Genomic DNA, 115,343 nt, shown 5'->3' with positions numbered 1-115,343 from the left:
CATGCTTCCCTTCTGGACGAGATTACTGGCTGTTGCCTTATTGTTGGCTCAACTGAGCGCCTGTGGTCTCAAAGGGGATTTGTATATTCCTGAACGCCAATATCCTCAAACCCCTCAACAAGATAAGTCTTCATCGTGACCGCGCTTTCAACCCAACCTTTTTCTACTCAACAGGGCTTGCTACATGCTGAACATGTGGCCCTGCGTGAGATCGCTCTGGCACATCAAACGCCTACTTACGTCTATTCGCGTGCAGCATTAACGCAAGCCTTTGAACGCTTTCAGGCTGGCCTGGTTGGCCATGACCATTTGATTTGCTTCGCAGTGAAAGCCAATCCCAGCCTGGCCATTCTGAATCTGTTCGCCAGATTAGGCGCCGGGTTTGATATTGTGTCTGGCGGCGAATTGGCGCGCGTACTTGCTGCAGGTGGCGACCCGAAAAAAGTCGTGTTCTCAGGGGTGGGGAAATCACATGCTGAAATTAAAGCCGCGCTCGAAGCGGGCATACTGTGCTTTAACGTAGAGTCAGTCAATGAACTGGACCGCATCCAGCAAGTAGCTGCCAGCCTGGGTAAACAAGCCCCGGTTTCTCTACGTGTGAATCCCAACGTGGATGCCAAAACGCACCCCTATATTTCTACCGGTCTCAAAAACAACAAGTTTGGCGTGGCGTTTGAAGATGCACTGAACCTGTATGAAAAAGCGGCGCAACTGCCTAACATCGAAGTGCACGGCGTGGATTGCCATATTGGTTCGCAAATTACCGAGCTGTCGCCTTTCCTCGATGCATTGGATAAAGTACTTGGCCTGGTAGACGCATTGGCTGCCAAAGGCATTCATATCCAGCATATAGACGTCGGCGGCGGCGTAGGCATTACCTACAGTGATGAAACCCCACCAGACTTTGCTGCTTACACGGCTGCAATCCTGCAAAAACTGGCTGGCAGAAACGTAAAAGTATTGTTTGAACCAGGCCGCGCACTGGTCGGTAATGCAGGCGTCTTGCTGACCAAGGTGGAATACCTGAAACCGGGCGAATCCAAAAACTTCGCCATCGTTGATGCCGCCATGAACGACCTGATGCGCCCAGCGCTGTATGACGCATTCCACAATATCACCACCATTGCGCCATCGGCTGCTGAAGCGCAGGTGTATGAAATCGTCGGCCCGGTTTGCGAGAGTGGCGACTTTCTAGGTCATGACCGTAACCTGGCCATTGCCGAAGGCGATTATCTGGCGATTCATTCTGCAGGTGCTTATGGCATGAGCATGTCCAGCAACTACAACACACGTGCGCGTGCCGCCGAAGTGCTGGTAGATGGCGACCAGGTGCATGTGATCCGTGAGCGCGAACAGATTGCCGACCTGTTTAAACTGGAACGTACCCTGCCATAAGACGCACGGCACCCAATAAAAAACCGAAGCCTGAAGCTTCGGTTTTTTATTTGCAGTACATCCGTTTTAATCAAAAATCACGGTCTTGTTCGCATAGAGCAAAATACGATGCTCAATATGCCAGCGCACGGCTTTGGAGAGCACCACCCGTTCCAGGTCACGGCCTTTCTGGATTAAATCTTCAACCTGGTCACGGTGAGAAATCCGCGCCAGATCCTGCTCGATAATCGGCCCTTCATCCAGCACTTCCGTCACATAGTGGCTGGTAGCCCCAATCAACTTCACCCCACGTTCAAATGCACGGTGGTATGGGCGCGCGCCGATAAAAGCTGGCAGGAATGAATGATGAATATTGATGATTTTTTGCGGATAACGCGCGACAAAATCCGGTGACAAAATCTGCATATAGCGTGCCAGCACGATCAAATCGATGCCATATTGATCAAACAGCGCAAATTGCTGAGCCTCAACCTCGGCTTTGGTTTCCTTACTCATCGGCAGATAGTGGAAATCAATGCCGTAAAACTGTGCCAGCTTCTCGGTGTCTCTATGGTTGCTGATAATCAAGGGAATATCGCAAGCCAGCTCGCCACTATGGTGGCGGTGCAGCAAATCAACCAGGCAGTGGTCATATTGCGACACCATGATCGCCGTACGTGTTTTTTGCTCGGACAGTTTGAGCTGCCAGGTCATGTCAAAACGCAGGGCAATCGGGCCAAACGCCTGCTCAAAGTCAGCCACGGCGACATTGAAATTGGTCAGGTCCCACTCCACGCGCATCAAAAACAGATTATTTTCCGCATCCTGATGCTGGTCTGCGTGTAAAATATTGGCATTGTGCTCATACAAAAATTGCGCAATCGCCGCCACAATCCCTTTGGTATCCGGGCAGGTAATCAGCAAGGTAGCAGTGTTTTTCATAACATGGGCTTCAACGAGCAACAAAAATGCAGATTATACCTGATGCCTGCCAGACCTTGTGGTTGACCTTGGTATTGGCAGGCGCAGAATGCAGCATCCTATGACGGAATTCATTATGCAAACAGAAGTGACACCCAATATTGTACTGGCTAACCCGCGCGGCTTTTGCGCCGGGGTAGACCGCGCCATCATCATTGTCGAGCAGGCGCTGGAAAAGTTCGGCGCACCGATCTATGTACGCAATGAAGTGGTGCACAACAAATTTGTCGTTGGCCAATTGCGTGACAAAGGCGCAATTTTTGTCGATGAATTGGAAAAAATTCCGGCAGGCAGCATCGTCATTTTCAGCGCCCATGGCGTGTCTAAGGCCGTGCGCGCAGAGGCAGAGTCACGCGGCCTGACGGCATTTGACGCCACCTGTCCGCTGGTGACCAAGGTGCATATTGAGGTGGCCAAGATGCGCAAAGATGGCATGGAAATCATCATGATCGGCCACAAGGGCCATCCAGAAGTAGAAGGCACCATGGGTCAGTCTGAAGCAGGCATGCACCTGGTGGAAACACCTGAGGATGTGGCCGCACTGCAAGTGACAGACCCGGACAAACTGGCCTATGTGACGCAAACCACATTGTCCGTCGATGATGCTACGCAGGTGATCAATGCCTTGAAAGTGCGCTTCCCAACGATTAAAGCACCCAAGAGCGATGACATTTGCTATGCCACGCAAAACCGGCAAGACGCAGTCAAAGTCATGGCCAAAGACTGTGACCTGGTGATTATTGTCGGTTCACCCAATAGCTCAAATTCCAATCGTTTACGCGAAGTCGCGAAAAACCAGGGCGTAGAAGCCTATATGGTCGACAACGCCAGCCATTTGCAAGCCGCGTGGTTACAAGGCAAACGTAAGATCGGTATCTCGGCGGGCGCCTCTGCGCCAGAAGTGCTGGTGAAGGAAGTCATTGCTGCGTTGCAAAACATGGGCGCAGCCCACGTTGAAGAACTACAAGGCGTGGTCGAAAACGTCGTTTTCCAGTTGCCAAAAAACCTGGTCAACGCCGAAAAGCGCAATCAGGCTTAATCAAGCGGATTTCATCAAACACCATTCTGGGCAAAAAAAACCCAAGCTCGAAAGCTTGGGGCAAGCAATATCCTCGGGAAAGGATAATCGGGGAACGATTGCTCATTGTTGTGGTTATATGCAGTTTGCTTCAATACTTACATTTTGGAGATTGCAAGGTCGCCCAACCTGCAAGCTGAGTGACTATCTCTCTAACTGCATATAACGTGCCAACTCCCCGAAAACCACAAGCCATTGATTATTAATCAATTAATTTTTTCATAGATTGAACTGCAATCGCAGTCGGCTGAAATAAACCACCATATTGGTTTTCTAAAACCAGATCATCCATTACGATTTACGACGGCGTACATCTGAGAACAACGGGAACAACAAGGGCAGCAATAACAAGGTGAACAAAGTGGCGGTAATCAACCCACCCACAATCACCACCGCAAAAGGCCGCTGCGTTTCTGAACCAATGCCATGCGAAAGTGCCGCAGGCATCAGGCCCAGCCCGGCCATCAGCGCCGTCATTAAAATGGGGCGTAATCTTGCCACCGCACCGTCGATCACAGACTCAGTCACGCTGCGTCCTTCACGCATCAGGTTTTTGATCTGCTCGACCATAATCACACCGTTTTGCACCGAGATGCCTGCCAGTGCAATAAAACCAACCGCCGCAGACACAGACAGGTGCAAACCTGAAATGGCCAACCCGGCCAGACCACCTACCAGCGTAAACGGAATCATCAGCAATACCAGCAAGGCATTTTTCACCGACTTAAACGCCCAGAACAGCAATACAAAAATCAGCAATACCGACAACGGCACAATGACCATCAGCCGCTTCATCGCGCGCTGCTGGTTCTCAAACTGGCCGCCCCAGGTCATGGTGTAACCCGGCGGCAACTTTACTTGCGCCTTAACTGTCTGCATCGCCTCTTTCACGAAGCTGCCCTGGTCCCTATCTGTAATATTGGCCTTGATCGACACAATGCGCGCACCCGCTTCACGACTCACCCGCGACGCCCCTTGCTTGATCGTCACCTCGGCCACCTCGCTCAATGGAATACTGCCGCCGCCATTAGGCAAGGCAATCGGCAATTCATCAATATCATCGACAGAATCCCGGAATGGCCGGTCTAAGCGCAATGTGACGTCAAAATGGCGGTCACCGTCATAAAAAGTATTGGCCGGATTGCCTGCCAATGCCGTTTGCACCGTATTGTTCACATCGCCAACCATCAAGCCATAGCGCGACAACTGATTGCGATTCAGGGTAATGTCGAGCTCAGAGTTGCCGGAAATACGCACCGCTGCGACATCGGTTGCGCCGCGTACCGTATTCATGGCATCAACCACTTCTCCGGCCTTTTGTTCAAGAATCGCCAAATCCGGCCCAAAAATCTTCACGGCGATCTCACCTTTTACCCCGGACAATGCTTCTTCCACACTGTCCTGAATCACTTGGGAAAAGTTGGTAGGCACGCCAGGAATCTCGTGAATGCGGCGCGACATGTCTTTAATCAGCGCTTCTTTATCGGCAAACTTCCATTCGCTATGTGGTTTAAGATCGGCGAGAATTTCCATGTGGTATGGCCCCTTAGGGTCTGTGCCATCATCCGGGCGACCGACATGCGCAACCACTAACCGCACTTCCTGGTAACTATTGAGAATGCGCCTGATTTCGCGCTCGACGTCCTTGGTTTTTTCCAGGCTGGCCGAAGGGGGCAGGTCAACCGTGAGCCAGATATTGCCTTCATCCAGCTTGGGTAAGAACTCCGAACCCAGCATAGGCGCAGATACCACAGATACCACCAATATCGCGACTGAAGCAATCACGACCAGCGCCCGGGATTGGCTGCTTTTGAGCAGGATATTGCGATAAGTCTCCTGCAATCTGTGCATCCAGCCACTGTGCTTTTCCGCCATGTCTTCGCGACTCATGGTGTATGACAGTAAGGCTGGCACCAGGGTTAAGGTCAGGATAATGGCGCCCAGCAAGGCAAAGCTGAGCGTAAACGCCATGGGCGAGAAGATTTTGCCCTCTACCCGCTGGAAAGTAAAAATAGGCAGAAACGCGGTAATGATGATGGCCTTGGAGAACAGGATAGGATGCCCCATATCAATGGCCGTACTTTTCAAGGTTTGCATGCGCCAGGCCAGGCCGGTATGCGTCGGATTTTTATCAACCTCGGCCACTGCCAAACGCACCATCAATGCTTCGACCAGCACGACCGCGCTGTCAATGATAATACCGAAATCCACCGCCCCCAGTGAAATCAGGTTAGCAGACACACCACGCAAATCCATCACAATAAAGGCAAACAGCAATGACAACGGAATCACCGAGGCCACAATCAGTGCCGCACGCCAGTTACGCAGAAACACCACCAGAATCGTCACCACCAGCAAGGCGCCGACAATCAGGTTTTCTGACACCGTATGTACCGTATGTTGTACCAGGCCAGTGCGGTCATAGAATGGCACCACTTTCACCCCGGCAGGCAATGACTCATTGACCACCTCCACCTTGGCACGCAAAGCCTCAATCACTTTGGCCGCATTTTGGCCCTTGGTCATCAGCACGATGCCTTCAATGATGTCATCCTGCTGGTTAAACGACACAATGCCAGAACGCGGCCGGTCACCAATCACCACCTGGCCGAGATCACTCACCAGAATGGGTTTACCGTCACGTGTGTCTACCACCGATTGCGCAATATCATCCAGGCTGTGAAACAGGCCGATGCCACGCACCACCAGCGATTCATCACCACGATGCATCAAGCCACCACCAACGTTGCTGCTGTTGTTGCCTACGGCCTGATTGACCTGGTCAATGCTGACGGCAAACTTTTTCAGACGATAAGGGTCCAGCTTGATTTGATACTCTTTGACCGTACCGCCAAAGCTGGTGATATCTGCCACACCAGGCACCATGCGCAGTTGCGGAATAATTTTCCAGTCCTGGATCGCGCGCACTTCACGTTGCGGCATGTCTTTGGGGGCTTCCACCAGGTAGCGGTAGACTTCACCCACCGCCGTCGTCAACGGCGCCAGGGTTGGCTGCAAGCCTGTCGGCAGACTCACGCCCTGCAAACGCTCCAGCACTTGTTGCCGGGCAAAATAATCTTCGGTGCGTTCGGCAAACGTCAAGGTGACAACCGACAGACCCGTGATAGACACCGAGCGGATTTGTGCCAGGCCAGGCACCCCGCTCATACCATGCTCTATGGGTAAGGAAACCACCCGCTCCACCTCTTCGGGCGCCATGCCGGGCGATTGCGTGACAATGATGACATGCACATCCTCCACATCCGGGAACGCTTCAATCGGTAGATTCTGGACGGCAACCCAGCCAAAAATAGTCAGCACCACCGCGCCGATCAGCAGGAAGACGCGTTGTTGCAGCGAGAAAGTGATCAAGCCTTTTAACATGCTTTATTTACTCACTGATAAATCAGAATTCAATAAAATCGCACCACCGACCACCACGCGTTCACCCGGCTTCAAACCGTCTTTTACCGTGGCATATTCCCGACGTTGCAGGTCGAGTGTGACTTTGCGCTTTTTAAAATGCAAAGGGCGTTCTTCAACAAACACATAGCTATACAGGCCTTCTGTAATCAGCGCGCTATTGGGCAAGCGAATCACCCGGTGCTGACTGTTGTCCAATGGCGTGATGCGCGCATACATTTCCGGCTTCAGTTTGCCATTGCTCTCCACCACACAACGCACGGGGATACGGCGCGTGGTCGGGTCGACCATGACGCCTATGGTTTTGACCTCGCCACTAAACACTTCATCAGGATAGGCATCGACTTCTACGCTCAGTTTCTGCCCTTGCGAGATTCTGCTTAAGTCGCGCTCTGGCAAATCAATGCTGGCCCATAAATGACCAGGGTCGGTGACAATAAACAAAGGCTCTGCAGCATCTGGCCGCACTTCACTGCCAGGATTGATTTTGCGATCAACCACCACGCCTGCAATCGGTGAACGTAATGCGTAATTATCATTGGCAGCAGTTGAAACCCCGAGATTTTTCAGTCGGGCCGTCGCGCGCGCCGATTCTGCGCGAGAAGTCGCCCAATCGGCTTGCGCCACTTCCACCTCTTTCTTCGCCAACACGCCACCTTCAACCAGCATACGGCTACGCTCCAATGCCTGCTGCTTCAGCTGCATGTCTGCCTGCGCTTTGCGCACATCGGCCACGGCACCACCCACATCCGGTGAATCCATCACCAGCAAGGTCTGCCCGGCTTTCACGCTGTCGCCCACCTGCGCCTTGATGGTCAGCGCCCGCCCGGCCACTGGCGAAAAGATACGCGCCGTCCTGTTCTCATCCAATACAATCTTGCCATTCAAAGGCTCGGTGACTGGCACCGGAATTTCTGTCACTGGCTCGACCTTTAAGCTGGTCAGTTGTGGCGATCCTGCAGTCAGTACGATTTCATTGGCATCGCGTGTGTTGCCAGTACTTTTGTCTGCCGCACTGGCCTGGCTGGAAAACATTACTCCAGCAAGTATTACAATTAAAAAATAGCCGCTGCTTGGCATGGCCCGCATGAATATTTGCTTAGAGTTAGGCGTGGTCATAGTGTGTTAGTCTTGATAAGTAAAAGCCTGGCGGGTGGCGGCCAGCCAGGCAGACAGTGATTTGGCATAATCCGCTTTTACACTGGCGGCTTCCAGTTGCAGGGCACGTAAAATACGTCTGGCATCCAGCAGGTCCATCACACTCATGGCACCATGCTGGTAAGCAAACTCGGCAGCATCAGCCGCTTTTTGCGCTTCTCTCAGAATACTCTGGTCAAAACGACGGTTTTTATCCACCGCTGCCTGCAAATCTGCTTTGGCACGACGCATTTCAGCCACGGCTGCTGCCCTGACCTGCTCTTTGGCTTCCATGGCAGTGGTGTAATCCACTTCGGCCCGCGCCGCTTCGCCTTCATATTGATAATTGGTAAATAGCGGAATACTGACAGAGGCGCCCACTGTATCCGGCGCAGAGCCAGGCTCCTGGCCCGGGAAGTGTTGATAAGCCAGCGACCAGGTCAGGTCCCTGGTTTTGAGGGATTCGGCCAGTTTTCTGGCCTGCTGCGCCTGCTCCATGCGCGCCTCAGCGGCTTGTACATCTGAACGTTGCGGTAGCCAGTTGCTTTCCGTTCCTGCCAGCTGGTCTGAAACCAAGCTGGGCCAAGGGTCAGATACATAGAGTCTGGCAGCATCCTGATCTTTACCCAGCAAATAGGCTAACAAGGCCTGCGCTTTCTGCAAGGTGGCCTCTGCCTGCCGTAAATCATTGCTGGCGCGCAGGGCATCCACCCGAATGCGCGCGACATCAGCCGAAGCCACATCACCCGCTTTTAGCCGCAGTTGCGCCGCCTGCAAGGTTTTGTCATAAGAGCTGACATTCGCCTGCTGTATCAGCAACGTGTCTTGCGCCAGTTTGAGATCAAAATAAGCAGTGGCCATCGCCAAGGCTTGCTGGCGATAAGTTTCTTTGAAATCGAAGCCGGAAGCCTTCACCGCACTTTCGGCCACGGCAGTACGTAGCTCGCGCTTGTTTCCACGCTCGTACAACTGACTGACTTGCAACGCGGAGTTATAGGTTTTGTCCCACAGGCCGTTGGAACCGTTCTGGTTCATATTACCCTGGCCACGATTGACGTTAACACTGGAGAGTCCTAGCGACAGGACCGGGTTAGGCCGTTGTCCTGCGATCAGGGTATCCGCCTCGGCGCCCTCAACTGCGCGCTTGGCTGCCAGCAACTCGCGGTTTCCGCCTGCAAACAGCTGCTCCGCCTGCCGCAAAGACAATTGATTTAGTACGATAGGATCTGCAATACCAGTAGATGCGGCATCAGCAGCCAGTAAACACCGCGCACTCACTATCAGCATGATACATGCCCAGCCTAGCTGACGCCTCAACATTGATCATTCCCTATTTTTAGATACTTTATTTTTTGATCATAATACTCAGAACGGCTTACGACAATCTTTCACTACACGAAATAAGCACTTTCAGTATTAGATGCCATCATGGACAATATAACGGCGTTTATAGACAATACTTGCATGACACAACATTACAAGACCCCGGTTTCTGCCCTGATTCTGATCCATACGCCCGATTTGCAGGTGTTATTGCTGGAGCGCGCTGACAAAGCAGGCTTCTGGCAGTCGGTCACTGGCAGTATAGAAACTGGCGAAACACCCTACCAGGCGGCCATCCGCGAAGTGAAAGAAGAAACCGGGCTGGATGCTCTGGCTTATGATTTTCAAGATTGGCAGGCTAGCAATAGCTATGAAATCTATCCGCACTGGCGCCACCGCTACGCGCCTGGCGTCACCGAAAACACCGAACACCTGTTTGGATTATGCCTGCCATCCGCCATGGCAGTCACACTGGCGCCAGACGAGCATACACGCTATGAATGGCTGGATTGGCGCGAAGCAGCAAAGAAAGTATTCAGCTGGACCAATGTCGATGCCTTGCGGCGCCTGGGCGAGAAACATAATCTGGTTTTATCAGGCACTAATATGATTGGGATTCAGTCTAATCAGCTGTAAAATAACGTTTTTCGTACCGGGCCTGGCCCATACACTTAAAGCATGCAAACAGCCACCATCCAATTTGATAAATTCCAAGCGGCCAAAGACGATGATTGTCAGGCGCGTATCCTTGCAGCCCGCGAAAAGCTAGGCAAACGCCTGGTAATTCTGGGCCACCACTACCAGCATGAAAGCGTCTATCGACATGCCGATTACTCTGGTGACTCCTTAAAACTGTCCAAATATTGCGACAGCCTGGATGCAGAGTTCATCGTCTTCCTTGGCGTGCATTTTATGGCTGAGGTCGCTGATATTCTGAGCCGCCCCGAGCAGATTGTCGTACTACCCGACCTCGCTGCTGGTTGTTCCATGGCAGACATGGCCAACCTGGCCAAGGTCGAGCGCAGCTACCGCGAGCTGAGTAAAGTGCTCAACTTTGATGAAACCATCACGCCGGTCACCTATATCAACTCCGCCGCGGACTTAAAAGCATTTTGTGGTGAGCACGGTGGCATCGTCTGCACCAGCACCAACGCGCCGAAAATCCTCGAATGGGGCTTTAGCCAACGCGAAAAAATCCTGTTTTTCCCCGACCAGCACCTGGGTCGCTGGAGCGGCTACAAAATGGGCATTCCACTGGAGCAAATGCCGGTGTGGGATCCAGACCTGCCCATGGGTGGCCTGACCGAGCAACAAATCAAAGATGCCAAAATCCTGTTATGGAAAGGTCATTGCTCGGTACACCAGATGTTCCGCAAACAGAATATCGACCAGTTCCGCGCCCAGCACCCGGATGGCAAAGTGATTTCGCACCCGGAAACCGCGTTTGAAGTCTGCATCAACTCAGACTATGTCGGTTCTACCGAATATATCCTGCGCACCGTGAGTGAAGCTGAGCCCGGCACCAAATGGCTGGTCGGCACTGAGCTCAACCTGGTCACCCGCCTGGCTGAAGAAATGAAACCGCAAAACAAACTGGTGCAGTTTATGAGCCACGTCGTCTGCGAATGCTCGACCATGGCGCGTATCGACCCGCAACACCTGGCCTGGTGCCTGGAAAATCTGGCTGAAGGCAATGTGGTTAACCAGATCAAAGTGCCAGAACACGAAGCCAAACTGGCCAAGTTGACGCTAGACAGAATGCTGGCAGTTTCCTGATGAGTCAGTGCCCACTCTGCCTGCCGACATCGCAGGACTTACTGTGGCAAGATGATTTCTGCCGCGTGGTGTTACTGCATGACGCAGACTATCCTGCCTATTGCCGCGTCGAGTTACTTGCACACCTCAAAGAAATGACTGATCTGCCGCCAGCCGACCGCGCCCGCACCATGAAAGTGGTGTTTGCGGTGGAAACTGCCGTGCGTGAAGTGATACAGCCGGACAAAATCAACCTGGCCAGTTTGGGCAACAAAACGCCGCATATGCATTGGCATGTATTGCCTAGATTCGAGAGTGACAGGCATTTTCCGAATAGCCACTGGGGAGAATTTATGCGGGATTCCGAGGTGCAGCCACTTAGTACTGAGATTAGAGATCAGTTACAAAAAATAGTGGTTGAGCGTGTGGAATGTGCGCTTAAAAGCTAATTATTTGTAACACGCCTCTCTTCGTAAGAAGCGTCCCTTTTCGCCTTTCGGCGAGTCACTTTCTGATGCTTGCCCCTCAGAAAGTAACCAAAGAGGAGGGCACCCAGCCATCACGGCCTGACGGCTCCCTTGCGTTGCTCAACAAAATAAGCCGGTCACGAAACTCAACCTGGCAGCTCACACAAAACGTGAGCCGCTGCGGGATTCGGACAGTCGCTCCCTCTACTCTTATTTTGTCTCCGCTACTCAGCGTGATGGAATGGGATTTATCTCGCCAAACTCACAGCGTAACAATTTGAACGATTCAAAAAACAGATTGGTTTGTTAAAAGCACTAATGGTGGCGTTCCTTAGGTGTTCGGGGTCCCCATCTGCCGCGCCGAGCAACGCAGGGTTGGCGGGAGTTTTCGGCCATCGGCTGTCCGAGTTCCGCAACAAGCCACATCCTGTGTGGCTTGTCAGGGCGAGTTTCGATGGACGCCCGGCAAGCCGAGTAGCGCAAGGAAGAAGCGGAAGTTGGGGTGCACTTTCTTTTGGTTACTTGTTCTTTGTGCAAGCAAAGAAAAGTAACTCGCCGAAAAGGCGAAAAGCTATCTCCCAATCAACCAGCCAACCCCACATCTAAAGAATTACCTTCCCTCCGATTTCCATCCATAAATAAAAAACCAGGCACACCTCTCAGCACGCCTGGTTTTAAGCTAACTTGCAAGTGAATAGGGATTAAACGTGCTTCCGCGCCAATCTCCCCAAACCCCGTAACCACCCCAACAAATCATCCACATAGGTATACAACACCGGAATCACCACCAGACTGAGCAAGGTTGAAGTAATTAACCCACCAATCACCGTAATCGCCATAGGCGAGCGGAAACTCGGGTCTGCACTCCAGCCTAGCGCAATCGGCATCATACCGGCCGCCATGGCAATCGTCGTCATGATAATCGGCCGTGCACGTTTATGGCAGCCGTCGATAATGGCGTCAAATCGACTCAATTTGCGCTCTTTTCGCGCCATAATGGTGTATTCCACCAGCAAGATAGAGTTTTTGGTGACGACGCCCATCAGCATCAACAAGCCAATCACGCTCGGCATAGAGAAGCTGTTATGTGTCACCAGCAGGGCAAAAAAGGCGCCCCCCAATGACAACGGCAACGCGCCCAGAATGGTCACTGGCTGCAAGAAATCGCCAAACAACAGCACCAGCACCACATAGATGCACATCACACCGATAATCATAGCGCCGCCAAAACTGCTGAACAGTTCATTCATGCGCTTGGCATCGCCCGCTTCGAGTTGTTTCACACTCGGCGGCAGGTTCTGCATGGCAGGCAGTTGCTGCACTTCGCGCAACACTTCACCAATCTGGCGTTTATTCAGCTCAATATCAAAGGTGACATTGCGCATGCGGTCCATACGGTCAATTTGCTGTGGGCCGCTGCCCATGCGCACAGTCGCCACGGTTTCCAGACTGACGCTGCCATTACGCGACGGCACGCGTAGCTGCGCGATTTCTTGCAGACTGCTACGCACGCTAGGGCCCAAGCGCACCCGGATTGGCACCTGGCGCTGCGGTAAATTCAACTTGGGCATGGTATTGGTGAAGTCGCCCGATGTTGCCACGCGTATCACTTGCGCAATCGACTCCACAGTGACGCCTAACTCAGCTGCTTTGTCGACATCGGGAATAATCTGCACCTCTGGCCGCTGCAAACTGGCACTGGACGTAATATTGCCGACGCCACTCAAGGTGCGCAATTGCTGCTGCAACTGCTGGCTGGCACTGGTCAGGGCATTGGCATCGTCACTAGCCAGCGTAATTTGCAGCTTCTCACCGGACTCGCCGATACCGACGGTCACGCGCGCGCCTGGCAGGTTTTTCAGCCGCTCACGCAAGTCCGCTTCAATTTCAGATTGCTTTTGCTTGCGCTCGCTACGGTCCGTCAGGCTGATCACCAGGCTGCCTTTACGCACATCAGTCGTATTTTGCGCAGCATTCGGCCCGCCGCCGCCGGTGCTGGCAGAACCTGCCGCACTAAACACGGCCTTCACTTCTGGATGCTGCTTGACGATGTGTTCGGCCATCTGCACCACCTGCCGGGTTTGCGCCAGAGGCGTGCCCGGTTGCAACTCAATATTGACCTTGGTCTGGCTGCTGTCAGAAGAAGGCACGAAGCCTTTAGGCAGCAAAGGCATCAGGCTCAGTGAGCCGACAATAAACAGCACAAAGCCTGTCACGACGGTTTTGCGGTGCTGCAAACACCAGCCCACCCAACGCAAATACACGCGCATGGACGAAGAGTCTTCTTCCTCTTTAGCTGCATGCGGCTTGAGCAGATAAGCAGACATCATGGGCGTTAACAACCGCGCCACCACCAATGAGCCAAGAATGGCGATGGCCGCCGTGATACCAAACTGCTTGAAAAACTTGCCAGGAATACCGCCCATAAACGCCGTTGGCAGGAAAATCGCCACCAGCGTAAATGTGGTTGCAATCACGGCAAAGCCAATTTCATCAGCGGCTTCCATCGCGGCCTGATACGGCGTTTTACCCATGCGCAAGTGGCGCACAATATTTTCAATCTCCACAATGGCGTCATCGACCAAAATCCCGACCACCAGGGCCATCGCCAGCAAGGTCAACACATTGAGCGAAAAGCCCAAATATTGCATAAACGCAAACGTAGGAATCATAGACAGCGGCAAGGCCACGGCGGCAATAATCGTGGCGCGCCAATCGCGCAAGAACCACCAGACCACCAGGATGGCCAGCAGCGCACCTTCATACAGCAGGTGCATGGAGCCTTCGTAGTTGTCTTCTACCGGCTTCACCATGTTAAACGCTTCGATAATCTTCACCTGCGGATGCAGTTGCTCAAATTTCTCCAGCGCCGCGCGTACATCTTTGGCCACCGTGACTTCACTGGTGCCTTTGCTGCGCGTAATTTCAAAGCGAATGACCGGTTTGCCATCATAACTGGCATAGGTGGTGCGCTCGGCATAGGTATCAAGCACCTCGGCCACTTGCGACAACTTGATATGGCGGCCATCACCGAGCGGAATATCCAGATGGCGCACCTCGTCTGCACTGTGGAGCGCACCCAGTGTGCGCACCGACTGGATATTGTCACCGATATCACCACGCCCGCCCGAAGCGTCTTGCTGCACGCGCTTGAGCTGCGCCGACACATCGCTGACATCCACATCCAAACCGGCCATCAAGGTAGGGTCCAGATTCACCTGTACCTCGCGGTCTACGCCACCGGTACGCGTAATCTTGCCCACACCGTTCACCGCCAGCATGGCTTTGCTGACTTCATTGTCAACAAACCACGACAGCTCGCCTTCGTCCATATTCTCGGCTGAAGCGACAAAGGTCAAAATAGCACTACCTGAGGTGGTGAGCTTGGAAACCGTAGGCGTGGTCACAGCGGCAGGCAGTTCAGAACGGGCACTATCGACCGCATTGCGCACCAGGTTCAATGCTTCTTCACTGTTGGTATCAATCGTGAATTGCACCGCGATGCTGACACTACCATCGGTGATGGTGGTGGTCATGTGCTCAATACCACCGATGGTCGCAATCTTGTCTTCGATCTTGCGTGCCACTTCAGTCTCAAGTTGCGGTGGCGCAGCGCCCTCCAGCGTCGCGCCCACGGTGATCACGGGCAACTCAATATCAGGAAAGTTTTGTTTGCCTAACTGGTTAAGTGATTTGAGACCAAGAAAGCTCAGTACCACAAATAGCAAAATGGCCGGTACCGGGTTACGGATAGACCAGGCAGAAAAATTCATACTTCAGCCCCGCGCTTGGTCATGGTGATGACTTTGACCGTATCACCATCATTTAAAAAGGCACCGCCACTCAATACCAAGGACGCCTCGGCAGTCACGCCACTCAGCAACTCAATCTGCTCGCCACGAGTGCGGCCGGTTTGCACCTTGCGCTGAATCACTTTGCGCAAACCCTGCGCATCGGCAGCCGTCAATTCAAATACATAGGCAAACCCATCGCGGTAAGTCACCGCCCCCAATGGCACAGCCATGCCTTGCTGCTGGCCAATATCGACCTGGCCTTGCACATACATGCCAGGTTTGGCACTGTCTTTAGGAATGTCCACATACACCAGCGCATTACGCGTATTGCTATCGACCGTGGGCGAAATCAGGCGCACCTTGCCCGTCACCGCTTTACCGCCAGACAAATTCAGACGCACCGCCTGGCCCGCACGCAAGGCCATTTGCTGATCGGCATTCACCTCGCCCCGCCACTCAATACGCCCCTGGCGCACCAGCCGGAACAACTCGGTGCCCGCAGACACCACATTGCCCAGATTGGCAGAACGGGACGAAATCACACCATCATCCGGCGCCACCACTTTGGTTTGCCGCAGGCGGATCTTCTGGTTTTCCAGCTCAGCCTCGGACAAGGCCAGATTGGCCCTGGCAGTTTGTTCAGCAATCATATATTCATTAATTTTTTGTGCCGACAATGCTCCGCTGTCTTTGATTTCACGCGCACGATCCGCATTGCTTTTAGCCTCGGCCAGCGCGGCTTTATCTTTTTCAACCGTGGCTAATTGCTTTTGCATATCGGCTTTCACCGTTTCATCGGCCAATAAGACCAGCGATTGCCCCTTGCTGACCTGCGCACCCACGTCAGACAACACCTGCTGAATACGCAAACCCGCGATCTCTGCACTAACGAGCGCCTCCTGCCATGGATAAATACTGCCATTGAGCACCAATGTCATCGGCCATTGCACAATCGCTGGACGCGTCAGCTCCACACTCAGTGCAGCTTTGGTGGCCTGGCCATGCTCAGCCGGTTGATTGGCAGCCGTGCTGCCTACCGGCTGCCGGTTACCGCGTTTTTCGGCCAGCTCCGCCTGATGTAAGGGATGTTGCCAAAACCACACACTAACGCCAACCAGCAACGCTGAAATGATTAGAAACTTGGTTTTTTTTGTCAGTTTATTTGCCATGATGCTTACCTTTTCTCCATGGGTTTCAGTGGAGGTTTAACTGTTTTTTGTGTTTCCAGCCAATCGCCGCCAAAGGCTTTATACAAGGCGATCCACTGTAATACCCGATTCTTTTGCTGCGTAATCACATTGAGTTCAGCGTTGATTTTTTGGCGCCGCGCATCTTCCAGCGACAGCAAATCCAGGCCGCCAGACCTCCAGTTGATTTCAGCCGCTTTAAAATATTGCTGATATTGCTGCGCACTGGCTTGTTCAGACAGTGCGCGCCGCGTCGCACTATCCAGGTTAACGAGCGCCTGCTCAACCTCTTTCACAGCTTTGCGCACGTCCTGTTGATAGGTGGCAAGCAGGCTATCGTAATTCGCACGGGCCTCGGCCAGGTCTGCGCGTAAGGTGCCGCCATCAAAAATAGGCAACTTGAGTGAAGGGCCATAAGACCAGGAATCAGTGCGGGTAACCATGCCGTTAAAATTCGTCCGGCGGTAACCAATAGAGCCTGTCAGGCTGAGACTCGGATACATTTGTGCTTTAGAGACGCCAATATTGGCGCTAGCTTCAGCCAAGTTGCGCTCGTCAATCGCCAGGTCTGGACGACGGGTCAGCAGATTTGCCGGGAGCGCACTGACATCAAACATCACAGGCTCCGGCATGCCCTTGCCTGTAGCTAGTAAATTACGCAATGCAGGCTCTGGCAAATTGGTGAGTTCAACCAATGCCTTGATGAGCCCCTCACATTCCGCTTGCTGACCATCCAGCGTCGACTCGCTGGCCCGCGTGGCTGCCTCTGCCAGTGCCAGATCAGACGGGGCGGAAAAGCCGGCCTTGGCTGAAATGCCTGTCAAACGCGCGGTCTCATAACGTGAATCGTAAGCCTGCTGTAACGCCTGCGCTGAGGCCTGGCAAGCACGATAATTGACATAGTTATTAGCGACTTCCGCCGCCAAAGTCTGGCGTGCATCATGCCAGGCAATCTTTTTCGACTCGAGTTGCGCTTTGGCCGCCTGTTTTGCCGCTTTCACTTTACCAAACAGGTCGATCTCCCAACTGGCATCCAGCGACACGGAATCGATTTCTATGGTGCTGGAGGGAAAAGCGGCGTTACCGCCACCGCCTTTGCTCTTGGTGACGCTGCCAGTGCTGGTTAAATCCGGAATACCTTGCGCACGTGCGGATAGTACGTTGGCGCGCGCCACACGGATATTGGCCAGCGCGATCTCCAGCGAAGGACTTTCTTTTTGCGCCTCACCTAGTAGTTGGTTGAGCACCGGGTCGTTAAATTGTGCCCACCAGTCTGTTAATGCAGCCACGCTGCCACTGTGCGGCAAAGGGGCTTGCCACTGCTCGGCAGTCACTGGTTTTGGGCGAATATATTCGTCAATCACCGAGCAACTCGCCAGCGGCAAACACAGCAACAGCCAATACCAGTGTTTATGACGCTGCATGACCCGGCTCCATTCCTTCTAATCCACGTAAAAACAAATTCACCACAAATGCCAGATGCGCTTCTGCATCCCAGCCTGGTTCCAGCACACCAAACAGTGCCTTGGTCCGCGGCGCGGCAATGAGCAATTCACAATATGACTCCGCCGCCCGCATAAAATCCTGAGCGGGTAACTCGCCGCGCGCTGCGTAAAAACGGAACACATCCGCCAGCATCTGATGGATGCGCTGCGGCCCAACTGTTTTCATCGCACGTGATAACTCAGGAATATGCGCCGCCTCGGCAATCCCGATACGGAAAAATGACAGCATGCGCGGCTCCATCACGCGGTTGAGCGCAAAGCGGCCAATATCGGTCAGTACCTGCTGCAATGACTGGTTAGGCAGATCCTCTACCTTCACCATGGCAGACACATCCTGCTCCACCATATGCCGCATGGCCGCAATCAGTAATTCATATTTATTGCTGAAGCGCTCATAGATGGTCCGCGTCGAGACCCCACACACAGAGGCAATATGCGCCACACTGGTTTGCGTCACGCCCTCTGTCATGAACAGTGCTAACGCCTGCTCCAGCAGCAAGATATGACGCTCCTGCTCGGTGCCTGATTTTGGACGGCCGACTTTGGTTTTCATTGGTGACGCATCCGGGAGATTAGGGGATGAAAGTGCTTGCATAAAATAAAAATAAAACGTTTCATTTTCATTTTACATGGGCAGCTTAAAGAAGCAAGCAATTTGTTGTACCCTGGCAGATACATACGTCACCAGCCCCATGTGCACGCGCATGTTTGCTATACTCGCAGCACTTTTACTTTTATCGCTCAAGCCCACTGACGCATGGCCCTGAAATCCACCATTTATAAAATCGATGTCAATATTGCTGACATGGATCGGCACTATTACCAGCAACATCATCTCACGCTTGCCAAACACCCGTCCGAGACCGATGAACGCTTGATGGTGCGCCTGCTCGCCTTTGCACTATACGCAGAGGAAACATTGCTGTTTGGCAAAGGCCTGAGCGAAGACGATGAACCCGACCTCTGGCAAAAAGACCTGACGGGAGCGATTGAACGCTGGATTTGCGTGGGCTTGCCTGATGAGCGCGACATCCGCAAAGCCTGCGGTCGGTCAGCGCAGGTAGTGCAAGTGCTCTATGGCGGCAGAACGGCAGACATGTGGTGGGATCAGAACCATAAAGCGGTACTCAAACACGACAATGTGACCGTGATTAACCTGCCCGAAACTGAGCAATTGGCGGCCGCTGCTGCGCGCGGACTGACGATCAGCTTTACCATCCAGGACCGGCAAATCCTGGTCAGTCATGAGGGCGGTAGTTTTGAGCTTAGCCCGATCTGGTTAAAAGAAGCCCGTTAAATACAAAAGCCAGCAATGCTGGCTTTTGTATTTCATCAGTCGATATTTACGGAAAGAGCCGATGCTCTGCTGGCCAGACGCCGCTATACATAGCCTCCGGGTGATGTCGCATCAGCCGCTGACGCACCTCACTCAACCGGCGCAAGGGCACAGACACGATCATCAAGATATTACCCTGCTCAATTTGGGCAGAATATGCCTTTATCCGGTAACTGGGCGCGGCTGTCGCCACCGTCGCTGCCCAGGCAGCACATGACAAGGCACCCAACACCATGCAATACGGGATCACCATCAACGTGACCTCACCAAACCACCAGGGCACCAAATAAGCCAGCATGCCGCCAAACAGCCCGAACACGGCACCAAACACAAACCCCGCCAGCGCACTGTAAACCACATCAGATTTTTCCACAGCGTTGGCTTTAGGCAAGTTACCCAGGGTCTGCTCATTTTTTGCATGAAAGTGAATATGATCTTCATCAATTCGTTCCAGCAGCAACTCATTCATCATGGCTTGCGCACTTCTAATATTGGGTAAAACAAAATAGAGCCTGCGTCTCATGTCGTTCTCCTATCAATATTGCCAGTATTTCGCTGGTTTTGGTTTGATAGTGTTTAAGCGCAAAGATTCACTTTTTAACAACTGTTGGGTTAGCCGGCGCGGCCATCCAGGTAAGGCATATTTTACCTGTCATCCAGCTTACCGACCCAGACACTGCGCAGCTTGGCCAATTTATAGCGCAAGCCTGCGCCCTCGTTGGAAAGCGCATCCAGAAACAATGACAACCGCCGAGATTTAATCACCGTGTAGAAAGTGAGCAAGCTGACCGGAATAAACACAACCGAGAAATAAGCCAACTTCTCCAGCGTGCTGGCTTGCGTAAGGTCAATCAGGTTCATACCCAGCAAACCTGTGGTCATGGTGCCAATCAGGCCCAGAATCGTCACGACGGTCAGGCGGACGACAGTATCGGCCTGGCGCTTGATTTCCTCACCTTCCAGATACTCGGCCATGTCCATAATGCGGCGGCGGGTTTTTTCAAACAGGCTCACCGAATCAAGTTGTTTCAGCATCAGTGAAAACAGGTCTTTAGCCACAGCCTGGTCTGAGACGTTTTCAAACCAATAGCGATGCGTAAAACGTAAAAATACCGCAGTAGCATTACGGATACGGTTGCGGAAGTTTTTCACCGAATCTTCGCTCTGGATATCCAGGCGGCTAATAGCTTGCACCATGCGGTCTGACAACATCAGCAAAGCGGCTTTTTGAAAATGTGCGATTAAAAACAGCAGGAAATACTGGTTCTGGTAATGGCGCTTGATGCCTGTCCGCTCATTGGTAAATACGCGGTGCTGATGACTGCCGACGACGACAAAGTTTTGCCCGGTACACATGATGCGGGTAGTACTCCACGGGTCTTGCCGGGCTTCGTCCCAATAGCGGTCATAGCAATTATGCTTTTCGAATTCCTGCAAAAAGTGTTCGGTAAATGGCAGGGTTTCTGAATGCCAGGGTTGGCACACCAGTCCAAGGCGAATCAGGTCGCCCCGACTCAGCTGGCTGACATCGTCAAACGACAGGTAGGCCATCAAGGGCATGCGCTGGTACTCAATTTCACGGTAGCGTAAGGCTCCGGCCTGGTCGGAATAATGGGGCACCAAAGGATGCAGCAACGCTAGCCAGTGCAACGACACGCAAGGCACATGGTTTTCTTTCACATAAGAGAGATAACGCGCTTTGTCTTCATAATCAGAGCGCGCAAGCACCTGACCCTGCTGATCCAGCCACTCAATCAACTGGGCACAGTGACCGCCTTCGCCCGTATCATCCCAATAGTTAGGGTAAGTCCGGCCCAGGCGGTACATCACCTCCATGGCAGATTTCAATGGCAGGTCTTTACCTGTCACCTCAAATGCCAGCATGGCGACATCAATATCAAAAAAGAAATACAACTCGACGTGAGACACCCGCAGGACGATGGGCTCAGGTTCGCCATGCAGGGTAATACGCACCTGGTGAATATCACTACGCGTGAAAATATGGATGGGCGACTCACCATAGCCGCCAGACTCACGTCCATGTTTGCCTTCACCATACAAAAAGCGCTGTGCAAACGGTAAAAACGTCACAAACTCCTGGTAGCGTGCTTCGCTCAAATACGGAGAAGCCTGCAGAAACTCGTCTTGTATCTCAACCCAGGGTGAGTCAGGCGCGGCTTTTAGCAGTTGCCAAGGACAATGCACCTCGCCAGCACTGTGCTGGTCGGTCATCAACTGTATCGGCCACAACAATGTCTGCCGGAAGTCTCGTACGATACTGCTTTGCAGGTTGTCCGCCATGATGGATGCCCTTTAGCCGCTTGAGTAGATGGTGGACTATAACGCGGGTTGCTATGACAGAATCAGGGAATAAACGCCGCAAATACCTGCCAAATAATTCATCCGCAATGCCGGTATAAGTCCATCATGGTGCGCCCGGCATTCACCAGCTCATACACCAGCGTGCCTGCACCAGTAAATACAACGAGCAATACCGTCGCCAATACCACCTTACCGGTACTGAGTGCATGGCCTTGCAGATACAGCGCCCATAGCCGACCTGACCAGATCAGCAGAATAAGCAATGCCAGCAATTGCAGTCCGGCCGCCAGCTTAAACAAGGGCCGGTCGGTTGCCTGCAGATAAATGGCCTGCAACGCCGCTAGCTGAGATTGTAGTTGTGTGCCCAGCTGCGCATTGGGACTCACGTCACCCGTCTGGGCATTGGTCGCGCAAAGCACGCCCTGCTCCAGCAAGGGCTTGAGCTCTGCCATACCTTTTTCCAGCGCGATCCACGATTTTGCCGTGACCGGGTCAGCCAGGCTGATATTGGTGAGCGAGGCGGCCAATACCTGTATCACCAGCATGACGCCACAAGCCGCACACATCACCCCGAAAAAGCGCTGAAAACCACTTTGTACCCCCGCGACTTTAGCCGCCAGATAAGCCAGCGCCGACAAACCCAATAATTCGAACAATAACCGTACCGCCGCCAGCGCATGTGCGGCCATGCCTGCTTCATCACTGGCCAATTGCACAGGATTGGTCATTTCGGGAAACACCACCGCCAGCACAACCGCAATAGTGAATGAGAGTAACAAGAATGCAATCGACTGCTCCAGCCTGGTTTTGGCATCGTCAGTCTGCAAATGGTCACGCACCAGTTGCTTTGGCTGCGTCAGCAGCTGGGTAAAACTACCCAAATAAGCAGGTAATTCTTTCAGCACATTATCCAGAATAGACGACATGGCACACCCCTTTGGCATAGATAGACAAACCTTAACACCGTTACCGTGACTGATGTTGTGCCCGAGGCACTTTGCAGAAAACAGGCCGCATATTGTCTGGCACGTGTCGCAAATAGCCATAAAAAAAGCCAGCATCGCTGCTGGCTTTTAAGCGTTAATCAGACAGGTTACACCTTCTGATAAACCTCGCTCCCTTTTTTCACGAATTCAATCGCTTTTTCCTGCATACCTTTTTGCAGGGCGGCTTGTTCATCAACCCCCAGCTTATCCGCATAATCACGGACGTCTTGTGTGATCTTCATCGAGCAGAAATGTGGGCCGCACATGGAGCAGAAGTGGGCTTGCTTTGCGCCCTCTTGTGGCAAGGTTTCGTCGTGGAATTCCTTGGCTTTTTCCGGATCTAGGCCGAGGTTAAACTGGTCTTCCCAGCGGAATTCGAAACGTGCTTTTGATAAAGCGTTGTCACGAATTTGTGCGCCTGGGTGACCTTTTGCCAGGTCTGCAGCGTGCGCAGCAATTTTGTAGGTAATGATACCCACGCGTACGTCTTCTTTGTCCGGCAAGCCCAAGTGCTCTTTTGGTGTGACGTAGCACAGCATGGCACAGCCGTACCAGCCAATCATGGCAGCGCCGATACCGGAAGTAATGTGGTCATAACCTGGTGCAATGTCGGTAGTTAAAGGCCCCAATGTGTAGAACGGAGCTTCACCACAGTGTTCCAGTTGCAGGTCCATGTTTTCTTTAATCAGGTGCATAGGCACGTGGCCTGGACCTTCGATCATACATTGCACATCGTGCTTCCAGGCGATTTGCGTCAGTTCGCCCAAGGTTTTGAGTTCTGCAAATTGCGCTTCATCGTTAGCATCGTAGATAGAGCCAGGACGTAAGCCATCACCCAGTGAGAAAGACACATCGTACTGCTTCATGATTTCGCAGATATCTTCGAAGTGCGTATACAGGAAGGATTCTTGGTGATGCGCCAGACACCATTTCGCCATGATGGAGCCACCGCGTGACACGATACCGGTCATACGTTTTGCGGTCATCGGGATGTACGCTAAACGCACACCTGCATGAATGGTGAAGTAGTCCACACCTTGCTCTGCCTGCTCGATCAGCGTATCGCGGAAGATTTCCCAAGTTAAATCCTCTGCCTTGCCGTTTACTTTTTCCAGCGCCTGGTAGATAGGCACGGTACCAATCGGCACAGGTGAGTTACGGATAATCCACTCACGGGTTTCGTGGATGTTTTTACCGGTAGACAGATCCATTACGGTATCGCCGCCCCAACGCGTGCCCCATACCATTTTCTCTACTTCTTCAGAGATCGAAGAACCAAGGGCTGAGTTACCGATGTTGGCGTTGATTTTGACCAGGAAGTTACGGCCAATAATCATCGGCTCGATTTCCGGGTGGTTGATGTTAGCTGGGATAATGGCGCGGCCACGGGCCACTTCGTCACGCACAAACTCTGGCGTGATCACTGATGGAATGCTGGCGCCATAATTCTGGCCGGGATGCTGTGTTTGCAGCAATTCGCTCATGTTTTCACGGCGCTGGTTTTCGCGGATAGCGATAAACTCCATCTCAGGCGTAATGATGCCTTTACGCGCATAGTGCATCTGGCTCACGTTCTGGCCAGCCTTTGCCCGCAATGGTTTGCGGTGCAGGTTAAAACGCATTTCTGCCAACTGTGGATCGACCAGGCGCTGATGACCAAACTCTGAGGTCGGGCCATCCAGCTGCTCCACATCGCCACGCTCCATAATCCATGACGCACGCAGTGCTGGCAAACCATTACGGATATCAATCTCGACCGTCGTGTCAGTGTAAGGGCCTGAAGTGTCGTAGACCACGACAGGTGGATTCGTGTCACCGCCAAAACTGGACGGTGTATCACTCAATGAAATTTCACGGAATGGCACCTGGATATCAGGGCGGGAACCTTCAACGTAGATTTTGCGCGATTTGGCAAACGGTTTGGTAGCAGCTTCGTCAACTTTGGCATCAGCGTTGACGAACTTGATATTTTTATCAATAGCGTTCATTGGCATCCTTAAAAGAAAAAGACGTAAGGATGCATGTGAAGGTTTGCATTCCCTACGGTGGTATTAACCACATCAGGTTCGAAGGGTAACTCTCACTGCAAAACTTTCAATAAATGAAGGATTTACAGACCCCTAGCAACGGACGAATTGTGCGCGAAAACACCTGATAACGCAAGCAAAACAAAGTTTTGCAACTGCCTGCCATTGACAAATAGACAGACCTGTCTACAATCATGTCACCCGACTATAAAAACATACGGGATTTATTTCAATCAGGAACTCAGGAGAGATCATAATGGAAGCTTTACTCATAGGGGCCGTGGCCTGTACTACCGCTTTAATTCTGTCAGCATGGTTAATGACATTCGCGCGCTGGTTTCCCATCAAAGGCATAGATGGTGACTTTCTGGTCGATTACAAAACCATGATACGCGCCCACGTTGACTATGCCTTGATGGCACTGTTTAACCTGGGATTTTTTGGGGCGGCCAAAGCGGCAGGTATTGAGTTGCACTATTTTGCCTGTGTCTGCGTGGCGATTGGTGGCTTTACCAACCCGACCGTGTTTGTGATTGCGGCGTTTGACCCGGACTTCTGGAGCAAAACCAAGTGGAAAGTATTTTCCGCCATCAGCTTCGTCATCACCACCGTCGGTTTTATGACCATTTGCTACCAGTTGATTTGCCACGCGCTTTGCACGCACTAGCATGGATTGCTTTGCGCCAAAAAACCCTGCTTCGGCAGGGTTTTTTAATCAGGCTGATCGCAATATCAATCAAAACGAGCAGTAATTTAAAAAACTAAGCACCGAACCTGCAATTATTCCGCTATTTACTGCAGACCTGTACCCGCTAGACTATACGTGGGAAGTAGTCAAACAGGGACTCACAAGGCAAATCAAGCATGGATTGGTACGGTATTTTCTTTTTCAGAGCAGGCTCTCCAACCGCCCTGCTCTATGGCAGCTATGATGATTGGCTGGTGGTGTTATCGGCCGTGGTTGCCATTGGCTCCTCTATTCTGGCCCTGCAATTAACGCGCCTGTCACAAAAACAGACGTCTGTGGTTTCACGTCGGTTTTCGATTATCGCCAGCTCAGTATCATTAGGTGCCGGCATCTGGGCCATGCATTTTATTGGCATGCTGGCCTATCAAATCTGCACGCCGGTTTCTTACTATCCGGATGCCACCCTGGTCTCCATGATGCCAGGCATCCTGGCATCACACTATGCCCTGAGCCTGATGTCTGAAAACCAGATCGATTACCGCAAATTGATTAAAGGCGGATTTGCCGTCGGTGCAGGCATTGGTGCCATGCATTACATCGGCATGCTCGCCATGCGCATGGAGCCTGTGCTCAAGTTTGATCTGGTATGGGTGCTGGTGTCTGTCGTGGTAGCGGTTGCTTTATCCACGCTGTCCCTGTGGACAGGCATCTTTTTAAACCAGAAAGGCAAAATCCCGCCCAAAGTCAGCATCATCCTGGGCGGTGTGCTCATGGGCAGCGCCATCACCGCCATGCACTATACCGGCATGGCGTCTGCGCGCTTTCTGGGCGAAGCGAAACCCGGCTTTAACCCGGATGACAACCAATCCATCACCATGGCACTAGGCATTACGCTGGTCACTATCCTCATCGGCATCATCGCCACGGCGATTAACGCCCTGATACGCTACCGGCAAATGCTGGCGACCATCCAGGCCAGTGAAACACGCTTGTCGACCATTCTGGATACAGCCGTAGACGGTATCGTCACCATCAATACCACTGGCGAAATGATCGCCTGCAATGACGCCGTCGAAAAACTGTTCGGCTGGACCAAAGCAGAAATGAAAGGCAAAAATATTTCCCTGCTGATGCCAGAACCGGACAGCTCCAATCACCTTTATTACCTGAAAAATTACCAGGCAACGGGCCAGGCAAAAATCATGGGCGAAGGCCGCGATCTGGATGCCATGCGCAAAGATGGCTCAACCTTTCCGATTCGACTGGCGATTGGTGAAGTCAAGCTTGCCAATGAAACGCTATATGTGGGTTTTATCACTGACCTCAGCCACCGCAAAGCCATTGAAGAGGCTGTGCGGGAAAAAGATCAGCAGATTCAATCCATGATGAACAATATCCCAGGTGTGACTTTTCGCGTCAGCCTGGCGGGCGACTGGAGCATACAACTGATCAGCGACGCCGTGCTACAGATGACAGGCTGGCCCGCGCAGGACTTTCTCAGCGGACAATTACGCTTTTCGCCCTTGATGCATCCTGACGATATTGCACGTGTGCGCCCGATTGCGGCAAAAGCCATTGCCAAGCTTGAAAGCTTTGAAGTGGAGTTCAGGATCACGGATCGCAACGGTAATGAAAAATGGGTATCCGCATTCGCCTCTCCGCTGCTGAATAAAGACGGCATGCCGTATGCCATGGATGGCGTATTGCTGGACATCACCGAGTCCAAACAGAAAAATGCCGAATTCGAAGGCATCGTCAACGCGATCAATTACTCCACCAGCGTGGCCGAATTTACTATCGATGGCTTTGTGATTTCGGCCAACCAGAACTTCCTTGACCTGCTGGGCTACCAGGCCGACGACATCGAAGGCCGTCATCACTCCATTTTTTGCCCGCCTGATTTTGCCCTGACCGACACCTACAAGAAAAAATGGTCATCCTTGCGCCGGGGTGAGTTCGTGCATGGCGAGTTTTTGCGTTACGGCAAAGCAGGCAAGCAAATCTGGATCAATGCCTCTTACAGCCCGGTACGTGATGTAGACGGCAAGGTCGTTAAGGTGTTGATGTTTATGATGGACATCAGCGAGCGCAAGCAAATGGAACAAGAAATGCGGCAGGCAAAAGAAACCGCCGAGCAAGCAGCCAACGCCAAAAGTACATTTCTTGCCAATATGAGCCATGAGATTCGCACACCGATGAACTCTATTATCGGCTTTAGCGAATTGCTGCTGGATACCTCCATGCAACCGGAACAGCGCAATTATTTATCCACCATCAGCCAGTCAGCCAAGTCTTTACTACATTTGCTCAACGACATTTTAGACAGTGCCAAACTGGAAAAAGGCATGCTGGAGCTGGAGATGCTGGATTTCTCCATGCGCGAAATGGTAGATAGCCTGATCTCATCCCTTTGGTTACAGGCGCGCAAAAAACAGCTGGACTTGCGGCTGAATTTAGCCCCGGAAACCGCTGGTTACTATATCGGCGCCGAGCATCGCATTCGCCAGGTACTGACCAACCTGCTGGGCAATGCGATTAAATTTACCGAAAAAGGTCATGTTGAACTCAACGTGCACCTGACACCGCAAGACGAAGTGCAATTTGACATCATTGATACCGGCATCGGCATTGATGAAGACCGGCTGGATGTGATTTTTGAGCCATTTACCCAGGCCGATGCTTCAATGAGCCGCCGCTTCGGTGGCACCGGACTGGGCACCACCATTAGCAAACAATTGGTAGAGTTAATGGGCGGCCGCATTACTGCCAGCAGCAAAATTGGCAACGGCAGCTGTTTTTCAGTGATTTTGCCGCTCACAGAAGGCAGTGCGCCAGAAAACTCAGCACAAAATAATGCGTTAGCATTGACCTTGCCCGCACTGAAAATTCTGGCTGCAGATGATATTGAGCAAAACCGCAGGCTATTAAACATTGTGCTGGAAAAACAAGGCCATCAGCTCACATTGGCCAGCAATGGCCAGGAAGTTGTCGACGCCTGGCAAAGCCAGCCGTACGACGTGATTTTGATGGATGTTCAAATGCCTGTCATGGATGGCCTCAGCGCCAGCATGCATATACGCGCATTAGAGCAACAATCCGGCAGGGCCAGAACGCCGATTATTGCGCTGACAGCCAGCGTGCTTGATCAGGACCGGGTAGCCGCAGCTGAAGCAGGCATGGATGGCTTTGCGTCCAAACCGATTGAACTGCCATTATTACTGGCAGAAATTCAGCGCGTATTACAACTGGAACCTGTGGCAATGGCTACCGACACCACCCCATCGCCGCCTGTAACAGCGCATTTCGACCTGAAAAAAGGCATCCAGTTGTGGGGTGACCAGCAAACCTACCTGCATGAAATCAATGTTTATGTGCAAGAGTCACGCAAGCACATCACTACCCTTAAGCAAGCAATCGCAACGCAGGATTACGCCACGGTGAAGCAACTCGCGCATGCCAACAAAGGTGTCAGCGCCAATCTCACCCTAAGCAATATTCAGGACAGCTATCACGCACTAGAACAAGTGAACGAGGATCAGTGGCACACCTGCACTGCACTGGTGACTCAGTTGCAAACACACGTACAGTCACTGCATGCGTCCATCACACCCTTGCTATTACAACAGGCAGTGACCGCCTCTACGCATGAAGCTCAACTGCCAGCCGCGCAACTATTAGGCTGGCTGCAAGAACTACGTACACTGATCGTCATGAATGAGCTGGATGATGCGCTCGTCAGCAAACTCGTTCAGCATGCCCCTGCGGCGTGGCGCCAGGCCTTGAATACCATTGCGCAGTTATTGAATGACTTTGACTTTGAGCAAGCGACCGTGCATATTGACCAGCTACTGGCAATCCAGACCCAGGAGACTTCCTCATGATGGACAACACCGCGCAACAAGCAAAAATTCTGATTGTTGACGATGAACCACTTAACCTTAAAGTGTTGAAGCAGGTGCTACAGGACAATTACCGTTTGAGTTTTGCCAAAAACGGTATGGACGCATTGGAGTTGGTCAAAAAAGAAAGACCCGGCCTGATTTTGCTGGATGTGATGATGCCAGGCATGACTGGCTTCGAAGTCTGTAGACAGCTCAAAAGCGACCCGGAAACCAACACCATCCCGGTCATTTTTGTCACCGCATTGGCGGAAGAGGCGGACGAATCTGAAGGCTTTGCTGCTGGCGGTGTGGATTACATCAATAAACCGATTTCACCTGCCCTGGTGCGAGCGCGCGTCAAAACGCACTTATCACTAGTGCATATCGATGAACTGAAACGCACCCACTTGGAGCTGATCCAGCGTTTAGGCCGCGCTGCCGAGTTCAAGGATAATGAAACCGGCATGCATGTCATGCGCATGAGTCATGTGTCTGGCAGGCTGGCCTTGCAAATGGGTATGGATCCGCACTTTTCAGAACAATTGATCCATGCCGCGCCCATGCATGACATCGGCAAAATTGGCATTCCTGACCATGTATTGCTCAAACCAGGAAAATTGAACAATGAAGAGCTGGAGTTAATGCGGAAGCACCCGGAAATGGGTGCAAAAATCCTCGATAACTCCACATCACCCCTGATCAAGCTGGCACACTCCGTCGCCCTTTACCACCATGAAAAATGGGATGGCAGCGGTTATCCGTTCGGCTTAAAAGGGGAAGCGATTCCGGTGGAGGCTCGCATTGTGGCTGTGGCTGATGTATTTGATGCCTTACTCAACAAGCGCCCGTACAAAGAGGCCTGGCCTGTGGAAGATGCCATTGCAGAAATTGAGGCCAATCGTGGCAAGCACTTTGACCCGGCTGTCGTCGACGCCATGTTGCAGTGCCTGCCAGATTTGATTGCCATTAATAACAACTGGCTTGAAGAAGAATAAGGTCCGTCAATATTATCCTGCCATACCACAGCAGGATAATCCGTTTTAACCCAATTTAGCCTTAAGCAGTTCGTTGACCTGGGCCGGATTGGCCTTGCCTTTGGAGGCCTTCATACACTGGCCAACCAGCGCATTAAAAGCTTTTTCTTTACCGGCTTTGTATTCATCCACCATGGCCTGGTTAGCAGCCAGCACTTCATTGATAATCGCTTCAATGGCGCCAGTATCAGAGACCTGCTTTAAATCATCTTTTAGAATAATTTCATCAATTATTCTAAGTTCTTTATCCAAACCGCCAAATTCATTCACTGAAATAATTTGAGCAGACTCGCTCGATTCATTCCAAATTCTTTCAAATACATGTTTTGCACCTGATGATGATAATACACCTTCAGAGAGCCTTTTAAGCAATGATGCCAGAAGCTTAGGACTTATTGGTGCCTCTAGGATATTTTTTTCTTCTGCATTCAGCTTGGCTGACAAAGTACCCATCACCCAGTTCGCTGCCTGCTTGGGCTCTGCGCCCGCATTGACCACGGCGACGAAATAGTCCGCCAGGCTGCGTGAAGCAGTCAAGGTACTGGCGTCATACGCTGAGAGCTGGTACTCACTAATCAATCGTGCCTGCAAAGCTTGTGGCAGTTCTGGCATCTCGGCCTTTACACGCGTCTTATCGGCTTCGGTGACTTCCAGCGGCAATAAGTCAGGGTCTGGGAAGTAACGGTAATCGTTGGCTTCTTCCTTGCTACGCATGGCACGCGTTTCACCCGTATCCGGGTTAAACAGCACGGTTGCCTGCTGAATGGTGCCGCCATCTTCCAGCGTCTCAATTTGCCATTGTGTCTCGTACTCGATTGCCTGCTGCATAAACTTGAACGAGTTGAGGTTCTTGATTTCGCGACGGGTACCTAATTTCTCAGAGCCTTTTGGACGCACCGAGACGTTGACATCACAACGGAAACTACCTTCTTGCATGTTGCCATCACAGATACCTATCCATTGCACCAGTTCATGCAATTTCTTGGCATAAGCCACCGCTTCGGCTGCGCTGCGCATATCTGGCTCAGTCACAATTTCCAGCAACGGCGTCCCTGCACGGTTGAGGTCTATGCCGGACATGCCTTCAACCGCATCATGCACCGATTTACCGGCATCTTCTTCCAGATGTGCACGCGTGATATTGATGACTTTTTCGTAGGCTTCGGCATTTTTAGTCGCAGGCACCTGGATGGTGATTTTGCCTTTACCGACCACCGGCAACTCAAACTGGCTGATCTGGTAGCCTTTTGGCAAATCCGGATAAAAGTAATTCTTGCGGGAAAACACACTGCGTGGTGCCATCTCGGCATCAATCGCCAGGCCAAACTTAATGGCACATTCGACGGCTTCTTTATTCAGTACCGGCAATACACCGGGTAAAGCAATGCTCACTTCGCAAGCCTGCGTATTTGGCGCAGCACCATAGGTGGTCGAAGCGCCGCTAAACTGTTTAGATTTAGTTTGTAACTGAGTATGAGTTTCCAACCCGATGACGACTTCCCACTGCATTTAGATTCCCTCCGGCATACGTGTGTGCCAGTCTGTCACTTGTTGATAAGCGTGGCCGATCTCCAGCATGCGCGCCTCATCAAAATAATTACCGATAATCTGCAAACCTACCGGCAAGGACTTACCTTCTGAGTTAGCCGCAAAACCGGCTGGAATACTCATGCCTGGCAAACCGGCCAGGTTAACAGCGATGGTATACAGATCTTCGAGGTACATGGCGACCGGGTCACTGGTCTTCTCTCCGGCCTTAAAGGCTGTCGAAGGGGCAGCTGGCCCCATGATCACATCACAGTGCTTAAATGCTTCTACAAAATCCTGTGCAATCAGGCGGCGGATTTGCTGTGCCTTGAGGTAATAAGCATCGTAGTAGCCAGCGCTCAATACATAAGTACCAATCAGGATACGGCGTTTGACCTCGGCACCAAAGCCTTCGGCGCGCGACTTCATGTACATGTCCATCAGGTCGTTGTATTCGGCAGCACGGTGGCCATAACGTACACCGTCAAAGCGTGACAGGTTGCTGGAGGCTTCTGCCGGAGCTAGCACGTAATAGACCGGAATCGACAGATTGTTATTAGGCAAACTGATTTCTACGATTTCGGCGCCCAGCTTTTTGTATTCGGCAATAGCGGTTTCGATGACCTTGGCCACATCGGCACTCAGGCCTTCGGCAAAGTATTCTTTAGGCAGGCCTATGCGCAAGCCTTTGAGTGGCTGCTCGCCGGTCAGGGCAGCCAGGCCGCGGGTGTAGTCTTCTTTTTCACGGTTGACGCTGGTGGAGTCACGCTCATCAAACCCCGCCATGACATTCAGCATGAGTGCACAGTCTTCGGCAGATTTGGCCATCGGGCCCGCTTGGTCGAGTGAAGACGCAAACGCGATCATGCCGTAACGCGACACCAATCCATAGGTGGGCTTGAGGCCGGTAAAACCGCACAAAGAGGCCGGCTGGCGGATGGAGCCGCCGGTATCGGTGCCAGTCGCAGCGGCACACAAACGTGCGGCCACCGCGGCGGCGGAACCGCCTGAGCTACCACCCGGTACACGGTCAAAATCCCACGGGTTTTTCACGCCACCAAAATAGCTGGTTTCGTTAGAGGAGCCCATGGCGAACTCGTCCATATTGGTTTTACCCAGGTTCACAGCGCCTGCAGCATCAAACTGGCTGATGACATGTGCGTCATACGGAGAGATAAAGGTCTCCAGCATTTTTGAGCTACAGGTGGTGCGCCAGCCTTTGGCACAGAAAATGTCTTTTTGCGCCAGCGGGATTCCGGTCAGCGGGCCGAAATCACCAGTGGCAATGCGGGCATCAGCTGCTTTGGCCTGCGCCAGCGTTTTATCCTCGTCTATGGTGACGTAGGCATTAATGGTCGGATTGAGCTGCGTCATGCGCTGCAAATAGGCTTGCGTCAGCTCGACACTGGATACTTGTTTGCTGGCCAACTGCTGGCCCAGCTGCTTGAGACTGCTGTTAATCATAATAAGAACCGTAAAATCGCGTAGAAAACCGCTGTTATTCGATGACTCTTGGCACCAGGTACAGACCATCCTGTGTTGCCGGGGCAATAGACTGGAACAGCTCGCGCTGGTTGGTTTTGGTGACCACGTCTTCACGCAGGCGCTGCGTCACGTCCTGCGAGTGCGACATAGGGACAATGCCTGTGGTGTCGACCGCCTGCATTTGCTCGATCAAACCGAGGATGCCGGATAGTTTGTTCAGGGTTTCCTGCGCTTCACTCTCGCTGACCTCAATACGGGCCAGATGAGCGATACGCTTGATATCATCTAGATTCAGTGCCATGTTCTGGTTAATTGTCTGTAAGATTTTGAAAGCACATCTTAATTTCATGTGCGTTTTGCGCTATTATACCTTGATTTTATGCCGCACTTAGCGAGCAGTTCTAAAGTCGGAAACTTCACAGGATAAAACATGTTCGGTTCACTCAACAGCTACTTCTCCAATGACCTTGCCATTGACCTTGGCACCGCCAACACCTTGATCTACGTGCGTGGTAAAGGCGTCGTTCTGGATGAACCGTCGGTGGTGGCGATTCGTACCGAAGGCGGCCCCAACGGCAAAAAGGTGTTACTGGCCGTCGGTTCAGATGCGAAAAGCATGCTGGGCCGCGCACCAGCCAACATCCAGGCCATCCGCCCGATGAAGGATGGTGTGATTGCCGATTTCACCATCACCGAGCAAATGCTCAAGTTTTTTATCCGTAAAGTACACGAATCCCGCTGGTTCTCCCCTAGCCCACGCATTATTATCTGTGTACCGGTAGGCTCCACCCAGGTTGAGCGTCGCGCGATTAAAGAATCCGCCGAGCGCGCCGGTGCCAAACAAGTGTTTTTGATTGAAGAACCCATGGCTGCCGCGATTGGTGCAGATATGCCAGTGGCTGAAGCGACAGGCTCCATGGTGGTGGATATCGGTGGCGGCACGACCGAAGTGGGCGTAATCTCACTGGGCGGCATTGTGTACGCCAAGTCTGAGCGTGTCGGTGGTGACAAGTTTGACCAGGCAATTATCGACTACATCCGCCGCAACTACGGCATGCAAATTTCCGAACCAACCGCTGAAGCGATCAAGAAAAGAATCGGCTCCGCCTTCCCGGGTTCTGAAGTGTTGGAAATGGAAGTCACTGGCCGCAACCTGGCAGAAGGCTTGCCACGTAAATTCACCATCTCCAGCAACGAAATCCTGGAAGCCCTGACCGAACCATTAAACTCTATCGTTGGTGCGGTAAAATCCGCCCTGGAACAAACCCCACCAGAACTGGGTGCCGACATTGCCGAAAAAGGCATGGTATTGACTGGCGGTGGCGCCCTGCTGCGCGACCTGGATCGCCTGTTGGTGGAAGAAACCGGTTTGCCAGTGATCGTGGCAGAAGACCCACTGACTTGCGTCGCACGTGGCTGTGGTCGCGCACTGGAAGAAATGGACAAGCTGGGCAACGTTTTTGCTAGCGAATAATTCGGGGCAACGATGGCGCGCACCCGATTATGCTAAAAGGCATACACCAACAGCTTGATCCGCAGGAGTCCCCGGCTTTTTTTATCCAGGGGCCCAAGCCTTTCTCACGCCTGATGTTTTTTTGCACGCTGTCACTGGTCATGATGGCGGTGGACGCGCGCTTTGACTACCTGAGCCAGGTCAGACAATGGTTCAGCACCGCCTTGCACCCCCTGGAAGTGCTGGCCAGCGCACCTAATGAGTGGGGCCGCAACATCAACACCTACTTCACCTCACACAACCAGCTGATTCAAGACAATTTCAAACTCAAGCAGCAGTCACTGATAGACAATGCCGCCTTGCAGCGCCTGGCGACCGTGGATGCTGAAAATGCACATTTACGCACGCTGCTGGCGGGCGATGCACCGATTATTCCGCAGGCTACCCTGGGCGAAGTATTGCACATGGGTCGCGACCCGTTCAGCAACATCATCACGCTCAACCGTGGCAGCCGCCATCACATCACGCCTGGCCAGGCCGTGGTCGATGAACAAGGCGTAGTCGGGCAAATTACACGCGTATACACCTTTACCAGCGAAGTGACGCTGATTACCGACAAGAAACTGTCGATTCCCATTCAAATTGAGCGCAATCAGTTGCGTGCGATTGCCTTTGGTGAAGGCAAGCGCAACACGCTGGACATTCCCTACCTGCCGACCAGCGTGGACATTAAAGTGGGCGACAAGCTGGTCACATCCGGCATTGATGGCGTCTACCCGGCGGGTTTAGCCGTCGCCGTGGTCACCCAGATCAAGCAAAGCCAGGATTCGCCTTTTGCCAAAATCATTAGCCGCCCGATTGCTGGCGTGAATAACCACAAGCATGTGCTGATCCTCAAAGTACCTGAGTCACCCGCCATTAACCCATCCAGCGAAAACAAACCGGTGTTGCCGCGCAACAACGCACAGCATCTGGATCAATCGGTAGTTGAAGTACTGCAAAAAAATAATGCCGCGGTTGACCCGCACCCAGCGACTGAAACGCCTGTGCTGGACTCCCCCAGCACCGAGCCTGGCGCCGCTGCAGCCACCCCGGGTGCAGCCCCTGCCCCTGAAAACACCACGGCCCCTGCCACGCCGGAGCACCCATGAAACCGGTAAAATTCAGCACTTTCCTGTTCACCATGTTGGTCGGGCTGATATTCCAGCTCTACCCCTGGTCTAACACCGGTGTCATTATCCGCCCTGACTTTTTGCTGGTGATCATGATTTACTGGGTGCTACAAGCCCCGTATCACTGCAATATCGGCTGGGTCTGGTTTGCCGGGTTACTGGTCGACTTATCCACTGGCAGCCTGCTAGGCCAACACGCACTGACATTTGCCATCACCGCTTTTCTGGGCCTGATTTACCAACGGCGCCTAGTGCTGTTTAACCGCTGGCAACTGTATTTGTACGTGATATTCCTGTTTGGTGTACAACGCGGGCTGATTTTACTGCTCAAACTGTTTGCTGGCGGCGAACTGCCGGATTGGACCTACAGCCTGCCCGTGGTTTCCGACCTGATATTGTGGCAATTCATGATTATCTGGTTTGGCGAGCTGACCCGCCCGAAGAAGTTATAAGCACATGGGGTATAGCACTGAACTCAAAAACCATCAAAACGAACAGCACAAGTTCCGGGTTCGTCTGGTTTTTCTGATCTTAATGGTCCTCAGCGCGTTCTCCGCGCTGCTTGGCCGTTTCTATTTCCTGCAAGTCTACCGCTATGATTACTACCAGACGCTGGCAGAAAATAACCGTATTTCGATTGTCCCGATCACACCCAACCGCGGCCTGATCTCGGATCGCAATGGCATTATCCTAGCACATAACTTTTTTGTGTATACGCTGGAGATCACGCCGTCTAAAACCGATGGTTTGCAGGACACAATTGCCGAATTAGGTGCACTGGTTGAAATCTCGGCCTCCGATTTAAAACGCTTTAAGAAGTTGCGCGCGCAGAGTCACACCTTTGAAAGCATCCCGATCCGCACCCACCTCAACGAATATGAAGCGGCCAAGTTTGCCGTCAATCGCTTCCGTTTCCCTGGCGTTGAGCTCAAATCACGCCTGTTCCGCCATTATCCATATGGCACCTTGGGCACGCATGGCATCGGCTATATCAGCCGCATCAATGAAAACGACCTCAAACAGCTCAAAGAAAGCAACCAGCTGTCGAATTACAAAGGCACTGAGCACATCGGCAAAGCCGGGGTCGAGCAGGCTTATGAAGAAGACTTACATGGCATCACCGGTTTCCAGCAGGTAGAAATTGACGCCGATGGCCGCGCGGTGCGTGTGCTATCCAGCGCATCGCCCACCTCAGGCAACAATATTGTGCTGTCTATGGATGCCAAAATGCAGGAGATCGCCGAGCATGAGTTTGCTGGCAGACGTGGTGCATTAGTGGCTATCCAGCCAAAAACGGGCGAAGTGCTATCTATGGTGAGCATGCCGTCGTTTGATGCCAACCTGTTTGTCGATGGCATTGATTTTGACAACTGGAATAACCTCAACAACTCACCAGACAAGCCACTGATTAACCGCAGCCTCAAGGGCATCTACCCACCTGGGTCGACATTTAAACCATTCGTTGCACTGGCAGGCCTGGAATCCGGCAAACGCCAGCCACCCTTTACCATTAGCGACCCCGGCTATTTCACCTTACCCAATAGCCGCCATCGCTACCGTGACTGGAAACCGTCCGGCCATGGCGCAGTGGATATGCGCAGGGCGATTACCGTCTCTTGTGACACTTTTTTCTACGGCCTGGCAGTTGAGCTCGGCATTGAGCGCCTGACAGATTTTGTGCGCCATTTTGGCTTTGGTGAAAAAACCAATATTGATATCCAGGGTGAGTTGTCCGGCCTGTTGCCAACCCCTGCCTGGAAGCAAAGGCGCTATAAACAACCCTGGTACATGGGCGAAACCGTGATTGTCGGTATCGGCCAGGGCTACACGCTGGTGACGCCCATGCAGCTAGCCTATGCCACGGCCACGCTGGCCAACAACGGCAAGGCGATTCGTCCGCACCTGGTCAATGCCATCGTTAACGCCAAAACCAACCAGGTGAAAATGTTGCCGCACATCATTGCCGACCAGCTCAACTTGAGCGCGCAGAATTTGGATATTGTGAAACTGGGCATGATGGATGTGACCCGCCCAGGCGGTACCGCTGCGGCAATCGGTGCCAATGCCGGCTATGACATCGCGGCCAAGACTGGTACTGCACAAGTGGTCGGCATCAAGCAAAATGAGAAATACAACGAAAAACTGATTAATGAACGCCACCGCGACCATGCCTGGTTTATTGCCTATGCGCCAGCCGAAGACCCCAAAATTGCCGTGGCGGTGATTGTTGAAAACGGCAGCCACGGTGGCTCTACCGCGGGCCCCATTGCCCGCAAGGTGATGGATTATTACTTGCTGGGTAAAGTCCCGGTGGACCCGGCAGCGGCACAAGCTGCAGCGGCGGCAGAAGCAGCTGTCGTGAACGCGCCAGAAGTCGAGGAGGAGCCTCATGATTAGACAATGGATAGGCCATTTTATCCGGCATATCGACTCGATTTTGCTGGCCACGGTGCTCATGGTGCTGGTGGTGGCACTCATGGTACTTTACAGCGCCTCGGGCCAGTCACTGCTTAAGGTGAATGCGCAGTTAATCAACATTGTGGTGATGCTGGGGGTGATGTTCCTGGTCGCCAACACCCAGCCACAACATATAGAACGCATTGCGCTACCAGCCTACCTGCTCGGGCTGGCCTTGCTGATTGCGGTAGCACTGGTCGGTGATATCAGCCACGGCGCACGACGCTGGCTCAACCTCGGTGTGACCAAAATCCAGCCGTCAGAACTGATGAAACTGGCGGTACCCATCATGTTGTCATGGTACTTTTCCAAACGTGAAAGTATGCTGCGTACCGCAGACTACATCGTCGCTGGCGTCATTTTGCTCACGCCCGTGTTGCTGATTGCCAAGCAACCCGACCTCGGCACAGCCACGCTGGTCTTTGCGTCAGGCTTTTATGTCATTTTTCTGGCCGGGCTGAGTTGGAAATTTATTTTGGGCAGCGCTGTTGCCTTCGGTGCCGCATTGCCAATTCTGTGGTCCATGCTGCATGATTATCAGCGTCGTCGGGTGGAGATCCTGATTGATCCCAGCCAGGATCCACTAGGCGCGGGTTACCATATTATCCAGGCCACCATCGCCATTGGCTCTGGCGGCACCACCGGCAAAGGCTGGCTCAATGGCACACAGTCGCAACTCGACTTTGTGCCAGAAAGAACGACCGACTTTATTTTTGCGGTGTTTGCTGAAGAGTTTGGCCTGGTTGGCTGCAGCCTGTTATTGCTGTTGTTCACCATTATTATCGGTCGCGCCTTCATTATCGCGTCACAAGCCAAGAGTACCTTTTCGCGTTTGCTGGCGGGTAGCATCGCCGCCACTTTCTTTACTTATTGCTTCGTGAATATGGGCATGGTGAGCGGTATCCTGCCTGTGGTCGGCATTCCATTACCACTGGTCAGCTACGGCGGCACCTCACTGTTAACCCTCGGCCTTAGCCTGGGCTTGCTGATGAGCGTTCAATCGCACAAACGCCTGGTGGCGACGGATTAAGCGCGTAAACACCGATTAAGGAACAGGATGTTTTTTTACTTGCAACGGTTATGCATCGTCACGCTAGCCATCTGGCTGGCAGCTTGTAGCAGCAGCATGCCTCCCCGGCAAACGGCACCGGCGGCACCACCGACCAGGCCTGCCACCAGCGGCCCTGCCAGCTCGACACCTACCCCCACTACCAACAACCCCGCAACGAATGGCTCAGTCATTGGTGGCCCCAAAGTTATTAACATCGACCCCAAACCAGAGACTAGCGGCAATCCGACTGACGGCATAGACCCGAACATCCCGCTCGAAACCACAGTCACGCCCAAGCTGGAACCGATTGTCAAAGGCACCACCAAACCCTATATCGTCAATGGTGAAACCATGACGCCGATGTCTGAAATCAATACACCGTTCACACAAACCGGACATGCTTCGTGGTATGGCAAAAAATTCCATGGCCGCCGCACTGCCAGTGGTGAACTCTATGACATGTTCAAATTAACCGCTGCGCATAGAACGTTGCCTATCCCAAGCTATGTACGCATCACCAACCTCAGCAATGGCAAAACCATCATGGCGCGCGTCAATGACCGCGGCCCGTTTGGCCGCGACCGCATCATAGACCTCTCTTACGCCGCGGCCAAACAACTGGATATTATTCGCCACGGCTCGGCACAAGTTGAGGTGTCACTGATAGACCCAACCCAGCAAACGCCGACCCAGACAATCACCACACCAGCCGTAGTATCCGCCAACCCACTGACGACACTGGAAGCCGGTGGCATTTATGTACAAGTGGGCGCATTTGGCCAGGAAGAAAATGCGGACCGCCTGCACCAGCGCATTTTCACCACCCTGCCAGAAACACAATCCCTACTCAACAAAGTGTATAATGGAAAAACGTTCCAGATTGTGCTGGGGCCTTATCCGGATCACGCATTAGCAGCGCAGGCCGCCAGTCAGATGCGTGACAAATTGCAGTTACCTGCACTGATATTTTCGCGGTAGTCTTTTTCCGTTAGCAGTTTTCTTCTCATTAATTTTTATTCTCGTATAAATGATGACCATGTGGCGTTCCTGTATTGCTTTTCTACTTTCCATTCCTTTAATGACCGTGGCGGCCGAAGCCATCACTGGCAATGTACCGACACCGACATTGGCGGCCAAAGCCTTTGTGCTGCGCGATGCCAATACCGGCAGTCTGCTGGCAGCGAGCAATCCGGATATGCCGGTTGAGCCTGCGTCACTGACCAAAGTGATGACGGCTTACCTGACGTTTGAAGCGGTGAAGCAAAAACGCCTGGCACTGACACAAACCTTGCCGGTCAGCCAAAAAGCCTGGAAAGTCGAAGGCTCTAAAATGTTTATCGACACCACCATGACGGTCACGGTGGATGAGCTGTTACATGGCCTGATTATCCAGTCTGGCAATGATGCTGCCATCACCCTGGCAGAAGGCATTGCGGGTAGTGAAGAGTTATTTGCATCATTAATGAACAAAAAAGCGGCGGCCCTGGGCATGAAAAACAGCCACTTTGTGAATGCCACAGGCTTGCCAGACCCTACGCACACCACCACTGCGCGTGACTTGTCGATCTTGGCCAATGCCCTGATTCGTGACTACCCACAAGACTATGCACGCCTGTATTCACAAAAGTCTTATACCTATAACAACATCACGCAGCCTAACCGCAACCGCTTGCTGTTTCTCGACCCAAGCGTGGATGGCATGAAGACCGGCCACACGGAATCTGCAGGTTATTGCCTGATTTCTTCAGCCAAACGTAGTGACTTCCGCTTGATTTCTGTGGTCCTCGGCACCACTTCAGATAATGTACGCGCGGCCGAAAGCCAGAAACTGCTGAACTTTGGTTTCCAGTTTTATGAGTCCAAGCTGATTTACGCAGCAGACAAAGCCATTACGCGTCAAAAAGTATGGAAAGGCACCGAAAGCGAAGTCGACTTAACGGTCGCCAAACCAGTCTATTTAACATTACCGCAAGGTGAGTATGCCAATATGAAGGCGAATCTGCGCATTGCAAAACCACTGGAAGCACCATTAAAAGCGCATCAAACCGTGGGTGCAGTAGATTTTAGCCTAGGCGGCAAAGTGGTACACAGTGTGCCGCTGGTGACCGTGCATGCCGTTGAGGCCAGCAATATCTTCTCACGCATGATCGACCAGGTCCGCCTGTATTTGCAGTAAACCCTTGTCGTCATAAAGCGGAACAAGCACAAAGGTAGGTGAACACCATGACCCAGCAAGAACAAACGCCTGCGGCGGAAGAAACCCTGATTGAGTTTCCCACCAACTTCCCGATCAAGGTCATGGGCGAAACACATGACGACTTCACACTCGAAGTCACGCGCGTGATTCAAGGCCATTGGCCAGAATTCGACACGCACCTGATAGAGATGCGCGGCAGCAGCAACGGCAAATACCTGAGCCTGACCTGCCTGGTGTATGTCACCTCCAAACCGCAACTGGACGATATCTACCGCAGCCTGACCTCGCACCCGATGGTCAAGGTCGTGCTGTAACCTGCTTTGCCTCCATGCCTGCTCTGCAAATCCGCCAGCTGGGCTTGACTGATTATGCAGCCACGCTGGCTGACATGCAGGCATTTACCGCCGGGCGCAACCAAGACACGCCAGACCAGCTGTGGGTCACCGAACATCCGCCGGTCTATACGCTGGGCCTTAACCGCCGTGGCGTGCGCCTGCCGCAAAACGACATCCCGGTGGTTAATGTAGACCGCGGCGGCAAAATCACTTATCACGGCCCCGGGCAATTAATCATTTACTGCCTGGTTGATCTGGCGCGCAGCCACTTGAATGTGCGGCAACTCGTCTCCATCTTGGAAAACAGCCTGATAGAATTTCTGGCCGCACACAGCATTGCCGCCGAAGCGCGTGCCGATGCACCCGGCGTCTATGTGGATGGCAAAAAAATTGCCTCTCTCGGATTACGGCTGAAAAACCAGTGCTGCTATCATGGCCTGAGTTTGAATATTGAGATGGATCTACAACCGTTTGCCGACATTGACCCTTGCGGTTATGCTGGCATGCAGATGACGCAAACCCGGGATTTAAATATCGCGCTGACGATGACTGACATTGCAGCGGATTTAACCCAACGATTGAAAGAGAAACTGACGCATGTCAGATAATTCCACCCAAGAACATCCAATCGACGCGCGCCCGGCCAAAAAAGTGGCAGGTGTCAAAGAAATCGACGCAGCCAAGACTTCGCGTATTCCGATTAAAATCGTGCCGCAACCCATGCTGCGCAAACCGGAATGGATACGCATGAAGGTGCCGGATTCGGCCCGTTTCCAGGAAATCAAGCAGGTATTGCGCGACAACAACCTGCATACGGTGTGCGAAGAAGCCAGTTGCCCCAATATTGGTGAATGTTTTAGCGGCGGCACCGCCACCTTTATGATTCTGGGCGATATTTGTACCCGCCGCTGCCCGTTCTGCGACGTCGCCCACGGCAAACCGTTGCCACCAGATGCCAATGAACCGGAAAACCTGGCGCGTACCATCGCGCAAATGAAGCTGCGTTACGTCGTGGTCACCTCGGTCGACCGTGATGACTTGCCTGATGGCGGCGCGCAACATTTTGTCGATTGCATCCGCGCCATTCGCGCCCAATCGCCGCAGATTAAAATAGAAATCCTGGTACCGGATTTTCGTGGCCGCCTGGATGTTTCACTCAAAATCCTGCGCGAGGCGCCGCCGGACGTCATGAACCATAACCTGGAAACCGTGCCACGCCTCTACAAGCAGGCACGCCCGGGCTCTGATTACCAGCACTCCCTCGATTTGCTCAAACAATTTAGCCAGATGTATCCGCATGTGCCGACCAAATCCGGCCTGATGCTGGGCCTGGGTGAAACTGATGAAGAAATTCTGGAGGTGATGCGAGACTTGCGCGCGCACGGTGTCAGCATGCTGACATTAGGTCAATATTTACAGCCCAGCGTGCACCATTTGCCGGTATTGCGCTATGTCACACCACAAACCTTTGACTGGTTTAAGCAACATGCAGACGCCATGGGCTTTGATAATGCCGCCAGCGGCCCTATGGTACGCAGCAGTTACCATGCAGACCAGCAAGCGCATGCCGTGATCGAACAACCCTCATCATAAGCAGTGCCGGTATCCCCGGCCAACAATAACAAGCACAGGAGCAACCATGGTTCCACACTTAACAACGGCTTTGAGCGGACCACTGTACACGCTGGAAAAACGCGTGTTACAGGCGATGCCGGATATCGAGCACTGGTTTCGCACTAAATGGCAGGAAATCCCCGCGCCGTTTTATGCCAGTGTGGACCTGCGTAATGCCGGTTTTAAAATCGCGCCGGTAGATACCAATTTGTTCCCAGGCGGTTTCAACAACCTTAATCCTGAATTCTTGAGCCTGTCTGTGCAAGCGGCACAAGTCGCCGTCGAGAAAATCTGTCCTGACGCGCGCCGTTTATTGCTGATTCCGGAAAACCACACCCGCAACACTTACTACCTGCGCAATGTGGTGGAATTATGCAATATCCTCAAAGCCGCAGGCATGGAAGTGCGCGTTGGTAGCCTGTCACCAGACATCACTGAAATCACCCGACTGGAAACCCATGACGGCCTGCCCTTGATGCTGGAGCCGCTGGTGCGCGTGAAAAACCGCCTGCAATTAAAAGCGGCTTCGTTTGAGGGTGTTGATTATCCAGCCTTTGATAGCTGCGCCATCCTGCTCAATAATGATTTATCCGGCGGTGTGCCTGACATGTTACAAGGCCTGGAGCAAAACCTGATTCCACCTTTGCATGCTGGCTGGTTTATCCGCCGCAAATCACAGCACTTCGCCGCCTATGACAAAGTGGTCGAGGAGTTCTCGCAATTACTGCAAATCGACCCATGGTTGCTGAACCCCTATTTTGACACCGCCAGCGGTATTGATTTTCATGCCCGCGTCGGTGAAGACTTGCTGGCAGACAAAGTCGATGCCATCTTGAAAAAGATTCAAACCAAGTACGATGAATACGGTATTACGCAACAACCGTTTGCCATCGTCAAAGCCGATGCCGGCACTTATGGCATGGGCATCATGAGTGTGAAGTCAGCGGATGAAGTACGCGACCTTAACCGCAAGGCACGCAACAAAATGTCGGTGATCAAAGAAGGCATGGAAGTGTCTGAAGTCATGATCCAGGAAGGTGTGTATACCTTTGAGAATATCAACGATGCAGTGGCTGAACCAGTCGTGTACATGATGGATCACTTCGTGGTTGGTGGTTTTTACCGCGTGCATACCGGTCGTGGCATTGATGAAAACCTCAATGCTCCTGGCATGCATTTTGTGCCACTGGCGTTTGAAAAGCCCTGTACCCTGCCTGACTGTGCGGGCGCGCCTGATGCGCCGCCCAACCGCTTCTACGCTTATGGCGTGGTTGCGCGCCTGGCCTTGCTGGCAGCCGGCATGGAGTTACAGGACAATGACCCACTGAATGCATAATTGAGCCAGAGGCGCATGATGAAATTGCTGTTTATTCTCGACCCGCTGCATACCCTTAAAGCGTATAAAGACACCAGCCTCGCCATCATGCGTGCTGCGCAAGCGCGCGGACACCAGTTATGGGTCTGCGAGCAGCACGACTGGCACTTGCAGCGCGAAGTGGCGCTGGTCGATGCCCAGCCCTTTGCATTTAATGACAGCAGCTGGGCCGTGGGCGAGAAAACCACACAGACGCCAGGCAGTTTTGATGCTGTGCTGATGCGCAAAGACCCGCCGTTTGATAACGAATACCTCTACAGCACCTATTTGCTGGAGCTAGCGCAACAACAGGGTGCGCGCATCATTAACGACCCGGCATCTATCCGTGGCTGGAATGAGAAATTGTCCGTCGCGCGCCTTCCGCAATTTGCGCCACCGTTTATCGTCACCAGCAAACAAGAGAAAATACTGGCGTTTTTGGCCGAACATGAGGACATCATCGTCAAACCTCTTGATGGCATGGGCGGCAGTGGCATTTTCCGTTTACGTAAAGATGACCCGAATATCTACGCCATCCTCGAAACGCTGACCCAATTTGAAACGCAAACCATCATGGTACAGCGTTATATTCCAGAAATTGTCAAAGGTGACAAACGCATCCTGATCATCAATGGCGAACCGTTACCGTATGCCTTGGCCCGTATCCCCAAAACCGGCGAAACACGCGGCAACCTGGCCGCGGGTGGCAAAGGCGTCGCGCAACCATTAAGTGGCCGTGACCGTGAAATCGCCGTGACAGTTGGTCAAACACTCAAACAACATGGCCTGTTTCTGGTCGGCCTCGATGTGATAGGCGATTATTTAACCGAGGTGAATGTCACCAGCCCGACCGGCATGGTTGAAATTGCCGCACAATCAGCAACATGGGCGCTGCCATGCGACCCGGCAATGGTGATGATACAGGCGCTGGAAAAGCTCACGCCCTAGCACGCTCAAAAAACTCAAACTATCTACATACTCAATTATCAAGTTTGCTAATATGACTCATGTGATTTGAAGTCATTAGTGATATCGTCGTTGCAGTCGTAGGAGTGTCATCATGCGTGTGTTGGTGCTGGGTTCTGGTGTTATTGGCGTCACAAGTGCTTATTACCTGGCATTAAAAGGCTTTGAAGTAACAGTCATCGATCGCCAGCCAGCGGTCGGCCTGGAAACCAGTTTTGCCAACGCAGGCCAGATTTCACCCGGCTACGCAGCACCCTGGGCCGGGCCGGATGTGCCGCTCAAAGCGCTCAAATGGTTGCTGCAGCGCCATGCGCCGCTTTCCATCAGGCCAGACTTCAGTGTATGGCAATTGCAATGGATCTCGCAGTTCTTACGCAACTGCTCAAGTGATCGCTACGATATCAACAAATCCCGCATGGTGCGTCTGGCCGAATATAGCCGCGATTGCCTGCGCGCATTACGTGCCAACACCGGCATCCACTACGAAGAACGCAGCCGCGGTACGCTGCAAGTCTTCCGCACACCCAAACAACTCGCTGCCGAAACCAAGGATATTGCCATCCTTAGCCGCATGGGCGTGCCCTTTCAGCATGTGGACCCGGAGGGTTGCGTACGCATTGAACCAGCACTGGTGCATGTGCAAGACCAGCTGTTGGGTGGCTTGTACTTGCCCGGCGATGAAACTGGCGATTGCCAGCTATTTACCTCCCGGCTGGCACTAGCAGCACAAACACTGGGCGTGCAATTCAGGCAAGACATCGCTATCGAGCGCCTGATCACACAACAAGGCAAGTTACTTGGTGTAGAAGTGAAAAATGCGCATGGTACCGACACTTTGATGGCAGATCATTATGTGGTCGCCCTGGGCAGTTACTCACGTCAGCTGATGCAAGGATTGGGCTTGAATTTGCCCGTGTATCCGGTCAAAGGCTACTCCCTGACCGTACCGATTATGCGTGCTGACGCTGCCCCGGTCTCGACAGTGATGGATGAAACCTACAAAGTAGCCATTACCCGCTTTGATCAGCGTATCCGCATAGGGGGCATGGCGGAGCTGGCTGGCTTTGATCTCACCCTCAACCCACGTCGACGCCAAACACTGGAGATGGTCTTAAATGGATTATTTCCACATGCAGGCGATATATCACAAGCGTTGTTCTGGACTGGATTGCGCCCGATGACACCGGATGGCACCCCTATTATTGGCCAGGCAGATTCCCGCTATCCTAATGTATGGCTGAATACCGGCCATGGTACTTTGGGCTGGACCATGGCTTGTGGCTCAGGGCAGGTGCTTGCCGACCTGATAAGCCATGACAACCCCGCCATTGGCGCTCAAGAATTCAGTCTCAAACGCTATTCTGCTTAACGCCTTCCTTGTATTTGCCCTGTGCCAAAATGTAGCTTTGAACTGCAATTTTTAAAATTGATGCCATGGCTGATCAATTAAAAAACCTGCAAGCCGCGTGAGGTCAATCTAACGCTCAACCCGTCGATGCCAACTTTACCGATTTCCAGGAACGCGGCTCTACCGATTATTTGTAGGAAAATCGATGGGTATTTCTTATAAAAACAATACGGATAAAGAGAGGACAATCATCGTGGCAACTCCACAACAAAAAAATAGCAGGCATGATTGCATGCCTGCTGTGAAGCAACGTCGACCCCGGGCGCGCGATGTCCCATAGCGAATCGTGTAATCCGCACCTACAAAACTAATACAGGTGCGGAAAATTAAGTCAGACTCTACGGCGACGAACTGTTGCGCCGATGACACCTAGGCCTGCCAAGAGCATGGTTATGTTCTCTGGTTCTGGCACTGGAATCACCGAAACAACGTCAAAACTTAAGGTTGGTAATGCTTGCCCTTGTCCACCAGTGAAAATAATCATCCCCAAAGTGTCGGCGGTACTCATCAGATAAAATGAAGTCTCTTTGTTGGTGCCGCTGGCTGATGCAGAGAGGATGTCCGAGAAGAACGACGCGTCTGATGCAAGGTTATAGCTCAGGCTGACGTATCCGGTGCCACCGGCAGGCACGGTAAAGGTTTCCGACCCCAGCAGTGAAGTGCTACCTGCCCAGCTTTGTAGCGCTGCAGCGTTGCTGGCGTAGACTGGGTTGAGTTGGCGATCTGTCGGCGTGCCTTTGGACTGTGCCCAGTCGTCATTGCCCACCCAGTAAATATCGAAAGTTCCAGAGCCAATGCCAAAGCGCGAGTTGTTCTGAACAGAGTATGAGGATGTAAAGGAGAGACTGGCGTTGGCGACATTCCAGTTGCCAGCCCCATAGGTGGTGTTTAGAGAGTCGACAATCGAGCCGATATTAAAGCTGAAGGCTTCGTTGGCTGCCAATGCATTGCCCCCGGTATTGGTCTTAGAGAGGCTGCCCTGGACGCCACCCGCACCACCGGCCCATCCCCAGCCATCGACGGCACTGTAACTTGAAAATATCATGTCGCTGGCCGTTGAGCCCGTGCCGCCAGCCCCCCCGCTACCCACAATCGAAATGCTTTCATGTGTCAGCGTAGCTGCACTGACATTCCCGATAAAGGTTGCGCCAAGTAACCCTAGAAGGATGGTTGGTAGATGTTTGTTCACCTTAAGACTCCTACGCGTTGTTGAGTAAATAAATGGGCACTTGTAGTGTTCCCCTAGATGCATTATACATATCGCTATATCCAAGTGTATATAGCGATGTCGCCAGCATTATTTGCTGGGATTGGTTAGTTCCCTAGGATTGTGGCAATGTAACGAAGCGGATATTGATCTTCAATGAATAGAGGCTCATCTAAAATTTGAACGTGACGCCAACCTCCGCATACCGACCCGGTGCAACAAGGAATGCCGCTGTGTAATATTCTTTATTGAACAGGTTTAGAACCTTGACGTAGTAGTCGTTATTTCCCACGGTCTTATTCACCTTCAAATCAACCACATGGTAGTCCGGTAAATTCTGGGTTCCGAAATAAGTAGCGACACCATTCACCACGTTAGTGTAATTCCCATCACTACTGGCGTTACCGCTACCCTGGCTATACATGCTTCTCACCGGCCCAACATAGTTTACGTTCACATGTGCGGTGAAGCTGCTCCCGGTGTAATTGACGCCATACGAGTATTTACGCAATGGAATATCGGCCACTTGCAATTTCATCGCCGTGTCATAAGCATTCGTATAAGAGTAATTTGCAAATGCCCTAATGCTTTCACCAATCATTTGGCTAAATTCCGCCTCGTAGCCCACCATTTCAACTTCGGGTATGTTGAAGTACTGGGTGTGTCCGCCACCGCCACCGGCACCTTTGATCATGTTCGTAATGCGTCGGTTGAACCCCGTCAGGCCGAACCTGAGTCCAAAGTCTGTTAAAGTCTCTATCCCCACTTCACGATTGAGACCTACTTCTGGCAAAACAGTCACACCAAAGTAAGGAATAATCGTCCCTCCACTATTCAGCGGAGCCAGTGCGGGTGCAGATCTTTCCATCGCGGTGGGGGCTCTGAAACTCTTCCCGATGGAAGCACGTAATGCAATACTTTCGATTGGCCTGAAATTCAAAGCCAACACTGGATCGTCGGATGAATAAACACCTTTCTGCTCTTTATTGGCTGGTCTCGTCCATGTGACATTCTTGACGGCGACATGATCTTCGACTTCATTGTGCCGAAAGCCTAAGCTCATACTGAGTTGGCGGGTGACATTCCACACGTCTTGCAGATAATAACTCTTGGCTGTGTAATTGTAGTCGCCACTGGCATAAGTCACCGGAGGAGTGCCTGGTGGCAGAGGGGTTTGCTCCTCAAAACGCCGTCTTTCTTCCGTATATCCCCAAGTGGCTGTATTGGCTTTGCCGATCCTGATCGTGTGTTGCAATTCATAGCCACTCGTATTGCCACTCCAGTCTATTTGCTGGAAACCGGATGTTGTGAGCAAACTACTTAATTCGGACCGAAAAACTTTCAAACTGATATCGTTATTTTCGTTCAGCTTCTGGTTATATACGGTGCCCAAATATGACTCCTTGATAGGGTCATATCCCCAGTCATAAGTGGGACCACCACCGGTGGCGCCCCCACCGAAATAATTGTTTTGCATCGTCAGTGTACTGCCCCCACCGGGATACCCCACACGCGCTGTTGCGTTATATCGGTTCGGCAATTGCCTCGTCGTTTCCGAATGTGATCCGAACACAGTAAGAGAAGCCTTTGGATTGATATCCCACTTCAGTTTTCCGTTGAGGTATTGCGAGTCTTCGGCCGTATGGCTTTTAAAGCCCCCGATGTTATTCGGATTGTCGTCATAGCCGTCTGTGCTGCTCAGCTTCGCGCCAAGGTAATAGCTGACACTTTCGGTGCCTCCAGCCAGCGAGGCCGAATATATTTCTGAACCCCAGCTTCCCTTAGCTAGCCCCAGCGAGCCGGAAAGTTTTCCGCTGGCATTTTTCGTTGTGATGAATATCACGCCACCGGGCGCATTGCTGCCGTAAATGACGGGAACGGGCCCCTTGAATATTTCGATTTTCTCAATGTTGTCAGTGGGGATGATAGACAAATCGATTCTTGCGTCCCCGCCGCCGTTGATCATCACTCCATCGATAATGACCTTGGTGCTATTGGCATCGCTACCGCGTATCTGCGATACCTTTCGGCCCTTCACATTGCTGCCGGTCACGTACAGACCTGCGACATCCTTCACGGCCTCATCTACCGTTTGCGCCCCTTTGGCCTTGATCTCTTCCGCCGTCACAACCGTTGTTTTCACGGGGATTGCGAGTGGATTAAGCTTTTTACCTGTCACTACGACATCACTCAGCTCTATATGGCCAGCACCTGTATTACCTTCCTCTGCGGCGGGCACGGCAAAGGCGAAAGCCAGCAGGGCTGTAAGAAAAAAAAGTTTGATACGTTTCACGAAATCGCTCCCAACGCGTAGTGAATACTTATACGAGTATGGTTAACGAAATCAATGCGTGTCAGCCGCCGGTAGCGGGAACACCCAAGGGCCTCCAGCTTCTTTGTCGGCAGCCACCAGATCGGCTTGGCCAGCGGGGCTGACGAGGTAATCTGCAAGTTGCCGGGCAAGTTCACGTTGGCGTGGATTTGCTGGGTGGCGAGGCCCCGGCTCAACCACCACATATACCCGGCGCATGGCCGGATCACCCTTGAGCAACACCGCCATGCCAGCGCTCGGCATCTTACCGAAGGCCACAGGAATGTGGCCAACCACCGCGTAACCATGCTTGTCGGCTGCGGAGCGTAGCACCTGCTGGGGCGACTCGGCATCGTCGTATAACTGCTGGCGTGGCCCCGGTCGCAGGCCAAGAGAACGGAACAGGCCGTGCACGATGCCAAAGCTACCGGGATCACGGAAGCCGATCAGGGGCGCGTCGGCGGCCACGATACGGCGCATGGCCTCGGCGGCATCCGGTGCCTCGGCCACCTTGGCTGGATCATCCTTTGGCCCGACGATCACATGCTCATTCATTGCCCAGGCACGCAACGGCGCAGCCACACCGGCGGCTAACAGGCCGTAGGTCTCATCGCTGCCATGAATCAGCAATAAATCGGCCTCCCCATCGCGAAAGATGGGCACCACGCCTTCTTTGGGGGCCGCAGCCACAGTCTCGATCTTAAGGCCGGTTTCTTTGCTGGCCCGCTTGGCAAGGGCGGGCCAGACGCCCGAAAGCACCAGCCCCCCTACCACGGCCACTTTGACCCGGGCCTCGGCAGTCCTATCCTGTGCTGCTTCACACGTCGCCAAGCAAATCGCCAGCAGGATGGCAAGATACCCGCGGCAAGCTTTCATGGTCTATCCTTTTTAAAAGTGGTGTCCGCCCGAATGGCGGATCGTTATATCCATCAGTATATAGCGAACGTCGCATTAATCCTATTGAGGAATAGCTAAATTCGGCTGGAAAACCAAAATGCCATACCAATGAATTACGCACTTGGACGCGAGTGGCGCACGCCGCCACTATGGCATGGCGGTGAAGCCGATACGGCCAGAATGCGCTTTCTCCACCTGAGTAAAGAAGAGCGGGCAACCCTGCTGAAATTTCTAGAGTCGCTTTAGTAATGACGTGCGCTACATGAGTACAAACTCTTTTGGCACTGGCGATGCGGGTAGCGTCTCATCACCCAACGCTTCCCTGAGTTCTATCTCAATCAAGTCGGTCAGTGCGTTAATCGGTAATGCGTTGGCAATTGGCGCGAAAGGCTCCTCCAGTTCGTTGCCCAAGGCATCCAGCCCAAACAAGGTGTAGGCGGCTAGTGCGGTCACAAAGGGTGTTGCCCAGCCCAAGGTGTTGGCAAACCCAAATGGCATTAAAAAGCAAAATGTGTAAGCCGTGCGATGTAAAAGCAAGGTGTAGCCAAATGGAATCGGCGTGTTCTGAATGCGCTCACAAGCGGCCTGAGTCAGTGCCAATTTCTGAATTAATTCCTCAAGCAGGTTAAATTGGATAGGCTGAATTCGACCGTCCCTTAACGCTTCGATCAAGATACGCTCCATCGCGCGCAAAATGACCTCCGGTGGATTTTTACTCTGGGTAAATGCGCTAGCAGTTGCCGCAGGCAACAACCGTGTTATTTTTGGCAATTGATCGCCTGGCCTGAGCTGCATGAGCAGCGCATGCGCGTAAGCGATGTTGTGCTCCAGAAGCTGTCTACGTGACGGGCTTAGGCTGCCATCCAGGTGATCTAGAATCTGGCTTAAACGCGCCAGGTTTCTGGCTGTCAGCATAAATTCGCCCCAAATTTTTCTCGCCTCCCACCAGCGCTCATAACAGGCATTGTTTCTAAAAGCGAGAAAGATGGACAAGGTAATGCCCAGCAGTGCAAACGGTCCACCATCAAACTTGGGTAACCAGTCGGGCTTCAAGGTGTACACAGACACCACCGCGGCGGACAGCGTTGCCACGAACACCAGCAAGGGCATGATTCTGAGCACGATCGAGCCTTTGATGATAAAAAACAGCTCTAACAAATGTGGTCTGGGTCTGACGATCAAGGGAAGTCTCCTGCCTGGCGAACCATTGCGATAATGTTATACTCGATAGTCTGTAGTCTATCTGCCAGTGCAGCACCTGTATGTTTGAAAAAGACATGGGAAACCACTGGTTTAGCATTTTTTGTCGTCTGTGCCGTGCATCATCGCTAATGGATTAACATCATGTTGAAATGGAAAGATATCCTGAAACTTGCCAGGGAAGGAAACCTGGCCCCCGATCACAAATTACAGAAATCCATCCGTGCCTGGCGCGAGATTCTGGATGACGAAGTATTCGCAATCACGCGCCTGAGTGCGACCGAGCGGCCATTTTCGTCAGAAATGTGTGTCGCTTTCACGCCAGGGCGTTACGCCTGTACCTGTTGCGAGCAAGTGCTGTTTGATTCCGGGCAGAAATTTGAATCCGCTTCCGGCTGGCCCTCATTTGACCAACCGTTGGCCAGCAATGCGATCGCTTACTTTGCCGATGAGAGTCACGGCATGCAGCGCGTTGAAGTGAAGTGTAATGTGTGTGACGCGCACCTGGGACATGTGTTTCCAGATGGCAAAACAGAAAGTGGCCTGCGTTATTGCATTAACGGCAAAGCCATTACTTTTGTCGCCCATTAAAAAAGCGCTGACCTATTAGGGCCAGCGCTTTGTCTCTTGCAGCTACTCGCTAAACTTAGTGCGCAAGCCTTCTGCCGAAACTCACCGCATAAGCCGTAGGGCGTGCCAGCAAGATAGGATCCTGGCTAGGCGCAATGCCGTCCGTCAGCTGTAAGGGGTTAAACATGATCGGCTTCTCTGCCGCTTTACTATCAGCCACGGCTTTATTGAGTGTTAACGTACCCAACTCTACCGTTTTGCGGCTATCCGGCCATACCACGGTCGCATTATTCACTTCATCGCCCTGCTCTGCCAATTGCAGCAATATTTTGTATTGCACACCTTTGGCCTGTACGCGCTCCACAATATCGGTCATCAGGTAATCTGGCGCTGCCTTATCCGTGGCTTCCTTACTTAAATATTGCGCACCGGCGACGGGCACAATCTGATAACGACCGTAGACCGATTTACCCGCCGCATTTGTAAACTGAAACGCATTAACGCCAAAAAATGGCTGGGTGGCAAAACTCACCGGTGCTGGTTTCGGGGTGGTCACAAATTTAAGGGCTGCCGGATGCGTGCCTAAAAACTGTTCCACCGGGCTAGGTTTAGCCGTGCTGCCTGCTGAATCACGCACGGCATTCAGCAGGCCCAAAAAATCCTCAGGTGTCGCTGCCGGAAAACCATTGACCGAAATACTCACAATGTCAGTCGCCGTACCATCTGGCAATTGAAAGCGAATCGCGATGCCTTTAGGAAAAGCGTTGCCATTGGCGTCGGGAATATTAGGCACCCCAGTCGCGTTTGAGAAGCGCACCAGTACCGGCGACGCTTTCTGGAAATGCGCCGCCTGGCTAATGCCTGCCGCCTGCGCAGTCGGTGTAAACGTGCCCTCAACCAGCACGCCCTTGGCATGGTTTGCGCGATAGCCGGCATGCGGGCCGCCGGAGAGCGTTGTCAAGGTATCGACCAATTGCTCAGTCACTGGTTTATCATCGGCCCATGCTGGATTCGCGGTGGCAAAAGCGGCAGCGAACAACGCGCTCAGGATTGCTCTTGTTTTCATCTTCATTCCCTTTCACTAAAATTTAAAAAAATGATCACACAAAATTAAATCGTGCACTACTTAAATGTCAAAAAAATGAACACCCGCTTTTTTAAGTTGCCCGGGGCTTAGGCAACATGCTGAATCAAATGATTACGCAAGCTATTTAGCCGCTCACGCAATGCACCAAGTTCCTCCAGTGAACAGCCCATGGCACACAGCATGTCATCCATAATGCCGGCCGCCTGCTGGCGCAACTGCCGCCCTTGCTCTGTCAGGCAGATAATCACCTGGCGCTCATCCTGGCTGGAACGGATGCGTTGCACCAGCGCAGCAGATTCCAGCCGTTTCAACAACGGCGTTAACGTCGCCGAATCTAAAAATAACTGCTCACCGATATCACTGACCGTACGTTGATCACTTTCCCACAATACCAGCATGACCAAATACTGTGAATAAGTGAGATCCAGCTTTTTTAACAACGGCCGATAGACCTTGTTGATCGCCAGTGACAGCGAATATACCGAGAAACATAGCTGGTCTTGCAATATCGGGGTTTTGCTTTTCACAATCTCATTCATATGCATCGATTATAAATAGCACGCTATATAATAGCAATAGATTTAAAATCTATTTATGAAAATAATTGATCACATAGTGAACAATGAAGTTTGCTTTTTTATGCATTCTGATCTGGCTCATTTCAATCTCCTGTAAGCATGAGAAACCATCATAAACCCGATATTTGCTGAAATAAAGTTGAATGTTTTTATCCAGCATATAAGTAAAATTTATCGCCAGGCATAAAAAAGCCCCACTATGCAGTGAGGCTCTTGCCGGCAAACCAAGTTTATTCGCCGAGATTATCCAGCTTGAAAGGGTCTTGTGCTTGCTGGTCAATCTCCAGCGGATTAATGTCGTAGGACAAGTCATCGCCGATATCAATGTCGATCTCGTTTTGGCCTTCCCAGCGCTCCAGCCAGATGGAAAAGTCTTTTTCCGGCATCGGCTTGCCAATAAAGTAACCCTGGCCTTCGTTACATCCCAATTTGGCTAATTGGTTGAGTACAAACTCGTTTTCTATGCCCTCCGCCACCACAATCAACCCCATGTTGTGCGCCAGGTCTATGGTCGATTTCACAATGCTGGCATCGCCGCTATTCTTGTCCATAAACATGACAAATGAGCGGTCAATTTTGAGCTCTTGCACCCGCAATTGCCGCAAATATGCCAGCGATGAATAACCGGTACCGAAGTCATCAATCGACAGATGCAAGCCCATCGCAGCCAGTTTTTTCACCACCACTTCAGCACGTTCTGGGTCTTGCATCAAACTGCCTTCGGTGATTTCAAGCTTCAGCGATTTGGCATCCAGTCCATGCGACGACAATAAATGACCAATCTGTTCCGGTAACTCCATATTATTGAGGTCGCGCGTGGACAAATTAACGGCCAGCGTGATGTGCAAGCCTTGTTTCTTAAAGCCAGCCAGCACCTGGCAGGCACGTAACAGCATCCAGTTGGTAATGTCACTAATGACACCGGTTTGTTCGGCAAACGGGATAAACTGATCCGGGAAGATCATGCCTTTTTCAGGATGCACCCAGCGTATCAGCGCCTCGCCGCCTAATGCCCGGCGCGTCGTCACATCAATTTTGGGCTGGATATACAGCAATAACTGGTCATGCTGTATGGCTTCTTTCAAGTCAGAAATCAGGGTCAAGGTTTCTGACTGATCAATTTCCAGCGCAGTGTTGTAGACAATCCATGGCGATTTTTTGGCTCTGGACTCCTGCAAAGCCGTTTCCGCATGGTTCAGCAAGGACTCTTCGTCCAGTCCGTGATCCGGATACAAGGCAATGCCGATGCCAGTACGCACATCTATCGCCTGGCCTTGCACGCTGACCGGTCGCTCAAACACCTGCTGAATCTTGTCTGCATAACGCGTGGCCTTGGCCTGGTCTGTTTGTTGCAACAGCACAGCAAATTCGTCTGCGTCCAGCCGCGCCACCATATCTTGATCACTCAACACGTTTTGCTTTAATACCTGGCCAACATGCCGCAGCAAATCATCACCAAAGTCGCGCCCCAGCGTTTGATTAATGGGTTTGAACCGATGGATATTAATCACGATGACACTCAACTTTTGCTGACTGTCAGCATGTGTCATGATGGCCTGATGCACGCCCTGGTTGAATGCCAGGCGGTTAGAAAGGCCCGTGAGTTCGTCGTTAAATGCCAGGCGCTGGATACGCAAGGAACGTTGCAACACTGCTTCGCGCATGCTGTTAAGCGCTTTTGCCAGATGACCGACTTCATCGGTGCTATTGACCTGGATTTCTTTTTCGTAGTCGCCCATGGCAATGTTATCGGCATCGCTGACCAGGGCAGCAATAGGCTCCGTCGTTTTACGCGACACATACCAAATCAGCGCGGCAAAAATCAACACGCCAATAAACGTTAATAACACCATCACCTTGAACAGCGTATTCAAATCCTGGGTGAAAGGCTCAACAGAGCCTTGCAACACCACCAGTAAGGCATCGTCTTTGGTTTCATGCAGCGAGCGGATTTTTAAATGATAGGCCTGGCCATTGAGATCCACACGGTGTAATGACAGCTTCTGGCGATAAATATCGGCCACCGTTTTCACCAGTAAGTTAGACAGTTCACGGGTAGAGGTGCTACTCACCAGTTGCCAGTCACGTTGATGTGTTTTCTGGACAAAAGTGACGTCGAGATGCGTCAATTGCTTGATCTGGTCGGCCAAGCGGCCATCCACGGCAAAGCCCATGACAATCCAGCCGATGGTCTCCGGTGCTTTCACTGGCACCGTAATCAACTGGTACGGTTTGCCTGCAATAATATCGAACTTCAGCGTGCCACTTTGGTTTTCGAGCATCGCTTGCCGGGCATCTTCTTTGGCATTCGCCCCAAACAGTGCCTGCTCGTTATCCGTGGTGCCAATCACCAGATTGTCATTATTGCTGATGTAATAGGCAATCTGCGCGTGAATACGCCCCTGATAACTCTCCAGCGCAGACTCAATGGTCTCGGCATCATTGGTTGCGACGGCTTCCCTAAAAGCAAAGTCAGCCGCCAGCACCTGGGTCGCCTGCTTCAGGCTTTGCGTGTTATGTTGCAACAAGCTCACAAATACGCGCTCACCGACATTAATCTGCTCTGCAGCCAGCGTATCGGCATGCTTACTCAGCGCATATTTAAGCGGAAGCAGCCCGGCCAGTTGAATGGCGACCACCACTGTCAGAAATGTGAAAGCGATGCGCGAGCGGATATGTTTGAACTTGATCATGCAGTGTGATTGTTATGGGAGGGTGATCTTGACTTCGGTCGCACCCTCTATGGTTATCTTTTGTTCTACGCCAGGTTTGTTCTGGCCCGGCAGCCAGGCCTGGTAACTGTACTGCCCGTCATTCAACTTAAGGACAGTTTTGCCTTTGTCGTCTGTTTTGGCAAAAAAGGGCGTATCCACGACATAGATGTACCCTACCATAGAATCGTGAATGTTGCATCCCAAGGTCACCACCCCGGCCTGCTCAAACGGTACCGGATTAGTGGGTACGCCTGCATAAAGTTTCAATTCAAATTTTTTGGCAGGTGAAAAGGAATACACATGATGGCGGACAGTATCTTCATTGGGAAAATTAATGCTGGTCCCGGTTTGCACGATAGTCACTTTGGGATTGAACATCTTGTTCTTTTGTACAATCTTTCCAGCCGCATTCGGGTTGATAGCTGGCGTCTTGCCATCATAAAAAGCCACCACCGCATCAGCCACCGGCTTACCACCCGCGTCACTCACCAGCAGTGTTACCTCCGCCGCCAATGCCGATTGGCTCATGGCTATCAGCAGCATACTTGCACATCCAAACCGAAACATCACGCGTAACATCCACATTCCTTATATCAGGTGATTAATTAGTCACAACATCGCGCTTCATGGGCGCCAGTATCTTCAACAATTCGTTTTTCTCTTTGGTACCGACCCCGTTTACATCCAACCGTTCGCGCAACACCTCTACCATCAGCTCAAATTCGGCAGTAGTGATATGCAGGTCCGCATGGGAGTTCTTCATGGTTTCGCCTTCATACACGCATTCACCACCGGTTTTCACGCACAAAAAGTTGGTCAGGCTTTCTTTGAGTGCCTTCATTTTTACGTCCTTAAACGAACGGCTGGTGCGCGGGTCTTTACTGACAATGTCCAGCGTCTGGTTGGAAACTCTGCTCAACATGGGCAAGCCACCAATGCGTTCAAACAAACTAGCCTCTGGCTTGGGTTGCGCGATACAACCGCACAAAAACAAGGCAATTGCCAAAACATAAAAACGCATTCCATTCTCCATTCCTTGGGTCGACTATCGCATACTACGTGAGCAGCCCTCTGGATGAAGCGTCGATCAACCCGCTGAATGCGGCTTTTTTTGAGCAATTGTGCTTATCGTGAAAATGAAACAATGCGATAACTAAAGTACCCACAATATTCTTATGCGACTATTTACATCAAATTTGTCACGGCTGATGGCGGTGTTTGCCTGGGCTGCACCTGCACTCGTTACGCACGCGGGAGACCGCCTGTTAGCCACGGGTGGCGTCACCCAGATTGAAGGGGCCGCAGGCGGCGGCCTGATGCCATGGGCTGTGATTAGCGGCTACGGTACGGATAAGCAAATCGGTGGCTCACTGTTTTATACCCATGCCGAAACGCGGGGTGACTTCAAGCTTGATACCGCAGGTGTTTCGCTGGGGTTCTTTAATCGCGTCGAAGTCAGCGCCAGCCAGGCACGTTTTGGCCTGAGTGATACCGTGCCAGGGGAGCAGATACGCTTGAATACGCTAGGCATCAAACTGCGTGTATTGGGCGATGCTGTTTACGAACAGGATAGCTGGCTACCGCAGATATCCGTCGGCGCCCAGTATAAATATAATGAAGACTTTAACTTTGTGCCTAAAACGCTACTTGGCGCTAAAGACCGCAGCGGGGTAGATTATTATGTGGCTACCAGCAAGTTATTTTTAGGGGCCATTAATGGTTATAACCTGTTACTCAACGCTAACCTGCATGCCACCAAGGCCAACCAGTTTGGCATTCTAGGTTTTGGTGGTGACAAGCATGATAGCTACCGCATTCTGCCAGCCGTATCCGCGGCAGTCATGCTGTCAGATAATTGGCTGATTGGGACGGAGTTTCGTGATAAGCCGAATAACCTATCGGCTTATAAAGAAAACAGTGCGCACGATATTTTCATGACCTGGTTCCCGCACCGCAATGTGTCAATTACCGGCGCCTATATCGACCTTGGCCGTATTGCCAACAAAGACAATCAAACCGGTTGGTATATCTCCGGCCAGATCAATTACTAAACTAAAAAGCACCGCAGCAAATAAAAACGGGCGCCTAAGCGCCCGTTCATGCCATTATGAACAAATTATTTGTTCATAACGTACATAGTTACTTCGAAGCCGAAACGCATTTCGGTAGCAGCTGGTTTAGTCCACATAGTCATTTCTCCTTGATCCTGATTTCGTTCTAGCGATTGCTATCAACGTGTGACCATATTAAAACTGCCCGGCGCGCTTGTCGTGATTAAACTACGCAACTTACATTCATGATTTTCATGAGTGTGGCCTGATATAAGCCTTAAGCAAAGCGGGATTTGATATAGCGCAATAGCTTGCGTATGCCTTTGCGGCCGATGGTTTTCTTCAGAGAAACTTTGAAATCGTATAGATAAAACGGCCACAAAAACTGCCAGCCCAAACGGCGCCCGGTCATGCCAAGATACATTTGCAGGAATTGTTTTCGGCCGTCCCAGTGCAGCTTATGTAGCGCCCGCGTTAAGTCTGCCAGGCGTTGCTTGATCATGATGGCGGTCGCGCTTGCATGCAGGCGCGCGGTATCAATTAACACAAAGTGTAATGCGCCATCGCTCTGCCGCTGTACCAGAATGTTACCGCCAGAAAAGTCGCGGAAATAAATTCCCGAACTATGCATATGCAAGCAGAAACGGGCGAACGCATGATACAAGGTCTCTGCAGCAATGCCTTCAAAATGGCTGTCGCCGTTTTTAAATGCCAGAAAAGCTTTTGAAATGGCAAACTCATGCGGCACATAGGCTGAAATAAAAAAATTCCGTTTCAAGGTCGGGTCATTGGCATGCTCAAAGTAAGCCAGTGGCATCGCAGTCCCCACACCACGCCGTAGCAACTCCATAGCGCCGTTCCAGCTACGTTTGGCCTTGCTGGGTTTATATCTATCCAGCAAGGTTTTGTGCCAATACATGCGCACCGGTTTTTTGACGGTCACTTGTTGCGCAGTGTCTCGCGGATCCGGTAATGACCAGATCGCGTTTCTGGCATGACGCAAGGCGGCCTCTTTGGCCGGAGGAGACAAGGTTTCTGGATGCCAGGCCCGCCACAATTGCTGTGCCTCTTCGGCATTGGCGGCCAAAATCATGCCACGCCAGTCGCCTTCCTGAATCGGGAAATACTGCTGGCCGGCAATATGGGCGTGAATCACGGTTCCACTCAATACGGGTCGTGTCGTGCGTAATACAATCTGCTCGGCTTGTGGCCAGACCAGGTACAGTGGCGACTCTGTCAACAATGGCATACCCGGCACCAGCTCACCATCCCGGTTGAAAATCTGTGCTTGCTGCAGGCTGTGCGGCGAATAAACCTGATCCAGCAAGGCGCATTGACCATTCACTGTCCAGGCAATATGTACTGCATATCCCCGCTGTTGCAAATGATGAATTTCCAGGCCCTCGCCGGTGCTAACCGGGGCAATATATTGCGCACCATTCAACCAGTGACTGACCATCTTGAACGCAGCAAAGCCAGGGGTTTGCTGATAATCAGCGCACTCCCCATCTGCCGACTTGTAATAAGCCACACGCTCCAGCGCCGGATATTCGGCATCCGTGAGGCCATCGTCAATCAAGCCCTCGCGGTGACAGATAAACGCCCCCCAGTTAGCATGCCGCAGCGCACCTGAGGCAGCCAGCAAAGTGAAATAACGTGTGACATAATCCGCCTGCTTTTGCGCACCATCCGGGAAACGGCGCTTGATACGAAAAATCGCCCAGAATGCGACTGGAGAAACCAGTGTTGGCACACCTAGATCGTCACCAATTTTTTGTAGCAGTTTGGCTTTCTTGATCAGGTTGAATTTGAAACTGCGTGTCCATTTATGTTTCAGAATACGAAAATCTGCCAACTCAGGCTCAACCACCCGTTCCACAAACAGATTATTGCTATGTACATCCGGCAGGCGGCGGTCCTGACCCAGTGTTTTCAGCAAGCTGATATTGTATAGAGGTTCAAAGTCCTGAATATTGGGACCAACCACGACCACTTGATGCGCTCTGGCCAGGTCATAAGCAATTTGCCAGGCCAGCATAAAGCCCGGCATATCGTAACCTGCCCATTTCTTGCGATTGACGGTATTACCAATTTCCAGTGCCGCAATCTCAGTTGCATAGGCTTGCAGTAACTCGCTGACGAAGCGTGCCCACTCAGCCTGTACTGCGCTTGAACGCATATTTCTGGCGGCCTCGTAAGGTTGCACCACATGCAAAGTGACACGCACTCCCACTGCCAGCAATCGACGTAAAAAGCGTTCTTGATCATGACGTGCATCATCGTCACTGATATCCAGCCGCACGCGCTTAACGCCCAGGGTCTGTAGTTGCTCCAGGACATAATCATCTGTAGCCGGATCAGCATTACTGGCGACACACAGGCCAATAAAGTCATCAGGAATGGCATGGTTTAAAACCGGCAAATGACTATTTTTAAGCCAAAAACCACCGCTCGCAATATACTTGAGCCCATCAACAACTACCTGACGGGTCAACATGGAAGGCTGCTTTTTCAAATTGGCGTCCTACTCCGGCAAGCGATAACGCTGCTCTTTATATAACAGCGCAGGTAATAAGGCATTGGCCAGGGCGCGCTCTGCCAGGACATTGGCATCTACGGGCGCTGCGGTATTTTGCAGTTGCTTGCTCACTGGATCGTAATGCCCAAACGCAGCAGGCTTGCCTTCACGCAACACCACCACCTCATTTTCTGCAACCGTTTGTCCAATTTGCTGCATCCAGCCATAGTTGTAGTTGTATTGCATCATGGCACGGCCACGATAGTCAGCACTTACATTTGATAAATCGTGCCCGGTCATTGGATGCTGTGCCTCAATCCCCATCAAAGACAATACCGTGACCGGCAAATCGATCTGGCTGGCAATCGCATCCACCGTTTTGGGCTGTACCGCACCGCCCAAAATCAGGGCCGGGATATGGAAGTGCTCAATGGGCACCAGCGAATCCCCCCGTACACGGATATCATGATCGGCCACGATCAGAAATACCGTGTCTTGCCAGTAAGGACTGGCTTTGGCCTTTTTAATAAACTCGCCAATCGCATAATCAGCATATTTCACTGCATTATTGTCAGTAGCTTTCGGTTGCTCATACAACTCAATGCGACCATCAGGGAACTCAAATGGCGCATGGTTTGAAGAGCTGAATGCAAGCGTAAAGAATGGCTTGCCGCTGGCATGATGTGCCATGAGCTGCTCGTGGGTTTTATTCAGCAAGTCTTCATCTGACGCGCCCCAGCTGGCGACAAATGCCGGGTTCTTGAAATCCGGCTGGTCAGTGATTTGCTGAAAACCATTGCCCATAAAAAAACTGCGCATATTGTCAAAATGCGATTCACCGCCATAGATGAACTCGGTTAAATAGCCTTGTTTAGACAGTAAAGCCGCCAAGGTAAAAAAGTTTTTCTGGCTTAAACCCAATTTGACCGTGCTATCGGATGGCGTGGGCTGAAAGCCCGTGACCACAGCCTCAATCCCCCGCACCGAGCGAGTACCGGTGGCATACAAATGCGTAAACCAGATACCTTCAGATTTGAGTTTTTCCAGATTAGGCGTCACCGGCTTGCCGCCGAGTGACTCGACGAAACCCGCACCCAGGCTTTCTTGCAACAAAATCACCAGATTCAGTGGCTTGTCGCGTTTTGCTGTTGGCAGCAGTGTGGTCAAGGTAGGGATATCGGCTTCTTGCGCGCCCGTGATCGCCAACACTTTCTCTCGCGGCAGCTTGCCATAGATCTCGCTAGACTTCGCCTCATGCTGCAAGCTATAAGCCGCATAAAACACCGAATAAGTAGAATTGAGCACCAGGCTATTGACCATACTGTCTTGCGTAATCGCAAATAGCGCCGGGTTGGCAGGTCTATGTGTGAGTGTCGAGCGAATCGCAAATACCGTCAGCACCAGTACTAACGGCCATACCAGCCACACCGCCGGACTAGCCCACTTCACCTCGGCCTTGCGCCAGGGTTTGAGTAATTTGGCAACGGCGGCAAAAGCAACGATCGTCATGACCAGGCCAAATATCAGTTCAGTCTTAAAGCCCTGCCACAACATGCCAAAGACTTCATGCGGATATTTGAGGTATTCGACAAAAATACGGTTAGGCCGCACATCATATTCGAGAATAAAGCCAGGCGTGGCGGCTTCGAGAAACACCAGCAATACCAATGATAGCAATACCCACCAGTAGGTGAATCCGCGCCATACCTTGAATAGTTTGCGTGTGGCCAATATGGGTGAGAGCAATACAGGAATGATGGCCAGCAAACCCAGCTGGATCACATCGACGCGTACGCCTTGCAGCAGAATCTGGCACAGCTCGCCAGTGGCCTGCACGCGCTCCCACTTCCAGGCCACCAGGCCCAGACGCGTGAGTGAAAGCAAGACCAGCCCACTGATAAACATGACAATGAGCGGCGCATATGGGCCAAACCAATGGCCGATTGCCCAGAGTTTTGAAGAAGAACGTGGTTTGCCGAAATAACTGGATTGCATGTTTGCTTAATCAGATGGGATTCAAGCGTGTGATTATAACGGGTAATTCGCGATTGTTCGCGCAGGGCCGAGGCTAGCCAGGCAAAACAGACTTCTTGCGCAAGTCGAGATACACCGCAGACAGCAATCCTACCGGAATCACAAACCCGACCAGCAGCGGTACCAGTTCAACCAGCATATCGACAATACCGGTCTGGCCGGTCAATAAACTCCATGCCTTTGCCAGCAGAGGAATCACTGTAAACAATAAAGTGGGGATTAAAAACCAGATCGTACTGGTCGCCCCGCGCTTCGCCAAACGTGCACATAGATAAGACACCACGGCCACAATCACCGCCGCCCCTGCGCCCCACACGGCGCCTGCCACAATAGTGATCCAGGTACCTACCTGGTAGAGCAATAAACAAATGATCGCGGTCAGAATCAGTTTCCGTTGGCTAGCCAATGACATAAAGCGCTTCTTTTTATTGAGTTAAAGCTAAGACAGGTTTTCATTATAAAGGTGCAGACGATGCCATGGCATTGCAGAAAAATGGGATTGCCTAAGCAATCCCGTGATACTCGTCACCTTAATTGGTCGTCGCTGGCGGTGCTGCTTCATATTCTGTCGGCTGCACAGGATTTCCGTGCGTCGTCCCGGCTTTTTCGTCTTTATTCCTCAGCACTTTGTTTTTGTGCCTTTTCATGGGTCGATCGGCCGAGCCCTTGTCCGTGCGTTGGGCCTGGTCTTTAATCTGAGGGCTCTCCGAATTGCCCAAGTTGCTAGCATCATTAGGCACTCCATCTTGACTGCTCCCAATAGGCCCTTTGTCTGTCCGGCTTTGCTGCCGGTCGACTTGCGGGCTTTTAGACGTTCCCAATGTTGCACCGTCATCTTTGCTTTCAGCCGCATAAGAAGACGTGATTGAAATCACAGAAACCAATAATGCAATCAGTAATTTGTTCATTTTTTGTCCTTAAATAAAAAATGTGGTTTGGCATTTTTATTTAAAAGGGAATCATGAATCCTGCTTATCCGTGCTTTGCTTATTTTGCTGTAGGAAGAGCGCGCCTTAGCAAGTGCCTCAGTCCTTTCAGCAATACCCAGGCGAGACCAATCACACTGATTAAAAACAGAATCGCCGGTATCGGCAATAATGCAGGCGTCTCTGGCTGGTGCGCCAGCCCCTCTTTTAACGGCTCAGGCAAGGGGTTTGGCGTGACCGGGATAATTTGCCACTGGTTTCTGTCCGCCGGGGCTTGTTGCAAGTATTGCGCAAAGCTATACACAGGCGCCAACCCATATGCCCGACTGGATGGAATTTGCGGGATACGTACAAAATAAATCGCTTCAAGCTGCCCTGGCATAGCTTGCATAGCACCAGAGCGCAAGGTTGATTGATTGCCCGTTTGGGCGATTTTAAGCAAATCGTTGCCTATCGCATCAAACGCCACGGCCGGAAACAGCCTGGTCATTTCGGTGTTGAGATAATCATAAATGGCACGGCCTTTTTGCAAGCTGCGCTCAGTCGCCGCCACATACCAGTAAGCAGCACTGGCTTTGAGCAGGCTTTCGACACCACGTTTTGGCACTTGCCAGCCCAACTGACGCAGCGTATCAATGCTGATGCCAGCACAGTTTTCCAACGCGTGGTCATAGACAAAGTCGTTGCGGTAAAAATGTTGGAACACCCGGTTATTGAGTGCTTGTACCTGTTTGGGAATCTCCGGCTGGCTAAACACCGCCACCAGCATATAAGACGGGCGGTAAAATGCCTGGCCGCTATTGAGGTCGCCCATGTATTTATCAAACGGCGTCACGCCGGCGATAATGCCCTTCTCACTATTGCTGGCCAGATTGTAATAATTGTTCACCAGCCAAGTAGCATACTCACCGTCAGCGCCCACAACGCCAGTGGCCAGCGCAAAATGCCCACCATGTGCTTCATCGTCATCACCTTGCGCACCATTGAGTAAAATACCAAGGGCGGCTTTGCCGGGCGACCGTTGCGCGATGCCAGGCGATTTTTCCCATAACAAGCGGCTCTGGTAAGGGCTGCGTGCGCCACCATTGGCAAACTGTACCAGTGATTGCAGGCTTTCTCCTGGTTGCAAAGGCTGGGTACCAGCAGTGAGGTCTAGTTTAAAGAGTTGCGGCCAGACAGTGCGTGCCACCAGCGTTTGTCCCTCCAATTCACCACGGATCGACAGTGGCTTTTGGCTGAGATAGCGGCTGGTCTCGACGTTCCAATAAGAACGATTACTGACGATCTTAGGCACCAATTTAAAACCAAATCGATCCCCTTGTACGCTAGTGACTGCAGTTACCTCAGCGTTTAAGGTCAGTGCCGACCAGTGCTGACTGGCACCCGTCCACACCAAAGTGGGCAATGCATCCGGGTTTAATGCTTGTGTATCTTCAACGCCCCGTTTGCTGGCATCAAAGCTGACCACCGGCGCACCACTTTGCGGCAAGGCAAAAGTTTCATGACGAAAATACCATAAGGCTTGTGGTGACGCCTGGCATTGCTGGCAATCCTCCTCAACCGTTTGAAATTGGTTTTGTGTATATAAGCCCAATTGATAGCCTCCAGGCTCACTACAGGCAAACGACGAAACCAAACCTAACCCCACGCCCACAATACGACGCATGCTTAGCCTCTCAAGCCACACAGGTAAGCACGCACGGTATGCCAATATTCCGGCTGGCGAAAGCACAGATAAATGGCGACCAGCATATTGACCGCTGCCGTGATGGCAAACAATTGCGGAATACTGATACCCATACCAAACAGCAACACCGAGAAACCAGCCGAAAGCACCATAAACAAAGCATTCATAATATTGTTAGCCGCAATCACGCGTGACTGATAGCCCGCTTCAGCGCGGCTTTGCAACAATACATACAGTGGCACAATATAGAGGCCTCCACTCACGCCAAGCAATGCCACATCAAGCAACATGCGCCAATCATCCATCCCGGCCAGTGCATGCAAAGTCAGTGCTGGATTGGCTAATAACTGTTGCTGAATATTGCTGGCAGTGTTGGCAAAATCCCAGGCGAATAATGACATGCCTGCCGCGCCCAGCATGACCAGACCCAACTCCTGTTTGCCTTTGGAGAGCTTTTCGCACCAGACCGAGCCCACACCCACACCGACCGAGAAAATCGATAACAGGCTAATAAAGTCGCGCTCACTGCCCTGCAACACATTTTTCGCCAGGTTAGGAAACTGTGCCAGCAAGGTCGCCCCAAAAAACCAGAACCAGGAGATGGCCACAATCGCTACCCACAACGTTTGCTGTGCCCAAAACGTGCGCACATTTTTGATGGTTTCGGTGATCGGGTTCCAGTTAATGGTGATTGCAGGCACAGGGGCCGGTGACAACGGAATGCCGCGGCTCAAGTGATAGCCAGAGATAGCAATCAGTAACACACTCAAACTGGTAAACAAGGCATGCTGCTCCAGACTACCTAACCAGGCACCCAATACCTGCCCCAGCAAAATAGCCACGAAGCTACCCATTTCAACCAGGCCATTACCGGCAGTGAGCTCCGTAGGCTGTAAATGCTGCGGCAAATAAGAATACTTCACCGGGCCAAACAAGGTGGAATGCACCCCCATTAAAAATAGTGCCAGCGCCAGCATCAACAAGCTGCGATTTAAAAAGCCGATACTGGCAAACAGCATGATACAAATCTCCAGCACCTTCACCAGCCGGATAATCTGTGACTTTTCATATTTGTCCGCCAATTGCCCGGCCGAGGCCGATAACAGGAAAAACGGCAAAATAAACAGGCCAGGCAACAAAGTGGCCAATGTTGCGCCATCTAATGTGGTCAGGCTGGACGTGTTAAAAGCCACCTGGGTAATCAATGCGGTTTTAAATACATTGTCATTAAACGCACCTAACCCTTGTGTCCAGAAAAAGGGGCCAAAGCGTTGCTGGCTGAGTAAGTTGAATGGATTGGTCATGTTCGCTCAAAAATATGTCTGGTTTCAAAAACAAGAGGAGAAAAGCTTTGGCCATTGATATTCAACAGCCGTTTCAATGCAAAGTCGTATAACAAGGGATGGTGGTTTTTTAAAGTGATTAAAAAAGGCTTGTGTGCCTCACTCAACCAGCCATTTGCAATTAATGTGTTTAAGTTAGTGAGTGGCATGATGCCAGGCAACGGATAGTCCGAACCATTCAGCAGTCTTGGATGCCAGTGTTGTCGCTTGATTAACTCCGGTAAAACCCAGGCATGATTAATCAATGTCGTGGCTGAAATATCGCCATACAACAATGTCTGGTAGTCCGGCGTCTCCATTAAACGGTTGAACAAATCAAAACTGCGGATGCTACGGTTTCCATGATCCATGTCTTGATCCATGCCATCACTTGCGCAATGTGCCAGAATCACCTTCACACCATGATCGAGTGCGCGACGCATTCGAAGTGGATTGCCATATGCCTGATCACCGCCCGGTACAGCACTCTCCTGGCCGGTATGACTAATAATAGGGATGCCTAGACTTGCCGCTCTTCTGTAGAAAGCATCGCATTTGGCAGAGGCGGGATCTATACCCATCCCTGAAGGCAGCCATTTAATGGCTTTGGCGCCATGTGCACAGGCGTGCTCAAGTGCATCAACTGCATCTGGCCTGAATGGGTGAATACTCGCGACCCATTCATAGCGACCTGGTTGCCGTTGTGCAATCGCTGCTGCATATTGGTTAGAAATATGGAAAATTGAATGCTGCTTGAGAATCCTTCCTTGCGCATCATGATGCCAGTCAAACGCAAACAGCATCAGCTTCATACCTGGTGGTAATGCTTGTACCAACTCGTCCATTCGGCTCACTGATGTCACATCGATTTGTGCAGGGTCAGCGCATGTAGCATTCATATAAAATGACTTTTGCAGCTTGAGCTGGGGATGTAGCCACTCATCCATGGCTGGATTAAACCATGTTTCTTTCGATGCATCACCAACCCCGACCAGGTGGACATGAGCATCCCAAACATACTCAGGCCGTATACCTTGCCACAGCACTTTCCAGGTTTCATGGTCGCGCAGTGACACTGGAAAAGCCTCACCGCATGGATGTTTCAATCCACTGTCTGGCACATATTTCCAAGCAGCCTCTGTTAACCCAGCACAGAGTAAGGCACTGCCAGCGATCATAAATTGCCTGCGATTCATGTGGCCGTTTCCGCCATTTGTTTCAAAGTGACATAATCGGTTTTACCGGTACCCAATACCGGGATGTGCTCAACCACGATCAATTTACGGGCGATGGCAATTTCGGGCGAGCCCAAGTTTTTGGCGACAATTTGCAAGTCTTCGCGCTTCAGTTTGGCATCGGTGGTGAAGAGTACAATGCTTTCGCCACGGCTGGCATCTGCCACGGTAGTGGCTGCATGCTGCTGCTCAGGTGCAGCGGTGTTGGCAATCTTTTCAACGACTTCCAGTGAGACCATCTCACCAGCCACTTTGGCAAAACGCTTCACCCGACCTTTGATATGGATAAAGCCTTCAGCATCCACTTCAACGACATCGCCCGTTTCATACCAGCCATCTTTCGGCGCGACCAGCACACCCGGGTTGTCGTATAAATAGTAGCCTTGCATGATGTTGTCGCCTTTCACCGTCAGCAAGCCGCCTTTTTCTATGCCAGGCACCGGGCTAATTTTGTATTGAATCCCAGGAAAGAATTGGCCGACACTGCCGTTGCGGTTGGCCATGGGCGTATTGGCAGCGACCACGGGCGCGCATTCGGTGGTGCCATAGCCTTCAAGAATGCGGATGCCAAATTTTTCATGGTAAATCTTGCGCACTTCTTCGTTGAGCTTTTCTGCCCCGGCAAACACCACGCGTAACTTATAAAAGTCATACGGGTGCGCATATTTGGCATAGTTGCCTAAAAAGGTGCTGGTGGAGAAAAACACCGTGCACCCTTTGTCGTAAATCACTTCCGGGATCAATTTATATTGCAGCGGGGATGGAAACAGCAACAGCGGGATACCGTTGAGTAAAGGTAGCAGCGCGCCGGTAAAACCAAAGGCATGAAACAGCGGCAAGGCCATCATGAATTTATCAGCCGGGCTGAAGTCCAGTGTCGCCAGGATCTGGTGCGTGTTGGCCAAAATACTTTTATGACTGTGCACCACGCCCTTAGGCTTACCTTCTGAGCCTGAGGTAAACAGGATCACCGCCGTATCTTCAGCGGTCACAGGCTCCATCGCCGCGCGCGGGTAAAGCAAGGCGTAACCCATGAGCCAGGCGCGGTCCAACATGCCAAACTGGCCACGCAGATCTTCAAGGTAGACAATATTCAAATCGCTCATTTGGGCGACCGTTTCTTCCAGCTTGGCCGCTTCAATAAACTTGCGCGAACTGATGACCGTGCGGATATTGGCAGCGATGCAGGCGTTGCGCATGCCATCCGCACCAGCCGTGTAGTTAAGCATGGCAGGGATTCTTTTAAAGGCACTCATCCCCAGCACCAGCGCCAACGTGTTGGTGATATTAGGCATCAACACCCCTACCGCTTCGCCAGGCTGGCTCACCTTGGTGGCAATGCGACCCAGCGCCAGGCTACGCTTGAGCACCTCCTGATAGGTGTCCTCAACCTGGTTCATATCCTCGATGATGCGTGTCTTGGCACCGTATTTATCCATGGTGTCGAGAAAAGCTTCAAACAGGCTTTTGCTTTGCTGGGTTTTAAACAGCATATGCTGCATGATGCTGCGCATGGCTTCACCGGCAATGCGGCGACGCTGCTTGGCCGTGAGTGGCGCATGATGCCCATGTTGCTCAATACGGATCTCCGTCGGCGGCAAGATTTTCAGGGTCACGCGTGGTAACAGCTTGCGCGGATGCACATCTGACAAACGGCCAAAATACGACTGGGCGGCACCTTCGACGCGCACCGGCAAGATTTTGACGCCTGTTTTAGCCGCCACAAAACCGGGGCCGTCATACACCTTCATCAAGGCGCCCGTCAGGGTAATCCGCCCTTCAGGAAAAATCACTACGTTTTCGCCCGCATTCAGGCGCTGAATCACCTTTTTCATCGCCAGCGGGCTGGCCGTGTCAACAGACAAATGTGGTGTCAGTTTCAACCACCAGCGGAAAAAAATGTTCTTCAACACGCCGGTATGCACGACAAAGGTCGCGCGCTTGGGCAAAAACAAGCCTAGCAACAAACCATCCAGAAAAGACTCATGGTTGGCAATAATCAACAATCTGTCTTCCTGCGGCACATTCTCCAGCCCGGTGACACGCACTCGGAACAACAGACGACACACACCCCTTAATACACTGACCAACATGGTTTGCTCCCGGTTAAATTCTTTTTATATTTCGTCTTTAATATAGTCCAGCACGTTTTGCAGTGCCTGCTGCATGAATGGCTGATTGACCCAAAAATAAACTTCGCGGCCGATCTTTTCACTCTGCAAGGCACCGCCTCGTTCCAGTACTTTTAAATGATGTGTCACTGCGGTACGACTCAACTGCGAGCCCTCCACAATTTGCAGAATGGTGAGCCGCTCGTTTTTTTCGAACGATAGCAAAATCCGTTGCCGATGGGCATCACCCAGTGCAACAAATAGCTCGGAAATGGCATTCCAGGGTTCTGGAACTTGGGTAACGGTTTTCATATAACTAAATAATTAGTTATTTAGTTTGTTTTGTCAAGCACCATCATACAATTCTGTTTTGGCCATGGACTAGTCTGCGCTTCACCAAAGCATCATCCAACCTTGGCGCGTGCCCTATTACACTGCAATGCCGCATGTAAAGGAGTGTGAGATGTTACGCCTGTCAGTATTGTCCTGTCTGCTTGCCTGTTTGCCGTTGGCGAGTCACGCCAGTGCAGAAATCAGCCTGGCAAGCACGAGTTGCTCCGGCGACATGACGCTGTCATCAGGCAGTGGGATCTCATTAGCCTGTACTGGGAACCTGAGCCTGGATGGCGGCTGGCTAAAGTCTGACAGCCTGATATCACTGTTCGCCAGGGGTGACCTGACACTCAACAACCTCAGCCTGTACGCGCCGGAAATCACGTTATCAAACTTGACCGGCACCCTGACAATAGGCAGCAACGTCCTGCTCGACATCACGCCCGCAGTCGCCAGCGGCGCTATCAATATCAGCAGCGGCTTGCCCAAGCCGGTTATTGCGTGGCAAAGTTTTGATATTGGTTTGAATCCCGGCGCGATCATCACAGTGGGTACGGGTAACGCAAGCGTGATAAATCGCGTCATGGGTCATAGACCCGACTTGGCCGGCAGCTTGTCTCTCACATCCGCACAGAGCCAGTTATCACTCAATGCATCACGGCTAAACCTTATCAATAGCGCAGGCATCAATGTGTCTGCGGTGCCTGAGCCTGATAGTTACATGCTGCTGCTGACAGGCCTGGGGCTTATGGCTTGCAGACGCAAGGCCAAACAGACCGCAAAAAACTAGCCAGCGATAGGCGAAAGATGAGTTTGCAGCAGACTGAGCATGGCGACATCGCCAGACTGGTCTGCGCTGAATGCGGTCAAACCGGATGCACGCGCCTGCTCGGCAATGCGGGCATGATTAACGAATAAAGGAGTGGCTTTTAACCAGTCGCCATCACCAGCCAGCGCCAGTAAAAAACGCAAGGCTTCGGTGCTAGTGACAACGATGCCATGTAATTGGCCTTGAGCATAAGCTTGCTGCAATCGTTGGGCGCTACTTTGCGGATTCACGCGGCGATAGCATTCACCAAACACCACTTCAGCGCCGCGCTGCTTCAGGGTATCCGCCAGCAATTCACGCCCACCGACGCCACGCACAATCAGCACCCGCTGCCCTTGCATGTACTGCAACTCAGGCAGCGCCAGCAAAGCTTCGCTATCAAAGCGCTCACTCGGTGTCAGCACCTCTGCAATACCATAGCTTTGCAAACTGGCAGCGGTGGTTGGGCCGATAGCGGCAAATTTGAGCGATGGCGAAATACCTGCCTGTTGCAGCAAAGGCATGCCATGCTGCACGGCATTTGTACTGATAAACACAGCCCAATCAAACTGGCTGAGTGGCGTGACCGCCGCATGAAACGCGGTCAGATCTTCCAAGCCTTTGATATCAAGCAAGGGAAAAGAGATGACTGAACCACCCGCTCCAGTGATCGCCGCAGTGAGCTTGGTGGCTTGCTCGGGTGGACGCGTCACCGCGATATGCACCCCAGCCAAGGAGAGTGTCATTTGACGCCGTCCAGTGTGGCCAGGATTTTATCGGCACCGCGTGAGACCAGTTGCAGAGCCAATTGCTGGCCGAGTTTTTCTGCATCAGCCGCATTGCCGGTCACGCTTTCCTTCAGCATCTGCTTGCCATCGACGCTGGCGACAAACCCTTGCATGGTGATGGTGTCGCCCTGCTTGGTAGCATAGGCGCCCAGCGGCACCGTACAACTCCCAGCCAGCGCACGACTGAACCCTCGTTCAGCTTCCACGCACAATTGCGTATCCACATGATTCAACGGCGCCAACACTGCCATCAGGTCACTGCGGTCAGCATTGATTTCGATACCCAATGCGCCCTGGCCCACGGCCGGAATACTCTCTGCCGGGCTAATAAAACTTTTGATACGATCGCCCAGCTCCAGGCGAATGAGCCCAGCCGCCGCCAGGATAATCGCGGCATATTGGCCTTCATCCAGTTTGCGCAAACGAGTTTGCACATTGCCGCGCAATGACTCGATTTTTAAATGTGGGAAGCGCGCCTGTATCTGGCTTTGACGGCGTAGGCTGGAGGTCCCCACCACGCTGCCATCAGGCAGCTCTTCCAGGCTGGCATAGTCGTTAGAGACGAACGCATCGCGCGGATCTTCACGCTCACCGGTGGCGGTCAGCACAAAACCCTCGGGCAAATGCATGGGCACATCTTTCATACTGTGCACAGCCAGATCCGCACGGCCATCGGCCAGTGCATTTTCAAGCTCTTTGACGAATAAACCCTTGCCACCAATGCGTGACAAGGGGGAATCCAGAATCTGGTCACCGGTGGTCGTCATGCCTAAAATACTGACATCACATTGTGGATATAAAGCCTGCAACCTGGCTTGAATATGCTTGGCCTGCCACATGGCGAGTGCGCTTTCGCGTGAGGCAATGACAAGCTTGGCTGGCGGATTAAATGTACTCACAACGATATTACCTATGATGGATTTAGGGCTGTATTTTAACACGTCATCGCCACACTTCTGTGCCCCTTACGCACCAGGCTAGCATGAACCTTTTGTTCGCCAAGCCAGTCGGATTGAGTTATGCTGACGTCTGCATAGCAACCCGAAGTGGCTAGAAAAGTCGCTATTCAACGATAAAATGGAGGACTATCCATGCAATACCAACTTGAAATTTTTCTTTCTTCTCTCAATCAGTTCTGGGTCGAATTGGTCCATTTTGTACCCAAATTACTTGCCGCCATGGTCATTCTGTTTTTTGGCTGGCTGGTCGCCAAAGCAGTCAGATTAGGCGTAAAACGCATTCTTGAAATTTCACACTTTGATACCTTTGCGCAAAAGTCCGGCCTTGAAGCCTTTATGCGCAGCGCCAACTACAAAGTTACCTTAAGTGGCATTATCAGCCAGGTCATCTATTGGCTGGTGATCTTGCTATTTGTCATCACCGGTGCCAACTCACTGGGCCTGACAGAAGTCGCTTCATTGCTCAAAGAGCTGGCCAGCTACCTGCCGCATATTATCGTGGCGATTCTGGTGGTCATTTTCGGCACCCTGTTTGCACGCTTTATCAACCGCCTGGTGTTTGCCTGGCTGCATAGCATCAAGTTTGAGCAAGCGCTGATCATCAGTACTTCAGCCGAATATTGCATCCAGATTCTGGCGATTTTCATTGCACTGGAACAACTGGGCATTGGCATGCAATTGATACATTCACTGTTTGTGATTGTATTTGGTGCTGTGTTCCTGGCGCTGGCGATTGCCTTTGGCCTCGGTGGCCGTGACTGGGCTGCCAAGGTCATTGATCAGGCGCAAAAGAAGAAGTAATGAAAAAAGGCCACCGTCAGGTGGCCTTGATCACATGTTGGTGACGTCGACTAACAAGTAATGTCTCCGGAATGCCCTTGATTAATACCACCCACGCCGTTTCTCCAGCCTCTTCGCCTTCCGAAATCCCTTGCTTTTCAAACCCGCTGATGGCCGCACGTGCAACCAGTGCATTGCGGTGTATGCGCACAAACTGCGCCGCATAGATTTGCTCCAGCTGGTTCAATGAGGTTTCGAGCAAGTAACTTTTGTCACGCGTGCGTACCGTCACATACTTCAACTCGGCCCGCAAATAGAGCACGTCTGCGATGGGCACCAGCAATACTTTGCCACGCTCGTGGATGCTTAGATGGTTGTGCGTTTCCTGCAACGGCTGCAAAGCTTGTGACTGGGCGGCTTGCAGGGGCTGCGCTTTGGCTAGGGCGGCGGCCAGGCGCTCACTGCGTATCGGTTTGAGCAAATAATCAATGGCATTGAGCTCAAATGCCTGCACGGCATAATGGTCATAAGCCGTGGTAAAAATGAGCTTGGGCGGCTGTGGCAAGCCACGCAGGTGTTGCGCCAGCTCAATGCCATCCATCATCGGCATACGGATATCCACCAGCACAATATCCACCGACACCTCTTGCAATATGCTGAGTGCTTCGACACCATTGGCAGCCTCTCCCGCCACCTCATAGCCACCGACATCCCCCACTAAATCACGTAGCCGCTGCCTGGCCAGTGGCTCATCATCGACGATTAGCAAACGCGGACTAGCCATGCATCATCTCGGACAACGGCCGTGTTGGAATCACGATTTCGACGATATAACGCTGATCTGCTTCGTATTGGCGCAACTGTGCTTCTAGGTCGTAGTGCAAACGCAAGCGTTCACGGATATTTTTGAGCGCCATTTTATTGCCGCCAGATTTATCACTACGGGGCGGCAAAGGATTACTGATACGTAACAGCAAACTCTTACCGCTAGGCTTGATTTCAATATGCACCACACCGCCTTGCGACTGCGGCTCTATACCGTGATAGACGGCGTTTTCGAGCAAAGGCTGCAAAATCAGTGGCGGAATCATGACTTCCGGCGGAATATCCTCTAATTGCCAGTCGCATTGCAGCCGCTCATCCAGTCGCAGCTTTTCAATATTCAGGTACTGCTGACACAAGGTGATTTCTTGCGACAAAGGCACCAGGTCACGGTTATCTGCCATCAGCACACGAAACAGCTCGGCCATATCTTCCAGCGCAGTCTCAGCGCGCTGCGGCTGGCTGCGGATCAAAGATAGTGCAGCATTCAGGCTATTGAACAGGAAATGGGGGCGGATACGTGCCTGCAAAGCCTGCAAACGGGCCTCGGCAATGGCGGGCGAATAAGCCCGCTGTAACAGATCGAGATAATATAAACACACCAGCACATCGGCCACACACAGCAGCATCACCTGCCAATATTGTGCGGATGTGAATGGCAAGATCCAGCGCTGGTATCCATAGGCAGACAAAGCGGTGATGCCTATCGCCAGCAAAAAGATCACCAGCAAGGCCAAGCGATAAGGCCAGCGGTTGATCACAGGATACGCCAATGTGAGGGCGCCCATCACCAGCAGCAGTGGCGGCAACCACTGGCTGCCAATCTGCGCCAGGTCATTTAGCCATGACGATACGCTCCAACCCGACTGGCCGTCATACACCGTGAGCAATGCCAGCAAACACAGATGCAGCAACAGTACACGTAAGTGTATGCCCAGATTGCGGAAATTGGGGATGCGGCTACTTTTACGCACGGCGTGATGTTCGTTTATAATGTCGTGCCAGCATCATAAGTATTAAGTGCCACGGGCGCAAGCCGCGACCAGTGGGCAATTTTCAAGGTTCAATTTGAAGGTGCAAATTTTGGCAGAAAGAATTTTGCTTTGACAACTCAGCAACCCAACACACAATCTTCGCTACACCAAAAAGACCAGGCATGGTCTGGCCGCTTTAATGAGCCAGTCGCCGAACTGGTCAAACGCTATACCGCCTCCGTCGATTTCGACAAACGCCTGGCTGCATTCGACATTCAAGGCTCGATTGCCCACGCCACCATGCTGGGCACACAAGGCATTATTTCAGCGCAAGATGTAGAAGATATTAAACGTGGATTGGGTGAGATTCTGGCGGAGATCGAAGCCGGTCAATTTACATGGTTGCTGGATCTGGAAGATGTACATCTGAACATTGAAAGACGCCTGACCGAGAAAATCGGTGATGCCGGCAAACGCTTGCATACCGGCCGCTCACGTAACGACCAGGTCGCGACTGATGTGCGTCTGTGGCTGCGCAGTGTGGTCGACGACGCCATCGCCGGTATCCGCGCGCTGCAAACCTCGTTGCTGGATTTGGCCGAACAAAATGCCGCCACCATCATGCCAGGCTTTACCCACTTGCAAGTGGCGCAGCCAGTGACCTTTGGTCACCACCTGATGGCCTATTTTGAAATGCTCAACCGCGATGCCGAGCGTTTTGCTGATGCGCGCAAACGCATCAATCGTTTGCCATTAGGCGCTGCTGCACTGGCGGGCACAAGCTACCCGATCAAACGTGAATTAGTAGCAGAATTACTAGGTTTCGACAGCGTCTGCCAGAACTCGCTGGATGCCGTCTCTGATCGCGACTTCGCCATCGAATTTAATGCAGCCGCCTCATTGCTGATGATGCATTTGTCGCGTTTCTCTGAAGAACTGATTTTATGGATGAGTCCGCGATTCGGTTTTATTGATATTGCCGACCGTTTCTGTACCGGCTCCTCCATCATGCCACAAAAGAAAAACCCGGACGTACCAGAGCTAGTGCGCGGTAAAACCGGCCGCGTCTATGGGCATTTGATCGGCTTGCTGACCCTGATGAAAGGCCAGCCATTGGCCTACAACAAAGACAACCAGGAAGACAAAGAACCACTGTTCGACGTGGCTGACACCTTGCTGGTGACCTTGCAGATTTACGCCGACATGCTGCGCGGCATCACTGTCAAAGCCGACAATATGCGCCAGGCGGCCTTGGAAGGCTTTGCCACCGCCACCGACCTCGCCGACTACCTGGTGAAAAAAGGCATGCCGTTCCGTGACGCGCACGAAGTGGTCGCCCACGCCGTCAAAGCTGGCGTGGAATCAGGCCGTGACCTGGCCGAATTCAGCCTGGCTGAGTTACAAGCCTTCAGCAATACCATCAACGACGACGTGTTTGAAGTGCTCACCCTTGAAGGCTCTGTTGCCAGCCGCAACCACACCGGCGGCACCGCGCCCGAACAAGTGCGCCGCGCCATCGCCCAAGCCAGGCAGCAATTAGGACGCTGATGCCCCACCGCCATCATCCACCGAGTAAGTGCAAATCACACCCGGTAATGATGGGGCTGGTGTTAGCCATCAGCCTATTAGCGACCCAGCCCACGCAAGCAGCGCTTGGCATCGCCAACTCCAAACACGAACAAGCCATGCTGTGGCCACTGTTGCCAGGTGAAAGCGTCAACAGCCTGGCCGCCAAACTTTACCCGCAAAGCCCGGTGCTGCAACAGCGCTTTGTGCAGCAATCCATCACCCTCAGTCGGGGCCGCGGCATTCTGCTACGCCCGGATGAGCGCAGTGAAACCGCACAACTCATTGCCGTGCCCAATGCCCAAACCTTGCACACCCTCACCCACCGTATTAAAAAAGCCGATGAAGTCGACACCGACGCATTTGTCACACCGGGGCTGGTGATGAGTGTGCAACTCACACAAGCATCGCAGCAAAACGCGACCGGGTGGCATTTGCCCAAACTGGGCCTGCCAGAAGGACTCTCGTTAAAAGGGTATTCTTTTTCTGTGTCGAATTTAACCGGGCGAATTGCAGTCGCAAAGTCACATATTGTGGAAACCTATCAGGCAAATGCACGGGCGATTGCGCGGACGCCAGTGAAGAAGCTTTATCAAACACCGCAATTGGCGGTGATTGTGGCGAGTGCGATCTTGTTGCTGGTGTTGAGTTTAGTTTGGGGTGTTTTGGAAGAGTGGCAGTCTAAAAAGTAATTCTTATAGATACTCGTCACTTATGTTTTCGCCTTTAGGCGAGTCACTTTCTGATGCTTGCCCCTCAGAAAGTAACCAAAGAGGAGGGCACCCAGCCATCACGGCCTTCGGCTTCCTTGCGTTGCTCGGCAAAGTGGGCGTCCATCGAAACTCGCCCTAGCGGCTTGCACACCCCGCAAGCCACCGCGGAACTCGAACAGCCGATGGCCGACATCCCCCACTTAGTCTCCGCTACTCAGCGTGATGGAATGGGATTCATCTCGCCAAACTCACATCGCAGAAATGCCGACGGTTCAAAAACCAGATTCTTTTATTAAACCCGCTAAAGGATGGCGCTCTCTTGGTTTTCGGGGTCCCCATCTGCCGCGCCGAGCAACGCAGGGTTGGCGGGAGTCTTCGGCCATCGGCTGTTTGAGCTCCGCAACAAGCCACGTCTTGTGTGGCTTGTCAGGGCGAGTTTCGATGGACGCCCGCCAAGCCGAGTAGCGCAAGGAACAAGCGGAAGCTGGGGTGCACTTTCTTTTGGTTACTTGTTCTTTGTGCAAGCAAAGAAAAGTAACTCGCTGTAAAAGCGAAAAACAACCTTTCAAACGCCTACTACCACCAGGAGTTAAGGCAAAAACATCCCCAATAACTCATTCAAAAACCTTTGCCCCTTTAACGTCGGCGCAATCACCCCGCTCTGCTCCACCAACAACCCTTGTTGCTGTGCTTCCTGCAAAGTAGATTGGATACTCCGTAACGGCAATCCCGTGCGCTGCTGAAATAAATCTGCTTCCACCCCATCCACCAAGCGCAATGCATTCATCATAAATTCAAACGCCAAATCCTCGCGGCCAATCTGCCACTCCCTATCGACCATCTGGCCTTTGGCCACACTCTCCAGATATTTCTTAGGATGCTTATGTCGACTTTGGCGGATAATTTTGTCGTGAAAACTCAGTTTGGAATGCGCACCGGCGCCTATGCCCAAATAATCCCCAAACGTCCAGTAGTTGAGGTTGTGCTGGCACTGCCGTCCAGGCTGTGAAAAACCAGAAGTTTCATAATGTTGATACCCATGACTAGCAAGCACCTTCTCAATTTCCTCTTGCATGGTGGCGCTGGTATCGTCATCCGGCAAGCTCGGTGGCGTACGGTGAAACGGCGTATTGGGCTCCAGCGTCAGGTGATAAAACGACAAATGCGCCGGTTTGAGCTGGCAAGCCGTTTCGGCATCTTTCAATGCATCTTCCAGGCTTTGCTCCGGCAAGGCATACATCACATCCAGATTCACCTGATCAAAGGTATTTAACGCCAATTCTGCCGCCGCCAGTGCTTGTTCGCGATCATGAATACGCCCTAGCGCTTTAAGATATTGCGGCTGAAAACTCTGGATGCCCAGCGAAACCCGGTTCACACCTGCCTGCCGATAGCCTTGAAAATTAGCGATATCCACCGTGCCTGGGTTGGCCTCCAGCGTCACTTCCGCGCCATACTCCAGCGGCGTCAGCATACGTACATGGCTCAAAATCTTATCAATCGCCTCGGTTGAAAAAATGCTGGGCGTGCCACCACCAAAAAACACACTACGGATCTTGCGCCCCCATACCAATGGCGTGGCCTGCTCGAGGTCAGCAATCAATGCATCCACATAAGCAGTCTCTGGGATTTCCTGGCGAGCCTCATGCGAATTAAAGTCGCAATAAGGACATTTACGTACACACCAGGGGATATGGATATACAGCGAAAGTGGTGGTGGATTGGTGAGGCCGCTGAGCGTGACATCTCCTTGCAGAGGTGCTTCACTCAAACTATTGGCAGGGTAAATCGGGATCATGCTGACATTTTAACTCGGAACCTTCCCGTTGAAGTCTAACGATCCCTAGATCGGGGTCGATTAAGTCATTTCTTCTAAAACTAACAAAAACGCATCCCCATACTTCTGCAATTTCGCCTGCCCTATCCCGCTAATCTGCCCCATTTCATCTAATGTCTGCGGCTTGCGGTTATGAATTTCCAGCAGTGTACTATCGTGAAAAATCACATAAGGCGGCACGCCCTGCTCCCTTGCCAGTTCCAGCCGTTTGGCTTTAAGGGCTTGCCAAAGCGGGTCATCGTTGGCACCGGCAAAGGCTTCTTTGGCGCGGGCGCTGCGCTCGGCTTTGCTCATGCGTTTTTCGGGTTCGGCGTCGCGGCGTAGCCAGACCTCCTGCTCGCCTTTAAGCACTGGCCTTGCAGCTTCAGTCAGTTTTAAACCACCATACGCCGCCATGTCGGCCTCAAGCATGCCAGCCGCAATTAGTTGGCGATAGACACCGCTCCATTGGGCTTGATTGAGGGATTTTCCTATACCAAAGGTGCTGACTTTGTCATGGCCGAAGCGCTCCACTTGCGGAGTGAGTTTGCCGGTGAGCACATCGATTAAGTGGCCAACACCGAACCTCTGACCAGTGCGGTAAACACAAGAAAGTGCCATTTGCGCGACTTGTGTAGCTTGCCAGGTTTCAACCGGGTGCAGGCAGTTGTCGCATTGCTCGCAAGCGCCGGGATGGCTTTCGCCAAAGTAGCGCAGAATGGTTTGATGTCGGCAGGCGGTGGATTCACAGTAGCCGAGCAAAGCATCCAGCTTCAGGCGTTCAAGCCGTTTGCGCTCTTCGGAGGCTTCGCCGCTATCGAGCATTTGCCGCATAGAGACGACGTCGCCCATACCATAGACCATCCAGGCATTAGCGGCTAAGCCATCGCGCCCGGCACGGCCGGTTTCCTGGTAATAGCCTTCCATGCTTTTTGGCAGGTCTAAATGGGCGACAAAGCGCACGTTGGGTTTATCTATGCCCATGCCAAACGCAATCGTCGCCACCATGATAATGCCTTCTTCACGCAGAAAGCGGCGCTGGTGATGCTCACGTAATTGCGCGGGTAAGCCAGCGTGATAAGGCAATGCAGACCAGCCTTTTTCGACTAGCCAGGCGGCGGTTTCTTCGACTTTCTTACGCGATAAACAATAAATGATGCCAGCGTCGTTAGCATGCTCACGCTCCAGAAAGGCCTGCAATTGTTGGCGCGCATTATTCTTGATACCGACGTGGTAACGGATATTCGGCCGGTCAAAACTGGAGACAAACTGGGCGGCGTTTTCGAGGTTGAGCTGACTGATGATTTCGGCGCGCGTGGGCGCATCGGCCGTGGCGGTGAGCGCAATACGTGGCACTTGCGGAAAGCGCTCATGCAGCACAGTAAGCTGGCGATATTCTGGCCTGAAATCATGCCCCCACTGAGACACGCAATGGGCTTCGTCGATGGCAAACAGTGCCAGGCCCACATGCTGATGCACTTCGTCGAGCAGGCTTAAAAAGCTGCCGACCATGAGCCGTTCGGGGGCGACGTACAGGAGCTTTATGTCACCTGCGAGCACTTGACGCGTAATGCGGCTATTGTCTTCTGCGCTTAAACTGGAGTTTAAAAAGGCGGCGTTGACGCCTAATTGCTGCAAAGCCTCAACCTGGTCTTGCATGAGGGCGATCAGCGGTGAAACAACAATGGCCAGGCCTTCGCGTGCGAGGGCAGGAATCTGGTAACACAGCGACTTACCGCCGCCCGTAGGCATCAGCACCAACGCATCGCTCCCGTCGATCACATGCTCAACGATGGCTTGCTGCTGGTGGCGGAACTGGTTATAACCGAAAACGTCGTGAAGGATTTGCTGCGGTGAGAGACCTGCCATATTGGCAAGCCTATAGCTTGTTGTAAGGATTAACCAGCGTATCGACGAGCGCATGCAACGCAGCACGCATCTGCTCTTCGCTGACTTCCATCAGCAAACCGTCTTCCATGGCATCCTGCGCGATTTGCTTGAGTTCATCAAAATTTTCGGCCATGACTTTGACCTTTTCGGTGCAGGAGACCACCGAACCGTCATCGCGTACCCATTTTGGCCATTCGTTTTTCATACACTGACTCTTTCCAAGGCTTGCAGCAATTTTACCAAAGCCTGACCGCGATGGCTCATGCGGCTTTTCACTTCCAGCGGTAATTCGGCAACCGTTTTACGGGTTTCAAGGTCCATAAATAGCGGGTCATAGCCGAAGCCTTCTGACCCGCGAAATTCGCGCAAAATTTCTCCACGCCACAGGCCATCGGCAATAATCGGCTGCGGATCTTGTGGCGAACGCACCAGCACCAGCACGCTGTAAAAATACGCCTGGCGCTCGCTGATACGTGACAATACTGTGAGCAGTTTATCGTTGTTTCGTTCATCTTGCGTGAGCAGGCTATTGGCCGGTTGCGGCCCGGCATAGCGCGCCGAAATCACACCTGGCGCCCCTTGCAAGGCATCGACACACAGGCCAGAATCATCGGCCAGCGCGGGCAAGCCTGTGTGCTGGCTGGCATGGCGTGCTTTAGCCAAGGCATTTTCAATAAAAGTGCCATAAGGCTCAGGGCATTCCGGCACATTGAATTCGGATTGCGACACGATGTCGATATTCAGCGGCGCCAGCACATGCGCAATCTCGCGGATTTTGCCTTTATTGCCAGAGGCAATGACCAGTTTATTAAATGGCAAGGCCATGGTTATTTTGCCAATGCCAGGGTTTGCAGTTGGCCCAGCTCATGAATGCCTTTGGCAGCCAGGTCCAGCATCTGGTTCATGGTATCGCGGCTAAATGGCTCACCTTCGGCCGTGCCCTGAATTTCAACAAAGCCACCGTTGCCGGTCATCACCACATTCATGTCGGTATCGCAGTCTGAATCTTCGATATAGTCGAGGTCCAGCACTGGCGTGCCCTGATAGACACCGACTGAGATTGCTGCCACGGAGTCTCTGATGGGCGTTTCGGTGAGCAGGCCTTTTTGCAGCAAGGTGCCCACGGCATCTACCATGGCGACATAAGCGCCGGTGATGCTGGCAGTACGTGTACCGCCATCGGCCTGGATGACGTCACAGTCAAAATGGATGGTGCGCTCTCCCAGCTTTTGCAGATCAATCACCGCGCGCAGGCTGCGGCCAATCAGGCGCTGAATCTCTTGTGTGCGCCCGCTTTGCTTGCCGCGTGCGGCTTCGCGGTCCATGCGGCTACCTGTTGAACGTGGCAGCATGCCATATTCAGCCGTGACCCAACCCTGGCCTTTGCCCTTCAAAAAACCAGGCACTTTTTCTTCTACGCTGGCAGTGCAAATCACGTGCGTATCGCCAAATTTCACCAATACTGAGCCTTCAGCATGTTTGGTGTAGTGGCGGATAATTTCGATGGCGCGCAATTGGTCATTCGCGCGCTGGCTTGGTCTGATCATGGTTTACAACTTCCTGTTATTTAATATGTTGCCGGGTTCTGCCCAGCGCTTCCTGTATTTCGGCAATCGCCTTTTCAATTTCATCATCGGTCAAATCCAGCGCATATTGGCTGGGCGGGGCCGTGGTTTCGTTCATCATGGTGGTGGTGACGTCTACCGGTAAATCCAGTGTTGAAATCGTCAGCGGGCTGGTCACACGCTGTCCCCACTGCAGAGCAATCGCGCTCATATTATCGCCGACGGTAATACTGGCGGCATCAGCATCATCCAATAAGCGGTTCACGCCATCGTTGATATCTGCGGCCAGCATATGTTGCGCCATGCTGATATCTGGCACGGTGTTCCATACACCATCCGAGCACAGCATGATGACATCGCCTTCGCGCAGCGGGATCGGCGCCGCCAGCTCTACTTTGGGCGGGCGCTCTCCACCTACGCAATTATAAATTTTATTACGGTGCGGGTGATGATCCATCTCATCTACCGTAATTTTGCCTTCTCTTAATAACGATTGCACGACTGAGTGGTCCTCGGTCTGGTATTCGACCAGGCCGTTTCGATAGAGATATAAGCGGGAATCACCCACATGGGCGCAAAACAGTTTGTTGTGCTGGATCAGTGCGACGACAATGGTGGTGCGTGGCGATTCCAGCAAACGTTTTTGCAAACGCACATTTTCGATCACATCATGCGCCCGGGCAATTTGCTCACGCAAAAACTGCGCAGGCTGGGTAATCAAAGGCTGCGACTCACGCTGAAAGGCTTCTATCGTGGTTTTCACCGCGATTTCGGCGGCCACATCCCCATGCTGGTGTCCGCCCATGCCGTCAGCCAGCACCATGAAAATAGCATGCCGGTGGTAAGAATAGGCCAGCCGGTCCTGATTGTAAGGCCGCGGCCCCTGGCGGCTACCTTGTGCAATGGTGAATTTCATAGCGGTTTATTCAATACCTTGATGATTTTATCCACCAGCGAACCACGAGGATCTTCTACCACGCGGATGCCGATCATTTTTTTCTGTAATGAGAACACGCTTTGCGGCCGTAACAGGTAGTCCAGCTGCATGCATTCATCAATAATCGCCAGTAATTTTTCAGAGTATATCTGTTTACCGAGCTCAATCGCAGGCACCAGCGTATCATCTTTCAGCCGCACATTGGCCGAGATGGGCGATGCGCGTTGCAAGCAGGCATACATGCTGGCACCTATGCTGTAAATATCACTCCAGGGCCCCAGGTGCTTACGGTCTATGTATTGCTCCGGCGGCGCAAAACCCGGTGTGTAAGTCGGCGCCAACGTCACCTCAGACAAGGCCTGGCGCGCTGATCCGAAGTCCAGCAGCATGGGTGAGCCATCCAGGCGGATATAAATATTGGCGGGCTTGATATCCAGATGCAGCAACTTGCGCGTATGCACTTCACGCAAGCCATTGAGCAACTCCACAAACATGCGGATCAGGAAACTCTCAGGCACCGGCTGCGACAAGGCCATGATGTAATCTTGCAGCGACTTGCCGCGCTCATACTTCATGACCATGTAAACGGTGTTGTTGGCACGGAAGAAGTTTTTCACGCGCACAATATTTTTGTGCTCAATATTGGCCAGCGCCAGGCCTTCTTCAAAAAAGCACTTCATGCCATGTTTGTAGGCAGCTTCATTTTTGCCATTGGAGCGGATATGCGTATGCTCGTCACGCTCAGCCAGCGTCACTGGCATATATTCCTTGATGGCGACGGTATTTTTTTGCGGATCCTGCGCCAGATAGACGAAACTGAACCCGCCCAGACTCAGCACCCGTGTAATGGTGTAGTCATGCAGCGCAGTGCCGACCGGCAAGGCAAAATCGAATTTATTAGAAAGCTTCACTAGCGCTTTAACGTCACAATCATGGCTTTTATTAAGGGAAACGCCGAATTAAGTGGCTTGCCGTCTCTGCCATCAAACCGGGTTTCTTTTATCTGTATGCTATTTTCGCATATCGATAGCGCATTTGATACAATCGTCCAGTTTGCCCGGAGCGCGATAATGACTGCCAACAAAACCACAGAAAAAGAAACCAAAAACGCACACCCCATTTTAAGCATGACCGGCTTTGCCGCAAGTGAAGCCCGTTTTCCGGGCGGCCTGTTGCTGATCGAACTGCGCGCAGTGAATCATCGCTACCTCGAGCTCAACGTCAAAATTGAAGACAGTTTGCGCCAGTTTGAAGCGCTGATACGCGAACAACTACAAACCCGGCTCGGCCGTGGCAAAGTCGAATGCCGTATGAGTCTCAAAAGTGACAACGCAGCCACTACCCTGGCGCTCAACCCGGCCATGGTGGCGCAAATTGCACAAACGCTCAAAGACCTGCAACAGCATTTTCCGCAAGCGCAACCGATCAACCTGGTCGATGTCTTCAAACTGCCCGGCGTCTTGCAAACCGAAGCGGTGGATGCCGAAGCCATGGCACAAGGCGTACAAAACGGCCTGTCACGTGGCATTGATGAACTGATTGCTGCTCGCCAGCGCGAAGGTGAAAAGCTCAAACAGGTATTGCTCGATCGCCTGCAAGGCGTGCGTGAACAAATCAGCATTGTTAAACCTCTGCTGCCGACGCTGGTGAGCCAATACCAGGAAAAACTGACCGCCAAGCTGCAAGAAGCCATGCAGGCCGATGACGACCGCGTGCGCCAGGAAATCGTGCTTTACGCGCAACGCATTGATGTGGATGAAGAGTTGGCGCGCTTGCAATCCCATATCACCGAAATGGACCGCATCCTCAATGCCGGTGGCGCCATGGGTAAGAAATTGGATTTCCTGATGCAGGAAATGAACCGCGAAGCCAATACCCTGGGCTCGAAATCGGTGGCCATCGAAACCACACAAGTGTCTATGCAACTAAAAGTGCTGATCGAACAAATGCGCGAGCAGATTCAGAACATCGAGTAAGCGGCTTAAATGTAAAACAGCACTGCACCAAAATCGTGACGCCAAAACGCACCGCAATGGTGCATTTTGCTTTGGTAGCAACAGCTAAAAAACAATAACAATATGATTTAAAACACTATTCTTTGCTGGCACACGGCTTGCTCTTATTTAATTGAATTTTACAAGTAAGGCAAAGGTCCAGCATCATGACGCAATCGGCCAAACAGTTTTTTGATGAAATGCAGGGCTATGGGGGCAATGTACGTGCCATCTATCAGGCGTATAACCGCTGGTTAAGCGATGTACCGACACAACAGCTGGCGGCCAAGCGAGCGGAAGCTGAAGTATTGTTCCGCAGGGTTGGGATTACGTTTAACGTCTATGGCGAAGAGGATGGTGCCGAACGTTTGATTCCGTTTGACGTGATTCCGCGCATGATCTCCGCCAGCGAGTGGGCACACCTAGCCAAAGGCGCCGTGCAACGCGTGCGCGCACTGAATATGTTTTTGCATGATATTTATCATGAGCAGGAAATTATCAAAGCAGGCATTGTCCCGCACAGCATTTTAAGCAACTCACAATACCGGCCGGAAATGGTAGGCGTCAATGTGCCTAACCAGGTGTATGCACATGTCGCCGGTATCGACCTGGTACGCACCAGTGAATCACAGTTTTATGTGCTGGAAGATAACTTGCGCACCCCTTCAGGGGTGTCTTACATGCTGGAAGACCGCAAAATGATGATGCGGCTGTTTCCGGATTTATTTAAAAAATATCCGATTGCACCGGTCGAGCATTATCCACACGTATTACTTAATAATTTGCGCTCGGTGGCCCAAACAGGCGTCACTGATCCGACCGTGGTACTGCTTTCACCAGGCGCTTATAACAGCGCTTACTTTGAACATGCCTTCCTCGCCCAGCAAATGGGCATCGAACTGGTGGAAGGCCAAGATTTGTTTGTCCGCAATAACGCCGTCTACATGCGCACCACGCAAGGCCCGCAAAGGGTGGACGTGATTTACCGCCGCATCGACGACGACTTCCTTGACCCTCTGGTGTTCAAGCCCGACTCCCTGTTGGGCGTGCCAGGTCTGCTCTCCGTCTACCGCAATGGTGGCGTCACATTAGCCAACGCCGTGGGCACCGGCGTTGCTGATGACAAGGCGACGTATGTGTACGTGCCGGAGATGATCAAGTTCTACCTGGGTGAATCTCCCATCCTGCAGAACGTGCCTACGTATCAACTCAGCAAGGAAGATGATCTGGCCTACGTGCTGGATCATCTGCCCGAGCTGGTCGTGAAAGAAGTCCAGGGTTCCGGCGGCTACGGTATGCTGGTCGGCCCCACTGCCAGCAAGCAGGAAATTGAAGAATTCCGTTTACGCATCGTCTCGAAACCAGCCAATTACATTGCGCAACCGACATTGGCCTTGTCGACCTGCCCGACGCTGGTAGATCAAGGTATTGCACCACGCCATGTCGACCTGCGCCCATTTGTACTCTCGGGCAAAACAGTCAGTGTCGTGCCAGGTGGCTTGTCGCGCGTGGCGCTCAAGGAAGGTTCACTGGTGGTCAACTCCTCACAAGGTGGCGGCACTAAAGACACTTGGGTGCTGGAGCGTGATGATGTCTGTGTAGAAACCTCGCAGTCGCAAATGGCTGCCCAACAAACAACGCAAGAGGCTGTCATATGTTAAGTCGTACCGCAGATCATTTATATTGGATGGCGCGTTATATCGAACGTACCGAAAACGTGGCACGCGTACTGGATGTGACTTACAACATGTCGTTGCTGCCTTCCGACAGCAGTAATGAAGAAGAGCTGTGGGATACGGTATTGGAAATTGCCGGTATCCGCGATATTTATGACAAAACTTACAAAGAACTTAATGCCGCCAATGTGATTAAACATCTGGTCATGGATAGCAGTAATCCTTCCAGCATCTACAGCTCGTTGCGCAGCGCACGTGAAAATGCCCGCGCTGTGCGCGTGGCCATGACCACCGAAACCTGGGAAAACATGAACACGCTGTGGCTGGAGTTTGGCCAATATATCAAGCAGGATCTGACACAGACTGGCTTGAGTGAGTTTTGTGAATGGGTCAAAAGTCGTTCGCATCTGTTCCGTGGCGTGTGCTTTGGCACCATGTTGCGCGATGAAGCATTCAGCTTTGTACGCCTGGGCACCTTTATGGAACGTGCTGACAATACCGCGCGTTTGCTCGATGTAAAGTATGAATTTTTAATCCCCATGCAGGAAGCGAATGACGGCGCGGTGGATTATTACGAATGGAGTGCCGTGCTGCGCTCGGTGTCGGCTTTCCAGGCCTACCAGAAAGTTTACCGCGATGCGATTGAACCGATGAAAGTGTCTGAATTGCTCATTTTGCGCGAAGACATGCCACGCTCACTGCATGCCTGCTACGCCGAAATCATGCCGATTTTGCGGCAAGTGGCTGGTAGCCGCCAGACTGAAGCCGAGCGTCTGGCAGGCCAAATGCATGCCAGGCTGCACTACGGCCGCATGCTGGATATTTTGAAAGATGGCGTACACCACTTTTTGGATGAATTTATTCTGGCCAACCGCAAACTCGGTGAAGAAATACAACGCAATTTTTTAAGTGCGACGGCCTGACAACGACAATAGATTGCCATGAACCCCCTCATGCGCAGACTGTTTAACACAGCGCTGCGCTTTTTCACTTTGGCACACCACACATATGCTGCTCAATATTGAACACCAGACCCACTATGCTTTCAGTGACATGGCGCAATACACTATTCAGCAATTGCGCCTGACGCCACGCAATGGTCACGGGCAGCAGGTCAAGCATTGGCAGATCAAGGTCAACGGGCAGCTAGCTGCGTTTGAGGATGCCTTTGGCAATCTGGCGCATACCCTGGTCATCGACCAGCCGCATAATGAATTGCTCATCGCCGTATGTGGCGAAGTGGAAACCGGGGTTGCAAGCACCCCGCCTGAGCACACACTCCCATTAGACATTTACCTGCGTGATACGCCCCTCACCCAGGCCGATGCCGCCATGATTGCATTTGCCAAACGCTTTGCCGATGCGCCACTGCCAGACATGATGCAGGCTTTGCGTGCGCAGATGGAGTACATCACAGGTGCGACCCAGGTCGACACCTCGGCAGCCGAGGCCTTCAGGCTTGGCAAAGGGGTTTGCCAGGACCATGCGCATGCTTTTATTGGCTGTTGCCATAGCCTGGGGCTGCCCGCACGTTATGTCAGCGGTTATCTGTTCACCGAAAACGGCAACCTGATGCAAACGCATGCCTGGGTGGATGTGTGGCAACACGACCAATGGCTCGGGCTGGATGTGTCTAATGGCACATTGGTAAACGAAACGCATGTCAGATTGGCTACTGGCCTGGACTATCGCAGCGCCAGTCCGATCACGGGTTCGCGTATCGGCGGCGGCACAGAGGGCATGGCGAGCATGGTCAGTGTCAACCAGCACGGCGGCCTGACAGAAAAACAGCGCGAGCAGCATAAACAACAGCTACGACAGCAGGCACAAAGTGCGCAGCAGTAGCTTGTCCGTGCATGCTATGATGACTTTTAAACATTAACCTACTCCTCTTTTCTTATGACTTATTGTGTCGGTATTTTGCTGCAACAAGGCCTGGTATTGGCTTCTGATACGCGCACCAATGCTGGTGTCGACCAGGTAGCGATTGCGCCTAAAATGCATCTATTTGAAGTACCGGGCGAGCGCATGATTGTGCTGCTGACGGCGGGCAATCTGGCCATTACACAATCGGTGGTCAACCTGTGCCGTGAACAGCTCAAATCGCCTGAACCGCATGCCCACCTGCATAATGTGCAGTCGCTGTTTGAAGCCGCCAGTGTCGTCGGCGCCGCCATGCGCACCGTGCATCAGCGCGATGGCAAAGCCCTCAAGGAACATAGCATAGACTTTAGCGCCAGCATTCTGGTGGCCGGTCAAATCAAAGGCGAGCAGCCTCGCCTGTTTAATGTCTATGCAGCAGGCAATTTTATTGAAGCCACCTCGGACACGCCTTATCTGCAAATCGGCGAGACCAAATACGGCAAACCGATTATCGACCGTGTCATCAAACATCAAACCAATGTCACAGATGCGGTAAAATGCGTGCTGATTTCATTTGATTCCACCATCCGCAGTAATATTTCTGTGGCTTTACCGATTGATTTGATGATATACCGCACTGACACCTTTAGCGCCGATTGCCGGCAACGCCTGACGGAAGATGATCCTTATTACGCCTGTATCCGCAAGGGTTGGGGCGAGGGTTTGAAATCCGTCTTTTCTTCACTGCCTAACCCGGAGTGGTGTGCATCATGAGTCATGGTCATTTATATGTGATTTCTGCTGCTTCTGGCGCTGGTAAAACCAGCCTGGTGCGTGCCATGCTGGCGCAAGACCCGATTTTAAAACTATCGGTGTCGCACACCACGCGCGCACCGCGCCCGGGCGAAGAAGATGGCATCCATTACCACTTTGTCTCAGAAGCCGAGTTTTTAGGCGTGCTGGATAAAGGCGGCTTTCTCGAAAGCGCCCATGTGCACAGCGCGCGTTATGGCACGGCACAAAGCGAGGTAGAAAACGCCCTGGCATCCGGCCGCGATGTGATTTTGGAAATCGACTGGCAAGGCGCTCAGCAGATTCGCAAACTGTTCCCGCAGGTCACCTCGATTTTTATTTTGCCGCCTTCGATTGAGGCGCTGGCACACCGCCTGAACAACCGTGGCCAGGACAGCGAAGCCGTGATTACACAACGTCTGGCCGCCGCACGTGAGGAGATGCGTCACGTGCATGAGTTTGATTATGTTACAATTAATGATAATTTTGACGTGGCCTTGCAGGATCTGATGGCGATTGTTCGCGCCCAGCGCTTGCAGTTAAACCGCCAGGTTGCCTGCCACGCGTCATTGATTCAATCACTTACCTGACCCAGCGCGCATGCACGCTGCATGTAGGCTCACATATTAAGAGGTTTTTATGGCACGTATTACTGTCGATGATTGTTTGGACAACATCTCTAACCGTTTTCAATTGACATTGGTGGCAGCTTACCGCGCCAGACAATTAGCCAATGGTTCAGACCCATTAGTGAGTGGCTATTCACAAAAAGACAAGCCAACCGTGATTGCCTTGCGCGAAATCGCTGCTGGTAAGATCGGTGTAGAGTTGTTAGAGAAAAAGGGCCACGCATAAACAGCTATGCCCCATAGCCAAGGCGATTCTGCCCATCGCAAGTCCAGGTCTCCCCTGGAGGAAGTGGACTTGCTCCCTGCTGACCGTGAGGATTCCCCCCTTACCCAGCTAATCCGCAAGTACCTCAACGAAGAAGAAGTGCAACTGGTCTGGCAAGCGTATCGCTATGCCGAGCAGGCGCATGCCGGTCAAACCCGCAAAACCGGCGAGCCCTATATTACCCATCCGATTTCGGTGGCCTGCATTCTGGCCAAACTGCATCTCGACTTGCCCACCCTGCTGGCCGCCCTGCTGCATGATGTCGTGGAAGATACCGAAGTCGATAGTGCGGCGATTGCCGAGCGCTTTGGTAAACAGGTGGCCGACCTGGTAGATGGCCTGACCAAGCTGGACAAGGTAGAACTGCAAACCGCCACCCAGGCGCAAGCCGAAAATTTCCGCAAAATGCTGCTGGCCATGAGCCAGGATGTACGTGTGATCCTGGTCAAGCTGGCCGATCGTTTGCACAATATGCAGACGCTGGAAGCGATGCGCCCGGAAAAGCAGAAACGCATCGCACGCGAAACGCTGGATATTTATGCGCCAATTGCCAACCGGCTAGGCCTGAACCCGATTTACCACGAGCTGGAAGATCTCAGCCTCAAGTACCTATACCCGAATCGCCATCGCGTGATTGATAAGGCCATTCGCCTGGCACGTGGCAACCGCAAAGAAGTCATCAGCAAGATTCAGGACGCCATTGAGAACCAGCTGACGCAATACCAGATCGAATATGATGTACAGGGGCGCGAAAAGCACCTTTACAGCATTTATAAGAAAATGGCTGAAAAATCGATGAAATTGTCGCAAATTGGCGACATTTACGGTTTTCGCGTCATTGTCAAAGATACCGCAGCCTGCTACCTGGCACTGGGCGCATTACATGCGCTTTATAAGCCCATTCCCGGCCGTTTTAAAGACTATATTGCCATCCCCAAAGCCAACGGTTACCAGTCTTTGCATACCACATTGTTTGGCCCGTTTGGCACGCCGATTGAGGTACAAATACGCAGCCAGGAAATGCATAACATTGCCGATGCCGGCGTAGCGGCGCACTGGCTGTATAAAACCACCGATGCGCACCTGACCAAACTGCAACAGCAAACCCACCAGTGGTTGCAACGCCTGGTTGAAATCCAGACCGAGAGTGACGACAGCCACGAGTTCCTGGAGAACTTTAAAGTCGATCTGTTCCCGGACGAGGTGTATGTATTTACGCCTAAAGGCAACATCATGGCCTTACCACGCGGCTCGACGGCGGTTGACTTCGCGTACGCCGTGCACTCAGATGTCGGTAATAGTTGCGTCGCCGTTAAAATCAATAATGAACTGGCGCCACTGCGTACCGAGATGCGCAACGGTGATCATGTTGAAATTATCACCGCACCGCTGGCGAAACCGAATCCGGCCTGGCTCAACTATGTGGTCACCGGCAAAGCCCGCTCACATATCCGCCATTACCTCAAAACCGTCAAGGTGGAAGAATCGGCACAATTGGGTGAACGCATGCTGAATGTGGCGCTGCGCGCCATGCATATAGAACCTGCCGAGATTGCAGACAAGCAATGGCAAAAAGTCATGAACGACTATGGCAGCAAAACCCGCCAGGCGATTTTGACCGATATCGGCCTTGGCAAACGTAACAGCCTGATGGTGGCGCACCAGTTACTGGCGCATCCGGCCGATGCTGAAGATAAATCTGGCAAAGTACTCGATACCATTACCATCCGCGGCTCGGAAGGCATGGCAGTACAATTTGCCCCTTGCTGCCGCCCGATTCCTGGCGACCCCATTCTGGGCTTTATCAATAAAGACAAGGGCCTGGTCATTCATACCCACGATTGCCCTGCCATCCGCAAGTTCAGGCTGGACCCGGAAAAATGGCTGGACGTGGAGTGGGATGCCGACCCGAAAAAACTGTTCAGCGTCAACTTGCGCATTACGGTGGTCGACGAACGCGGCATGCTGGCCAAAATTGCGGCGACCATCTCCAATGCAGATGCCAACATTGATAATGTCAGTGTCGAATCCAGCGATGGCAGCCAGTACTCCAATGTAAACTTTACCGTGCAAGTGCATAACCGCGTGCACCTGGCGACCTTGATCCGCAATCTGCGCAAGATTCAGCAAATCGTGCGTATCAACCGGGTCAAAGGCAACCAGCTGGAACAACGTATCCAGTAAATCAGCGGTGATGCCAGCATGCGGCCCTTGAACGAGATTAAAGGTTTCACGCCCGCCGTATGCAGCCAGCTGGCAAAACTGAATATTCATTCAGTGCAGGCCTTGTTGCTGCACTTGCCACTGCGCTACCTGGACGAAACCCGCATCACGGCCATCCGCGACTTACACCTGGGTGAGCAGACACAAATCGAAGGCGTGGTGGTGCACAATGAAGTGGCCTACAAGCCGCGCAAAATGTTGAATGTCAGGCTGCAGGATGACACTGGCATCATCAATCTGCGTTTTCTGCACTTTTATCCCAGCCAGGTCGCTGCCATGCAAACTGGCCAGCGTTTACGCGTGTTTGGTGAGGTGCGGCCTGGTTTTTTTGGCTATGAAATGGTGCACCCGACACAGCGCAAAGTCGATGAAGACACGCCGGTCAGCAGTGCACTCACCCCGGTCTATCCGACGACGGCAGGCTTGAGCCAGGCAACCATACGCAAAGCGGTGAACCGCATCTTGCAAGCAGAATATTTGCACGAAACCCTGCCAGGCTGGGTATACCAGTCCATGCAATTGCCCGACTTTGCCAGCAGTCTGCATTTGCTGCATCAACCCCAAGCCGAGATAGCACTGGCGACACTGGAAGACCGCACGCACCCTGCCTGGCAACGCCTGGCCTACGATGAACTGCTGGCACAACAGCTTTCCATGCGACAACATTACGCGCGCCGCAAACAATCGCGCGCACCTGCCATCTCCGCCTCACAGACGCTGGTTGGCCGCCTGCTGGCCAGCCTGCCGTTTGCACTGACGTCTGCCCAGCAAAAAGTGGTGGCAGAAATCGGGCATGACCTCAACCAGCCACACCCCATGCAACGCCTGCTACAGGGTGATGTCGGTAGTGGCAAAACCATTGTCGCCTGCCTGGCGGCCTTGCAACTGATAGAACATGGCTGGCAAGTGGCGATGATGGCGCCGACGGAAATTCTGGCAGAGCAGCATTACAAAAAGCTATGTGACTGGCTGCAACCGTTGGGGGTGACGGTCGCCTGGCTGACGGGCAGCCAGAACAAAAAACAACGTGAGCAATCACTGTCAGCCATCGCCAGCGGTGAAGCCATGCTTGCCGTCGGCACGCATGCTTTATTTCAAGACGATGTGCAGTTTAAGCAACTGGGGTTGGCGATTGTGGATGAGCAACACCGCTTTGGCGTCGGCCAACGGCTGGCGTTGCGTAAAAAAGGCACGGCTTTGCCAGGGCAGGCACACAACCTGGAACCGCACCAGCTCATGATGTCGGCCACGCCGATTCCGCGCACCTTATCCATGAGCTATTACGCTGATCTTGACGTGTCAGTGATTGATGAGCTGCCTCCCGGCCGCACACCGATTGTGACCAAACTGGTGGCTGATGACCGGCGCGATGAGATTTTGCAGCGCGTTCATGACGCCTGCGCCCAGGGCCATCAAGCCTATTGGGTGTGCCCGCTGATTGAAGAATCAGAAGCGCTGCAACTACAAACAGCCAATGATACCTTTGCCTATATGCAGCAAACGTTCCCCGAACTCAAGGTCGGCCTGGTCCATGGCCGCATGAAATCGGCAGAAAAACAGGCGGTGATGCAGGCTTTCTCTGCCAATGAGATTCACCTGCTGGTCGCCACCACCGTCATTGAAGTTGGCGTCGATGTACCGAATGCGAGTTTAATGGTGATCGAACATGCGGAGCGCATGGGGCTGAGCCAGTTACACCAGTTACGTGGCCGCGTCGGCCGCGGCGCAGCCAAGAGCACCTGTATTTTGCTTTATAGCAAACAGCAATGCTCGCAAATTGGGCGACAGCGCCTGAAGGTCATTTTTGAAAGCAATGATGGCTTTCAAATTGCCCAGGCCGATTTACATATCCGCGGCCCGGGTGAATTGCTGGGCACACGCCAGAGTGGTGTTCCCATGCTTAAAATTGCCGATCTGGAACGGGATATGGTGTTGCTGGAAACAGCCAAAACCCAGGCGGACCAGCTCTTGCAACGCGAACCAGCGGCGGTTGCCGCCCATCTTCAGCGCTGGTTAAGCCAGGGCGAAGAGTGGATCAAGGTTTAACCGAGTCGGCTACGTAATACTTTGCGCTGACCGGTTGCGGATGGCGCAGCGCCACCGCGCATCGCTGATTGCAAACTGGCTTCAAACTCATGCAAAGGCAGCGGACGGCTAAACAAATAACCCTGGAAAGCGTGGCAGCCCATCTTTTGCAACATGACCATTTGCTGCTGCATTTCCACCCCTTCAGCAATCACACTGTGACTCAGGTTTTTGCCCATATTGATGATAGTCTGCACAATAAATGAATCATAGTTGTTATGCACAATATCTTTAATAAAGCTGCGGTCTATTTTCAATTCGTCTAACGGCAGCCGTTTCAATACCGACAACGAAGACTGCCCAATGCCAAAGTCATCCAGCGAAAAAGTGATGCCCAGTACTTTCAGGGCATTGATCTTTTCAATCACTTCATCGATATTTTTCACAATCAGGCTTTCGGTCAGTTCCAGGCGCAAACAGCTTGCATCGCAACCACTCGCCAATACCGTTTCTTTCACCATCTGCACAAAGTCTGGCTGGCTGAACTGGATGGCACTGACATTGACCGACAATTTAAGCTGGGCGGTATGCACAGACTGTGACCAGTGCTTGAGTTGCTGACAAGCTTGCGCCAGTACCCATTGCCCGATGGAGACAATTTCACCGGTTTCTTCGGCAATCGGAATAAATTGGTCTGGCGGAATCATGCCCAAGGTCGGGTGTTGCCAGCGCAACAAGACCTCTGCACCCGTTGGCTGCTGCAACTCATTGACTTGCACCTGGTAATATAAAAGCAATTGCTTGCCCTGCAAGGCAAATGCCAGCTCGTTTTCAAGCGTGGCGCGCATTTCTACCGCCGGGTGCACGGCTTCATCGTACATCTGGATGCTATTGAGGTTATCGGATTTTTTGGCCTGATACATGGCAATATCAGCGCGCCGTAACACTTCATCTTCTTTAAGCAAATCCCCCAGGAACAGGCAAATGCCAATGCTAGGTGCAGTGCGATATTTACTGTTTTGCAGCTCGAAAGGTTGCGAAAACACCGCCATCATTTTTTCCGCAGTGGCCTGGGCTGCAGTAATCGCTTCTGTCTTGTCGGTTGATAACTCATCCAGCACGGCAATAAACTCATCACCGCCCATGCGCGCGATGGTATCTTTTTTACGCAAGCATTGTTGCAGCCTGAAAGCGACCTGTTGCAACAACTCATCCCCGGCCTGATGGCCTTTGCTATCGTTAAGCCCTTTGAAATTATTCAAGTCCAGGCACAACACCGCCCCATAATGCTGGTGACGCACACAGCGTGCAAATGCCTGATTAAGGCGATCCGTCAGCAAGCGGCGATTAGGCAAGCCAGTCAAAAAATCATAGTAAGCCAGTTGGTGCACCTTCTTGTTATCCAGGTTGGATGCAATCCGTAACGAGATATTCTCGCGCAGGCTGGTAGCCAGGCTGCGGCCAGCTACCGTCACATAAAACACATACACCATAAATAACACGGCAAGCGCCAGTGAGACTGAACTGCCATGAATCAAAAAGCGCGGAATCATAAACAACACAATGCCGCCACTAAACAGGTTGGTACTTAAGGTATCGACTGAATAAATAATGATGCCCGCCCCGGAAACCCCGACCAGCGCAAAAATCAGGAACGCCTGATGTGCCGTATCAGCCTCAGGGAACAGCAGAATACCGCCCAGGCCCCAGGCCAGGCCACAAAAACAGGTGCTGGCACGGAACCACTGTAACCACTGGCGGCTATGCAGTTCGCGCTGCAAGTCTTTTTCATACTGAACAGTCAGATAAGCACGTATGCCGTAAGCCACCAGGAAAATGCTGGACCAGACCGTGAGGATGATATGGTCGATCAGGTGCCATTGCACGAGCAAAAGCGCAATCATGACCACGATGGCTGCCATCAATGATCTGCGATTGTTTGAATACAGCATGCCGACAATTTCTGCGTGCAATGCCGATGATTCCGCCGTCGTGTTCAACGCACGCATCCCCCATGTATATTATTGTTAATATCTTAACAACGGTTATTGCAGGCTGATACTTTAGTTTTACACACTTATCATGCGCTCAAATTTAAAAAAACACACTATACAACGGCTTGTTTGTAATAGAAAAATAGAAAATATAATCTAAGAAATGTCAGCAATGCCATTCAGATAACCACGTCACAACAGGTAACTATAGCCAAAAGGGCAGCCAGTGGAGAAATAGCCTATTGTGTACTGAACAGCGGCTTTAACTCAGCCACCGCCAGGTCAATAAAACCACGCAACTTGGGTGGCATAAAGCGTTGCTTCGGGTAAACCAGGTGCACGGCATCCGCACGCCCGCGCCACTCTGGCAATACATGCTGCAAGCCGCCAGTCTCTACCGTCGGCTGGCAGATAAATGTCGGCAACAAAGCCACACCCTGCCCGTTTTCGGCCATAGCCCGCACCACGCCAATGCTGTTAACCAGGGTACGCGCAGCCAAGGGTACGCGTATGGCTGTTGTACCGCGCTGCAAATCCCATTGATGCCGCCCCATGGGCGTGAATTGCACACATTGGTGCTGGCTGAGGTCAGTTGGCGTGGCAATCTGCCCCGCCAACTGCAAATACGATGGGCTGGCAAATAGCGCCCATTGTATGGTGCCTAGTGACTTGGCAATCAAACTGGAGTCGCGCAATTCCCCGGTTCGAATCGCCACATCCACGCCTTCTGCCACCAGGTCAACATAACGCTCGGTGAGCATTAACTCCAGCGACAAGGCTGGGTAGGTGCGCTGCATCTGTGTCACCAAGCCTCCCAGCAAAGCATCCCCGAGGTCAGCCGGTGCTGTGACTTTTAACACGCCTTGCGGTTGCTGACGCGCTTCATCCAGCGCCGCTTCAGCTTCAAGCAAGTAACCCAGGCCGGTAGAAGCATGCTCAAAATACAATGCGCCAGCTTCAGTCAGGTTTAAGCGCCGCGTGGTGCGTTGCAACAGGGTGACGCCCAGCCGTCGCTCCAGTCGCGCTACGCGGGTGCTAATGGTCGAGGTCGGCAATCCCAGCTGCCGCGCGGCAGCGCTAAAGCTGCCCGCCTGCACCACCTTCACAAATACAGCGGCTTCATTAAAGTCCATGACTCAATTGTTCATTTAATTGAAAAGTAATTTCACATTTAACCATCTAGTGTCTTAAAAGTCATGTGTTTATAGTGTGAACCATGCAAACACGCAAACATTTCTGAAAGGGAATCATCATGAAAAAACTGGCTTTTATCAAACGCAGCAACGGTAACCACTGGGTGGGTGACGGCTTTCCGGTACAAAGTATTTTCTCTTACCGTGACATTGCCAATGACATTTCGCCTTTCTTGCTGATGGATTACGCCGGGCCTGCCAGCTTTGAGCCAACCACGCACAGACGCGGTGTTGGCCAGCACCCGCACCGTGGCTTTGAAACCGTGACCATTGTTTATGACGGCCAGGTCTCACACCACGACTCCACTAACGCTGGCGGCACCATCGGCCCAGGCGAAGTGCAGTGGATGACCGCAGGCAAGGGCATTATTCATGAGGAGTATCACGGCGATGACTATGCACGTACAGGTGGCCCGTTTGAAATGATCCAGTTATGGGTCAACCTGCCGGCCAAGGACAAAATGACCGCACCTGGCTATCAGGGGATTACCCGCGATCAGATCCCGGAAGTGGCTTTGCCGGAGGAAGCAGGGAAAGTCCGCGTGATTGCCGGGGAATATGCAGGTCACAAAGGCCCGGCAAATACCTTCAGCCCGATGAATGTGTGGGATGTGCGCCTGAATGCGGGCACACGCACCACCTTCACCTTGCCGGAAGGCCACACTACTGCCATTTTTGTGCTGCATGGCGCGGTGAAAACCGGTGAAGTGCATACCATCCGCCCCGCTGAGCTAGCGGTAATGCAGCGCGAGGGTAATGAGCTGGTATTGCAGGCCCAGCAGGACACCGTGCTGTTGTTACTCAATGGTGCACCGCTGAATGAGCCAGTGGTGGGTCACGGCCCATTTGTCATGAATAGCTGGGAGGAAATTGACCAGGCGATTAATGACTTTAACCAGGGTCGCTTTGTCACCGCATAATGGCTTGTAAAGTAGTCCAACATTTAAAAAAAAGGAAACACGGCCGTCAGCATTCACGCGTTACGCTGACGGCCGCGATCTCCCCCCGACTAAATCCATTGAGAGGATATTCATCATGAACAACAAACCTTATGTACGCCTGGACCGTGACAACGCTGTCGTTTTGCTGGTAGACCACCAGGCTGGCCTGCTATCGCTGGTGCGCGATATCGAACCAGACCGTTTTAAGAATAATGTATTGGCCTTGGCCGATGCCGCCAAGTTTTTTAACCTGCCGACGATTTTGACCACCAGCTTTGAAACCGGCCCCAATGGTCCATTAATGCCAGAGTTAAAAGCACTGTTTCCGGATGCGCCTTATATTGCGCGTCCTGGCCAGATCAACGCCTGGGATAACGAAGACTTTGTCAAAGCGATTAAGGCCACCGGCAAAAAACAATTGATTATCGCCGGGGTGGTCACCGAAGTCTGTGTCGCCTTCCCTGCACTATCAGCCATAGAAGAAGGCTTTGAAGTATTTGTCGTAGGTGATGCCTCAGGCACTTTTAATGAACTGACGCGCGATGCGGCCTGGCGCCGCATGGAGGCCGCCGGTGCGCAAATGATGACCTGGTTTGGCGTGGCCTGCGAGTTGCACCGTGACTGGCGCAATGATATCGAAGGTTTGGGTACCTTGTGCGCTAACCATATTCCAGACTACCGCAACTTGATGACAGCCTTTAATGCGCAACAAGCAAAATAAGCACACGCAGCAAATTGATTTCAACAAGAGGCCTGTTTAACAGGCCTCTTTGTTTTTAGTACAAAATCCCCACTCACCAAACCCGCCTCAACATAGCGTTCCCCTGCATTTCACCTAAAAACAACGACATCGTGACACCCCTGTATAGGGCATGTGACATGTCGTTGCGCAAACGTCTTTCTTGTTTTAACAAAAATTTATGATTGCTGCTTGTAGTATCATTCAAGAATGAGAATTATTCTCAACTAATAAATAAAGCCCTGAAGGAGTGTTTGTACCCTCTTTCGCTTTTGTAACCAAGGTAATCAACACGGACATTATGGCAACCAGTCACCCCCCCCTGCAACCAGTACCGCTCAATGCGCAGCAAGAAAAACACCTGCTGTTTACGCTGGCTGGCATCCAGTTTTCCCACATTCTTGATTTCATGATCATGATGCCTATCGGGCCCATACTGATGCAGGCACTCCACATCCACCCAACCCAATTTGCATTACTACTCTCTATTTATACGCTCACTGCAGCCGCAAGTGGCCTGATTGCCGCCACCTTCATTGACCAGTTTGAGCGTAAAGGCATGTTGCTGGTGCTATTTACACTGTTTGTGCTGGCTACACTGGCTTGCGCATGGGCGCCAGATTACCTAACGTTATTACTGACACGTGGCCTGGCTGGCGTGTTTGGCGGCGTACTGGGTGCCATGCTACAGACACTGGTGGGTGACCTGATTCCGTTCGAACGTCGCGGTAAAGCCAGCGGCATCGTCATGTCCGGCACTGCAGCGGCTACCGTACTCGGCGTACCGACCTCCTTATTGCTTGCCAACCATATCGGCTGGCAAGCACCTTTTATCGCCATTGCTGCCGTTGCCAGCCTGTTCCTGTTATTAGCGCTACGTCATATCCCTAGTCTGTCTACACCCCAGCGTACACAACGCGGCTGGCAACAAGCAGCAAACAATATGAAAAACGTACTGGCCAATGCCAACCACCTGACCGGGCTGCTATTTATGGCAGTGGGTGCATTTTCGACCTTTACCGTGATCCCTTATCTGACATTGTTCCTGACCGGTAATGTCGGCCTGGACATGGCACAAATGCCGGTGGTTTATATTCTTGGTGGCCTGGCCAGCTTTTGCAGTGCGCGCTGGATCGGTGGCATTGCAGATCGCTATGGCAAGGTGCGCACTTACCGCCTGATAGCCGCATTTTCCATGCTACCCATTTTGCTGCAAACCCACCTGACCACGGTGGCATTCGGCTGGGTATTGCTATGCACCACCTTGTTTTTCACTGTCGGCACAGGCCGATCCATCCCAGCCATGGCCATCACCCTCTCAGCCATTCACCCGCCATTGCGCGGCACATTTATGTCACTCAATGCCGCCATCCAGCAACTGGCCTGTGGTGCTGCCGCGCTGGTCGGTGGCTGGGTGATCACGCAGTCGGCCGATGGCAGCATCAGCGGCTATGGCCATGCTGGCTGGCTGGCTGTAGTGCTGACTGGCTTCACTATCCTGTTAGCCGGACGCATCCAGATGCTGTCCGCGCCGGTGCCTGGTGGCGCAAAACCAGCGACTGCCTGAAGCAGCCCCCAATTCCATATCACACAATGAGGATAGCACTATGAATGACATTTTTAGAGGCTTAACGGGTGACCCCCAGGCAGAAAAACTGTTGGCACGCTATAACCAGGAAACGCCGTTCTTTTTTACCACGCCAGAACAATCCATGCTGGCGCAAGGGCGTTATGCCACCATACCGGCCACTGCTAATATGACTGAACTCAACCTCGCCGTGAATACGGCACTGGCAGATGCAGTAGCCAATGGCCACCCGGACCCTATCGTTGTCGGCGCCATTCCGTTCGATACCCAGCAACCCGCTTGCCTGTTTATTCCACAACAGGTCGTCCATGCTGGCCCTCTGCCAAGAGAAGGCTATTTACCGCCACCACACGCAGCGGCCTGCCAAGTCACCCCGACACCGGCACCAGAAGTCTATGCCCATGGCGTCAGCACTGCGGTGCAACAGATTCGCGATCATGTGCTAAGCAAAGTGGTATTGGCGCGCACACTGGAATTAACCACCAACCAGCCGGTAGACCTGCAAGGCCTACTGCAGCGGCTGGCCTGGAGCAATGCGCTGGGTTATACCTTTGCTGTAGACCTCGGAACCACCGCACAAGGCACGCTGATCGGCGCCAGCCCGGAATTACTGTTAAGTCGCCAGGGCAAACATGTCCGCTCCAACCCGCTGGCCGGCTCTATTCCGCGCGTCAAAGACAGCAGCGCTGATTTCCAGCGCAGCCAGGGCTTGCTGCAATCCGGCAAAGACCTGCATGAGCACAAAGTGGTGGCCGATGCTGTCGCCCAAGCACTGCGCCCTTATTGCAAAATGCTTTCTGTCCCCGCGCTACCGTCATTGATCAATACCGAAACCATGTGGCACTTATCCAGCGATATTTATGGCGAATTGACCAGCCCTCCGGCCAGTGCCTTGACGCTTGCTGCCAGCCTGCACCCCACACCGGCGGTTTGCGGCCATCCGTTTGACCAGGCACGCAACCTGATCAACGCACTGGAAGGCTTTGACCGTGGCTTCTATTCCGGCATGGTTGGCTGGTGTGATGCCGCGGGTAACGGTGAATGGATAGTCACTTTGCGTTGTGCCAAAGTCGCCGGTCAACACGTGCGCCTGTTTGCCGGAGCCGGTGTCGTCGCCGACTCGGAACCTCAGCACGAGCTGGCCGAAACCACCGCCAAATTCCGGACCATGCTTAATGCGCTGGGCCTGGTGCAGGAGGCTGCCTGATGCTCGCACATTGCACCCCCTGGCCAGCAGAGATGGCCGCCGAGTACCGTGCCAAAGGTTATTGGCGCAGTGAAACGTTTTCCAGCATGCTGGCAGAACGTGTGGCGCAATACGCAGATCAGCTGGCGGTAGTCAGTGATCGCCAGCGCTGGAATTATGCAGACCTGGGCGCAGAAGTAGAACGGCTGGCGCGCGGTTTGCATACACTCGGGATCTGCCACGGTGACCGCGTAATCGTACAATTGCCAAACTCGGCTGAATTTATCGCCACCATTTTTGCCCTGTTCCGCCTAGGTGCATTACCGGTGTTCGCATTGCCTGCCCACCGCCAGTTTGAAATTAGCTATTTCTGCCAGCATGCAGAAGCCGTGGCTTATATCATCGCCGATCATCATGAGGGATTTGATTATCGCCAGCTGGCACGTGAGGTGCAGGCCAGTAGCACCACATTGCAGCATGTGATTGTGCTGGGCGAAGCACAGGAATTCAATGCCTGGGCAAATTTACCGACGTATATCGGTGAATTACCGTCTGCCCCCACAGCAGACGAAGTGGCTTTCCTGCAACTCTCCGGCGGCAGTACCGGCACGCCGAAATTGATTCCACGCACGCATGATGATTACCTGTACAGCGTGCGGGCCAGTGCCGACATTTGCCAACTGACAGCCAGCAGTGTGTACCTGAGCGTGATTCCTGCCGGGCATAATTTTGCCTTGAGCTCACCAGGCTCCCTGGGCACCTTGTATGCGGGCGGCACCGTGGTCATGTGCGACCAGCCCGACCCGGATACAGCAATCAGCTGGATGGAGCGCGAAGGCGTGACCATCGCGGCGCTGGTGCCACCGCTGGTGCCGGTATGGCTGGACACAATCAAGCGCCGCCAACCCGACCTGCGTCGCTTGCAGGTGATCCAGGTCGGTGGTGCCCGTTTTAACAGTGCCATGGCGCAACGCGTGGTCAATGAGCTGAATGTCACCTTGCAGCAAGTATTTGGCATGGCCGAAGGCTTGGTCAACTACACGCGCCTGGACGATCCGCTGGACGTGATCTTGCACAGCCAGGGCAGGCCAATCTCTGCCGATGACGAAATCCGTATCGTTGACGATGAGGACCTCCTGGTCGCCCCCGGTGAGATCGGCCACCTGCTGACCCGTGGCCCCTATACTATCCGCGGTTATTACAACGCCGTTGAGCACAATGCGCGTGCATTTACCGCAGAGGGCTTTTACCGTACCGGCGACATGGTGCGCATGACCGCCGAAGGTAACCTGGTGGTTGAAGGACGCAATAAAGACCAGATCAACCGTGGCGGTGAGAAAATTTCTGCCGAAGAAGTCGAACACCAATTACTGGTACATCATCTAGTCGTCGATTGCGCAATTGTCGCTATGCCAGATGCCTATATGGGCGAAAAGAGTTGTGCCTTTGTCGTCGCCCGCAATGCGGGTTTGCGCCAGATTGACTGCGTACGCTTTTTACGTGCCCGCGGACTGGCTGCTTATAAAATCCCTGACCGTATTGAATTTGTCAGCGAGCTACCAAAAACCGGTGTTGGCAAAATCAATAAAAAAGCACTGCGCCAGCAAATTGCCGCACGTCTGGTGACAACCAGCGCTATCGCATCATCTATGAAATCAAATGAAAGTTTCTCTTATGGCCATTCCTAAAATCGCTTCTTATACCATGCCAAACCTGACCATAGAGAACCGCGTTACCTGGCAAGTCGATGCGCAACGTGCCGTATTACTGGTACATGATATGCAAGATTACTTCCTGGATTTTTATGACCGCAGCCTCGCCCCTATCCCACAACTGCTAGCCAATACCAAGCGCCTGATTGAGCAGGCGCGCGCACTGGGCATCCCTGTCATCTACACCGCCCAGCTACCAGAGCAGACCTTGCAGGAACGTGGCCTGCTGCAAGACATGTGGGGACCTGGCCTGACCGCCCATCCTCAGGGCAAAAACATCGTGGCTGAACTGGCGCCGCAAACGCAAGACCGAGTGCTGGATAAATGGCGTTATAGCGCCTTCCAGAAATCCGCTTTGCAGGAAATGCTGTTTGATCAAGGCCGCGACCAACTGATTATTTGTGGGGTGTATGCGCATATTGGCTGCCTGATGACCGCCTGCGATGCATTTATGCGCGATATTCAGCCCTTTTTTGTCGCCGATGCACTGGCAGATTTTTCAGCCAAAGACCATGCCATGGCGATGGAATATGTCTCGCAACGTTGCGGGCTGGCACTGAACACCGATGCACTGCTCACAAGCTTGCACCCTGCCTTGCCAAGCTCAATGCAAACATTGCGTGTACATGTCGCCGCCTTGCTGAATATAGACGCGGCAGAGCTGCAGGATGACGACAGCTTGCTGGACTGGGGACTGGACTCCATCCGCATCATGTCACTGGTCGAGCGCTGGCGCAGTGCGGGGGCAGACCTGACCTTTATGGCACTGGCCGAAAACCCCACGCTTGAAGCATGGTGGGCGCGCCTCAAGGCACCTGAACCGGCACTGGCTTAATGACCAGGTCACTTTTTTGCGCATGCATGCGCGTCAGTATTATTTGGAGTATGTGTTGAAACATTTTTCTTTCACCTCAACCTTAATGGCTAGCCTATTGATGCTATTGGCGGGCCTGATGCCACTGGCTGGCCAGGCAGAAGTACCATTTAATATTACCCCATTACCTAGCCACTGGGCACCCGCGCAGTTATCCCGCAGCCTGAGCTTTGACATGACTTCAAGCTATACCGGCCAGCAATACCGTATTGTGCTGAGCTTGCCACACAAAGCTGCTCCGGCCACAGGCTATCCTGTGCTATGGGCGCTGGATGGCCTGGCCAGCGTGCCGTTTATGGAGGTGGCGCGTGCCCGACCAGCGTCCAGCAATGACAGCGCACAATGGCGCAAAAAAATCGGTGAGGAACCCGCCGGACTGATCGTCGGCATCGGCTATGCCAGTGGTGATCCATTTGACGTGAATGCTCGCGCACAAGATTACACGCCTGCCACGACAGCCAACACCGGTGACAGTTTTTCAAGCAAGCATGGCGGCAACGAGGCTTTCCTCAAATTCCTGACACTGGAATTGCGCCCCCTGATTGCCCAATATTTTGCGCTGAACCCGCAGCAAAACACACTGTTCGGCTTTTCCTACGGCGGCTTGTTCGCCTTGAACACCCTGAGTACAGCACCACAACATTTCCAGCGTTACTGGGCTGCCAGCCCGTCATTATGGTTTGGCGAACACCAGACCATCAAACTGTTACCGGCGCGCCTGCAAACGCTTCAGCATGCGCAAGCCATCACACGCGTCATGATCACGGTAGGCAAGAACGAGCAGTATCCGCCCAGCTTTGCTTCAGCAGAAGAACAAACCAAATTGCAAACCCGCACCATGGTCGACAACGCCGAAGCCTTTGCCAGACAGCTGAAACAGGGGGGCCCCGCCGGTATCGATGTGCAATCTCAGACGCTGGCTGATCATGACCATCTCGATATGCTGGCGCACGGTGCCAGGCGCGTGATTGAGTTTGCCTTTGCGCCATAAGGCTTGAGGCCGATACCCGGCAGTCACACACGGTTTAACCATATTCGCTGATCCTATCCCTGCCATGCGGGGCGATCACTGTTCTGCGCCGATCATCCGGCACAGCTATCTCTAGGAAATGACCATGAACCCTACACTTACGCGTTTACCAACCACATCCGCCCAGTATGGCATCTGGATGGGCCAGCAAATGGTACCTGACAGCCCGAGCTACCTCACGGCAGAAGCCATCTCCCTGCACGGCATAGTAGACATCGAAGCGTTACGCCAGAGCGTGACCACTATTCTGGACAATTGCCAGACGCTGCATATGCGCTTTGAGATGGATAACGAAGGCCTGTGGCAGTGGCCGCAACCAGCCGCCACCGTGCTGGAATACCACGATTTCCGTCAACATGACGACCCCGAAACTGCCGCCTGGCAATGGGCCAAACTATCCCTCTCGACGTTGTGCCGGCCCACCGAAGATGCCTTATATCGCACCGCACTGTTACAACTGGCAGATGACAAACACCTGTGGATTTTCCAGGTACACCATATTGCACTGGACGGTTATGGCTATGGCATGGTGTGCCAGGCCGTGGCCGCCCGTTATAGTGCACTGGTCAGCGGCCAGCCATTACCGCCATTGCCGGACTGGTCACTAGACAAAGTGCTGGAGGCCGAGCGCAGCTACAAAGCCAATGGCAAGTTTGAGCGCGATCAAGCGTTCTGGATTAACCACCTGCAACATGCGCCTGCCTCTGCCGTGGTCGCACCGGCACAGGACTTTTCTGATGACGTGTTACGTCATGGCAGCCGCCTGAACAAAGACGCAGTGGCAGGCCTGGAACAAGCCGCCAGCCAATGCGGACAAGACTGGGGCAGCTGGATGCTGGCAGCGATCGGCCTCTGGCTGGCCAGGCAATCCGGACAGCAACAGCTCACTTTTGGCCTGCCGGTGATGAACCGCCTCGGGACCCCAGCCCTGGGCATCCCATGCATGGCCATGAATATTGTGCCTATGAGTATCCATGTTGCGCCCGAACATTCCATGCAGTCCATGAGCAAGCAACTGGCCGACAGCCTGCGTACCATTCGCCCACACCTGTATTACCGTTACGGCTGGATACGTGGTGACCTGGGCTTACTGGAAATACAGAAGCACCTGTTTAACCAGGCGGTCAATATCATGCCGTTTGATCGCCATGCGCCCTTTGCCGGCTTGGAAAGCAGCATCCACCCGATTAGCGCCGGCCCCGTCAAAGACCTCAATATCAGCGTATTTGTGCTCAATGGCGAATGGCAATTACTGTTGGAGGCTAACCCCAATGCTTATAGCAGCGAGCGCCTGGCAACACTGCACCAGGATTTATCACAATGGCTGCAGCAACTAGTTGCGTACCCGCCGCACGCGGCACTGGCGCCACTGTTACAAGATCTGCCTGCACTATCATTACTGCATGGCCCGGCATTGACACAACCTGCACAGCCGGTGCTGCAACGCCTGTATATAACTGCGTTCAACACACCAGAGCGTACTGCGCTCGAATGGTACACAGAAAACGGCGCCCACCACGCCCTGAGTTATGGCATGTTGCTGGACCAGATGATCCAGATGGCCACGCATTTGCAAGCCAATGGCCTACAGGCACAAGACCGGGTAGTGATTCTACTGCCACGTAGCCCGGAGGCCATCATCGCCATTCTGGCCACCCTATGGGCTGGCGCTTGTTATGTGCCGCTAGACCCTCTCGGCCCCGCAGGCAGGTTAGAAATGGTCCTGGCAGACGCCGCCCCGCAGCAGGTCATCACCCAGCAAGCATGGGCACACAAAGCGGGCGTACTGCCGGTGCTTTGCATTGAAGCATGCACCGCCGCCGCTCAAACAACTTCGGGAGACTCAGCCCTCTTTAGCAACCATGCCCTTTCTCGGCCAGTACCCGTCAACCCGGAAGATCCGGCTTACCTGCTGTATACCTCAGGCTCTACCGGCAAACCGAATGGCGTATTGATGAGCCACCGCGCCCTGGCACATTTTGTGGCCAGCGCGGGCCAGCTTTATGAAATCACCGCCGATGACCGTGTGCTGCAATTTGCACCTCTGCATTTTGATGCCAGCATTGAAGAAATTTTTCTGTCACTGTGTCACGGCGCCACACTTATCCTGCGCTCCGACGCAGTTCTGGATTCGATTTCAGCCTTCACTGGTTTTGTTCAGCAAGCACGCATCAGCGTACTCGACCTGCCAACGGCGTACTGGCATGAGCTGTCTTTCGCCTTGACACCAACCCTGGCAGCAGCCCTGGACAACGTCAGGCTCACTATTATCGGTGGGGAAGCCGCCCTGGCAGAACGCGCCCGCCGCTGGCAAGCGCTACTACCCACCAACGTATTACTCAATAGCTATGGCCCCACCGAAGCCTCGGTGATTGCTACCACGGCAATCCTCAGTGGCAAAGGCGCGGTCTGGGATGGCAGCGACCAGGTGCCTATCGGTCTGCCGCGACCGGGCGTACAGGCACTGATTGTGGATGAGCGCCTGTACCCGGTCGCGGTTGGCAAGCCCGGAGAATTGCTGTTATGCGGCGACGCGCTGGCCTTGCATTATCATCAAAATGCCGCACTCACAGCCCAACGCTTTATTACGCCACGCGGGGCATTGCCAGCAGGAACCAGCTTGGCTGAGCAAGCTTATCGCACCGGTGACCTGGTGCGATGGCATCAAGGACAGTTGCAGTTTCTGGGGCGGCTGGATAACGAAGTCAAGATTAGCGGCCTGCGCATAGATCCGGCGGAAGTCGAAAACGCATTGCTGGCCAACCCCACAGTGCGCGAAGTCGCCGTGCTCGCGATGCCACGTATACCCACCGGCGTCGCATTGGCGGCATTTGTGGCCTGCGACGCCAGGCAGGGCGATGAACCTACCAGCCGCCAAGCTGAATTACGACGCCAGCTGACAGACGTATTACCGGCCGCCGCCCTGCCCGACCACTGGCATTTCATGCCCAGCTTGCCACGCAACCTCAACGGTAAAATCGACCGCAAGCAGCTGTCCACCCTGGTAGCCGCACACACAACAGTTGCCTTGCCGGAAGCCACGTCTATGGAGCAGAAAATCATGCAGGTCTGGTATGACGTGCTGGGGGAAATGCCAGAAGATGTGCACAGCAATTTCTTTGAGCTGGGCGGCAAATCCTTGCAAGCGATCCAGGTATCCAGCAAACTGGGGCAACTGCTACAGCGTGAAATCGCCATCTCTGCCCTGTTTAACCACGCCACCGTGCAGGCTTTGGCTAAGGCACTGAGCGCCCCCGTCGCGCATCAGCCACCATCCAGCAACACGGCGCAGGCCTTTGCCCCGATGTTAACCATACAACCAGGCGCACACCCTGCGCTCTTCTGCCTGCATCCGGCAGAAGGCTTGTCCTGGTGCTATCTGGGTCTGGCCCGCCACCTGCCAGGCATCGCCATCTATGGCCTGCAAGCCACCGCCTCGCCCGAGCTGCCCACGACGTTTGAGGCCATGGTTGAGAGTTATGTGACACGCGTGCGCCAGACACAGGCACATGGCCCCTATCGCCTGCTGGGCTGGTCACTCGGCGGTGCCTTGGCGCAAGCCATGGCCACCCGCTTACAACAGCAAGGGGAGCAGGTTGAGCTAGTCGCGCTGATGGATAGTTATCCTGCCCATGCCTTTGCCGACTGGCGTGAACCCACCCTGCATGATGCCCTGATTACCCTGCTCAGCGTGACCGGTGAAGTAGAGGCGGACACGCCAGAGGCCATTTATCAGCGCCTGTTGCGCCACGGTAGCCCGCTGGCGGCCCTCGGCCGTGACACGCTGGAGCAACTGGGCGCCAACGCCCTGCGCGGCATGCAATTGTTCCGTGCCAGCCAGACACCTCTCTATCAAGGGGACTTGCTCTTGTTCCAGGCTGGTGAGCGCGAACCAAACGCGCCCCAACCGGCCTCATGGTTGCCGTATATACAAGGTCGACTCGACTGCGTGGTGTTGCATTGCAACCACTTTGGCATGAGTGACCCGGCACCCATGGCGGCAATAGGCCAGGCATTGGCGGAGCGCTTGCAGGCAAGCCATGTGCACCAGGCACAGGAAGTGAGCCTGGCATGAATGGCAAACTGGCGATCGTCAGCGGTGCTGCACAAGGCATAGGCGCCAGCGTGGTCAGTGCGCTGGTCGCCCAGGGCGTCCGCGTGGCCGCCCTGGATATACAGGCTGAGGGCTTGCAAACCCTCGTCGCACAACATCACGGCCTGGTGACTGCTTATCCGCTCGACCTGAGTCATGGTCAGAATGTGAGTGACGTGGTTGACCGCATAGAAGCAGAACTTGGCGCTGTCGATATGCTGGCCAATGTGGCCGGCATCCTGCGCATGGGCAGCATTCTGGAATGCAGCGATGAAGACTGGCACCACACTTTTGCCGTGAATACGCACGGCCTGTTTTACGTGTCACGTGCCGTCGCACGCTATATGGTTGGCCGCCGCAGTGGCAGCATTGTTACGGTGGGCTCCAACGCAGCAGCAATCCCGCGCATGCAAATGGCGGCTTATGCGGCCTCTAAGGCGGCGGCCGCGCACTTTGCCAAATGCCTGGGGCTGGAGCTGGCGCAATACAATATTCGTTGCAATATCGTCTCGCCCGGCTCTACCGATACACAGATGCAAAGGCAATTATGGCAATCCGGCAGTGATGCCGAAAAAGTGATTGCCGGCTCTTTGCCGCATTACCGTACCGGCATCCCGCTCGGACGGATCGCCGATGCACAGGATATTGCTGCAACGGTGTTGTTTTTACTCAGCGATGCCGCCCGCCATATCACCATGCATGACTTGCGGGTGGATGGTGGCGCCACCTTGGGGGCATAACACTATGTATTTCCATGTTTGACGCCCCGGTAGCCAGTGACAAGCCGCCAACACTGCCACGCACACCATTACCGTTTCTGGAGCAGGTCACCAAACTACCGACCGACTATCTGCCCGATGGCGTGAATGTCTGGCAGGTCACATTGACAGCTGAAATTGACCAATCAGCCCAGGATGAACAGCCACTGTATCCGCTCCTGTTACAGTTGAATGCTGAAGAACGCCATCGCTGCCTGCGCTATCGACGCCCAGTCGACCGTATTCGCTTCGCGGTCATGCGTATTGTCTTACGCGAATTGCTGGCACAGCATGTTCAACAAGCTGCCCAGTCTCTACAGTTCGTTCATGGGCCTTTTGGCAAGCCCGGGCTGGCACAAGCTGGTACCACTTTGCAGTTCAATATTTCGCATAGCGAGCATATCGGCCTGATTGCACTGTCAACACAGCGTGCCATCGGAGTCGATGTCGAAGCTGTTTACCCGCTCAGAAACCAGCAATTTTTGTTAAAAGATATCCTGTCACTGGAAGAACAGCGCTATTGCGTACAAAGCCAACAGGACAGCGCTTTTTTCCAATGCTGGACCGGCAAGGAAGCGATTTTAAAAGCCTTGGGCACCGGTATTCAGCAACCACTGTCATCCATCTCCATCCTGCCAACCGCGACATGTGCTTACACCGTTTCACTGCGCGATCAGTTACCGACCCTACAAGTCTGGCAGTTACCCGTTGCTGATGGCTATACTGCCGCGCTTGCTTTGTTATAACTGGATTTAGCTTTTGTTGCGGTAGTGCTTGGGCAGTGTGCCAAAGTGGCGGTGAAAAGCGGTCGAAAAATTGGCCTGGCTGCTATAGCCGGCAATTTCTGCCGCCCGGGTCACCGTCACACCATCGTCACGCAAAGCGAGTGCAGCGCGCTCCAAACGGCTCTGCCGCAAATAATCAAAAATGGTTTGGCCACGCATCTGGCGGAACTGCTGTTGCAGCGTATTGGCATTGCAGCCGATGGTTTTGGCAATCGCCCGCATATCCAGATGATCGGCTTCGCCACTATCCAGCAAGGCCTGTAAACGCAACACGCGTTGATAGGCCGTGGTCGGCATGCTGACCGGCAAAGTTGGTTCCGCCGGTAACACTTGTGACAGTGCATGCACAATCAATTCCAGCGCACGGCATTCCTGATGCAGCATCTGCAACGGCCCTTCGCCGCTCACCGGATGAATCAACTGCTCGGCAATCGCAATATCACGTGCGGCAGGCTTCCAGTTGTGAATCGCTAAACCGTCCTTCAGCAAATCAGGCTCAAACCCGGCCGCCGCCAGCCAGTCACGCGTCAACGTCAATACCACCATGCGCTGTCGGCTACCGGCGCGCGAATGCCGTTCAAAGTTGACCGGATCATTAATGCTGACCACCACACCCTGCGGTACGGCATCCTGACCTTCACCGACATCCAGTTGTAGCGCCTGCTGGCCCATGACCACGCGGGCGTTACCTTCAATTTTGAGCATGATCTTAATGCACTGTTCGCGAATCAGAAACTGCGTGCGCATATCGTGTAAATGAACAATGTCTGTGCAATGCAGCGTCATGCCATCACGCACGCGATTGAATGAAAAGTCCCCCTGCATCAATGGCGAGGTTTTTCCAATATCGGGAGAGAGCAAACGATGGTCCTGCCCAATCTTGGCGTGCAGGTTTTCCATATCGATGTCATGGTCTGGCAACAGCCTGCGGGTCACGCTTATGCGACCTGTTGCAGGCTTGCCAGAATGCTGGGGAAGTGTGCGCACAAACGTCTTTCTTGTTTAAACAAACAAAACTGGCCTATCCATTAAAAGGACAGATGATAAAATTATGAATGATAATCATTCCTATTACAACACTCATCGTAAACTTTAAGAAACGCTGTCAAAACAGCATAGATACGGAAAAAAATGTCCTCTAGAACATATCACCAACCTGACTCACATCACCTGAAAACGATTACCGCCTTCATCATTATGGCTTATGCGTACCAGCCTGCTTTTGCTGAAAATATCGCCCCTGAAGTGACTCAAACGCAAACATTGG

98 protein-coding genes and 1 riboswitch (1 of these 99 cut by a window edge) are annotated in these 115,343 nt (G+C 52.6%); of the genes, 50 read left to right on the top strand and 48 right to left on the bottom strand.

Going from position 1 to position 115,343, the window contains the following annotated elements; all coding sequences use genetic code 11:
* Nucleotide 1 precedes the first annotated feature (1 nt).
* Nucleotides 2–139 (top strand): lipoprotein, encoded by a 138-nt coding sequence (locus tag OH31_RS15375; protein WP_148296199.1) that lies wholly within the window; start codon nt 2–4, stop codon nt 137–139.
* Nucleotides 136–1,395 (top strand): diaminopimelate decarboxylase, encoded by a 1,260-nt coding sequence (gene lysA, locus OH31_RS07895; protein WP_164480672.1) that lies wholly within the window; start codon nt 136–138, stop codon nt 1,393–1,395. Before OH31_RS15375 ends, lysA begins: the two co-directional genes overlap by 4 nt.
* 66 nt (nt 1,396–1,461) lie before the next feature.
* Here lysA and purU read toward each other — a convergent pair whose 3' ends face one another.
* Nucleotides 1,462–2,316: a formyltetrahydrofolate deformylase gene (gene purU / locus OH31_RS07890; protein ID WP_019880904.1), complete on the bottom strand. Its 855-nt coding sequence runs from the start codon at nt 2,314–2,316 to the stop codon at nt 1,462–1,464.
* Between the two features lie 100 nt (nt 2,317–2,416).
* Between purU and ispH the strand changes: the two genes are divergently transcribed.
* Nucleotides 2,417–3,394: a 4-hydroxy-3-methylbut-2-enyl diphosphate reductase gene (gene ispH, locus OH31_RS07885; protein WP_019880902.1), complete on the top strand. Its 978-nt coding sequence runs from the start codon at nt 2,417–2,419 to the stop codon at nt 3,392–3,394.
* 330 nt (nt 3,395–3,724) lie between these two features.
* Here ispH and OH31_RS07875 read toward each other — a convergent pair whose 3' ends face one another.
* From OH31_RS07875 to OH31_RS07865, 3 genes are all read right to left on the bottom strand, one after another.
* Complete coding sequence (locus OH31_RS07875) at nt 3,725–6,817, bottom strand: efflux RND transporter permease subunit (RefSeq protein ID WP_024930301.1); 3,093 nt, start codon at nt 6,815–6,817, stop codon at nt 3,725–3,727.
* 3 nt (nt 6,818–6,820) lie between these two features.
* Nucleotides 6,821–7,891 carry an efflux RND transporter periplasmic adaptor subunit gene (locus OH31_RS07870; RefSeq protein ID WP_242402227.1) on the bottom strand — a complete coding sequence of 357 codons (1,071 nt, stop codon included), beginning with the start codon at nt 7,889–7,891 and terminating at the stop codon, nt 6,821–6,823.
* Nucleotides 7,892–7,981: 90 nt separating this feature from the next.
* The gene (locus tag OH31_RS07865) at nt 7,982–9,313 is read right to left on the bottom strand and encodes a TolC family protein (protein WP_024930299.1); all 1,332 of its coding nucleotides are present in this window, start codon (nt 9,311–9,313) and stop codon (nt 7,982–7,984) included.
* A 144-nt stretch (nt 9,314–9,457) separates the two neighbouring features.
* Here OH31_RS07865 and nudB point away from each other — a divergent pair, with 144 nt between their 5' ends.
* Genes nudB through OH31_RS07850 form a run of 3 tightly spaced genes read left to right on the top strand, consistent with a single transcriptional unit; the run spans nt 9,458 to nt 11,520 of the window.
* The gene (gene nudB, locus OH31_RS07860) at nt 9,458–9,952 is read left to right on the top strand and encodes a dihydroneopterin triphosphate diphosphatase (protein WP_024930298.1); all 495 of its coding nucleotides are present in this window, start codon (nt 9,458–9,460) and stop codon (nt 9,950–9,952) included.
* A gap of 42 nt (nt 9,953–9,994) precedes the next feature.
* Nucleotides 9,995–11,092 carry a quinolinate synthase NadA gene (gene nadA, locus OH31_RS07855; protein ID WP_019880895.1) on the top strand — a complete coding sequence of 366 codons (1,098 nt, stop codon included), beginning with the start codon at nt 9,995–9,997 and terminating at the stop codon, nt 11,090–11,092.
* The gene (locus OH31_RS07850; RefSeq protein ID WP_024930297.1) at nt 11,092–11,520 is read left to right on the top strand and encodes an HIT family protein; all 429 of its coding nucleotides are present in this window, start codon (nt 11,092–11,094) and stop codon (nt 11,518–11,520) included. Before nadA ends, OH31_RS07850 begins: the two co-directional genes overlap by 1 nt.
* A gap of 719 nt (nt 11,521–12,239) precedes the next feature.
* Here OH31_RS07850 and OH31_RS07845 read toward each other — a convergent pair.
* From OH31_RS07845 to OH31_RS07830, 4 genes are read right to left on the bottom strand one after another with little or no spacing between them, the layout of a single operon-like run.
* A complete protein-coding gene (locus OH31_RS07845) occupies nt 12,240–15,311 on the bottom strand; it encodes an efflux RND transporter permease subunit (protein ID WP_024930296.1) in 3,072 nt (1,023 codons plus the stop codon).
* Entirely contained in the window at nt 15,308–16,501 is a 1,194-nt protein-coding gene (locus OH31_RS07840; protein ID WP_024930295.1) for an efflux RND transporter periplasmic adaptor subunit, read from the bottom strand. Before OH31_RS07840 ends, OH31_RS07845 begins: the two co-directional genes overlap by 4 nt.
* Before the next feature lie 5 nt (nt 16,502–16,506).
* A complete protein-coding gene (locus OH31_RS07835; RefSeq protein ID WP_024930294.1) occupies nt 16,507–17,943 on the bottom strand; it encodes an efflux transporter outer membrane subunit in 1,437 nt (478 codons plus the stop codon).
* Nucleotides 17,930–18,577, bottom strand: a complete 648-nt coding sequence (locus OH31_RS07830; RefSeq protein WP_024930293.1) for a TetR/AcrR family transcriptional regulator — start codon at nt 18,575–18,577, stop codon at nt 17,930–17,932. Before OH31_RS07830 ends, OH31_RS07835 begins: the two co-directional genes overlap by 14 nt.
* Before the next feature lie 204 nt (nt 18,578–18,781).
* On the opposite strand from OH31_RS07830, the gene OH31_RS07825 reads away from it, so the two are divergent.
* Nucleotides 18,782–19,321 (top strand): YaeQ family protein, encoded by a 540-nt coding sequence (locus tag OH31_RS07825; protein WP_024930292.1) that lies wholly within the window; start codon nt 18,782–18,784, stop codon nt 19,319–19,321.
* Nucleotides 19,322–19,367: 46 nt separating this feature from the next.
* Here OH31_RS07825 and OH31_RS07820 read toward each other — a convergent pair whose 3' ends face one another.
* From OH31_RS07820 to thiC, 4 genes are all read right to left on the bottom strand, one after another.
* The gene (locus OH31_RS07820; RefSeq protein ID WP_024930291.1) at nt 19,368–19,883 is read right to left on the bottom strand and encodes a hypothetical protein; all 516 of its coding nucleotides are present in this window, start codon (nt 19,881–19,883) and stop codon (nt 19,368–19,370) included.
* Between the two features lie 122 nt (nt 19,884–20,005).
* A complete protein-coding gene (locus OH31_RS07815) occupies nt 20,006–21,661 on the bottom strand; it encodes a hypothetical protein (RefSeq protein ID WP_024930290.1) in 1,656 nt (551 codons plus the stop codon).
* Nucleotides 21,662–21,759: 98 nt separating this feature from the next.
* A complete protein-coding gene (locus OH31_RS07810) occupies nt 21,760–22,608 on the bottom strand; it encodes a hypothetical protein (protein ID WP_024930289.1) in 849 nt (282 codons plus the stop codon).
* A 167-nt stretch (nt 22,609–22,775) separates the two neighbouring features.
* Entirely contained in the window at nt 22,776–24,656 is a 1,881-nt protein-coding gene (thiC, locus tag OH31_RS07805) for a phosphomethylpyrimidine synthase ThiC (RefSeq protein ID WP_024930288.1), read from the bottom strand.
* 31 nt (nt 24,657–24,687) lie between these two features.
* Nucleotides 24,688–24,800: riboswitch (TPP riboswitch) on the bottom strand.
* A gap of 151 nt (nt 24,801–24,951) precedes the next feature.
* On the opposite strand from thiC, the gene OH31_RS07800 reads away from it, so the two are divergent.
* The 3 genes from OH31_RS07800 (at nt 24,952) to OH31_RS07785 (ending at nt 30,259) form a co-directional block, all read left to right on the top strand.
* Complete coding sequence (locus OH31_RS07800) at nt 24,952–25,362, top strand: hypothetical protein (RefSeq protein WP_024930287.1); 411 nt, start codon at nt 24,952–24,954, stop codon at nt 25,360–25,362.
* A 197-nt stretch (nt 25,363–25,559) separates the two neighbouring features.
* Nucleotides 25,560–29,264 carry a PAS domain S-box protein gene (locus OH31_RS07790; RefSeq protein ID WP_024930286.1) on the top strand — a complete coding sequence of 1,235 codons (3,705 nt, stop codon included), beginning with the start codon at nt 25,560–25,562 and terminating at the stop codon, nt 29,262–29,264.
* Entirely contained in the window at nt 29,261–30,259 is a 999-nt protein-coding gene (locus tag OH31_RS07785; RefSeq protein ID WP_024930285.1) for a two-component system response regulator, read from the top strand. Before OH31_RS07790 ends, OH31_RS07785 begins: the two co-directional genes overlap by 4 nt.
* A gap of 45 nt (nt 30,260–30,304) precedes the next feature.
* Here the strand turns inward: OH31_RS07785 and gatB are convergent, their stop codons facing one another.
* From gatB to gatC, 3 genes are read right to left on the bottom strand one after another with little or no spacing between them, the layout of a single operon-like run.
* A complete protein-coding gene (gatB, locus tag OH31_RS07780; RefSeq protein ID WP_024930284.1) occupies nt 30,305–31,807 on the bottom strand; it encodes an Asp-tRNA(Asn)/Glu-tRNA(Gln) amidotransferase subunit GatB in 1,503 nt (500 codons plus the stop codon).
* Entirely contained in the window at nt 31,808–33,289 is a 1,482-nt protein-coding gene (gene gatA / locus OH31_RS07775) for an Asp-tRNA(Asn)/Glu-tRNA(Gln) amidotransferase subunit GatA (protein ID WP_024930283.1), read from the bottom strand. It lies immediately after the preceding gene.
* Nucleotides 33,290–33,323: 34 nt separating this feature from the next.
* On the bottom strand, nt 33,324–33,611 hold the full coding sequence (gatC, locus tag OH31_RS07770; protein WP_024930282.1) for an Asp-tRNA(Asn)/Glu-tRNA(Gln) amidotransferase subunit GatC: 288 nt from the start codon (nt 33,609–33,611) through the stop codon (nt 33,324–33,326).
* A 129-nt stretch (nt 33,612–33,740) separates the two neighbouring features.
* On the opposite strand from gatC, the gene OH31_RS07765 reads away from it, so the two are divergent.
* From OH31_RS07765 to OH31_RS07705, 13 genes are all read left to right on the top strand, one after another.
* Nucleotides 33,741–34,784 (top strand): rod shape-determining protein, encoded by a 1,044-nt coding sequence (locus OH31_RS07765; RefSeq protein ID WP_018985380.1) that lies wholly within the window; start codon nt 33,741–33,743, stop codon nt 34,782–34,784.
* A 29-nt stretch (nt 34,785–34,813) separates the two neighbouring features.
* A complete protein-coding gene (mreC, locus tag OH31_RS07760; RefSeq protein ID WP_024930281.1) occupies nt 34,814–35,914 on the top strand; it encodes a rod shape-determining protein MreC in 1,101 nt (366 codons plus the stop codon).
* Nucleotides 35,911–36,387 carry a rod shape-determining protein MreD gene (gene mreD / locus OH31_RS07755; protein WP_019880875.1) on the top strand — a complete coding sequence of 159 codons (477 nt, stop codon included), beginning with the start codon at nt 35,911–35,913 and terminating at the stop codon, nt 36,385–36,387. Before mreC ends, mreD begins: the two co-directional genes overlap by 4 nt.
* 4 nt (nt 36,388–36,391) lie before the next feature.
* Nucleotides 36,392–38,332 carry a penicillin-binding protein 2 gene (mrdA, locus tag OH31_RS07750; protein ID WP_019880874.1) on the top strand — a complete coding sequence of 647 codons (1,941 nt, stop codon included), beginning with the start codon at nt 36,392–36,394 and terminating at the stop codon, nt 38,330–38,332.
* The gene (gene rodA, locus OH31_RS07745) at nt 38,325–39,422 is read left to right on the top strand and encodes a rod shape-determining protein RodA (protein ID WP_024930280.1); all 1,098 of its coding nucleotides are present in this window, start codon (nt 38,325–38,327) and stop codon (nt 39,420–39,422) included. Before mrdA ends, rodA begins: the two co-directional genes overlap by 8 nt.
* A gap of 27 nt (nt 39,423–39,449) precedes the next feature.
* Complete coding sequence (locus tag OH31_RS07740; protein WP_024930279.1) at nt 39,450–40,421, top strand: septal ring lytic transglycosylase RlpA family protein; 972 nt, start codon at nt 39,450–39,452, stop codon at nt 40,419–40,421.
* Nucleotides 40,422–40,521: 100 nt separating this feature from the next.
* The gene (locus tag OH31_RS07735; RefSeq protein WP_019880870.1) at nt 40,522–41,619 is read left to right on the top strand and encodes a D-alanyl-D-alanine carboxypeptidase family protein; all 1,098 of its coding nucleotides are present in this window, start codon (nt 40,522–40,524) and stop codon (nt 41,617–41,619) included.
* 47 nt (nt 41,620–41,666) lie between these two features.
* Nucleotides 41,667–41,954 (top strand): YbeD family protein, encoded by a 288-nt coding sequence (locus OH31_RS07730; protein WP_019880868.1) that lies wholly within the window; start codon nt 41,667–41,669, stop codon nt 41,952–41,954.
* 14 nt (nt 41,955–41,968) lie between these two features.
* The gene (gene lipB / locus OH31_RS07725) at nt 41,969–42,583 is read left to right on the top strand and encodes a lipoyl(octanoyl) transferase LipB (RefSeq protein WP_024930278.1); all 615 of its coding nucleotides are present in this window, start codon (nt 41,969–41,971) and stop codon (nt 42,581–42,583) included.
* A complete protein-coding gene (lipA, locus tag OH31_RS07720; RefSeq protein ID WP_019880866.1) occupies nt 42,573–43,568 on the top strand; it encodes a lipoyl synthase in 996 nt (331 codons plus the stop codon). Before lipB ends, lipA begins: the two co-directional genes overlap by 11 nt.
* A gap of 46 nt (nt 43,569–43,614) precedes the next feature.
* Nucleotides 43,615–44,925 (top strand): glutamate--cysteine ligase, encoded by a 1,311-nt coding sequence (gene gshA, locus OH31_RS07715; RefSeq protein WP_024930277.1) that lies wholly within the window; start codon nt 43,615–43,617, stop codon nt 44,923–44,925.
* Nucleotides 44,926–44,943: 18 nt separating this feature from the next.
* Nucleotides 44,944–45,891 (top strand): glutathione synthase, encoded by a 948-nt coding sequence (gene gshB, locus OH31_RS07710; protein ID WP_024930276.1) that lies wholly within the window; start codon nt 44,944–44,946, stop codon nt 45,889–45,891.
* A gap of 112 nt (nt 45,892–46,003) precedes the next feature.
* On the top strand, nt 46,004–47,278 hold the full coding sequence (locus OH31_RS07705) for a D-amino acid dehydrogenase (protein ID WP_024930275.1): 1,275 nt from the start codon (nt 46,004–46,006) through the stop codon (nt 47,276–47,278).
* Nucleotides 47,279–47,648: 370 nt separating this feature from the next.
* Here OH31_RS07705 and OH31_RS07700 read toward each other — a convergent pair whose 3' ends face one another.
* From OH31_RS07700 to OH31_RS07690, 3 genes are all read right to left on the bottom strand, one after another.
* The gene (locus tag OH31_RS07700) at nt 47,649–48,407 is read right to left on the bottom strand and encodes a PEP-CTERM sorting domain-containing protein (RefSeq protein WP_242402226.1); all 759 of its coding nucleotides are present in this window, start codon (nt 48,405–48,407) and stop codon (nt 47,649–47,651) included.
* Nucleotides 48,408–48,696: 289 nt separating this feature from the next.
* Nucleotides 48,697–50,817: a TonB-dependent siderophore receptor gene (locus OH31_RS07695; RefSeq protein WP_024930273.1), complete on the bottom strand. Its 2,121-nt coding sequence runs from the start codon at nt 50,815–50,817 to the stop codon at nt 48,697–48,699.
* 51 nt (nt 50,818–50,868) lie between these two features.
* Nucleotides 50,869–51,711: a substrate-binding domain-containing protein gene (locus OH31_RS07690; RefSeq protein WP_024930272.1), complete on the bottom strand. Its 843-nt coding sequence runs from the start codon at nt 51,709–51,711 to the stop codon at nt 50,869–50,871.
* Between the two features lie 129 nt (nt 51,712–51,840).
* Between OH31_RS07690 and OH31_RS15370 the strand changes: the two genes are divergently transcribed.
* On the top strand, nt 51,841–51,978 hold the full coding sequence (locus OH31_RS15370; protein WP_148296198.1) for a di-heme oxidoredictase family protein: 138 nt from the start codon (nt 51,841–51,843) through the stop codon (nt 51,976–51,978).
* A gap of 12 nt (nt 51,979–51,990) precedes the next feature.
* Here OH31_RS15370 and OH31_RS07685 read toward each other — a convergent pair whose 3' ends face one another.
* Complete coding sequence (locus OH31_RS07685; RefSeq protein ID WP_024930271.1) at nt 51,991–52,914, bottom strand: bestrophin family protein; 924 nt, start codon at nt 52,912–52,914, stop codon at nt 51,991–51,993.
* 162 nt (nt 52,915–53,076) lie between these two features.
* Between OH31_RS07685 and msrB the strand changes: the two genes are divergently transcribed.
* Nucleotides 53,077–53,523: a peptide-methionine (R)-S-oxide reductase MsrB gene (msrB, locus tag OH31_RS07680; protein WP_024930270.1), complete on the top strand. Its 447-nt coding sequence runs from the start codon at nt 53,077–53,079 to the stop codon at nt 53,521–53,523.
* A 55-nt stretch (nt 53,524–53,578) separates the two neighbouring features.
* On the opposite strand, the gene OH31_RS07675 is transcribed toward msrB, so the two are convergent.
* The 5 genes from OH31_RS07675 to OH31_RS07650 all read right to left on the bottom strand — a co-directional run bounded on the left by OH31_RS07675 (nt 53,579) and on the right by OH31_RS07650 (nt 58,902).
* Nucleotides 53,579–54,568, bottom strand: coding sequence for a catalase family peroxidase (locus OH31_RS07675; RefSeq protein WP_024930269.1), 990 nt, complete (start codon nt 54,566–54,568; stop codon nt 53,579–53,581).
* A gap of 107 nt (nt 54,569–54,675) precedes the next feature.
* Nucleotides 54,676–55,128, bottom strand: coding sequence for a MarR family winged helix-turn-helix transcriptional regulator (locus OH31_RS07670; protein ID WP_036298903.1), 453 nt, complete (start codon nt 55,126–55,128; stop codon nt 54,676–54,678).
* Nucleotides 55,129–55,397: 269 nt separating this feature from the next.
* Nucleotides 55,398–57,860, bottom strand: coding sequence for an EAL domain-containing protein (locus OH31_RS07660; protein WP_024930267.1), 2,463 nt, complete (start codon nt 57,858–57,860; stop codon nt 55,398–55,400).
* Between the two features lie 12 nt (nt 57,861–57,872).
* Nucleotides 57,873–58,460: a methylamine utilization protein gene (locus OH31_RS07655; protein WP_024930266.1), complete on the bottom strand. Its 588-nt coding sequence runs from the start codon at nt 58,458–58,460 to the stop codon at nt 57,873–57,875.
* A 22-nt stretch (nt 58,461–58,482) separates the two neighbouring features.
* Nucleotides 58,483–58,902: a group 1 truncated hemoglobin gene (locus tag OH31_RS07650; RefSeq protein WP_024930265.1), complete on the bottom strand. Its 420-nt coding sequence runs from the start codon at nt 58,900–58,902 to the stop codon at nt 58,483–58,485.
* Between the two features lie 187 nt (nt 58,903–59,089).
* Between OH31_RS07650 and OH31_RS07645 the strand changes: the two genes are divergently transcribed.
* Nucleotides 59,090–59,932, top strand: a complete 843-nt coding sequence (locus OH31_RS07645) for a DUF3034 family protein (protein ID WP_024930264.1) — start codon at nt 59,090–59,092, stop codon at nt 59,930–59,932.
* A gap of 65 nt (nt 59,933–59,997) precedes the next feature.
* Here OH31_RS07645 and pqqA read toward each other — a convergent pair whose 3' ends face one another.
* From pqqA to OH31_RS07600, 10 genes are all read right to left on the bottom strand, one after another.
* Nucleotides 59,998–60,069 (bottom strand): pyrroloquinoline quinone precursor peptide PqqA, encoded by a 72-nt coding sequence (gene pqqA / locus OH31_RS14750; protein WP_081624291.1) that lies wholly within the window; start codon nt 60,067–60,069, stop codon nt 59,998–60,000.
* Nucleotides 60,070–60,209: 140 nt separating this feature from the next.
* The gene (locus OH31_RS07640) at nt 60,210–62,429 is read right to left on the bottom strand and encodes a lipopolysaccharide kinase InaA family protein (protein WP_024930263.1); all 2,220 of its coding nucleotides are present in this window, start codon (nt 62,427–62,429) and stop codon (nt 60,210–60,212) included.
* A 27-nt stretch (nt 62,430–62,456) separates the two neighbouring features.
* Nucleotides 62,457–64,445, bottom strand: a complete 1,989-nt coding sequence (locus OH31_RS07635; protein ID WP_024930262.1) for an LTA synthase family protein — start codon at nt 64,443–64,445, stop codon at nt 62,457–62,459.
* A 73-nt stretch (nt 64,446–64,518) separates the two neighbouring features.
* Nucleotides 64,519–64,896, bottom strand: coding sequence for a hypothetical protein (locus OH31_RS07630; RefSeq protein WP_024930261.1), 378 nt, complete (start codon nt 64,894–64,896; stop codon nt 64,519–64,521).
* Nucleotides 64,897–65,014: 118 nt separating this feature from the next.
* Entirely contained in the window at nt 65,015–65,392 is a 378-nt protein-coding gene (locus OH31_RS07625) for a hypothetical protein (protein ID WP_019880841.1), read from the bottom strand.
* 79 nt (nt 65,393–65,471) lie between these two features.
* Nucleotides 65,472–67,076 (bottom strand): hypothetical protein, encoded by a 1,605-nt coding sequence (locus OH31_RS07620; RefSeq protein WP_024930260.1) that lies wholly within the window; start codon nt 67,074–67,076, stop codon nt 65,472–65,474.
* A gap of 2 nt (nt 67,077–67,078) precedes the next feature.
* On the bottom strand, nt 67,079–68,401 hold the full coding sequence (locus OH31_RS07615; protein ID WP_024930259.1) for an MFS transporter: 1,323 nt from the start codon (nt 68,399–68,401) through the stop codon (nt 67,079–67,081).
* On the bottom strand, nt 68,398–69,615 hold the full coding sequence (locus OH31_RS07610; RefSeq protein WP_024930258.1) for an amidohydrolase family protein: 1,218 nt from the start codon (nt 69,613–69,615) through the stop codon (nt 68,398–68,400). The genes OH31_RS07615 and OH31_RS07610 overlap by 4 nt, the downstream gene beginning before the upstream one ends.
* Nucleotides 69,612–71,747, bottom strand: a complete 2,136-nt coding sequence (gene aas, locus OH31_RS07605) for a bifunctional acyl-ACP--phospholipid O-acyltransferase/long-chain-fatty-acid--ACP ligase (RefSeq protein ID WP_024930257.1) — start codon at nt 71,745–71,747, stop codon at nt 69,612–69,614. Before aas ends, OH31_RS07610 begins: the two co-directional genes overlap by 4 nt.
* A gap of 24 nt (nt 71,748–71,771) precedes the next feature.
* Entirely contained in the window at nt 71,772–72,077 is a 306-nt protein-coding gene (locus tag OH31_RS07600) for a helix-turn-helix transcriptional regulator (RefSeq protein ID WP_019880837.1), read from the bottom strand.
* Between the two features lie 151 nt (nt 72,078–72,228).
* Between OH31_RS07600 and OH31_RS07595 the strand changes: the two genes are divergently transcribed.
* Nucleotides 72,229–72,888, top strand: coding sequence for a PEP-CTERM sorting domain-containing protein (locus tag OH31_RS07595; RefSeq protein WP_024930256.1), 660 nt, complete (start codon nt 72,229–72,231; stop codon nt 72,886–72,888).
* On the opposite strand, the gene OH31_RS07590 is transcribed toward OH31_RS07595, so the two are convergent.
* A complete protein-coding gene (locus OH31_RS07590; protein ID WP_024930255.1) occupies nt 72,885–73,652 on the bottom strand; it encodes a uroporphyrinogen-III synthase in 768 nt (255 codons plus the stop codon). The two genes, OH31_RS07595 and OH31_RS07590, sit on opposite strands and share 4 nt — an antisense overlap.
* Nucleotides 73,649–74,593, bottom strand: a complete 945-nt coding sequence (hemC, locus tag OH31_RS07585; RefSeq protein ID WP_201768570.1) for a hydroxymethylbilane synthase — start codon at nt 74,591–74,593, stop codon at nt 73,649–73,651. Before hemC ends, OH31_RS07590 begins: the two co-directional genes overlap by 4 nt.
* A 192-nt stretch (nt 74,594–74,785) precedes the next feature.
* Here hemC and OH31_RS07580 point away from each other — a divergent pair, with 192 nt between their 5' ends.
* Nucleotides 74,786–75,454, top strand: a complete 669-nt coding sequence (locus OH31_RS07580; RefSeq protein WP_019880833.1) for a hypothetical protein — start codon at nt 74,786–74,788, stop codon at nt 75,452–75,454.
* A gap of 16 nt (nt 75,455–75,470) precedes the next feature.
* On the opposite strand, the gene OH31_RS07575 is transcribed toward OH31_RS07580, so the two are convergent.
* Entirely contained in the window at nt 75,471–76,217 is a 747-nt protein-coding gene (locus OH31_RS07575; RefSeq protein WP_024930253.1) for a LytTR family DNA-binding domain-containing protein, read from the bottom strand.
* Nucleotides 76,210–77,229 (bottom strand): sensor histidine kinase, encoded by a 1,020-nt coding sequence (locus OH31_RS07570; protein ID WP_024930252.1) that lies wholly within the window; start codon nt 77,227–77,229, stop codon nt 76,210–76,212. Before OH31_RS07570 ends, OH31_RS07575 begins: the two co-directional genes overlap by 8 nt.
* A 129-nt stretch (nt 77,230–77,358) precedes the next feature.
* Between OH31_RS07570 and argH the strand changes: the two genes are divergently transcribed.
* Together argH and OH31_RS07560 are read left to right on the top strand one after the other, a co-directional pair.
* Nucleotides 77,359–78,777, top strand: coding sequence for an argininosuccinate lyase (gene argH / locus OH31_RS07565; protein ID WP_024930251.1), 1,419 nt, complete (start codon nt 77,359–77,361; stop codon nt 78,775–78,777).
* Complete coding sequence (locus OH31_RS07560; RefSeq protein ID WP_242402224.1) at nt 78,777–79,487, top strand: hypothetical protein; 711 nt, start codon at nt 78,777–78,779, stop codon at nt 79,485–79,487. The genes argH and OH31_RS07560 overlap by 1 nt, the downstream gene beginning before the upstream one ends.
* A 610-nt stretch (nt 79,488–80,097) precedes the next feature.
* On the opposite strand, the gene hemW is transcribed toward OH31_RS07560, so the two are convergent.
* The 7 genes from hemW to OH31_RS07520 are packed head-to-tail and all read right to left on the bottom strand — an operon-like array spanning nt 80,098 to nt 86,627.
* Nucleotides 80,098–81,306: a radical SAM family heme chaperone HemW gene (gene hemW, locus OH31_RS07550; protein WP_024930249.1), complete on the bottom strand. Its 1,209-nt coding sequence runs from the start codon at nt 81,304–81,306 to the stop codon at nt 80,098–80,100.
* 60 nt (nt 81,307–81,366) lie between these two features.
* Nucleotides 81,367–83,193, bottom strand: coding sequence for a DNA helicase RecQ (gene recQ, locus OH31_RS07545; protein WP_024930248.1), 1,827 nt, complete (start codon nt 83,191–83,193; stop codon nt 81,367–81,369).
* Between the two features lie 10 nt (nt 83,194–83,203).
* Nucleotides 83,204–83,419, bottom strand: coding sequence for a hypothetical protein (locus tag OH31_RS07540; RefSeq protein ID WP_019880825.1), 216 nt, complete (start codon nt 83,417–83,419; stop codon nt 83,204–83,206).
* Nucleotides 83,416–84,039, bottom strand: a complete 624-nt coding sequence (gene rdgB, locus OH31_RS07535) for an RdgB/HAM1 family non-canonical purine NTP pyrophosphatase (RefSeq protein ID WP_024930247.1) — start codon at nt 84,037–84,039, stop codon at nt 83,416–83,418. Before rdgB ends, OH31_RS07540 begins: the two co-directional genes overlap by 4 nt.
* Nucleotides 84,040–84,041: 2 nt before the next feature.
* Complete coding sequence (gene rph, locus OH31_RS07530) at nt 84,042–84,761, bottom strand: ribonuclease PH (protein WP_036298898.1); 720 nt, start codon at nt 84,759–84,761, stop codon at nt 84,042–84,044.
* 16 nt (nt 84,762–84,777) lie between these two features.
* Nucleotides 84,778–85,695, bottom strand: coding sequence for a PP2C family serine/threonine-protein phosphatase (locus tag OH31_RS07525; protein ID WP_024930245.1), 918 nt, complete (start codon nt 85,693–85,695; stop codon nt 84,778–84,780).
* Nucleotides 85,692–86,627, bottom strand: a complete 936-nt coding sequence (locus OH31_RS07520) for a serine/threonine-protein kinase (RefSeq protein WP_019880821.1) — start codon at nt 86,625–86,627, stop codon at nt 85,692–85,694. Before OH31_RS07520 ends, OH31_RS07525 begins: the two co-directional genes overlap by 4 nt.
* Nucleotides 86,628–86,786: 159 nt before the next feature.
* On the opposite strand from OH31_RS07520, the gene OH31_RS07515 reads away from it, so the two are divergent.
* The 9 genes from OH31_RS07515 (at nt 86,787) to recG (ending at nt 97,204) form a co-directional block, all read left to right on the top strand.
* A complete protein-coding gene (locus OH31_RS07515; protein ID WP_036298894.1) occupies nt 86,787–87,692 on the top strand; it encodes a YicC/YloC family endoribonuclease in 906 nt (301 codons plus the stop codon).
* A 185-nt stretch (nt 87,693–87,877) separates the two neighbouring features.
* Nucleotides 87,878–89,371, top strand: coding sequence for a circularly permuted type 2 ATP-grasp protein (locus tag OH31_RS07510; protein WP_024930243.1), 1,494 nt, complete (start codon nt 87,878–87,880; stop codon nt 89,369–89,371).
* A complete protein-coding gene (locus OH31_RS07505; RefSeq protein WP_019880818.1) occupies nt 89,365–90,309 on the top strand; it encodes an alpha-E domain-containing protein in 945 nt (314 codons plus the stop codon). The genes OH31_RS07510 and OH31_RS07505 overlap by 7 nt, the downstream gene beginning before the upstream one ends.
* 85 nt (nt 90,310–90,394) lie before the next feature.
* Nucleotides 90,395–91,231, top strand: a complete 837-nt coding sequence (locus OH31_RS07500; protein WP_024930242.1) for a transglutaminase family protein — start codon at nt 90,395–90,397, stop codon at nt 91,229–91,231.
* Between the two features lie 54 nt (nt 91,232–91,285).
* Nucleotides 91,286–92,023: a proteasome-type protease gene (locus OH31_RS07495; protein ID WP_019880816.1), complete on the top strand. Its 738-nt coding sequence runs from the start codon at nt 91,286–91,288 to the stop codon at nt 92,021–92,023.
* Nucleotides 92,020–92,631 (top strand): guanylate kinase, encoded by a 612-nt coding sequence (gene gmk, locus OH31_RS07490; protein ID WP_019880815.1) that lies wholly within the window; start codon nt 92,020–92,022, stop codon nt 92,629–92,631. The genes OH31_RS07495 and gmk overlap by 4 nt, the downstream gene beginning before the upstream one ends.
* 49 nt (nt 92,632–92,680) lie before the next feature.
* Entirely contained in the window at nt 92,681–92,896 is a 216-nt protein-coding gene (gene rpoZ, locus OH31_RS07485) for a DNA-directed RNA polymerase subunit omega (RefSeq protein ID WP_019880814.1), read from the top strand.
* Nucleotides 92,897–92,902: 6 nt separating this feature from the next.
* Nucleotides 92,903–95,119, top strand: coding sequence for a bifunctional (p)ppGpp synthetase/guanosine-3',5'-bis(diphosphate) 3'-pyrophosphohydrolase (locus tag OH31_RS07480; RefSeq protein ID WP_024930241.1), 2,217 nt, complete (start codon nt 92,903–92,905; stop codon nt 95,117–95,119).
* A gap of 18 nt (nt 95,120–95,137) precedes the next feature.
* Nucleotides 95,138–97,204, top strand: coding sequence for an ATP-dependent DNA helicase RecG (recG, locus tag OH31_RS07475; RefSeq protein WP_024930240.1), 2,067 nt, complete (start codon nt 95,138–95,140; stop codon nt 97,202–97,204).
* Here recG and OH31_RS07470 read toward each other — a convergent pair.
* Entirely contained in the window at nt 97,201–99,192 is a 1,992-nt protein-coding gene (locus tag OH31_RS07470; RefSeq protein WP_242402223.1) for a bifunctional diguanylate cyclase/phosphodiesterase, read from the bottom strand. The genes recG and OH31_RS07470 overlap by 4 nt on opposite strands.
* A gap of 224 nt (nt 99,193–99,416) precedes the next feature.
* A complete protein-coding gene (locus tag OH31_RS07465) occupies nt 99,417–100,310 on the bottom strand; it encodes a LysR family transcriptional regulator (RefSeq protein WP_024930238.1) in 894 nt (297 codons plus the stop codon).
* Nucleotides 100,311–100,429: 119 nt separating this feature from the next.
* Here OH31_RS07465 and OH31_RS07460 point away from each other — a divergent pair, with 119 nt between their 5' ends.
* From OH31_RS07460 to OH31_RS14580, 10 genes are all read left to right on the top strand, one after another.
* Nucleotides 100,430–101,290 carry a pirin family protein gene (locus OH31_RS07460; protein WP_024930237.1) on the top strand — a complete coding sequence of 287 codons (861 nt, stop codon included), beginning with the start codon at nt 100,430–100,432 and terminating at the stop codon, nt 101,288–101,290.
* Between the two features lie 115 nt (nt 101,291–101,405).
* Nucleotides 101,406–102,032 carry an isochorismate family cysteine hydrolase YcaC gene (gene ycaC, locus OH31_RS07455; RefSeq protein ID WP_024930236.1) on the top strand — a complete coding sequence of 209 codons (627 nt, stop codon included), beginning with the start codon at nt 101,406–101,408 and terminating at the stop codon, nt 102,030–102,032.
* Nucleotides 102,033–102,351: 319 nt separating this feature from the next.
* Nucleotides 102,352–103,617: an MFS transporter gene (locus OH31_RS07450; RefSeq protein WP_024930235.1), complete on the top strand. Its 1,266-nt coding sequence runs from the start codon at nt 102,352–102,354 to the stop codon at nt 103,615–103,617.
* Nucleotides 103,618–103,657: 40 nt separating this feature from the next.
* Nucleotides 103,658–104,845 (top strand): isochorismate synthase DhbC, encoded by a 1,188-nt coding sequence (gene dhbC, locus OH31_RS07445; RefSeq protein WP_024930234.1) that lies wholly within the window; start codon nt 103,658–103,660, stop codon nt 104,843–104,845.
* The gene (locus tag OH31_RS07440; protein WP_024930233.1) at nt 104,845–106,512 is read left to right on the top strand and encodes a (2,3-dihydroxybenzoyl)adenylate synthase; all 1,668 of its coding nucleotides are present in this window, start codon (nt 104,845–104,847) and stop codon (nt 106,510–106,512) included. Before dhbC ends, OH31_RS07440 begins: the two co-directional genes overlap by 1 nt.
* Entirely contained in the window at nt 106,484–107,371 is an 888-nt protein-coding gene (locus tag OH31_RS07435; protein ID WP_305079942.1) for an isochorismatase family protein, read from the top strand. Before OH31_RS07440 ends, OH31_RS07435 begins: the two co-directional genes overlap by 29 nt.
* Before the next feature lie 55 nt (nt 107,372–107,426).
* On the top strand, nt 107,427–108,401 hold the full coding sequence (locus tag OH31_RS07430; protein ID WP_201768568.1) for an alpha/beta hydrolase: 975 nt from the start codon (nt 107,427–107,429) through the stop codon (nt 108,399–108,401).
* 124 nt (nt 108,402–108,525) lie between these two features.
* Nucleotides 108,526–112,515: a non-ribosomal peptide synthetase gene (locus tag OH31_RS07425; protein WP_024930230.1), complete on the top strand. Its 3,990-nt coding sequence runs from the start codon at nt 108,526–108,528 to the stop codon at nt 112,513–112,515.
* Nucleotides 112,512–113,273: a 2,3-dihydro-2,3-dihydroxybenzoate dehydrogenase gene (locus OH31_RS07420; protein WP_024930229.1), complete on the top strand. Its 762-nt coding sequence runs from the start codon at nt 112,512–112,514 to the stop codon at nt 113,271–113,273. Before OH31_RS07425 ends, OH31_RS07420 begins: the two co-directional genes overlap by 4 nt.
* A 14-nt stretch (nt 113,274–113,287) precedes the next feature.
* A complete protein-coding gene (locus OH31_RS14580; RefSeq protein WP_024930228.1) occupies nt 113,288–114,037 on the top strand; it encodes a 4'-phosphopantetheinyl transferase superfamily protein in 750 nt (249 codons plus the stop codon).
* Nucleotides 114,038–114,043: 6 nt separating this feature from the next.
* Here the strand turns inward: OH31_RS14580 and OH31_RS07410 are convergent, their stop codons facing one another.
* On the bottom strand, nt 114,044–115,012 hold the full coding sequence (locus tag OH31_RS07410) for an AraC family transcriptional regulator (RefSeq protein WP_024930227.1): 969 nt from the start codon (nt 115,010–115,012) through the stop codon (nt 114,044–114,046).
* Between the two features lie 195 nt (nt 115,013–115,207).
* Here OH31_RS07410 and OH31_RS07405 point away from each other — a divergent pair, with 195 nt between their 5' ends.
* A protein-coding gene (locus OH31_RS07405; protein WP_024930226.1) for a TonB-dependent siderophore receptor crosses the window boundary here: on the top strand, nt 115,208–115,343 show its beginning. 2,150 nt of this gene lie beyond the right edge of the window; 136 of the gene's 2,286 nt are visible here — the first part of the coding sequence; it begins with the start codon at nt 115,208–115,210; its stop codon lies beyond the right edge, outside the window.

It is taken from the genome of Methylophilus sp. OH31, assembly GCF_000576615.1.
GTDB lineage: Bacteria > Pseudomonadota > Gammaproteobacteria > Burkholderiales > Methylophilaceae > Methylophilus.
The sequence above is the reverse complement of the archived record's forward strand: the minus strand, read 5'-3'. Positions and strand labels throughout refer to the sequence as shown.

Excerpts from the sequence above, each read along its gene's own strand:
- OH31_RS07610 (WP_024930258.1), bottom strand. The coding sequence starts at position 69,615 with ATGAATCGCAGGCAATTTATGATCGCTGGCAGTGCCTTACTCTGTGCT.
- mrdA (WP_019880874.1), top strand. The coding sequence starts at position 36,392 with ATGGGGTATAGCACTGAACTCAAAAACCATCAAAACGAACAGCACAAG.
- OH31_RS07625 (WP_019880841.1), bottom strand. The coding sequence starts at position 65,392 with ATGAACAAATTACTGATTGCATTATTGGTTTCTGTGATTTCAATCACG.
- OH31_RS07590 (WP_024930255.1), bottom strand. The coding sequence starts at position 73,652 with ATGACACTCTCCTTGGCTGGGGTGCATATCGCGGTGACGCGTCCACCC.
- ispH (WP_019880902.1), top strand. The coding sequence starts at position 2,417 with ATGACGGAATTCATTATGCAAACAGAAGTGACACCCAATATTGTACTG.
- OH31_RS07740 (WP_024930279.1), top strand. The coding sequence starts at position 39,450 with ATGTTTTTTTACTTGCAACGGTTATGCATCGTCACGCTAGCCATCTGG.
- purU (WP_019880904.1), bottom strand. The coding sequence starts at position 2,316 with ATGAAAAACACTGCTACCTTGCTGATTACCTGCCCGGATACCAAAGGG.
- OH31_RS07675 (WP_024930269.1), bottom strand. The coding sequence starts at position 54,568 with ATGAAAACAAGAGCAATCCTGAGCGCGTTGTTCGCTGCCGCTTTTGCC.
- gmk (WP_019880815.1), top strand. The coding sequence starts at position 92,020 with ATGAGTCATGGTCATTTATATGTGATTTCTGCTGCTTCTGGCGCTGGT.
- hemW (WP_024930249.1), bottom strand. The coding sequence starts at position 81,306 with ATGATCCCGATTTACCCTGCCAATAGTTTGAGTGAAGCACCTCTGCAA.
- OH31_RS07440 (WP_024930233.1), top strand. The coding sequence starts at position 104,845 with ATGCTCGCACATTGCACCCCCTGGCCAGCAGAGATGGCCGCCGAGTAC.
- OH31_RS07690 (WP_024930272.1), bottom strand. The coding sequence starts at position 51,711 with ATGAAAGCTTGCCGCGGGTATCTTGCCATCCTGCTGGCGATTTGCTTG.
- rodA (WP_024930280.1), top strand. The coding sequence starts at position 38,325 with ATGATTAGACAATGGATAGGCCATTTTATCCGGCATATCGACTCGATT.
- OH31_RS07425 (WP_024930230.1), top strand. The coding sequence starts at position 108,526 with ATGAACCCTACACTTACGCGTTTACCAACCACATCCGCCCAGTATGGC.
- OH31_RS07630 (WP_024930261.1), bottom strand. The coding sequence starts at position 64,896 with ATGTCATTGGCTAGCCAACGGAAACTGATTCTGACCGCGATCATTTGT.
- OH31_RS07465 (WP_024930238.1), bottom strand. The coding sequence starts at position 100,310 with ATGGACTTTAATGAAGCCGCTGTATTTGTGAAGGTGGTGCAGGCGGGC.
- mreC (WP_024930281.1), top strand. The coding sequence starts at position 34,814 with ATGCTAAAAGGCATACACCAACAGCTTGATCCGCAGGAGTCCCCGGCT.
- OH31_RS07515 (WP_036298894.1), top strand. The coding sequence starts at position 86,787 with ATGACTGCCAACAAAACCACAGAAAAAGAAACCAAAAACGCACACCCC.
- OH31_RS07870 (WP_242402227.1), bottom strand. The coding sequence starts at position 7,891 with ATGTTTTCCAGCCAGGCCAGTGCGGCAGACAAAAGTACTGGCAACACA.
- rdgB (WP_024930247.1), bottom strand. The coding sequence starts at position 84,039 with ATGGCCTTGCCATTTAATAAACTGGTCATTGCCTCTGGCAATAAAGGC.
- gatB (WP_024930284.1), bottom strand. The coding sequence starts at position 31,807 with ATGCAGTGGGAAGTCGTCATCGGGTTGGAAACTCATACTCAGTTACAA.
- OH31_RS07575 (WP_024930253.1), bottom strand. The coding sequence starts at position 76,217 with ATGGCTAGTCCGCGTTTGCTAATCGTCGATGATGAGCCACTGGCCAGG.
- OH31_RS07730 (WP_019880868.1), top strand. The coding sequence starts at position 41,667 with ATGACCCAGCAAGAACAAACGCCTGCGGCGGAAGAAACCCTGATTGAG.
- OH31_RS07495 (WP_019880816.1), top strand. The coding sequence starts at position 91,286 with ATGACTTATTGTGTCGGTATTTTGCTGCAACAAGGCCTGGTATTGGCT.
- gshB (WP_024930276.1), top strand. The coding sequence starts at position 44,944 with ATGAAATTGCTGTTTATTCTCGACCCGCTGCATACCCTTAAAGCGTAT.
- OH31_RS07500 (WP_024930242.1), top strand. The coding sequence starts at position 90,395 with ATGCTGCTCAATATTGAACACCAGACCCACTATGCTTTCAGTGACATG.
- OH31_RS07600 (WP_019880837.1), bottom strand. The coding sequence starts at position 72,077 with ATGAAAACCGTTACCCAAGTTCCAGAACCCTGGAATGCCATTTCCGAG.
- OH31_RS14580 (WP_024930228.1), top strand. The coding sequence starts at position 113,288 with ATGTTTGACGCCCCGGTAGCCAGTGACAAGCCGCCAACACTGCCACGC.
- OH31_RS07480 (WP_024930241.1), top strand. The coding sequence starts at position 92,903 with ATGCCCCATAGCCAAGGCGATTCTGCCCATCGCAAGTCCAGGTCTCCC.
- OH31_RS07660 (WP_024930267.1), bottom strand. The coding sequence starts at position 57,860 with ATGATCAAGTTCAAACATATCCGCTCGCGCATCGCTTTCACATTTCTG.
- OH31_RS07785 (WP_024930285.1), top strand. The coding sequence starts at position 29,261 with ATGATGGACAACACCGCGCAACAAGCAAAAATTCTGATTGTTGACGAT.
- OH31_RS07615 (WP_024930259.1), bottom strand. The coding sequence starts at position 68,401 with ATGACCAATCCATTCAACTTACTCAGCCAGCAACGCTTTGGCCCCTTT.
- thiC (WP_024930288.1), bottom strand. The coding sequence starts at position 24,656 with ATGAACGCTATTGATAAAAATATCAAGTTCGTCAACGCTGATGCCAAA.
- rph (WP_036298898.1), bottom strand. The coding sequence starts at position 84,761 with ATGATCAGACCAAGCCAGCGCGCGAATGACCAATTGCGCGCCATCGAA.
- OH31_RS07820 (WP_024930291.1), bottom strand. The coding sequence starts at position 19,883 with ATGAGACGCAGGCTCTATTTTGTTTTACCCAATATTAGAAGTGCGCAA.
- OH31_RS07835 (WP_024930294.1), bottom strand. The coding sequence starts at position 17,943 with ATGCAGCGTCATAAACACTGGTATTGGCTGTTGCTGTGTTTGCCGCTG.
- recG (WP_024930240.1), top strand. The coding sequence starts at position 95,138 with ATGCGGCCCTTGAACGAGATTAAAGGTTTCACGCCCGCCGTATGCAGC.
- OH31_RS07450 (WP_024930235.1), top strand. The coding sequence starts at position 102,352 with ATGGCAACCAGTCACCCCCCCCTGCAACCAGTACCGCTCAATGCGCAG.
- OH31_RS07825 (WP_024930292.1), top strand. The coding sequence starts at position 18,782 with ATGGCCCTGAAATCCACCATTTATAAAATCGATGTCAATATTGCTGAC.
- msrB (WP_024930270.1), top strand. The coding sequence starts at position 53,077 with ATGTTGAAATGGAAAGATATCCTGAAACTTGCCAGGGAAGGAAACCTG.
- OH31_RS07790 (WP_024930286.1), top strand. The coding sequence starts at position 25,560 with ATGGATTGGTACGGTATTTTCTTTTTCAGAGCAGGCTCTCCAACCGCC.
- OH31_RS07810 (WP_024930289.1), bottom strand. The coding sequence starts at position 22,608 with ATGTCGTCTATTCTGGATAATGTGCTGAAAGAATTACCTGCTTATTTG.
- gatA (WP_024930283.1), bottom strand. The coding sequence starts at position 33,289 with ATGATTAACAGCAGTCTCAAGCAGCTGGGCCAGCAGTTGGCCAGCAAA.
- OH31_RS07815 (WP_024930290.1), bottom strand. The coding sequence starts at position 21,661 with ATGGCGGACAACCTGCAAAGCAGTATCGTACGAGACTTCCGGCAGACA.
- OH31_RS07510 (WP_024930243.1), top strand. The coding sequence starts at position 87,878 with ATGACGCAATCGGCCAAACAGTTTTTTGATGAAATGCAGGGCTATGGG.
- OH31_RS07845 (WP_024930296.1), bottom strand. The coding sequence starts at position 15,311 with ATGAATTTTTCTGCCTGGTCTATCCGTAACCCGGTACCGGCCATTTTG.
- OH31_RS07670 (WP_036298903.1), bottom strand. The coding sequence starts at position 55,128 with ATGAATGAGATTGTGAAAAGCAAAACCCCGATATTGCAAGACCAGCTA.
- OH31_RS07840 (WP_024930295.1), bottom strand. The coding sequence starts at position 16,501 with ATGGCAAATAAACTGACAAAAAAAACCAAGTTTCTAATCATTTCAGCG.
- OH31_RS07850 (WP_024930297.1), top strand. The coding sequence starts at position 11,092 with ATGAGTCAGTGCCCACTCTGCCTGCCGACATCGCAGGACTTACTGTGG.
- OH31_RS07505 (WP_019880818.1), top strand. The coding sequence starts at position 89,365 with ATGTTAAGTCGTACCGCAGATCATTTATATTGGATGGCGCGTTATATC.
- OH31_RS07645 (WP_024930264.1), top strand. The coding sequence starts at position 59,090 with ATGGCGGTGTTTGCCTGGGCTGCACCTGCACTCGTTACGCACGCGGGA.
- dhbC (WP_024930234.1), top strand. The coding sequence starts at position 103,658 with ATGAATGACATTTTTAGAGGCTTAACGGGTGACCCCCAGGCAGAAAAA.
- OH31_RS07875 (WP_024930301.1), bottom strand. The coding sequence starts at position 6,817 with ATGTTAAAAGGCTTGATCACTTTCTCGCTGCAACAACGCGTCTTCCTG.
- rpoZ (WP_019880814.1), top strand. The coding sequence starts at position 92,681 with ATGGCACGTATTACTGTCGATGATTGTTTGGACAACATCTCTAACCGT.
- OH31_RS15375 (WP_148296199.1), top strand. The coding sequence starts at position 2 with ATGCTTCCCTTCTGGACGAGATTACTGGCTGTTGCCTTATTGTTGGCT.
- lipB (WP_024930278.1), top strand. The coding sequence starts at position 41,969 with ATGCCTGCTCTGCAAATCCGCCAGCTGGGCTTGACTGATTATGCAGCC.
- OH31_RS07595 (WP_024930256.1), top strand. The coding sequence starts at position 72,229 with ATGTTACGCCTGTCAGTATTGTCCTGTCTGCTTGCCTGTTTGCCGTTG.
- gshA (WP_024930277.1), top strand. The coding sequence starts at position 43,615 with ATGGTTCCACACTTAACAACGGCTTTGAGCGGACCACTGTACACGCTG.
- OH31_RS07580 (WP_019880833.1), top strand. The coding sequence starts at position 74,786 with ATGCAATACCAACTTGAAATTTTTCTTTCTTCTCTCAATCAGTTCTGG.
- OH31_RS07830 (WP_024930293.1), bottom strand. The coding sequence starts at position 18,577 with ATGAAAACCAAAGTCGGCCGTCCAAAATCAGGCACCGAGCAGGAGCGT.
- OH31_RS07705 (WP_024930275.1), top strand. The coding sequence starts at position 46,004 with ATGCGTGTGTTGGTGCTGGGTTCTGGTGTTATTGGCGTCACAAGTGCT.
- OH31_RS07655 (WP_024930266.1), bottom strand. The coding sequence starts at position 58,460 with ATGTTACGCGTGATGTTTCGGTTTGGATGTGCAAGTATGCTGCTGATA.
- nadA (WP_019880895.1), top strand. The coding sequence starts at position 9,995 with ATGCAAACAGCCACCATCCAATTTGATAAATTCCAAGCGGCCAAAGAC.
- OH31_RS15370 (WP_148296198.1), top strand. The coding sequence starts at position 51,841 with ATGAATTACGCACTTGGACGCGAGTGGCGCACGCCGCCACTATGGCAT.
- OH31_RS07540 (WP_019880825.1), bottom strand. The coding sequence starts at position 83,419 with ATGAAAAACGAATGGCCAAAATGGGTACGCGATGACGGTTCGGTGGTC.
- OH31_RS07800 (WP_024930287.1), top strand. The coding sequence starts at position 24,952 with ATGGAAGCTTTACTCATAGGGGCCGTGGCCTGTACTACCGCTTTAATT.
- OH31_RS07470 (WP_242402223.1), bottom strand. The coding sequence starts at position 99,192 with ATGCGTGCGTTGAACACGACGGCGGAATCATCGGCATTGCACGCAGAA.
- OH31_RS07460 (WP_024930237.1), top strand. The coding sequence starts at position 100,430 with ATGAAAAAACTGGCTTTTATCAAACGCAGCAACGGTAACCACTGGGTG.
- OH31_RS07435 (WP_305079942.1), top strand. The coding sequence starts at position 106,484 with ATGAAAGTTTCTCTTATGGCCATTCCTAAAATCGCTTCTTATACCATG.
- lipA (WP_019880866.1), top strand. The coding sequence starts at position 42,573 with ATGTCAGATAATTCCACCCAAGAACATCCAATCGACGCGCGCCCGGCC.
- mreD (WP_019880875.1), top strand. The coding sequence starts at position 35,911 with ATGAAACCGGTAAAATTCAGCACTTTCCTGTTCACCATGTTGGTCGGG.
- OH31_RS07640 (WP_024930263.1), bottom strand. The coding sequence starts at position 62,429 with ATGTTGACCCGTCAGGTAGTTGTTGATGGGCTCAAGTATATTGCGAGC.
- nudB (WP_024930298.1), top strand. The coding sequence starts at position 9,458 with ATGACACAACATTACAAGACCCCGGTTTCTGCCCTGATTCTGATCCAT.
- recQ (WP_024930248.1), bottom strand. The coding sequence starts at position 83,193 with ATGGCAGGTCTCTCACCGCAGCAAATCCTTCACGACGTTTTCGGTTAT.
- gatC (WP_024930282.1), bottom strand. The coding sequence starts at position 33,611 with ATGGCACTGAATCTAGATGATATCAAGCGTATCGCTCATCTGGCCCGT.
- OH31_RS07525 (WP_024930245.1), bottom strand. The coding sequence starts at position 85,695 with ATGAAATTCACCATTGCACAAGGTAGCCGCCAGGGGCCGCGGCCTTAC.
- OH31_RS07635 (WP_024930262.1), bottom strand. The coding sequence starts at position 64,445 with ATGCAATCCAGTTATTTCGGCAAACCACGTTCTTCTTCAAAACTCTGG.
- OH31_RS07865 (WP_024930299.1), bottom strand. The coding sequence starts at position 9,313 with ATGTTGAGGCGTCAGCTAGGCTGGGCATGTATCATGCTGATAGTGAGT.
- OH31_RS07650 (WP_024930265.1), bottom strand. The coding sequence starts at position 58,902 with ATGCGTTTTTATGTTTTGGCAATTGCCTTGTTTTTGTGCGGTTGTATC.
- OH31_RS07560 (WP_242402224.1), top strand. The coding sequence starts at position 78,777 with ATGCCCCACCGCCATCATCCACCGAGTAAGTGCAAATCACACCCGGTA.
- OH31_RS07420 (WP_024930229.1), top strand. The coding sequence starts at position 112,512 with ATGAATGGCAAACTGGCGATCGTCAGCGGTGCTGCACAAGGCATAGGC.
- OH31_RS07620 (WP_024930260.1), bottom strand. The coding sequence starts at position 67,076 with ATGCGTCGTATTGTGGGCGTGGGGTTAGGTTTGGTTTCGTCGTTTGCC.
- OH31_RS07765 (WP_018985380.1), top strand. The coding sequence starts at position 33,741 with ATGTTCGGTTCACTCAACAGCTACTTCTCCAATGACCTTGCCATTGAC.
- OH31_RS07735 (WP_019880870.1), top strand. The coding sequence starts at position 40,522 with ATGACCGTGGCGGCCGAAGCCATCACTGGCAATGTACCGACACCGACA.
- ycaC (WP_024930236.1), top strand. The coding sequence starts at position 101,406 with ATGAACAACAAACCTTATGTACGCCTGGACCGTGACAACGCTGTCGTT.
- aas (WP_024930257.1), bottom strand. The coding sequence starts at position 71,747 with ATGTTGGTCAGTGTATTAAGGGGTGTGTGTCGTCTGTTGTTCCGAGTG.